The 115,343-nt window shown below is 51.5% G+C and carries 96 protein-coding genes and 1 pseudogene (2 of these 97 only partly in view); 45 read left to right on the forward strand and 52 right to left on the reverse strand.

Annotated features, from left to right (window positions below; genetic code table 11):
* On the forward strand, positions 1-2,037 hold the 3' portion of the coding sequence (ppk1, locus tag IXB28_RS05380; RefSeq protein WP_215617507.1) for a polyphosphate kinase 1. 135 nt of this gene lie to the left of the window's left edge; 2,037 of the gene's 2,172 nt are visible here — the last part of the coding sequence; its start codon lies beyond the left edge, outside the window; the stop codon is at positions 2,035-2,037.
* 919 nt (positions 2,038-2,956) lie between these two features.
* A complete protein-coding gene (locus tag IXB28_RS05385; RefSeq protein WP_215617508.1) occupies positions 2,957-4,045 on the forward strand; it encodes a response regulator in 1,089 nt (362 codons plus the stop codon).
* A gap of 43 nt (positions 4,046-4,088) precedes the next feature.
* Here IXB28_RS05385 and IXB28_RS05390 read toward each other — a convergent pair whose 3' ends face one another.
* The gene (locus IXB28_RS05390) at positions 4,089-5,060 is read right to left on the reverse strand and encodes an ion channel (RefSeq protein WP_215617509.1); all 972 of its coding nucleotides are present in this window, start codon (positions 5,058-5,060) and stop codon (positions 4,089-4,091) included.
* Between the two features lie 666 nt (positions 5,061-5,726).
* On the opposite strand from IXB28_RS05390, the gene IXB28_RS05395 reads away from it, so the two are divergent.
* Together IXB28_RS05395 and IXB28_RS05400 are read left to right on the forward strand one after the other, a co-directional pair.
* Positions 5,727-6,620, forward strand: coding sequence for a peptidoglycan-binding domain-containing protein (locus IXB28_RS05395; protein WP_215617510.1), 894 nt, complete (start codon positions 5,727-5,729; stop codon positions 6,618-6,620).
* 323 nt (positions 6,621-6,943) lie between these two features.
* On the forward strand, positions 6,944-7,375 hold the full coding sequence (locus IXB28_RS05400) for a peptidoglycan-binding domain-containing protein (protein ID WP_215617511.1): 432 nt from the start codon (positions 6,944-6,946) through the stop codon (positions 7,373-7,375).
* A gap of 41 nt (positions 7,376-7,416) precedes the next feature.
* On the opposite strand, the gene IXB28_RS05405 is transcribed toward IXB28_RS05400, so the two are convergent.
* Together IXB28_RS05405 and IXB28_RS05410 are read right to left on the reverse strand one after the other, a co-directional pair.
* Positions 7,417-9,966, reverse strand: coding sequence for a DUF3536 domain-containing protein (locus tag IXB28_RS05405; protein ID WP_215617512.1), 2,550 nt, complete (start codon positions 9,964-9,966; stop codon positions 7,417-7,419).
* A 645-nt stretch (positions 9,967-10,611) separates the two neighbouring features.
* Positions 10,612-10,998, reverse strand: coding sequence for a hypothetical protein (locus IXB28_RS05410; RefSeq protein WP_215617513.1), 387 nt, complete (start codon positions 10,996-10,998; stop codon positions 10,612-10,614).
* 545 nt (positions 10,999-11,543) lie between these two features.
* Here IXB28_RS05410 and IXB28_RS05415 point away from each other — a divergent pair.
* The gene (locus IXB28_RS05415; protein ID WP_215617514.1) at positions 11,544-12,218 is read left to right on the forward strand and encodes a HEAT repeat domain-containing protein; all 675 of its coding nucleotides are present in this window, start codon (positions 11,544-11,546) and stop codon (positions 12,216-12,218) included.
* Positions 12,219-12,268: 50 nt separating this feature from the next.
* On the opposite strand, the gene IXB28_RS05420 is transcribed toward IXB28_RS05415, so the two are convergent.
* The 3 genes from IXB28_RS05420 to IXB28_RS05430 form a co-directional block, all read right to left on the reverse strand.
* On the reverse strand, positions 12,269-13,603 hold the full coding sequence (locus IXB28_RS05420; protein WP_215617515.1) for a cytosine deaminase: 1,335 nt from the start codon (positions 13,601-13,603) through the stop codon (positions 12,269-12,271).
* A gap of 12 nt (positions 13,604-13,615) precedes the next feature.
* Positions 13,616-14,419 (reverse strand): ABC transporter permease, encoded by an 804-nt coding sequence (locus IXB28_RS05425; protein WP_215617516.1) that lies wholly within the window; start codon positions 14,417-14,419, stop codon positions 13,616-13,618.
* 70 nt (positions 14,420-14,489) lie between these two features.
* Positions 14,490-15,263: an ABC transporter ATP-binding protein gene (locus IXB28_RS05430; RefSeq protein ID WP_215617517.1), complete on the reverse strand. Its 774-nt coding sequence runs from the start codon at positions 15,261-15,263 to the stop codon at positions 14,490-14,492.
* 453 nt (positions 15,264-15,716) lie between these two features.
* On the opposite strand from IXB28_RS05430, the gene IXB28_RS05435 reads away from it, so the two are divergent.
* A complete protein-coding gene (locus IXB28_RS05435; RefSeq protein WP_215617518.1) occupies positions 15,717-18,158 on the forward strand; it encodes a two-partner secretion domain-containing protein in 2,442 nt (813 codons plus the stop codon).
* A gap of 286 nt (positions 18,159-18,444) precedes the next feature.
* Positions 18,445-20,223: a ShlB/FhaC/HecB family hemolysin secretion/activation protein gene (locus IXB28_RS05440; protein ID WP_215617519.1), complete on the forward strand. Its 1,779-nt coding sequence runs from the start codon at positions 18,445-18,447 to the stop codon at positions 20,221-20,223.
* Between the two features lie 200 nt (positions 20,224-20,423).
* On the opposite strand, the gene IXB28_RS05445 is transcribed toward IXB28_RS05440, so the two are convergent.
* Positions 20,424-20,879, reverse strand: a complete 456-nt coding sequence (locus tag IXB28_RS05445; RefSeq protein WP_215617520.1) for a phosphate-starvation-inducible PsiE family protein — start codon at positions 20,877-20,879, stop codon at positions 20,424-20,426.
* Between the two features lie 172 nt (positions 20,880-21,051).
* Positions 21,052-21,564, reverse strand: a complete 513-nt coding sequence (locus IXB28_RS05450; protein ID WP_215617521.1) for a DUF937 domain-containing protein — start codon at positions 21,562-21,564, stop codon at positions 21,052-21,054.
* Between the two features lie 414 nt (positions 21,565-21,978).
* Between IXB28_RS05450 and IXB28_RS05455 the strand changes: the two genes are divergently transcribed.
* Both IXB28_RS05455 and IXB28_RS05460 read left to right on the forward strand, forming a co-directional pair.
* On the forward strand, positions 21,979-23,409 hold the full coding sequence (locus tag IXB28_RS05455; protein WP_215617522.1) for a YcjF family protein: 1,431 nt from the start codon (positions 21,979-21,981) through the stop codon (positions 23,407-23,409).
* A gap of 281 nt (positions 23,410-23,690) precedes the next feature.
* A complete protein-coding gene (locus tag IXB28_RS05460; protein WP_215617523.1) occupies positions 23,691-24,644 on the forward strand; it encodes a sulfotransferase in 954 nt (317 codons plus the stop codon).
* A gap of 69 nt (positions 24,645-24,713) precedes the next feature.
* Here IXB28_RS05460 and IXB28_RS05465 read toward each other — a convergent pair whose 3' ends face one another.
* Positions 24,714-24,872: a hypothetical protein gene (locus IXB28_RS05465; RefSeq protein WP_215617524.1), complete on the reverse strand. Its 159-nt coding sequence runs from the start codon at positions 24,870-24,872 to the stop codon at positions 24,714-24,716.
* A 253-nt stretch (positions 24,873-25,125) separates the two neighbouring features.
* On the opposite strand from IXB28_RS05465, the gene IXB28_RS05470 reads away from it, so the two are divergent.
* The 7 genes from IXB28_RS05470 (at position 25,126) to IXB28_RS05500 (ending at position 34,698) form a co-directional block, all read left to right on the forward strand.
* Positions 25,126-26,112 carry an ABC transporter ATP-binding protein gene (locus IXB28_RS05470; protein ID WP_215617525.1) on the forward strand — a complete coding sequence of 329 codons (987 nt, stop codon included), beginning with the start codon at positions 25,126-25,128 and terminating at the stop codon, positions 26,110-26,112.
* 186 nt (positions 26,113-26,298) lie between these two features.
* Complete coding sequence (ygfZ, locus tag IXB28_RS05475) at positions 26,299-27,261, forward strand: CAF17-like 4Fe-4S cluster assembly/insertion protein YgfZ (RefSeq protein WP_215617526.1); 963 nt, start codon at positions 26,299-26,301, stop codon at positions 27,259-27,261.
* A 356-nt stretch (positions 27,262-27,617) separates the two neighbouring features.
* On the forward strand, positions 27,618-28,148 hold the full coding sequence (locus IXB28_RS05480) for a hypothetical protein (protein WP_215617527.1): 531 nt from the start codon (positions 27,618-27,620) through the stop codon (positions 28,146-28,148).
* A 491-nt stretch (positions 28,149-28,639) separates the two neighbouring features.
* The gene (locus IXB28_RS05485) at positions 28,640-31,120 is read left to right on the forward strand and encodes a CHAT domain-containing protein (RefSeq protein WP_215617528.1); all 2,481 of its coding nucleotides are present in this window, start codon (positions 28,640-28,642) and stop codon (positions 31,118-31,120) included.
* A gap of 189 nt (positions 31,121-31,309) precedes the next feature.
* A complete protein-coding gene (locus IXB28_RS05490) occupies positions 31,310-32,032 on the forward strand; it encodes a DUF928 domain-containing protein (RefSeq protein ID WP_215617529.1) in 723 nt (240 codons plus the stop codon).
* A gap of 58 nt (positions 32,033-32,090) precedes the next feature.
* Positions 32,091-33,815 (forward strand): CHASE2 domain-containing protein, encoded by a 1,725-nt coding sequence (locus IXB28_RS05495; RefSeq protein ID WP_215617530.1) that lies wholly within the window; start codon positions 32,091-32,093, stop codon positions 33,813-33,815.
* A 142-nt stretch (positions 33,816-33,957) separates the two neighbouring features.
* Entirely contained in the window at positions 33,958-34,698 is a 741-nt protein-coding gene (locus IXB28_RS05500) for a glycoside hydrolase family 24 protein (RefSeq protein ID WP_246559623.1), read from the forward strand.
* 47 nt (positions 34,699-34,745) lie between these two features.
* Here IXB28_RS05500 and IXB28_RS05505 read toward each other — a convergent pair whose 3' ends face one another.
* The 3 genes from IXB28_RS05505 to IXB28_RS05515 form a co-directional block, all read right to left on the reverse strand.
* The gene (locus IXB28_RS05505; protein WP_215617531.1) at positions 34,746-35,825 is read right to left on the reverse strand and encodes an anthranilate phosphoribosyltransferase family protein; all 1,080 of its coding nucleotides are present in this window, start codon (positions 35,823-35,825) and stop codon (positions 34,746-34,748) included.
* Entirely contained in the window at positions 35,822-36,769 is a 948-nt protein-coding gene (locus IXB28_RS05510) for a LysR family transcriptional regulator (RefSeq protein ID WP_215617532.1), read from the reverse strand. Before IXB28_RS05510 ends, IXB28_RS05505 begins: the two co-directional genes overlap by 4 nt.
* Positions 36,770-37,359: 590 nt before the next feature.
* Entirely contained in the window at positions 37,360-38,649 is a 1,290-nt protein-coding gene (locus IXB28_RS05515; protein ID WP_215617533.1) for a HEAT repeat domain-containing protein, read from the reverse strand.
* Positions 38,650-39,215: 566 nt separating this feature from the next.
* Here IXB28_RS05515 and IXB28_RS05520 point away from each other — a divergent pair.
* From IXB28_RS05520 to IXB28_RS05540, 5 genes are all read left to right on the forward strand, one after another.
* Positions 39,216-41,090: a ferredoxin--nitrite reductase gene (locus tag IXB28_RS05520; protein WP_215617923.1), complete on the forward strand. Its 1,875-nt coding sequence runs from the start codon at positions 39,216-39,218 to the stop codon at positions 41,088-41,090.
* Between the two features lie 286 nt (positions 41,091-41,376).
* Positions 41,377-41,541 carry a hypothetical protein gene (locus IXB28_RS05525; protein WP_215617534.1) on the forward strand — a complete coding sequence of 55 codons (165 nt, stop codon included), beginning with the start codon at positions 41,377-41,379 and terminating at the stop codon, positions 41,539-41,541.
* Between the two features lie 76 nt (positions 41,542-41,617).
* Positions 41,618-41,821, forward strand: coding sequence for a hypothetical protein (locus tag IXB28_RS05530; RefSeq protein WP_215617535.1), 204 nt, complete (start codon positions 41,618-41,620; stop codon positions 41,819-41,821).
* Positions 41,822-42,529: 708 nt separating this feature from the next.
* Positions 42,530-44,131 carry an MFS transporter gene (locus tag IXB28_RS05535; RefSeq protein ID WP_215617536.1) on the forward strand — a complete coding sequence of 534 codons (1,602 nt, stop codon included), beginning with the start codon at positions 42,530-42,532 and terminating at the stop codon, positions 44,129-44,131.
* Positions 44,132-44,542: 411 nt separating this feature from the next.
* Positions 44,543-46,777: a molybdopterin oxidoreductase family protein gene (locus tag IXB28_RS05540; RefSeq protein WP_215617537.1), complete on the forward strand. Its 2,235-nt coding sequence runs from the start codon at positions 44,543-44,545 to the stop codon at positions 46,775-46,777.
* A gap of 66 nt (positions 46,778-46,843) precedes the next feature.
* On the opposite strand, the gene IXB28_RS05545 is transcribed toward IXB28_RS05540, so the two are convergent.
* The 11 genes and pseudogenes from IXB28_RS05545 to IXB28_RS05590 form a co-directional block, all read right to left on the reverse strand.
* On the reverse strand, positions 46,844-47,380 hold the full coding sequence (locus IXB28_RS05545; protein WP_215617538.1) for a calcium-binding protein: 537 nt from the start codon (positions 47,378-47,380) through the stop codon (positions 46,844-46,846).
* Positions 47,381-47,581: 201 nt separating this feature from the next.
* Positions 47,582-48,334, reverse strand: coding sequence for a hypothetical protein (locus tag IXB28_RS05550; protein WP_215617539.1), 753 nt, complete (start codon positions 48,332-48,334; stop codon positions 47,582-47,584).
* A gap of 341 nt (positions 48,335-48,675) precedes the next feature.
* Entirely contained in the window at positions 48,676-50,049 is a 1,374-nt protein-coding gene (locus IXB28_RS05555) for a pentapeptide repeat-containing protein (RefSeq protein ID WP_215617540.1), read from the reverse strand.
* Positions 50,050-50,161: 112 nt separating this feature from the next.
* Complete coding sequence (locus IXB28_RS05560) at positions 50,162-51,619, reverse strand: pentapeptide repeat-containing protein (RefSeq protein WP_407659144.1); 1,458 nt, start codon at positions 51,617-51,619, stop codon at positions 50,162-50,164.
* Between the two features lie 564 nt (positions 51,620-52,183).
* Positions 52,184-52,291: pseudogene (locus tag IXB28_RS17005) on the reverse strand (pentapeptide repeat-containing protein); the annotation flags it as partial.
* Positions 52,292-52,482: 191 nt separating this feature from the next.
* Positions 52,483-53,067 carry a Uma2 family endonuclease gene (locus IXB28_RS05565; RefSeq protein ID WP_215617542.1) on the reverse strand — a complete coding sequence of 195 codons (585 nt, stop codon included), beginning with the start codon at positions 53,065-53,067 and terminating at the stop codon, positions 52,483-52,485.
* Between the two features lie 253 nt (positions 53,068-53,320).
* Entirely contained in the window at positions 53,321-54,103 is a 783-nt protein-coding gene (locus IXB28_RS05570; RefSeq protein ID WP_215617543.1) for an amino acid ABC transporter ATP-binding protein, read from the reverse strand.
* Between the two features lie 176 nt (positions 54,104-54,279).
* Entirely contained in the window at positions 54,280-55,875 is a 1,596-nt protein-coding gene (locus IXB28_RS16520; RefSeq protein WP_246559624.1) for an amino acid ABC transporter permease, read from the reverse strand.
* 5 nt (positions 55,876-55,880) lie between these two features.
* Positions 55,881-57,329: an amino acid ABC transporter permease gene (locus IXB28_RS05580; RefSeq protein WP_215617544.1), complete on the reverse strand. Its 1,449-nt coding sequence runs from the start codon at positions 57,327-57,329 to the stop codon at positions 55,881-55,883.
* Positions 57,330-57,801: 472 nt separating this feature from the next.
* A complete protein-coding gene (locus tag IXB28_RS05585) occupies positions 57,802-58,893 on the reverse strand; it encodes an amino acid ABC transporter substrate-binding protein (RefSeq protein ID WP_215617545.1) in 1,092 nt (363 codons plus the stop codon).
* Positions 58,894-59,448: 555 nt separating this feature from the next.
* On the reverse strand, positions 59,449-59,658 hold the full coding sequence (locus IXB28_RS05590) for a hypothetical protein (RefSeq protein ID WP_215617546.1): 210 nt from the start codon (positions 59,656-59,658) through the stop codon (positions 59,449-59,451).
* Between the two features lie 123 nt (positions 59,659-59,781).
* On the opposite strand from IXB28_RS05590, the gene IXB28_RS05595 reads away from it, so the two are divergent.
* Complete coding sequence (locus IXB28_RS05595; RefSeq protein WP_215617547.1) at positions 59,782-60,984, forward strand: lipid-A-disaccharide synthase-related protein; 1,203 nt, start codon at positions 59,782-59,784, stop codon at positions 60,982-60,984.
* Positions 60,985-61,082: 98 nt separating this feature from the next.
* On the opposite strand, the gene ilvN is transcribed toward IXB28_RS05595, so the two are convergent.
* Positions 61,083-61,610 (reverse strand): acetolactate synthase small subunit, encoded by a 528-nt coding sequence (gene ilvN, locus IXB28_RS05600; protein WP_215617548.1) that lies wholly within the window; start codon positions 61,608-61,610, stop codon positions 61,083-61,085.
* A 308-nt stretch (positions 61,611-61,918) separates the two neighbouring features.
* Between ilvN and IXB28_RS05605 the strand changes: the two genes are divergently transcribed.
* From IXB28_RS05605 to IXB28_RS05620, 4 genes are all read left to right on the forward strand, one after another.
* A complete protein-coding gene (locus tag IXB28_RS05605) occupies positions 61,919-63,106 on the forward strand; it encodes a caspase family protein (RefSeq protein WP_215617549.1) in 1,188 nt (395 codons plus the stop codon).
* Positions 63,107-63,393: 287 nt separating this feature from the next.
* Complete coding sequence (locus IXB28_RS05610) at positions 63,394-66,342, forward strand: Npt1/Npt2 family nucleotide transporter (protein WP_215617550.1); 2,949 nt, start codon at positions 63,394-63,396, stop codon at positions 66,340-66,342.
* Positions 66,343-66,570: 228 nt separating this feature from the next.
* Positions 66,571-67,155 carry a Crp/Fnr family transcriptional regulator gene (locus IXB28_RS05615; protein WP_215617551.1) on the forward strand — a complete coding sequence of 195 codons (585 nt, stop codon included), beginning with the start codon at positions 66,571-66,573 and terminating at the stop codon, positions 67,153-67,155.
* Between the two features lie 2 nt (positions 67,156-67,157).
* Positions 67,158-67,808 carry a TVP38/TMEM64 family protein gene (locus tag IXB28_RS05620; protein ID WP_215617552.1) on the forward strand — a complete coding sequence of 217 codons (651 nt, stop codon included), beginning with the start codon at positions 67,158-67,160 and terminating at the stop codon, positions 67,806-67,808.
* Positions 67,809-67,829: 21 nt separating this feature from the next.
* Here IXB28_RS05620 and IXB28_RS05625 read toward each other — a convergent pair whose 3' ends face one another.
* On the reverse strand, positions 67,830-68,078 hold the full coding sequence (locus IXB28_RS05625) for a hypothetical protein (RefSeq protein ID WP_215617553.1): 249 nt from the start codon (positions 68,076-68,078) through the stop codon (positions 67,830-67,832).
* 18 nt (positions 68,079-68,096) lie between these two features.
* Positions 68,097-70,346 (reverse strand): MASE1 domain-containing protein, encoded by a 2,250-nt coding sequence (locus tag IXB28_RS05630; RefSeq protein WP_215617554.1) that lies wholly within the window; start codon positions 70,344-70,346, stop codon positions 68,097-68,099.
* Between the two features lie 175 nt (positions 70,347-70,521).
* Between IXB28_RS05630 and IXB28_RS05635 the strand changes: the two genes are divergently transcribed.
* Positions 70,522-71,001 (forward strand): GNAT family N-acetyltransferase, encoded by a 480-nt coding sequence (locus IXB28_RS05635; protein ID WP_215617555.1) that lies wholly within the window; start codon positions 70,522-70,524, stop codon positions 70,999-71,001.
* Positions 71,002-71,443: 442 nt separating this feature from the next.
* Here the strand turns inward: IXB28_RS05635 and IXB28_RS05640 are convergent, their stop codons facing one another.
* The 3 genes from IXB28_RS05640 to IXB28_RS05650 all read right to left on the reverse strand — a co-directional run bounded on the left by IXB28_RS05640 (position 71,444) and on the right by IXB28_RS05650 (position 74,885).
* Positions 71,444-72,958, reverse strand: coding sequence for a hydroxysqualene dehydroxylase (locus tag IXB28_RS05640; RefSeq protein ID WP_215617556.1), 1,515 nt, complete (start codon positions 72,956-72,958; stop codon positions 71,444-71,446).
* 74 nt (positions 72,959-73,032) lie between these two features.
* Positions 73,033-73,989, reverse strand: coding sequence for a homogentisate phytyltransferase (locus IXB28_RS05645; RefSeq protein ID WP_215617557.1), 957 nt, complete (start codon positions 73,987-73,989; stop codon positions 73,033-73,035).
* A 2-nt stretch (positions 73,990-73,991) separates the two neighbouring features.
* The gene (locus IXB28_RS05650; protein ID WP_215617558.1) at positions 73,992-74,885 is read right to left on the reverse strand and encodes a methyltransferase domain-containing protein; all 894 of its coding nucleotides are present in this window, start codon (positions 74,883-74,885) and stop codon (positions 73,992-73,994) included.
* 184 nt (positions 74,886-75,069) lie between these two features.
* Between IXB28_RS05650 and IXB28_RS05655 the strand changes: the two genes are divergently transcribed.
* On the forward strand, positions 75,070-76,134 hold the full coding sequence (locus IXB28_RS05655) for a 4-hydroxyphenylpyruvate dioxygenase family protein (RefSeq protein WP_215617559.1): 1,065 nt from the start codon (positions 75,070-75,072) through the stop codon (positions 76,132-76,134).
* Complete coding sequence (locus tag IXB28_RS05660) at positions 76,131-77,234, forward strand: tocopherol cyclase family protein (RefSeq protein ID WP_215617560.1); 1,104 nt, start codon at positions 76,131-76,133, stop codon at positions 77,232-77,234. The genes IXB28_RS05655 and IXB28_RS05660 overlap by 4 nt, the downstream gene beginning before the upstream one ends.
* Positions 77,235-77,284: 50 nt before the next feature.
* On the opposite strand, the gene IXB28_RS05665 is transcribed toward IXB28_RS05660, so the two are convergent.
* From IXB28_RS05665 to IXB28_RS05680, 4 genes are all read right to left on the reverse strand, one after another.
* Complete coding sequence (locus IXB28_RS05665) at positions 77,285-77,500, reverse strand: hypothetical protein (RefSeq protein ID WP_215617561.1); 216 nt, start codon at positions 77,498-77,500, stop codon at positions 77,285-77,287.
* A gap of 508 nt (positions 77,501-78,008) precedes the next feature.
* Positions 78,009-79,655 (reverse strand): phytoene desaturase family protein, encoded by a 1,647-nt coding sequence (gene crtI / locus IXB28_RS05670; protein WP_215617562.1) that lies wholly within the window; start codon positions 79,653-79,655, stop codon positions 78,009-78,011.
* Positions 79,656-79,737: 82 nt separating this feature from the next.
* Positions 79,738-80,586 carry a GNAT family N-acetyltransferase gene (locus tag IXB28_RS05675; protein ID WP_407659173.1) on the reverse strand — a complete coding sequence of 283 codons (849 nt, stop codon included), beginning with the start codon at positions 80,584-80,586 and terminating at the stop codon, positions 79,738-79,740.
* Between the two features lie 28 nt (positions 80,587-80,614).
* On the reverse strand, positions 80,615-81,121 hold the full coding sequence (locus IXB28_RS05680; protein WP_215617563.1) for a DUF1499 domain-containing protein: 507 nt from the start codon (positions 81,119-81,121) through the stop codon (positions 80,615-80,617).
* 149 nt (positions 81,122-81,270) lie between these two features.
* On the opposite strand from IXB28_RS05680, the gene IXB28_RS05685 reads away from it, so the two are divergent.
* The 3 genes from IXB28_RS05685 (at position 81,271) to IXB28_RS05695 (ending at position 83,125) form a co-directional block, all read left to right on the forward strand.
* Positions 81,271-81,570, forward strand: a complete 300-nt coding sequence (locus IXB28_RS05685) for a hypothetical protein (RefSeq protein WP_215617564.1) — start codon at positions 81,271-81,273, stop codon at positions 81,568-81,570.
* A gap of 96 nt (positions 81,571-81,666) precedes the next feature.
* Positions 81,667-82,692 carry an alpha/beta hydrolase gene (locus IXB28_RS05690; protein ID WP_215617565.1) on the forward strand — a complete coding sequence of 342 codons (1,026 nt, stop codon included), beginning with the start codon at positions 81,667-81,669 and terminating at the stop codon, positions 82,690-82,692.
* Positions 82,693-82,750: 58 nt separating this feature from the next.
* Entirely contained in the window at positions 82,751-83,125 is a 375-nt protein-coding gene (locus IXB28_RS05695) for a hypothetical protein (RefSeq protein WP_215617566.1), read from the forward strand.
* Positions 83,126-83,220: 95 nt separating this feature from the next.
* Here the strand turns inward: IXB28_RS05695 and IXB28_RS05700 are convergent, their stop codons facing one another.
* Both IXB28_RS05700 and IXB28_RS05705 read right to left on the reverse strand, forming a co-directional pair.
* Positions 83,221-84,075, reverse strand: a complete 855-nt coding sequence (locus tag IXB28_RS05700; protein WP_215617567.1) for an alpha/beta fold hydrolase — start codon at positions 84,073-84,075, stop codon at positions 83,221-83,223.
* Entirely contained in the window at positions 83,996-84,718 is a 723-nt protein-coding gene (locus IXB28_RS05705; protein ID WP_215617568.1) for a hypothetical protein, read from the reverse strand. The genes IXB28_RS05700 and IXB28_RS05705 overlap by 80 nt, the downstream gene beginning before the upstream one ends.
* Positions 84,719-84,820: 102 nt before the next feature.
* Between IXB28_RS05705 and IXB28_RS05710 the strand changes: the two genes are divergently transcribed.
* Positions 84,821-85,018, forward strand: a complete 198-nt coding sequence (locus IXB28_RS05710) for a hypothetical protein (protein WP_215617569.1) — start codon at positions 84,821-84,823, stop codon at positions 85,016-85,018.
* 31 nt (positions 85,019-85,049) lie between these two features.
* On the opposite strand, the gene cofH is transcribed toward IXB28_RS05710, so the two are convergent.
* Positions 85,050-86,222 (reverse strand): 7,8-didemethyl-8-hydroxy-5-deazariboflavin synthase subunit CofH, encoded by a 1,173-nt coding sequence (cofH, locus tag IXB28_RS05715; RefSeq protein ID WP_215617570.1) that lies wholly within the window; start codon positions 86,220-86,222, stop codon positions 85,050-85,052.
* A 46-nt stretch (positions 86,223-86,268) separates the two neighbouring features.
* Here cofH and IXB28_RS05720 point away from each other — a divergent pair, with 46 nt between their 5' ends.
* Together IXB28_RS05720 and IXB28_RS05725 are read left to right on the forward strand one after the other, a co-directional pair.
* Positions 86,269-87,291: a glucokinase gene (locus IXB28_RS05720; protein WP_215617571.1), complete on the forward strand. Its 1,023-nt coding sequence runs from the start codon at positions 86,269-86,271 to the stop codon at positions 87,289-87,291.
* A gap of 67 nt (positions 87,292-87,358) precedes the next feature.
* Positions 87,359-88,123, forward strand: a complete 765-nt coding sequence (locus tag IXB28_RS05725) for a YebC/PmpR family DNA-binding transcriptional regulator (protein ID WP_215617572.1) — start codon at positions 87,359-87,361, stop codon at positions 88,121-88,123.
* A gap of 587 nt (positions 88,124-88,710) precedes the next feature.
* Here the strand turns inward: IXB28_RS05725 and IXB28_RS05730 are convergent.
* Together IXB28_RS05730 and IXB28_RS16525 are read right to left on the reverse strand one after the other, a co-directional pair.
* Positions 88,711-90,267, reverse strand: a complete 1,557-nt coding sequence (locus IXB28_RS05730) for a bifunctional pantoate--beta-alanine ligase/(d)CMP kinase (RefSeq protein WP_215617573.1) — start codon at positions 90,265-90,267, stop codon at positions 88,711-88,713.
* 103 nt (positions 90,268-90,370) lie between these two features.
* Complete coding sequence (locus tag IXB28_RS16525) at positions 90,371-91,291, reverse strand: septal ring lytic transglycosylase RlpA family protein (protein WP_246559626.1); 921 nt, start codon at positions 91,289-91,291, stop codon at positions 90,371-90,373.
* A 611-nt stretch (positions 91,292-91,902) separates the two neighbouring features.
* On the opposite strand from IXB28_RS16525, the gene purM reads away from it, so the two are divergent.
* Both purM and IXB28_RS05745 read left to right on the forward strand, forming a co-directional pair.
* Positions 91,903-92,967: a phosphoribosylformylglycinamidine cyclo-ligase gene (purM, locus tag IXB28_RS05740; RefSeq protein ID WP_215617574.1), complete on the forward strand. Its 1,065-nt coding sequence runs from the start codon at positions 91,903-91,905 to the stop codon at positions 92,965-92,967.
* A 79-nt stretch (positions 92,968-93,046) separates the two neighbouring features.
* Positions 93,047-93,841 carry a prohibitin family protein gene (locus IXB28_RS05745; protein WP_407659174.1) on the forward strand — a complete coding sequence of 265 codons (795 nt, stop codon included), beginning with the start codon at positions 93,047-93,049 and terminating at the stop codon, positions 93,839-93,841.
* Between the two features lie 103 nt (positions 93,842-93,944).
* On the opposite strand, the gene IXB28_RS05750 is transcribed toward IXB28_RS05745, so the two are convergent.
* Positions 93,945-95,630, reverse strand: coding sequence for a serine/threonine protein kinase (locus IXB28_RS05750; protein ID WP_215617576.1), 1,686 nt, complete (start codon positions 95,628-95,630; stop codon positions 93,945-93,947).
* Between the two features lie 305 nt (positions 95,631-95,935).
* Between IXB28_RS05750 and IXB28_RS05755 the strand changes: the two genes are divergently transcribed.
* On the forward strand, positions 95,936-96,367 hold the full coding sequence (locus IXB28_RS05755; protein ID WP_215617577.1) for a HEPN domain-containing protein: 432 nt from the start codon (positions 95,936-95,938) through the stop codon (positions 96,365-96,367).
* Between the two features lie 28 nt (positions 96,368-96,395).
* Here the strand turns inward: IXB28_RS05755 and IXB28_RS05760 are convergent, their stop codons facing one another.
* The gene (locus IXB28_RS05760; protein WP_215617578.1) at positions 96,396-97,799 is read right to left on the reverse strand and encodes an MFS transporter; all 1,404 of its coding nucleotides are present in this window, start codon (positions 97,797-97,799) and stop codon (positions 96,396-96,398) included.
* Positions 97,800-98,170: 371 nt separating this feature from the next.
* Here IXB28_RS05760 and IXB28_RS05765 point away from each other — a divergent pair, with 371 nt between their 5' ends.
* Together IXB28_RS05765 and IXB28_RS05770 are read left to right on the forward strand one after the other, a co-directional pair.
* On the forward strand, positions 98,171-98,707 hold the full coding sequence (locus tag IXB28_RS05765) for a phosphoribosyltransferase (protein WP_215617579.1): 537 nt from the start codon (positions 98,171-98,173) through the stop codon (positions 98,705-98,707).
* Positions 98,708-99,174: 467 nt separating this feature from the next.
* Complete coding sequence (locus IXB28_RS05770) at positions 99,175-99,621, forward strand: arsenate reductase/protein-tyrosine-phosphatase family protein (protein WP_215617580.1); 447 nt, start codon at positions 99,175-99,177, stop codon at positions 99,619-99,621.
* Positions 99,622-99,728: 107 nt separating this feature from the next.
* Here the strand turns inward: IXB28_RS05770 and IXB28_RS05775 are convergent, their stop codons facing one another.
* Positions 99,729-100,799 (reverse strand): DUF362 domain-containing protein, encoded by a 1,071-nt coding sequence (locus tag IXB28_RS05775; RefSeq protein ID WP_246559628.1) that lies wholly within the window; start codon positions 100,797-100,799, stop codon positions 99,729-99,731.
* Between the two features lie 127 nt (positions 100,800-100,926).
* Positions 100,927-101,586: an HAD family hydrolase gene (locus IXB28_RS05780; protein ID WP_215617582.1), complete on the reverse strand. Its 660-nt coding sequence runs from the start codon at positions 101,584-101,586 to the stop codon at positions 100,927-100,929.
* 229 nt (positions 101,587-101,815) lie between these two features.
* On the opposite strand from IXB28_RS05780, the gene IXB28_RS05785 reads away from it, so the two are divergent.
* Positions 101,816-102,895: a fibro-slime domain-containing protein gene (locus IXB28_RS05785; RefSeq protein ID WP_215617583.1), complete on the forward strand. Its 1,080-nt coding sequence runs from the start codon at positions 101,816-101,818 to the stop codon at positions 102,893-102,895.
* Here the strand turns inward: IXB28_RS05785 and IXB28_RS05790 are convergent.
* Positions 102,892-103,362, reverse strand: coding sequence for a GNAT family N-acetyltransferase (locus IXB28_RS05790; RefSeq protein ID WP_215617584.1), 471 nt, complete (start codon positions 103,360-103,362; stop codon positions 102,892-102,894). The genes IXB28_RS05785 and IXB28_RS05790 overlap by 4 nt on opposite strands.
* A 129-nt stretch (positions 103,363-103,491) precedes the next feature.
* Between IXB28_RS05790 and IXB28_RS05795 the strand changes: the two genes are divergently transcribed.
* A complete protein-coding gene (locus IXB28_RS05795; RefSeq protein ID WP_215617585.1) occupies positions 103,492-104,562 on the forward strand; it encodes a mechanosensitive ion channel family protein in 1,071 nt (356 codons plus the stop codon).
* Here IXB28_RS05795 and IXB28_RS05800 read toward each other — a convergent pair.
* The 5 genes from IXB28_RS05800 to gntT (IXB28_RS05820) form a co-directional block, all read right to left on the reverse strand.
* Positions 104,546-105,070: a DOMON-like domain-containing protein gene (locus tag IXB28_RS05800; RefSeq protein ID WP_215617586.1), complete on the reverse strand. Its 525-nt coding sequence runs from the start codon at positions 105,068-105,070 to the stop codon at positions 104,546-104,548. The two genes, IXB28_RS05795 and IXB28_RS05800, sit on opposite strands and share 17 nt — an antisense overlap.
* Before the next feature lie 149 nt (positions 105,071-105,219).
* Positions 105,220-106,371, reverse strand: a complete 1,152-nt coding sequence (locus tag IXB28_RS05805) for a phosphotransferase enzyme family protein (protein WP_215617587.1) — start codon at positions 106,369-106,371, stop codon at positions 105,220-105,222.
* A gap of 212 nt (positions 106,372-106,583) precedes the next feature.
* Positions 106,584-107,357 (reverse strand): TIGR00297 family protein, encoded by a 774-nt coding sequence (locus tag IXB28_RS05810; protein ID WP_215617588.1) that lies wholly within the window; start codon positions 107,355-107,357, stop codon positions 106,584-106,586.
* Positions 107,358-107,400: 43 nt separating this feature from the next.
* The gene (gene gntT, locus IXB28_RS05815) at positions 107,401-108,747 is read right to left on the reverse strand and encodes a guanitoxin biosynthesis MATE family efflux transporter GntT (RefSeq protein WP_215617589.1); all 1,347 of its coding nucleotides are present in this window, start codon (positions 108,745-108,747) and stop codon (positions 107,401-107,403) included.
* Between the two features lie 190 nt (positions 108,748-108,937).
* Positions 108,938-110,305 carry a guanitoxin biosynthesis MATE family efflux transporter GntT gene (gene gntT / locus IXB28_RS05820; RefSeq protein ID WP_215617590.1) on the reverse strand — a complete coding sequence of 456 codons (1,368 nt, stop codon included), beginning with the start codon at positions 110,303-110,305 and terminating at the stop codon, positions 108,938-108,940.
* A 163-nt stretch (positions 110,306-110,468) separates the two neighbouring features.
* Between gntT (IXB28_RS05820) and IXB28_RS05825 the strand changes: the two genes are divergently transcribed.
* Together IXB28_RS05825 and IXB28_RS05830 are read left to right on the forward strand one after the other, a co-directional pair.
* Complete coding sequence (locus IXB28_RS05825) at positions 110,469-110,870, forward strand: hypothetical protein (protein WP_215617591.1); 402 nt, start codon at positions 110,469-110,471, stop codon at positions 110,868-110,870.
* 528 nt (positions 110,871-111,398) lie between these two features.
* On the forward strand, positions 111,399-111,764 hold the full coding sequence (locus tag IXB28_RS05830) for a thioredoxin family protein (RefSeq protein ID WP_215617592.1): 366 nt from the start codon (positions 111,399-111,401) through the stop codon (positions 111,762-111,764).
* A gap of 18 nt (positions 111,765-111,782) precedes the next feature.
* Here IXB28_RS05830 and ribD read toward each other — a convergent pair whose 3' ends face one another.
* Entirely contained in the window at positions 111,783-112,886 is a 1,104-nt protein-coding gene (gene ribD, locus IXB28_RS05835; RefSeq protein ID WP_215617593.1) for a bifunctional diaminohydroxyphosphoribosylaminopyrimidine deaminase/5-amino-6-(5-phosphoribosylamino)uracil reductase RibD, read from the reverse strand.
* A gap of 54 nt (positions 112,887-112,940) precedes the next feature.
* On the opposite strand from ribD, the gene IXB28_RS05840 reads away from it, so the two are divergent.
* Positions 112,941-113,177: a hypothetical protein gene (locus IXB28_RS05840; RefSeq protein WP_215617594.1), complete on the forward strand. Its 237-nt coding sequence runs from the start codon at positions 112,941-112,943 to the stop codon at positions 113,175-113,177.
* A 96-nt stretch (positions 113,178-113,273) separates the two neighbouring features.
* On the opposite strand, the gene bioF is transcribed toward IXB28_RS05840, so the two are convergent.
* The 3 genes from bioF to IXB28_RS05855 form a co-directional block, all read right to left on the reverse strand.
* The gene (gene bioF / locus IXB28_RS05845; RefSeq protein WP_215617595.1) at positions 113,274-114,485 is read right to left on the reverse strand and encodes an 8-amino-7-oxononanoate synthase; all 1,212 of its coding nucleotides are present in this window, start codon (positions 114,483-114,485) and stop codon (positions 113,274-113,276) included.
* 14 nt (positions 114,486-114,499) lie between these two features.
* Positions 114,500-114,973 carry a hypothetical protein gene (locus tag IXB28_RS05850; protein ID WP_215617596.1) on the reverse strand — a complete coding sequence of 158 codons (474 nt, stop codon included), beginning with the start codon at positions 114,971-114,973 and terminating at the stop codon, positions 114,500-114,502.
* A gap of 126 nt (positions 114,974-115,099) precedes the next feature.
* Positions 115,100-115,343 carry the 3' portion of a hypothetical protein gene (locus tag IXB28_RS05855; RefSeq protein WP_215617597.1) on the reverse strand. 173 nt of this gene lie beyond the right edge of the window, so the window shows 244 of its 417 coding nt (coding positions 174-417); the start codon falls outside the window, past its right edge; the stop codon is at positions 115,100-115,102.

The raw sequence follows: 115,343 nt of genomic DNA on the forward strand, positions 1-115,343 counted from the left end.
TTCAATGAGCGTGTTCTCCATGAAGCCCTCGATCCGCGGACTCCAATGCTTGAGCGGCTAAAGTTTTTAGCCATTTTTAGCAGCAACCTCGATGAATTTTTTATGGTGCGGGTGGCGGGCATCAAAAAGCAAATCGAGGCCAAGGTCAATCGTCGCACCGCCGATGGTCGCACTCCCCCCGATCATCTACAGGCCATCGGTCAAAAATTGAGGCCCACCTTTGCCAAACAGCAGGACTGTTTTCTGCAAGTCATTAACCAGCTGCGCTCCCATGGCATTCATCTGCTGGACTATGACGAGCTCAATAGCAAACAGGTCACCTACCTGCAAACCTATTTTGAAGAACAAATCTTTCCGGTGCTGACGCCCCTGGCGGTGGATCCTGGCCATCCCTTTCCATACATTTCCAACCTCAGCTTGAACCTGGCGGTGGTGGTGCGAGAGACCGATTCCGAAGAAACCCACTTTGCCCGGATCAAGGTGCCCAAAGTGTTGCCTCGATTCATCCAGCTGCCCAAATCCTTGCAGCCTGAGAATACCGTGTGGGCTGCGGTTCCGTTAGAACAGGTGATTGGCACAAATCTCCCATTTCTCTTTCCAGGCATGGTGGTGGAAGACTACTACACCTTTCGCATTACCCGCAATGCCGATCTCTCCGTGGAGGAGGACGATGCCGATGACCTGATGTTGGCCCTAGAGCAAGAACTACGCAAACGTCGGCTGGGGGGCTCTTTGGTGCGCATAGAGCTGCAAGCAAACACGTCCGCTGACGTGCGTGAAACCTTGCTCTCGGAGATGGACCTGACGGAGGATGATATCTATGAGGTTACCGGTCTCATTGGCTTAGCGGACCTGATAACGTTGATGGGGCTGCCCCTACCGGAGCTCAAAGATCCCGACTGGGCCGCCATCATCCCCTCCCCGTGGCATGGCATCAACCGGGATGATGCCGAAGGCGAAGGGGATGATGTATTTTCTATTATTCGTCGTCGAGATCGCTTAGTACACCATCCCTACATTTCGTTTGCCGCCACGGTGCAACAATTCATTACCCAGGCGGCGGCCGATCCCGATGTGCTCACCATCAAAATGACCCTCTACCGCACATCGGGCGATTCTCCCATTATCAACGCGCTTATTTCCGCAGCAGAAAATGGCAAACAGGTCGTTGCCTTAGTGGAGCTCAAGGCGCGCTTTGACGAAGAAAACAATATTAATTGGGCTCGTACCCTTGAAAAAGCAGGGGTACACGTGGTCTATGGCCTCATTGGTTTAAAGACCCACACAAAAGTTTCCCTAGTGGTGCGTAAGGAGCACGACGGCATTCGCCGCTACGTTCACATTGGCACCGGCAACTACAATCCAAAAACGGCGCGTCTTTACACCGATTTGGGGTTACTTAGCTGCCGGGAAGAACTGGGGGCTGACCTCACCGACCTGTTCAACTATTTAACCGGCTATTCTCGGCAAAAGGCGTATCGTCAGCTCCTGATTGCTCCCATCACCCTCCGGGAGCGCATGCTGGCCTTAATTCACCAAGAGATCACCTATGGTGCCGAGGGGCGCATTATCGCCAAGATGAATTCCTTAGTGGATCCCGGCATTATCCAAGCTCTGTACCAAGCATCCCAGGCAGGCGTGAGCATTGATCTGATCATTCGCGGCATTTGCTGCCTCACCCCTGGGGTAGAAGGGGTGAGTGAGAATATCCGCGTCATTAGTATTATTGGCCGTTTCTTAGAACATTCCCGTATTTTCTACTTCCACAACGGCGGCAACGAGCAGTTTTACATTGGCAGTGCCGATTGGATGCCCCGCAACTTAGATCGGCGGGTGGAGGCAGTCGTGCCCATTGTCGCCCCCCACTTGCAACGAGAATTAACCGAACTTTTAGAGATTTGTCTGACGGATAATCGTCAAGCCTGGCTGATGCAGTCCGACGGCACGTATATCCAGTGCCAGCCTGTTGCGGATGAACCCATCAACAGTACGCATCAGCGTCTCATGCAGCGGACTAAGGGTGCGAACGCGTATTAGATTGGTCCGGATTGATTTGTATCACACCTGTCAGGTTAGGGGTACCGTAAGGTTTCCTGTAAGTCTTAGCGTTTAGATTAACGCGGCCCCAATCGATAACCACATTGATTATGACGTAACGAACTATTTTGTTGCGGCGAACTAATTCATACTTTCTAGGGAAAATCCGGATCTTATTCGTATAGTTTCATCTGCTAGAAAAGTACTAGAAAGTAATCAATTTATAAGCTGAATTGCTGAGAAATATCCAATAAGAATACTAGGTTGATGGTCAAACCCCCTGTTATAAATGATTCAAGCCCTTACGTAGGCCCGAAACAGGCCTCCTGGAGTAAGCGGCTGATGTGGCAAATGTGCAAATACTTGAGCGTAACTGCCGTTGGCTTCCTATTTAAGTCGGAGGGAACCATGGCATAATTGAAATCACGAGTTACGTACATATCCGGAAAGTGCATCAGTTGATACATGAAACTTTAAAATTTCGTTTGTGTAAACTAGCAGCACTCCAGATATAAATTTTCGACCAGTTTTAATCGAAAAACTTGCACCTTTAAAGTAATTGATTGAAATTGGTCAATATAGCTAAGCAAACAAATGGCATCGGCTCAAACTCTTTTTTTCTATTAAATTTAGTCAAAAAGAAATGTGGGCTGAAATGTAATTTACTTTGCTCGGGCAGTTTAGGATTTAGGGTCAATTTGGGTGTGTCTAGTCAGTTGTTAATACTTCCCATCTTTTATTTATATCAAGAGAGTACGGAGCAATTAGCCTGTGCATAATTGCTTGGTTTGATGGTTTGGGAGAAGAATCAGTCTCGATATCAATGTTGTATCGAGTAGGTCTCTTTATTCCCTGATATATCGTTGCTCTATCTGATTCTTATAATTTCAAATACTGTTCTTTGGCCGGGACTTCTCTCATGGTTTTAGCAGGCACCATTACTCAAAAATCTCTACATCCCCTTACCTTGCTAGCGCAGCTAGTAGGACGTCAAATTAGCGGCGAACTAGTGGTCGTTTCCAACGATGTTCGCTGGTCTTTATGGCTGCAACGGGGCAAACTTTTATTCGCAACGAGTTCCCAAAACGGCTTTGATGCCCTCAGATTCGAAGCCCGCCAGTTATTCCCTGAGGTAATTACTGATCTAGTTCTGGCGCAGCTACAGCTTTATCATCGTCAATACGTTCATCAAGGTGATGCCCTAACGGCCGATCACCGTTCCATTCGCTGGTTAGTGGAACAAGAGCATATTACCTTTGACCAGGCTGGACAACTGGTGCGTGCGTTGGCGGTTACGACAGTAACCTCGCTGCTGCGGGTGACCAAAGGCAGCTACGAGGTCAATAACTTTAGCAATATTTTTGATCATCCGATCTTTTGTACCCTGGACATTCGGGCTCTGGTCGAGGAATGCCATCAGCAGTCGGAATCGATTGCCCCTCGCCGCAATGAGACAGCGCCTCAGGAGTCTGCGATGCCTAGCGATGTGGTCAGTACTCCTAGCCTTGACGACATCGTCAATCCTGGTAACGATATCAAGTCGCTGCTGCAAAAAGCTTCGACGAATCCGTTTGAGTCGCCTCTAGATTCAATTGGTAACGAGTCTACGGCCTCTACTGCGGTTGCCAAACCCGGTGCGGCTCCGTCTTATCAGCTAGTGTGCATTGACTCCGATAATCAGTTTATCCAGGAGTTACGCGGATACTTAGAGGATACGGTTTTTTCCATTACCTCTGTGGATGATGTGGCAACGGCGGTGGCTGACTTGGCCAAATGCCACCCTGACCTAATTTTGCTGACGACGGCAATGGAAGGTCTAGATGGATTTGACCTATGCTCCCATCTGCATCGCCATCCCCAATATAAGGATGTGCCCATCATCCTGCTATCCCAGCGTTCCGGCATCATTGGTCGGATTCGAGCTAAGTTGGCGGGGGCTTCCTTCTTTATTTCTAAGCCAGTTAACCGCACTAAGCTCATGGTTAAGCTGTTCACGCTACTGGTTTAAACAGATTGCATCATTGGGTTGTAGCTACAACCCAACGGTCAGCCTAGTATTTTGGACCAATGCGGCTATGCTTTTCATAGGTGCTCCAGCTGGCCATGGTGTCTGGGCTTAGCCGATTTTGAGGCATAATCGGCTCAATTGAGTGGAAGTGGTTATAGTCGATTACGGATCCTCCGGCCTCGTTGGTGGAAATGATATCGACAAATTTATGGTTCCAGTAAATGTCGTAGGCACTGAAAGAATGCCGGGCATGGATGGTTTGGGATAGGGTTTCGTCTAGGCCCGTCAGCGTGACAATAATTTCTGCTCGGCATTCGCGTAGGGTTTCTGGGGTTTCGCCATAAAATGGGCTATCGCTGGTGAGGCGGTGCATGGCGGTCCAGGACAGACTAAAGACGGGAGTGTGGGACCGCACCAGGGGTAAATCGTGAAACCGCCGAATGTGTTCGCCTTCTTCGGTGATTTCATCCCGCACTAGGGTGACCCATAGTTGGGCTTCTAACATATAGTTGCGGCGTTCGTTAGCGGTGCGAAACATGAGTGTTGGGACACCGTTAAAGGGGGCGATGACGGCAACCCGGCTGTAAAGAATGCGAGCGGTGGGCAGGGAGAAGCGGGCAAATACCAGTCCCGTGGTTACGGCGGTAAAAAATATCCCAAAAATGGATTCGATTACCACCAATGAGTGCGTGTAAGTGCTGGTGGGATACATGGCACCGTAGCCGATGGATGCCATGGTTTGGACGCTAAAGAAAAATAGGTCTTGAAAATGTCCGGTGCGCATATTTGCGATCGCACTTGCATCAAAACCATAGGCCAGGGCAAACAGGCCATTAACCAGTAGATAGCAGCCGCTGACCAGGCCCACAAAGGCAGGCCAGGAAATGGTCAGCAAAATATGATAAAGATCGCCCCAGTAGGAATGGGTGACACCGAGCCGTTCAATATTGGGATAACGCTGTTCGCGATATAGCAGTAAGCGCCTCGAGGCACGACGGAGACGAGGTTTCAGCATATATATAATCGTTCTAGGCAGGGGTTAGGAAATTGGAATTAACGCCGGGATATAAACGGGCTCAATAAAAAGGCTGTATAGGGTAAACCAGCAGGATGAAACAACATTGACCCTAGGTACACATAAAAGACGACCTAATGCCATGGCTATCAACGGTTGAACAAGGCCTTGGCACTAGCTTTTGGAACACTTCAAACGTTAGGAACAACAGAGCTTTTATTAAGAGCAAATCTGATAAGTTACAAAATCTAAAGCTTTGTTTCCGCTTATTGTAGCTAAAAGCGATGAACTTCTTCGGTTGAGCAGGCAGTTTATTATTTACTGCCACAATTGAAGGCTTCGCTAGTGAGGTCATCGACTATGGTTACAATTTTTACCAAGATTTCGGCCAAACCTTATGGGTAAGCCTTCTGTGTGTTGGTTATCTATTCGCCTGTAGTAGATTGGCGATTCATGTTTCCCGTTTCATAAAGGCAGTATCAAAAGGACTATTCCCTTGATGCTGCCTTTATGAAGGCCATACGATTTGCGTAATGTTATTGATGTGCTGTAAGAACAGATATATTTTTCCCGGAGATGATTTAATTTAAAAAGAGGGTCATATCCGTAATTTCACTCAAGCACGGTGTTGTATCTGATAAATTTCATCATCGTTAAACAATTTATATGAATATCACGAAGCTCGGAATTGGTACTTACCTCCAACTGCCATATTTTTTAAGGAGAGTCAGCCTGATAGCAGGTATCTGGTTGTTTGCCGGTTTGCCTGTCTTAGCTAATGCCCCACTTCGTTTTAGTCAACCTATTCTCATTGCTCAGGGAAACCTGTTAGATGTCAGTTTGAGATTGGGTTCTAGTGGTACACGGGTACTTGAGTTGCAGCGAGCTTTAGGTGGATTGAGGTTGCTATCCACCAATGAGATTGATGGTATTTATGGAGAGCAAACCAAGCATGCTGTGCGTCAGTTTCAGCGTATTCGTCGTCTTGACGTAACAGGTGTTGCCGATGCTGAAACACTACAAGAATTGGGAATTGACCCATCAATTGCATTACCTGTATTAGTGCACCCCATCCATGGAGGGATCAGTACCGACCGTTTGGTATATGGGAGTAGATCTGAAGACGTTCTTACGCTGAAGTATGTGCTCAATAGCTTTGGCTTTACATTAGTTGAAAATCAAACATACGGTCGACAAACTTTTGAAGCTGTTCAGGTGTATCAGGCTACAGCTGAGTTACCTCAGACTGGCACAGCTGATCGTGATACTTTGCTTCATATGGGATTTCGACCCAGTGATGAGGCGCTAGAAGTACTTGAAATTTCACAGGGAGATTCTAATTCTGAAGTGCCTGAAAGTCGTTATGTTGCGGCGATCATGGCAGGGCCTTCTCAAATTATCCAAGTTCGACGAGAGTTTCCAGAGGCAACGGTTGTGAGGGATGATCGTCGTGGTGAATATATTAGTCTGGGCCAATTTGAAGAGCACTCTACAGCTAAGGACTGGGTAGACAAAGCAAGAAACGAATTTAGATATGAAGCTCAGGTTTTGTGGGACTAGTGCTAACTGAATACTCAAGACTGCTTGAAAGTTCAAGTAAGTAATTCAGTTTCAGTTAATGCGGCTTATCAAACATTCGTTAAGATACACGCCATTTAGCTAAGTTCATATATCCTTAGCTAAGTTCAACAGCGTTACATCAGTGTTTTGACATGTTTAAGTTGCTGGCAGTCACTTTTGCTGGAAGTGTAGTTCTTCTCGGGAGTTTACCCAGCTATGCTCAAAATTGGCTAACTCCACCAAATCCTCCTTTACCTAGCCCTAGCAGTATTCCTCCATCAGCTCCTGGCCCTTCTCTAAGACAGGGAGATTCTGGAGATGCTGTGGCAGCATTACAAGAGGCGCTGTCCATTAATGGGTTTGACCCAGGCCCCATCGATGGTTCCTATGGCCCCCTGACTCGGGATGCTGTGGCAGATTTTCAGCGTGTTTATGATCTAGATGAAACCGGTGTGGCTGGACCCGACACATTAGATGTTTTGGGACTGTATAACACCGGAGACACGGTGGTTGCTAACCCGCCTGGTGGTTCTTCGGGGCGGCGTTCCTCTTCGCCCTATGTCGCTGCAATTACGGAATCTAGCCGAAAGCTGCCGCAGGTGCAGCAGGTGTTTGGCAATGCGTCCATCGATTCTGCACGTCCAGGGCGATTTATTAACATTGGTCGCTACAGCAGCTATTCAGCAGCCTCAGATCGAGTGCGTGAAGCCCGTCGTTTTGGGTTTGACGCTCGCATTCTCTATCAGCGTCGATGAGCTCGACCAGCGTCGATGAGCTCGACCGGGCTGCTGAAAGCTTAATCAATAATGCCCAGTGCATTCCCTATGTTGGGAATAGATTGGCAGTTTTGAATATAGCTGTAGTACACTTCCTGGGCTTTGCTGAGGTCTAGGTTCAGCCCGAGGTTAGTTCCCAGGTGAATTAACCGCGTAATGCCCTGGATTGTGGTGGAGTTAATGGCCATGACACAATCTAGGGGGGAACTTTCTGGGGTGCTGCGTAATACCTGGCGCAAGGCTTGCAAAATCAGGTTTTCTAGCAAAGTCGCCGCTGTCGGTAAATTGAGGTGGCAGCGTAGGTGGTTGGCTTCAATGGCGATCCCTTCTAGCTCACCCAGATAGCCGGTGCTGATGGAGAGAATATTGTCGTCGATCTCACTTAGGTCTTGTTCTAGCTGCCGTAATACATCCATAATCCTCTGACTGAGGGTGATTTCGGCGGCTACTTGGAGTTCCCGGGGCACATCCATCTGCTCGCGATGGAACGTCATTAGAACGCCGTAGTTCTCTCGATAAACTTGGTGATATAGCTGCTTTAGTTGATGCAGGGTGTTTTGGCTCAGCAGTTGCATAATCTGCTGTCGCTCTTCGCTGAATAACTGCTGCAGGTTAAAGGTGTGCTCGCCAAATTGGGCCTGAATGGTGTCAATGGTGTGGACCATGCTGCCTTGGCCAAAGGCTTGAAGTACGGCTTCTTTGGCCCGGGAGTAGGCCAAGCGGTTTTTGAATGGCTGAATGCCGCAAATAAATTCTTGCCCCCCCAGGTGACATACGGCAAAGGTGTAGTTGGCTTTGACCTGGGTGATCTCTGAAACCACGGTGACCTGCCCTAGGGCTAGGGTGAGTGCCCCCATGGTTTGCTTTTGATAATCTTTGTGGGTGATGGTATTGCAGTATAGGTGCTGTTCTCGATGGTGATGGTGGAACAGCGAAGACATGGCATAGTGGGCCACGACTTGTTCTATGCTAATCTGGGCGCTTTTTACCTGGTGATGGTAGACGCCAGCTCCATTTTTGAACTGGGGAATATTGCTGGGGGCCAGGGATAGTTTGGCGATAAAGTCCGCTTCTAGGGATTCTCCACAGATTTCTTCGGCGAGTTCGATGGCCCGGGCGGCGTAGCGTAAAATCTGGGTGCCTTCGGGGCGGGAAATTTCCTCGAAAAACCAACCACAGCTGGTGTACATCAGCATGGCATGGCGCTGCATTTCCAGTAGACAAAGGGCATCGGTCCTTTCTATGGAGGTGAGTTCGTGGTGCTGATGTTGGTTGAAAAACTGTTCGATGGTGCGTGGGTTGCGATCGCAAATCACATCGATATAGCTATTCCTCGCGGCCCAGGGATCTTTAAATAGCTCTTCCCCAGTTACCTCATAGATTTCAGTTAACTCATCCCGCAGCCAGTCTAGGGCATCGCGTAACGGCGCCCGCCATTTTTGGTGCCACTCGCCACCGCCGCCGCAGCCGCAGTCATTTTTCCAGCGCTCCACACCGTGGGCACAGCTCCAAGCCGTTACGGGCTTTAGTTCCAGCTCCCAGGTTGGCGGAAATAGATTCAAATAGTTAGCGTAGCTAACGATGTGCCAGCCGCGATCGCTAAACTCATGATTTAGTGCATAGGCGAGGGCGCGTTCTGCTCCACCGCGATGGTGGCCAAAGGTTTCGCCATCGGTGGCGACGGAGATCAGCTGCGCCTCTTGTCGATCCCCCCGAATAGCCTGACTAAGTCGATCTGCAAAGGATTGGGAGGATTCCAATAAATTGCTAAAGCCCATATCTCCAGAGATCGGCCCGTCGTAGACAAAAATGTCGATATAGTCGTTTCCGTTGGGAAGACCTGGCACAAAACACCGGTAGGGTCGGGTGGGATCAATCTGTCCACCGCCCACTTCATGCCATTCTTCTGGGCTATCTCCCTGGCGCACCATCGGTCGGCAGCGTTTTACCTGGGAAGGGGCCACGATGGTGAATTTAATGCCTTCTTGGATCAATACCCGGAGGGTGGCCTGGTCAATGGCGGTTTCCGCCAGCCAAATGCCTTCGGGATCGCGGTTAAATCGTTTACGAAAATCGGCAATACCCCAGCGGACCTGGGTGATTTTGTCCCGTTCATTCGCCAGGGGCAAAATCATGTGGTTGTAGACCTGGGCGATGGCGTTGCCGTGGCCATTGTTGCGATCGCAGCTGCGCTTATCGGCTTCTAAAATACGTCGATAGGTTTCAATATCGTGGCGTGCCAGCCAACTCATCAACGTTGGGCCAATATTAAAACTAATAGACTCATAGTTGTTGATGATTTTGACCACCTGGCCCTGGTGATCCATAATGCGCGCGAACGCATTGGGGCGATAAGACTCCTTAAGAATGCGCTCATTCCAGTCATGGTAAGGGGCGGCACTGGGTTGCCGTTCCACAGCTTCTAGGGAAGGGTTCTCCCGAGGCGGCTGATAAAAGTGTCCATGGACACAGACATATACCTCAGACGATTTCGCATCTGAAACATTTATCTCAGACAACGACATCGACTCCTGGGAGCCTGATGTCGCCACAGAATGGAAATTAACCATGTTTTGTGACACTTTGCTGTGGGTAAAGAATGCGGTAAGCGCGGCGATTAGGTATGACTCTTCACCATTCCAGTGGGGTGAAGGGCACTGCCATTAAACCAATCGACGTGAAGCCGTGACGGAGTCAGTTTCCAACCATTGGATCAATTCATTTCATTGACTCAACCGTACTCTAACTGACTTAGAGTTTCTTTTCTGGAGATGTTACGTTTCGCAAGAGAGTGTTACGTTGCAAAATGTTTTTTGGGTATAAAAGATTTTTAGAAGACTGTTGCTCGGCACCTATTCTAATCCTCGCAACAGTCTCTAGTATTTTGGGCAAACGTTGACATAACCTGCGTTGGCCCAAATCAAAACATGCTTGTAGATGCCTGGGGAGATAGTTTGATTGCCATGGATCTCTGCGGTCCTGGATGCCATGGCTGAGGCAATGCTAGCAGGTAACAACGCTGGCATTTTGAATCAAGAAATTGGACTTTCAACCTGCAGCGCTGGCAAACGTTAATTTGTTGTTAATCTTTGCCTCGCCCACAGCGCTGATCCCCTTGAAATGCGAGAGCCTAGGAAGCTGCTAAGAATCCATCAGTCTCCCTGGGGCAGTGCTGTGGGCGCTAATGGCGATGGGGGCTGGTAACAGCCGCCAACTCACACTAGATTTACGCCTAGATACGTTTTAGAGAGATAGTTTGCTAGGCGCTTAAAGTTATTGCGCACAGCCGGACGTACCCTTTCCTCTGTATTAATACCTAGGAGAGCGGAAAACTCTTGATCGGACAGGGTGCCGCTTTGCTGTCGGTTAAATGCATCAATGACCGTGAGTAGATCATTGTTCGAGAACCGATAGCCCATGGATGCAGCGAGTTCTATCACCTTGGGAGCGCGCTGGCTAAGGGCAAGAGACTCTTCGGGATCAAGGTTGACACTGGAGCTAATATCGCCGTCGCCACAGCCTAGCAGTGACTCTAGTTTGAGTTGTAAGTCTGTATTGTCAGCGGTTTTCTGCATAAATTGCAGTACAGCGTTTTTAGTCATGGTGAAGTCTTAGGGTAGGTTATTCAATGGTTTTAATGAAATGCCCCAGGCCATTAAGACCCTATGGGTTTATTCATACCCCTAGCTATAACAACTCTCGCCTCAAGCTAACGTTAACAAAAACAGAAATTTTACGTAATTCCTGGCACTGTTCATGCCCAGCCTGGATTAGAGGGGCAAGCTTGCCATACTTTTCAGGTGATTGTTGGGTATTCCGCACATTTCTTTTGGGATTCTACGTTGGACCTGTTGATCCCGTAAGGCTGGCGGTGTTGGCCGGGGGCGAGGGCCTGGTCCTAGGCATGGCCCGCTGATTTTATTTACTTCGTTTTGCTAAGCCTTTTGTAAAATGTATTTAGCAAACGTTGAGGGGCTAGGAATGGAATGCATCGATTAGTCTAGGTTGCTGCTGGTTGTGGATCGCTATAGTTGGCCCATTAAGGAGTAAAGGGTTTTTGCGCAATCAAACTAGCGTTTCTGCAGACCATGGGCTGAGTCGATCCCATACCAAACCCACTGATAGTAAAGACTTTATTAGAAATATCATGCTTGATCTCGCCGTCCTGGCCGATAAACTTCAAACCGGCGATCTCAAAGATAAAAAGCTATCTTTGGCCGCATTGCGAGATGTGCCTGGGCCCGATGCCGTTAAGCTGATAAAGCTAGTCCTGGATGATGATAATCAGCAGGTGCGTTCCATGGCGATTTTCGCTTTGGGGATCAAGCAAACGGCTGAAAGCTTTCCGCTGCTGGTGAAAATTTTGGAAACAGATCCAGACTATGGTATCCGGGCCGATGCGGCCGGTGCCCTGGGATATTTAGAAGATCCGCGGGCCTTTGAACCCCTGATGCGGTCATTTTATGAGGATACGGACTGGTTGGTGCGCTTTAGTGCCGCTGTTTCCCTCGGCAATCTTAAGGATGCTCGGGCCCACGATGCGCTAATTCAGGCCTTGCATAGTCCGGAGGTGATTTTGCAGCAGGCTGCGATCGCAGCCTTTGGTGAAATTGGTGATATTACGGCCCTGGATGAAATTTTAGCGTTTGCCCAATCCGACGATTGGCTCGTCAGGCAGCGTTTGGCAGAGGCCCTGGGCAACTTGCCGACGAAAAAAAGTGTGTCGGCCCTGCGTTATATGGCGAAAGACCACCATTCTCAGGTGTCGGAGGCGGCCCAGATTTCCTTGGACCGTTTGAACGGAGCTGACTTAGCTGATTGATAAGGTTTTTCGTTTTAGCGCCAAACTTCTATCGGTGTCGCCAATTCAGGCTAAAACAGCATATCTAATTCTTGATAGTCCGGCAGGGTGGTGTCAATTTGTTTGCCCTGGCGAATAATAACGCGATCGCTTTGGGTTCTGGCCACCAGCTCATTTAGGGTGCGGGCCTTAAAGCAAATTAGGTCCGCAGATGTGCCTGGAGTCACTGTGCCCAGGTGGGGGAGACCCATTAAGTTGGCAGGGCGACTGGTTAAACTGCGCGGCCAATGGCCAAACGGTCGATCCAGGTGGCCAATGCGAACGGCTTGTTTAAACACATCCAGGCCATCGTGGTCCCCATAGGCATAGAACGGGTCGCGACAGTTGTCGCTGGCCACCGCCACCGAGATTTCCCGCTGATGGATCTCATGGAGCAGCGTCACCCCTCGATATCTGGGGGTTTGAGTAGGTTGACGATCCTGTAAATAGAGGTTGCAGCTGGGTAAGCTGACAATGCCAATGTTGGCGGCTTTCACCAGGGCCAGGGTGGTCTCTACCGTGTCAGGTGATTGTACCGATAGGCTACAGCAGTGGCCACAGGTGATATCTCCCTGAAAGTCGTGGCGTAGGGCCGCTTCCGCCACATACCGCAGGGTCATATCCTCGGGGTTGAGGCTTTCATCCGTATGGAAATCTAGGTTGAGCCCATAGCGTTTAGCCAGGGTAAATGCCTGATCTAGCTGGTCTACCAGGTGCTCATTCATATAGGCAACCCCCCCCAATACCCCCTGAAATTGTGCAACCAGCTGCGCTAGGGCTTCTGCGGCTGGGGTTAGAAAATACTCCAGGGAAACGAGACACACGGCCTGTAAATGAATGAGATCGCGCCACCGACGTCGTAATTCATCAAATACTTCAAAGTTGATGCGCCCCAGTTCTCCAAAACTGTCGAGGTGGGTGCGAATGGCTTGGGTGCCATGGGCATAGCTGCATTTGAGCCCAAACTCCATGCGGTGCAATAGTTCCTCGTGGTTCCAATGGTGATGGTCTTGGTACACACTGTTGAGGGCCCCCATAAAGGTGCCGTCTGGGTTGGGCGAGCGGGGCCAAGTATGGCCTTTATCTAAATGGGTATGCATATCCACAAAACAGGGCCAAATCAGGCCTTGGCCTAGATTAATTTTGGGCCTGTCTGGGGGAGGTGTTGTGCTGAGATCCGTAATGCTAGAAATTACCCCTGCTTTAATTTCTACATTGACCTCCACTAAGTCTTCTTGGTGCGGAAATCTCTGCAGCGATGAGATCGGTGGGAGGGTGGTTTCCTGGGTGAGAAAGCAGCTGGGGATGCGGCCATTGGTGAGCCAGTAGTGGCGCTCATCGGGGACCCTGACAAAGCTATTGATCATTTTTTCTGTGTCCTAATTTTCTCGTTGTACAGCACTCTCATGCCAATGCTGTAGTAATCGATCGGAAAGTAGGGTGAGGGCTACGAAAATAGCGACCCCCAGGGCCGTTGTCATTAATAAAGCTGCAAACATGCGCGGAATTTGGAGATTGAAGCTGGAAATCAGGATTTGATAGGCAATGCCAGAGCGAGTGCCGCCGGTGCCCGCCACAAATTCGGCCACAACGGCGCCAATTAAGGCCAACCCACCGCTGATGCGTAACCCGCCTAAAAAATAGGGGAGCGCACTGGGCAATCTTAGGTAGATTAGGGTTTGCCACCGGGATGCGCCATAGCTTTCAAACAGATTTTGCAGCGAGTGGTCAGCACTGTTGAGACCCAAGGTGGTGTTGGACACGATGGGGAAAAAGGCCACAATCCAAGCGCATACGACTAAGGCCATAAACGTGTTGTTTTGCAACCAGATGATGATTAGGGGGGCGATCGCAACAATTGGCGTAGTTTGTAAAATCACCGCATAGGGAAAAAAGCTACGTTCAATCCACTTACTCTGGGCAAACAAAATCGCAATTAATAACCCTGACATAATCGCTGCCAAGAAGGCGAGCACAGTAATCTGAATAGTGACCAATAACGACGGAAATAAGTCTCCCCATTCCTCTACCAATGTCTTCAGCACTAGCCCTGGACCTGGCAGTAGGTAGGGGGGCATATCTGTTATTCGTACGAACATATCCCAACCCACAATGGCCGTTAGCCCCACTAAGGCTGGGGCTAACCAATTCCACACGGTGCCTGATTTGCGCTGTTTGCCCATTGCGTTGGTCTGGTGCTCCCTGTTGCTTTACATTATCCCCAGTGTTGTTCCGCACCACCTTAGGGTGCTCCTATCTTTTTTGCCCTGTTCCAGCAGCTTCCGCCTCTGACAACGCTGTCATGATCTCACGACAGTAGTGATTAAACTGAGGAGATGTGCGAAAGTCATCTGTTCTCACCTGCGGAGCGTCTATGGATATGTTCGCCACCACCCTGCCTGGTTGAGCCGCCATCACCACTACCCGAGTCGATAAATAAACGGCCTCATAGATATTGTGGGTAACAAATAAAACTGTCCAGTTTTTCTCTCTCCATAATCGCAGCAAATCGCTGTTCAGACGGCTGCGGGTCATTTCATCTAGAGCCCCAAACGGTTCATCCATCAGCAAAACCTGCGGTTTAGTGACTAGGGCACGGGCAATGGAAACCCGCATTTTCATACCGCCCGATAGCTGACGAGGATAACTTTGCCCATAGCCGTTTAAATCGACCGTATTAATCGCGGCTTGGATGCTGCCCCTCACCGACCGCAGTCGCTGCCGTTTAAGTTTCAACGGTAAATAAATATTGTCCACTACATTGGCCCAGGGCATTAGCGCTGGATCTTGAAAGACAAATGCTAGGTCGTTGCGTTGCTGCGTAGAGCCTGGCCATGTCATCGTGCCTTTAGTGGGAGTGCCTAAACCCGCCACTAACCGTAGAACCGTGCTTTTCCCGCAGCCTGAGGGGCCGACCAAACTGATAAATTCCCCTGGGTGCACCGTCAAATTCACACCTTGGAGGGCCACTGTCCCATTCTGGTAAACCTTATCGATGTCCTGAAGGGTTAGAAGTGGCAACGGCATGGGAGCTGTGTAAGACGTATTTTCTTAGGTTTAAGGCTTGTTAAAAATTAAAATCCTGGCCTTTTTGCTTGAAACCATAGCTTAACAAGCCTTTCAATCCTAAACCGCGAAGTAGTTTCTTAACAGCTCCTAAGTGAGAGCGGGAAACTGGAGGGCTACTTTAATGTAGTTGTCCCAGCAATGCCGTTGACCGAGGGGAGGCGAACGCAACACTCCTAGCCACCATGCCCTGAGCAGAATGGGAGGGGATATCTACACCGTAAAGCAGTCATACCTATCCTGCTGGCTATTATTTCAATAACTATTAATGACTCGATCTTTCATCTGGGCATTCTGACTGAAAACACGGAATTTGCGTAGGCATTCACCTATCTGCATTTTTAATTAATGGTTTATCCATTTTCTAGGAACGCTGTGTTCCCACTCCTTGGGGCTAGCATCTGTTTGTGTGCCATGCCAAAGCCTGTCCTAAGCCAATCCGTAATCCCCGATAGCACCCTAGGCACAGTCATGAATGTCAATGCCAGTGAGGTTACGATTACTGGAGGCCGTACATCTGGCACTAACTTATTTCACAGTTTTGAGCATTTTTCTCCAGGCAATCAATCGGTGGTTTTTGACCTTACGGTTGATCCTGCACAGGCAGCCGCAGAACGAATTTTTAGTCGGGTTACGGGTAATGCCGCTTCCCATATCAACGGTAATTTACAGACATTGGGGGGCAATTCACCGGATTTGTTTTTGATAAATCCTAACGGCATTCAATTTGGAGCTAATGCCCAGCTACAGATCGACGGTGACTTTTTAGGGACGACAGCAACAGATCTTCTCTTTGAGAACAACGTCACGTTTTCCGCTACACCGGCAGCCTCCCCTTTGCTGTCCATGAGTGCGCCCATTGGGCTTAACTTTGGTGGAGTTCCGGGTAGTATTACGGTTCAAGGCACTGGTAATCCCCATGCAAGATTTATATTTACGCCAACCATACGTAGTCCAATTACGGATGGGTTAACGGTATCTCCAGGACAGAACCTAACGTTATTAGGGGGAGATATTTATTTAAACGGTGGTGTGCTTGCCGCCGAGTCCGGCACGGTGGCGCTGGGCAGTATTGGCCCTAATGGGCGGGTGGAACTCGCCAATGGGGGCAGTTCCGTTAGTTATGCAACTGTTTCGGAATTTCGGGATATTACTCTGGACAACTCGGCCTTAATCGATGTTAGCGGTGGCCAATCTGGTTCCGTGCAATTGCACGGTGGCAACATTTTCGTCCAAAATGATGCTGAAATCTTGAGCCAGAATTTTGGCAGTGGCATCAGTGGTGCCATCCAGATAGAGGCCACTGAGCGTCTAAGTCTGAATCAAAATGGCAACCATGGGTTTCAGGCGAGAATTTTATCCGAGGCTTTGCCCACAGCGACTCAACCCAGTGCTGACATTCGCATAAATGCTCCCCAGGTACTCATTGTGGACGACACCGAAGTCGTGACCGCGAGCTACGGTGGTGTGGATGCCGGGGATGTGGTGGTGACGGCTAGTGAATCTCTTGTGGTGGGTGGGTCTCAGCTGTTTACAAATAGTATTCTGGGAAGTGCAACGGCTGGCAGCGGGCTGACGGGGAATATTGTTGTCAATGCCCCTACTATTCGGGTGTTTGATGGGGGTATCATTGGCAACTCCTCCATCGGCCAGGGCAATACGGGGGATGTGTTGGTTAATGCCCAATCAATTTTGGTGGATGGTGTTTCCTCCTCGGGGATTAGTGCTATTACGTCCACGGCTTTCGCCACTGGTGGTACCGGGGATGTGACCATTAATACCGCAACCTTAACGGCTCAAAATGGGGGGAGCGTTACTAGCTCTGGTGTTGCCCAGGGGGACGGTGGCAATATCACAATCAATGCCACCGATGCTGTTGTTGTTGATGGCGGGACCGGCGGCTTCAATAGCCAACTACGTTCTTCCATTAATGTTCCTAGCCCTTTCTTTCAACAAATACTGGGCCTTTCTTCAGTACCATCGGGGAATGCTGGCAATCTCACCATCAACACCCCCTCTTTACGGGTGACCAAGGGTGGGGCCTTAAGCGTTCGCAATGAGGGCATTGGCAATGCTGGTGATTTAGTTGTTGCTGCCGATCGTTTGGCGATTACTGAGGGGGGAGGTATTTTTTCTAGTACTCGTTCGGGGCAGGGGGGAAATCTACAGTTGATGTTGGGGGAGCTTGCCTTTTTGCGCAATCAGGGAATCGTTAGCAGTGAGGCCCTAGGCCCTGGTAACGGTGGAAATATCTTTATTCAGGCTCCAGTGATTGTCGCCCTTGGAAATAGCGATATTATTGCTGATGCTGTCACCGGCAATGGCGGTAATGTCAGCATTACGGCCCAGGGCATTTTAGGGTTAACTTTTCGCGATCAGCTGACGCCTGATAACGATATTACGGCCAGTTCTCAATTTGGGGTGAATGGTACAGTGGTGCTCAACAACTTTGGTGTGAACCCTGATGCTGGTTTGCTAGAACTACCGACGGGCATAGCGGACTATAGCAATCAGATTGGTCGGGGCTGTGGTGTTGAAGGGGACAATGAATTTGTTGTCACCGGCCAAGGCAGTGTGTCGGTTGCCCCTGAAAATATGCTGCAGCCAGACACGGTTTGGTTGGATTCTCGAAATGTAACTCCCTTGCCAAGGGATGTTCGTTCGTCTGGGTTAAGCGCGTTGCCGACCGTAGAACCCGTCGTAAAATCGGTCACTGAAGCTGTGACTTGGCAAATTAATGCTGCCGGCAATATTGCATTAATGGCCGGCCCTGCTGGTGGGGAACCCTTGGTCTATGCTGGTTGCCCTGGGTCTCACCACAAAGCGAGATCAGTTCCCACAAATCTGGAGTTCTGACTTTGGCCCGCCCTGGGCAAAGAGCCAAGCCCTACGGAATGTGCTTCCTTGCTAAATTTCCCATGCTGATCTTCGAATTTAGCTGCTGAGTCTCAAGATTGGATGGAGACTAGGTTTTTTTGCCATTAACCATGGGTTTTGAATGGCAGTTGTATTATTTCTTTTTTTTTAGTAGACCGTGTTGTCAAAAGATCATATGTTGAAGGGCGTGAATCTACGGTGTAGCTGGGGCACTCTGAAAATGCTGACGGGTTCCTACTTGGCCGTAGGGCATTTTTTAAGAGCTATGGCATTGATAGATAAATACGTATTAGCTAAGGTTTTGCTCTGTTTCGGTCAGTGTGGCTGTATTCTGCTCTATCCAGCTTTGCGTCAGGATGTGACCAGTGCTTTAGTTGCCCAGACAGTACCCATCCCTTCAGATAATTCTCCAGATTCTGTACTGCCTCCGGATAATCTGCCAGATTCTGTATTGCCGGAGGATCTGCTAACGCCTTTGCCTTCCCCAGAGGAACTTCTAGCCCCCGGTGATGGAGCCTTACCCCCCCAGGAAGATGTGGGGGATGAGGCCGCTACTTTTTATGTCGCTGATATCCAAATTGTTGGTAGCACCGTTTTTGATGATGCCGATTGGGCCGATTTGATTGAACCCTATCGCGATCAGCAGGTGCGGTTTAATGATCTGTTGCAGTTAAGGTCCGAGGTGACTCAGCGCTATGTGGATGCAGGTTACCTCACATCTGGGGCTTTGATTCCTCCCCAAACGATTGTGGACGATATTGTCACTATTCAAGTGATTGAGGGCCAGCTTGAGGAGGTTGTTGTCAACGGTACCCACCGGATTGATCAGGCCTATGTGCGGAGTCGTGTGGGGTTAGTCGCCCAGCCACCGTTAAATGTGGAAAAGCTGTTAGGTGGGTTGCAGCGTTTGCAGCTAGACCCATTGATTGAAACGGTATCTGCTGATTTACAGGCTGGGGTCAATCCGGGCACCAGCGTGTTAGTTATTGACGTGGTCGAGGCGGATTCCTTTGCGGTGAATACTGGGTTGGCCAATACTCGTTCGCCTAATATTGGCGGCACTCAGGTGACCCTGGGGGTGGATGAGGGCAATCTGTTTGGCATTGGCGATCGCATTAATCTTTCCTACAAGCACACTGAAGGCAGTGATGGCATCGATTTTAGCTACACGGTGCCAGTGAGCCCCAATAATGACACGATTCGCTTGGCCGCTGGCTATTCCGACAGTCGTGTGATTAATTCGGCATTTTCGGTGCTCGATATTTCGTCGGATAGTACTTACTACGAGCTGGGCTATCGGCATCCGTTGGTGGAAACACCGACCCAGGATGCGGCCTTGGGCTTGACCCTGTCCCATCAGTCGAGCCAGACCCGTTTGGGGTTGGATGATATTGGTCCGTTCCCCCTGTCCCCCGGTGCTGATGAAAATGGACGCACCCGCATTAGTGCCCTACGGTTTTCCCAAGAGTGGACCCAGCGTAGTCAAAGTCATGTGCTGGCATTGCGATCTCAGTTTAACCTCGGTTTAGATTTACTCGATTCCAATATCAGTGATAACGCCCCCGATAGTCGCTTTTTTTCCTGGCGTGGCCAGGGACAGTGGGTGAAGCAACTGGGCAAGCCCAACCGATTGTTCTTTCTGCGGGGAGACTTGCAGCTGGCGGCAGACGATCTGCTATCCCAAGAAGAATTTAGTTTAGGCGGTGGCCAGAGTGTACGCGGTTATCGTCAAGACGCCCTACGCCGTGACAACGGAGCCTTGCTATCGGCAGAAGTCCGCTGGCCGGTGGCCACAGTGCCCGAATTGGGGGGCTTATTGCAGGTCACGCCATTTATAGATATGGGAACAGTTTGGAATTATAACGGCGATAACCCCGGCCAAGATGCGTTAGTGGGAGCCGGATTTGGCCTGCTCTGGCAGCAGGGCGATCGCCTATCCGCCAGGCTAGATTGGGGCATTCCCCTGGTGGATCTAGACACCGGCGAAGATGATGGCCTGCAGGATAGCGGTATCCATTTCTCTATTCAATACACCCCATTTTAAGTTTGTGGGTGCTGGTTGTTGTTATTTGAATGGTTGGAGTTGTTGGCAAGAGTCTCTTTCAATCTCTTGGGCTACCTATTTTTTTCCTTTATTTTTTCCCTTAGGAGTCGTTGAGAAACTACTTCACTGTTTAATCTGAAAAGGCTTGTTAAGCCATGTGTTCAAAGAACAAGGCCATGGTTTTAATTTTTAACAAGCCCTTAACTGTGGATTTCGCGCACAATCCAATAGCTAATGGATAGGGCCACAATCGATATGGCTAGGCCAATTAGGCTGACGCCCGTTATCTTTTCGAGATCTAAAATAATAATCTTTCGCGCCACTGCCGTGAGTGAGGTAACAATTACCAACTCAACCTGAACGACATGCTTTTTAAGATAGGCGGTAATATTCTCTAAAATCTCCAGGGCAATCAAAACACTCAAAAACAATCCGAAAATCTCGCTTAGGGTGTTTTTGAAAAAACCCGCTGGACTAGATTCTAATAAGGCAACGGCTAAAAAACGAGCCAGGTCAATCATGATGACAAAGATCACGATCAACATGGCAATGGATAATAACTTTGAAACAATCGTTTCAATGCCATCAATGGCGTGTAAAAAACTCTGATCGCTTAGCCAGCGCCATCGGTTATTTTTTTTGTTGTTACCCACCATAATGCGTGCTCCAAAATACGGCTCCCTTCAGCACTATACAGTCAGGATGGGGCAAGCATTGTGAGGGAGTTTAGTCATCAAGTAAGAGCCGGGCTGTAACCATACTTCCAAGCAGGATGGCCCGGCTGGGCTGCCGCCGAACTATCGGCTATGGGGGGCTAAACCGGTGGTTTTACAAAAACTTGCCAGCCATTTTCAACATGTCGCCCATATCGACGTCCCCGTCGCCATCTCCGTCGAGAAAGGCCGTCACCAGAGGATTGCCTTGGGCTTGGCTGCCAGGTTTAGCAGAACCCTGGTTCAAAAACTTCATCACAATGGGAATCACCATGGGCAGCATGGCCTGCACCTGGGCGGCATCAAGGCCAGTTTTTTGGGCTACGGCTGCGGCTACGTTCCCTTGCTGGTCCGGGCTAAATAATTTGGGTAGTACGCCAGCACCATCGGTGGTGCCCTGTTGCACTAAGTCGAGTACGGCATCTAATCCCTGGGATTGTTGTTTTTCTCGCAAAGCCGACTGTACAAAACCGCCGACGACCGAAGCCGCTTGCTGTGTCGTTGAACTATTTGCATTGTTGGCCTGAGCAACTTGCTGCGCCATCGATACAAGTTGGCCCAGCTGACCGAAGCTGGCTTCACGATTGGGATCCTGGATGGCTCCCATGACTTGATCAAATATGCCCATGGAAATTCAAGGTGTCCTTGACTAGCAACAACTGAAAATGAATGCGGTGATATCTGCCTGCTGCAGTACATCATTCACTGTGTGTATAGTAATCCGTCAGGCTATGACAACGAAAAAATCAGCGATTTCATTTTATGTCTTGGCCTGGGGCGGCGTGGGGATGTTTTGGTTAGCCGCTGCTGCACCTAGGGACCATGCCCCAGGATGGAAATCAGATTATAGAAGATAGAATGCAGGCACCGGCTTGCGGGCACCTGCATATAGTTTGACTGCTTGCTTTTGGCGGCCTATCCAATCAGGGTTTCCCTGCTGCCCGCGTTTAGTTTTGGCCAAAATGATATGTCTTTTGGGTAGAACCAGGATTTAAAATCGCCTTGGCAAATTGCTAAGTGCATGTTCATCGCCCCATTTTTTATGAAGCGTCCTCTCATCATCGCCATTGCTGTCTTGCTGTTTTTGGGTGTGCTGTTGTGGCTCATTAGTACCCTTGGCACGCTCTATGCTGGTCTGTCGAATTTCCATCCCTGGCTAGCCCAGGCGATTACTGCATGTGTCGTGTTATTAATGCTGGCCGCCCTCGGAGTGCTGCTCTATTATGGCTGGTTGTTTTTGCGGCCCCGTCGCCTGCCGCCCCCTGTGCCTAAAACGACCAATGAAGCGGCTGTGGCTAATTTACAAAGTTTGGATCAGCAACTGAGCCAAATTGACGATGAGGTTGCTCGCCAGGCATTGGTGGCCCGGGCCAAAACAGTGACCCATGCCTTTGAACAGCAGCGGTTGCACATCGTGATTGTGGGCAGTGGTTCGGTGGGGAAGACGTCTTTGGCGAACGCTTTGATGGGGGAAATCGCTGGAGATACGTCGGTGGTTAAGGGCACCACCGCCCAACGGCAGGATTATCAGGTGGCCATTCCGGCGATTGATGGGGAGATTATTTTGACGGATAGCCCTGGGTTGCTGGATGTGGGGGGCATGGACCAGGCCAGTCGGGAGCTGGCGGCCCAGGCTGATTTATTGCTGTATGTGGTGGACAATGATTTGCATCGGACTCAATATGAGATTTTGATGCAGCTGCTGGAGGTGGGGAAACGCACTCTGCTGGTTTTTAATAAAGCCGATTTGTATGCCGATGATGAGGTGGAGCTGATTTTGGCAAGGCTGTGGCAGCGTGTGGATAGGCATCTGGAGCGTGACGATGTGGTTGAGATCGCAGCTTGCCCCGGTTCAACGAGTCCAGAAATCCATCCCCTCACCGATCGCATTATCGCTATTTTGCGCCACGAAGGTCGCGAGCTGATTGCCAACAATATTTTGCTCCAGTCCCAACGGCTGAGTTTGGCCGCCCGCCAGCTGATTGGTCAGCAGCGTCGGCAAAAGGCCGAATCGGTGATCGATCGCTACCAGTGGATTGGGGCGGGGGTTTTAGCCGCTACGCCACTGCCCGTGGTCGATATGCTGGCTACGGCGGCCATTAACACCCAAATGGTGGTGGAGTTGGGGCAGGTTTATGGGGTCGATGTCAGTATTGAAGATGCCCGCACCCTAGCCCTTTCCCTGGCCAAAACCATGGGCAGTTTAGGCCTAGTGAAAGGTGCGCTAAAGCTATTGACCGTGGGCCTGCAAACCAACTTGGCTACCGTCGCTGCGGGGAAATTGTTGCAGGGGGCGAGCGCTGCGTATCTTACCCGCATTGCGGGTAAAAGCTTTATGGACTATTTTTCCAATCAGCAAGATTGGGGGGACGGTGGCATGCAAGCCGTCGTGGAAAAACACTATCAGCTCAATCGTCGAGACCAAATTCTGCAGCAGTTTATTCAGCAGGCCATCCAAACCCTGCGCAGTTAATGTGCCTAGCCTTGAACGGTATCAATCCTGTCTAGTGTGATTACCGAGGCGGGGTAAAATCCCTGAGACAAGTATGAACTTATCGCAAATGAACGTGTGCCTGGCCATGGCCTACATCAAATTATTATGTAGAAAATGTTCCAAACGCCTAAGCTGGCAGCCTGGACAAATACCATTGCATCATGGGCGCTTCAGTATTTTCTCTGCCGTTCCAACCCGATGGTGTAGCGCAACGATACCAAACGCTATGTCAGCCTCCCTTTAGCTAGCTGCAATCGCCAATGACTGCCTATAACGATCAACGTGCCACCGTTACTGTTCAGTCCACCACCCGCATACCCACATTTCTAATTATTGGTGTACAAAAAGCAGGAACGACGTCTATCTATAACTACCTAAAGCAGCATCCCCAAATTTATATGAGCCCGGTGAAAGAAACCGGCTTTTTGGAGCGAGATTGGGAGCAGGCACCAGCAGACATTCAGCGCCTCAAAAAAAATGGCATTGTTACCTGGCCGCAATATCAGCAGCTATTTTCCCAGGCGAACGAACAGCATATTGCGGTGGGCGAGGCTTCGCCTAACTATATGTTTCACCATCGGTCTTCGGCTCAACAAATCCGGCGGCGGTTGCCTGGGGTGAAGCTGATTGCCATTTTGCGCAATCCAGTGGAGCGGGCCTGTTCTGACTATTTGATGCACATGCGTGATGCCATTGGCAGCCAAACCGCATTAGCCGAGCAAGTGCGTAGTCGCGGAAATTCTTCCTATGTGCTTTTGAAGGGCAAATATTACGAACAACTCAAATACTTTATGGATGTGTTTGGGCGGGACCAGGTCGATGTGTTTCTGTATGATGACCTGCGGGACGATGCCCAGGAGTTCATGCGTTCTATGTATGCGTCGATTGGGGTGAATCGAGATTTTATTGCCAATACGGCTAAAAAATCTCAAACGGCGCAGGTGCCCAAAAACCAAACATTCAACCGGTTACTCAAAACCCAAAATCCGATTCGCCGTATGGCCACCAATCTGATGCAGGTTGTCCCTACGGATTTGAGGCAGCAAATTCGCAACCGGCTCATTGCTTTGAATTCTGACGATAAAACTAAGGCCAAGTTTACAGAAGAGGACATGATCTTGCTGCACCAGTACTACCGTGAGGATATTTTGCAATTGCAAGACCTCATACAGCACGATTTGTCGGCTTGGCTCGGGGACCGTGATGCGTGGTGATTTGCCTGGGAATTCTCTGGCTAGCTAAATGATCTGGGCCCTGGGGCTCTAGTGCTAAATGAGCAGCGGTCATGTCTGTAAAACGCTGACCATATGGGTGAGGGTGCTAATGGGCGCTGGGACCATTTCTCCGCGAAAGTCCAATAGCTGTACTAATAAGAGATAGGCAACGGCCAGCAGCAGCGAAATTGCCCCCGTAATAATCGCAACAATTTTTGAACGGTCCATATAAATGAGCTAACTTAACGTTTTTACATTGGCTGATAGGGCAATTTCTAAGCTTTGATACGCTATACATCGGTCTGGGTAGGATAAACTCCTATCCAATGAGCGTTCATGCCTATGTTGGCAAACGTGATCTCTATGATCGTTTTGCCACGGGCTCCAGCATGGTGAGAAATGCCTATCCTTTCTCAACTATAACGATTGGAGCCTTTCTAAAGTAGGCAAACGGCCTAACCGAGTCATATTTTGTGAGTCTATGGATACTGCTTCCTCCCAGGGTGCTAACCCATCAGCTATTGTGCATCGCCCGGTGATTGTCAAAACTGACAACCTGACTAAGGTGTATCGTACGGGGTTCTGGCTCAATCAACAGGTGGCGTCCCTGCAGAACTGTTCCCTGGAAATTTATCAGGGGGAAACGTTTGGTTTGTTGGGGCCGAATGGGGCCGGAAAAACTACGCTGTTGAAAATTCTTTTGGGGATTATTCGTCCGTCATCTGGCAGTGTTCAGTTGCTGAACCAGCCTGCGGGCGACCAATCTGTGAAACAGCAGGTGGGGTATCTGCCGGAAAATGCTTATTACTATGACTATCTGACGGGGTGGGAATTTCTGACCTATTCTGCGGGGCTGTTTAATATTCCAGCCTCTATATATAGGCAGCGGATTCCAGACTTGTTGGATATGGTTGGCCTATCCCGCAATGCGGCGATTAAAAAGCAGCTGCGGCAATATTCGAAGGGGATGTTACAGCGCATTGGCATGGCCCAGGCGCTCATCAATGATCCGGCCATCATCTTTTTGGATGAGCCGATGTCGGGGCTAGACCCCACCGGGCGTTACCAGGTGCGGGAGGTGATTTTATCCCTGAAGGATCAGGGCAAAACGATCTTCTTTAATAGCCATATTTTGTCCGATGTGGAGGTGATTTGCGATCGCATCGCTATCCTCGACCAAGGCACCTTAGTTTGCCAGGGTAGTCTGCATGGTCTACTGGGTTCCCCCGATGCCTATTTTGTTAAAGGTCAGGGAGGAAACCTGGATGTCCTTAAAAAATGGCTCCACAATCTCACCTTTGAAGGTGGCTATTGGCAAGGCTATTTAACCGGCAGCCCCTACGATTTCGTAGCTAGTGTACGGTTAATGGAAGGTACACTCACCACCTTAGACAGGAGTCGCCTTTCCTTAGAAGAGTTTTTTATTCAGCAAATCAACCAGCGCCGCACCGCAGCACCTAAAAACTAAGGCATTGCTGACGTTCATCCACTGCTGATGTAAGGCGTGGTCCGATCTCGCTAATGGGCTAACGGTCTGACTTTCCCCAGTAAAACCATCCCGAGGATAGGCAACGCTTTTTGATTTTCTACCAGCTGGTTTAATCTTCGCCAAATAGCACTAAAGTATAAGCTTCACCATTACGTGTTTGCTCTCATGGTCGAGGTTGCTGGTCCCATATTTATTAACCGTTCCCACTGGGGACGCATCCGTGTTGCCGGCGCTGATCGCCTGCGCTTTCTCCATAACCAAACCACCAATGCTTTTCAGCAGCTTGCTCCTGGTCAAGGCTGTGAGACCGTGTTTGTTACCTCCACTGCCCGGACTGTAGATCTAGGCAGCGCCTACATAGATCACGAAAGCGTTCTACTCATGGTCTCACCGGGGATGGCAGCAGAGTTAATCGCCTGGATGGATCGCTATATCTTCTTTGCCGATAAAGTCACCCTAAGTGATGAAACCGACACTACATTTGCCATCACGCTTTTAGGCACTGAGGCCGATCGGCCCCTTACCCAACTCCAATTACCGCTGCCAGATGGTGCAGTCTGCAGCCACCTCCAGGGAACCGCCGCCACGCCCCTTGGTGATATTCCCATTCAAGTCATTCGGGGCACGGGGTTAGCGACCCCAGGGTTTACGCTGATCGGCCCTAAAGCCCAGGAAAAAGTTCTACAACAGTGGCTAACTCAGCAAGGCATTGCCGCGCTGACACCACAACAATGGGAAAGCATGCGTGTGCGCCAGGGGCGACCGATGCCAGGTGCCGAACTAACCAAAGACGATAACCCCTTAGAAGCTGGGCTATGGCACACCATCTCCTTCGAGAAGGGTTGCTACATTGGCCAAGAAACCATTGCCCGCCTCAACACCTACCAGGGAGTTAAAAAACAACTTTGGGGCTTTAAACTGGGTCAACCTGTTCCCCCTGATACACAGCTAAAGCTAGAGGGTGCTGTGGTAGGAAAAATTACCAGCGTTATTAGTGACGACACGGGGGTATGGGCCTTGGGATACCTACGTACTAAAGCAGGGGGGGAGGGCACCGTCTTAACTGTTGAAAACACCACAGCACAAGCAGTTTCGCTGCCCCTTGCTACCCGTGGTTATCTATCCTAGAGATAATCCGATACATACCCTCGATAAAAAGCAATGAATAACAATGTTACTTTTTCAACATTTTCTCAGAATTACCACCCCAAAGAGGAGCCTCTAGTAGCTAGAATAATTGAAACGCGGTTCTGAATACAGGTTTCTAATTTTTTAGAATAGGAAGACGTGTTTTGAGGTGGGCACTCTGAAACTAAGGTGAGTGTTTTACCTCAAAATGGTTCCCCGTAGGCCAAAACCTTGGGCTATTGGGCGCGTTCATGTTTGAAAAAACTTTTATCTCTGCAACCTGGCTTTCCATCTATGGAAGCTAGTTAGTAGTACCTCAATGCACAACATAACAACGCTATTTAGAGGCTTAAATCATGGCAGCATCCCCATCTCGACTACCACTTGACCGAGCTGTTCGTTACGCTGTTAGTGATGCTTTAGCATCAGTTCGCTCTCACATGTACGATTTAGAGTACGCCCAGCGTCGTTCTAAGCAGGAACTAGCTGCCTGGAACAATTATTTAGCTGAATTGAGAGCCTTACATCAGCTTTTGCTCAATTTACCTAGTTTAGAAACAGCTGAGTGGCTCACGGATGACCAAGCCGATTATGCCCCTACGTTTACACCTTTTGTAAATCGCCTTAGCGATGCCAAAACTAATATTCGTCGGGTTCATAATTGGTTACTCTCGTTGCCCAATGCAGCCTCAGTCATGGGCGAATCTAGCCTCAATTCTGTTGCTTTTGAACAGCAGCACTACATGGGGCAGATCGATCACGCGTTGACTCAGCTGCAATTGTTGCCAGTGCCAGGTAGTGATGAATGGCATAGCAAATATCAACCTGTGATTCCGACAGCTGTATCAGCCGCCAAATCTCCAGCTTTAGTGTCAGCTGTCGCTTAATCGACCATAGCTATTTGCCATATAGCTGTTTAGCGTTGTCTTGTTTATCTCTAGAAAGTGATTGCGAAAGGGGAACCTGGTAACCCAGGTTCCCCTTTCGCTGTGATATCCATCACCTATTACACCCATTGCCGTGATTGTACAAGGTTGTGGTCCACGGAATCTTAGCTATGGTGGCGTGGTGGACTTGTGTATACCTATATCTTTCTATACCGATGGAGCTATGCACAACATAGCTCCATCGGTATGATTTTTTGGGGTGATCTTAGTTGTGAGTTCGTGTTATTTAGCATTCATCAGATCGCTGCAACTTTAAGGAAATCCATTTTCTTGCGACTCTGTTCACTCGGTGGGGCATCCTACTAAGTGAACCCAAAAAAGGTGGACTCAGCAGGCTGATGATGGTGCAACGGTGGCTAATCCAATTACTGCGAATATTGAGCAAAAAACAGCTACTAAGGTTGGGAATATGTGCTCTAGCTACATTTTTCGTGATTACCGTCCGGCCTACTGTTGCTAGTCAACATTCCCCTGACCAACTATGGCTGGAAGGGCATCATGCCTATAAAACTGGGCAGTTGCAGCAGGCGAGTCAACGATGGCAGCAAGCTGCTCAACTGTATAGTCAACAACAGCAATCTACAGAAACGGCTTTAAGTCTGAGCTACTTAGCCCTTTCATATCAAGAACTAGGACAGTGGCAACAGGCTGAAAAAACTATTCAGCGGAGCTTACAGCTCATTGAAGAAAATGAAACCCCGGCCCCGGTGATTGCTCAGGTTCTCAATACCTATGGCAGTATCCAATTGGCGCTAGGGCAGCCCGAAGCGGCATTAAATACCTGGCAAGAAGCGACGGCGGTCTATCAGCAAATTGATGATCAAGTCGGTGCATTGGGTAGTCGTTTAAATCAGGCCCAAGCTATGCAGACGCTAGGGTTTTATCGACGGGCTAAAACCTTATTGGACGATCTGATTGAGTCTGTCGAGCAACAATCTGATCGGCAACTGAAGGCAACGGCTTTGCGCAGTTTAGGCAGCGTATTGCAGGTAACCGGCAGCCTAGAGCAATCGCAGCAACTACTAGAACGGAGCTTAGCCATTACCCAAAGCCTAGAACAACCGAACGAAACCGTTAAAACACTACTAGCCCTTGCCAATACCCTCAGAGCTCAGCAAAAGTCTGAAGAGGCGCTGCAGATTTACGAGCAGATTATGCCCTTAGCAGATCAGGAGGCCGATCGAATGACGGCTCAATTGAATCTGCTGAGTTTATTGGTAGAACTCGACCAGTGGCCGTCTGCCCGGACGATTATGGCTGACTTAAGTCAGCAGTTACCCAATCTAGAACCCAGCCGCGCGGCTATTTACAAGCGGGTTAATTTTGTGGAAAGTGCGCTTAAGTTCAATCGAGATAAATCATCTGCGATATCGGCTGTTTCGATGCACCATTTGGCCGATTTGTTGGCTGAAGGTGCCCATCAGGCCCAAACCTTAAACGATTCTCGAGCAGAATCATTAGCCCTAGGCGAGCTCGGTCAGTTATATATCACCACTCAACAATGGGATAACGCCCGCCAGGTTACCCAAACGGCGATCAAACTAGCTAAAAGTAGTCATGCAAAAGATATTGGCTACCGTTGGCAGTGGCAATTAGGCAAAATCTACCATCAGCAACACAAAGAACAACGCGCAATCTCGACCTACAGTGAAGCCATTGATACCCTGTCTACCGTCCGTGCGGATCTATTGGCAACCAACTCCGAACTCCAGTTCAGTATTCGAGAAAAGGTTGAACCCCTGTACCGAGAACTAGTGAGTTTACTGCTGAAACCTGGAAATGACGATCAAGCCAGCATTAAACAAGCCCGTAACCTGATTGAAGATTTACAGTTAGTGGAGTTGGAAAATTATTTCCGGTCTGCCTGTATTGAGGGGCAAGAAGAACAAATTGATCAAATCGATCCACAGGCTGCGGTGGTCTACCCGATTATCCTGCCCGATCGTCTAGAAGTGATTCTGGCCTTACCTAACCAAACCCTGAGCCACTATGAAACTCCAGTGCCCCAGGCCGAACTTGAAAAGACCTTAGACAAATTTTTTATCGCCTTTAATCCAGCCCTGCCCGATCGTCGTCGCCTAGATTTTTCTAAGCAGCTGTACGATTGGTTAATTCGGCCTGAAGAACCGGAACTAGCCCAAAATGGAATCAAGACCCTTGTGTTTGTCTTGGACGGTAAGCTACGGAATATCCCCATGGCCGCTCTCCACGACGGAGAAAAATACCTGATCGAAAACTACGGTGTAGCCTTAACCCCTGGCTTAGACTTAATGGGGCCGCACTTTGATAAATCGAAACCCCTTGAGGCACTTATTCTTGGAGTCAGTGAATCAAGGCAAGGATTTTCGCCGTTACCGGGCGTTAAAGAAGAGGTCTCGAAAATTTCCTCCAAATTAGATCAATCTCGGATTTATCTCGATCAAGACTTTACGAAAAAGGCATTTGAAGATCAGGTTCAAACCAACCGCTATCCAATTTTGCACCTTGCAACCCATGGCCAATTTAGCTCTAATTTGGCCAACACATTTTTATTAGCTTGGGACCAAACCATCTCCCTCAGGGACTTTGATACGCTGCTCAAAAACCGACGCCTGCAGACTCAAAACCCCATTGAACTGATGGTTCTCAGTGCATGTCAAACGGCTGAAGGGGATGATCGTGCCACCTTAGGCTTAGCGGGCATGGCAATCAAATCTGGAGCACGCAGTACGTTGGCCACATTATGGTCAGTCAATGATGAATCGACCGTTGAATTAATCAACGCTTTTTACAATGCTTTGGGGACCTCAAGTGAACCTGCTACTAAGGCTGAGGCCCTGCGTCAAGCGCAAGTGGCATTAATTAAAAATAAAAACTACGCCCATCCGTTCTACTGGGCATCGTTTGTGCTCATTGGTAATTGGTTGGCCTAGCCCCCCTGTCCGTGGAAATACCCGCATGGTGAATGAGGTCTTGGACGTTAACACACAATCCTCATAAGCTTTTCCGGGATAATACGCAAAGAAATTCGTAGTTGCTTTTGGTAGCTTGGTAGAAACAACTATGTAGGGGATGTCACCCGGTTATACCGACGGTTTTCTATAAAAAATATGATTAGATTTATGGTGCAGCGCTACAAAACCCTCTGTTTATTGGCTCTGATTGGTGGTGGTTTCTGCATACAAGAACATGCGACTGCTCAAGTAACTGATCAATTAACAGAGAGTACGAGAGTTAGAGACTCTCTCCCTGCTGATAACTGGTCTTTTTGGCCAGATGATAACGATCAGCCTCCCCAAAGAACAGTTAGCGGCGCATCCCGTGGCAATTGCTCCGCCGATGACCTTGTGGCCCTAATGCCCTCATCCCAATATGGTATGACCAGTAAATCTCGTCCTGAAGTTTTAGTGGCAACGGCAGTGGAGTCCCCTAGAAAGGCTTTGTTTAGTATTCAGTCCACAGATGACTACTACTATGAAACCTATGTCGAGTTACCTGATACCTCGGGTATTGTGAGCCTGTCGTTACCGCCAGAGGCTCCTGAATTAGCTGCGGATGAGCTGTATCAGTGGTCGCTCATTCTCATGTGTAATGAGCGGTTACGGCCCGATAGTCCAGCGCTGCAGGGATGGATCAAGACTCACCCCCTGGAGAACACCCTGGCCAGGGCTAGCCTGGATCAAGCTACGGAGTATCGTAACGCCCATCTCTGGTACGACATGATTTCCCTACTGGCAGATTTACGCATCCAAGAGCCAAATAATCAAGATGTACATGATGCTTGGCATAGTATTTTAGATGTGACAAATCTAACAGATGTTGCCAATGAGCCTATTCTGAATTAAATGTATGCTCTATTGAGCGGGAACTATAGAAAAGACTCTCGGGCATCGGAAAATAAATATGTTGCGGTTGAGATGGCAAATTCGCAAATTAGGAGGAATTTTAGCCGTTTCATGGGGCATTTCTGTACTGGTAATTGCTATTAGTTCTACAGGAGTTTTACAGTCTCTAGAGTGGTTTGCCTTTGATCGCTTTCTACGGTGGAAAGCCACCGATCAGACAGAATCAAGATTCCTCATTGTTACCCTAGGTGAAGAAGATCTTCGCGAGATCGGAGAATGGCCTATTTCTGATCAGAAAATGGCCGATTTGCTAACCACGATTCAGCAATATCAACCTCGCTTAATTGGCCTAGACATTTATCGGGATTTGCCGGTGGGTGAAGGCCGTGAAGAGCTCATCTCTTCTTTCAATGCTGTCTCCAATGTTATTGGTGTAGAAAAAGTGATTGGGGAGGCTGTTCCACCTGCCCCTGAACTTGACATGGAAAACCAGGTCGCCATGGCCGATTTGGTGGAAGATGATGATGGGCGTATTCGGCGGGGCTTGTTGGCGATTCAATGTAACAAAGAACGAAAGCTGTGTAAGCCTGAAGAGCATCAGCAACGGAAATATGGGTTAGCGACTAAGCTAGCTCTACTTTATTTGGAACAAGAAAACATCCATCCCCAGGTGCTAGAAGGTGATCGTCTACAGCTGGGGGATGCTGTTTTTCAACAATTTTCTCCGAATGATGGTGGGTATACCAATGCAGATGCCCACAGTACCCAAATACTGATTAATTACCCAGCGGGGCAATCATTCTTTGAATCTGTTTCAGTATCTGAAATCCTGGGCGGAAATGTTGCCCGTAGCAAGATTTACGATCGCATCATACTAATAGGTGCGACAGCTGTGAGTCTGAACGACTTGCTCTATACCCCAATGAGTTGGGATGAGAGACTCCCCGGGGTGTTTATCCATGCCCACATTGCTAGTCAACTGATTGCCAGTGCATTGGACGGTCGTCAACCCTTGCATGGAGCACCGCCCTGGATGAAGAGCAGCTGGTTATTGGTGGCAACCAGTTTGGCGACCCTGCTGGTGCATGAAATCATCAACCACAATGGGATTTATCAAAAAAAGAGTCTATTTTCACTCATACTATTTATTCCTTGCATCGGTGCTGGGATGGTGGGTATTGTCTATGGAGTTTTTCTGACGGGGCTATGGTTGCCCATAGCGGCTCCATTGCTTTCCACATCCTTGTCGTCTACGGTTTTACTGCTGAGACAAAATCAACAGTTACAGGGACTAGCTTCCCTAGATGGGTTAACGCGAATTGCTAATCGTCGTTCCTTTGATGCCTATTTGCAACGCTGTATCAATCAGCAAACACCGGTTTCCCTGGTGATCTGCGATGTCGATTACTTTAAGCGGTATAACGATACCTATGGTCATCAAGAAGGCGATAAATGTCTAATATCAGTGGCTAAGACGCTGCAACAGGGGGTGCGTCGCAACGATTTTGTTGCCCGCTATGGGGGGGAAGAATTTGTGATTGTGCTGCCTAACGCTGAACTTTCCATGGCCTACGAAGTGCTGGGGAATATTCAACAGCAAATTTCTAAGCTGAATATTCCCCATGTGGCTTCTGATGTGAGTAGTCATGTCACCTTAAGTTTTGGTGTTATTTCCCTGAGTGATCTGAAGGAGGCGACGTCTAAGTCGTTAGTTGAGCAGGCGGATAAGGCGTTGTACCAAGCAAAGCGTCAGGGGCGCAACCAGATTGCGACTTTGTCATAAACGGTGATTATCAGTTTTGGGATAGTTCGATATACTGGATGCCTATAAAACCATTGGAAATCAGCCGATGAAGTCGTGTAGCTCGAAAATATACGGCCCATATGCTCGTGCATCCCTATCGTCCCTTTAAATATCCTGACAATTGTCTCTGCCTCCCCCTAGCAAATCGATCAAGGAAGAACTTCCCAAACCACCGTCGGCAGACTATGGCCCCATCGTCATTACGATTTTGATGTTTCTTGGGGTTATTGGTGTGCTGTTTTACTGGCGGTCACCACAATTATATTGGCCCTACACATTGCCTCGGTTTGACTTCAACCCATCTAAAATCCTGGGTTTGGGGTCAGCCGATTGGGTTGAAACGCCCTTGCCTTTGGAGATGGCTGGGGGAGACCCCCATATTCGTGCCTTGATGCGGACAATTTCAGCCAGTGAATCCAATATGGATCAGCCCTACCACTTGCTGTATGGGGGTAAAACTATTCCGTCCTTGAGCCATCATCCAGATACCTGTGTACCGATTGAAACTGGTCCAAATCTGGGGGATTGCACCACGGCAGCCGGGCGCTATCAGTTTTTAACAACAACCTGGCAGCAGATGGCTGAGCAATATCATCCGTCTCCCCCCGGCTGGTTTGAGTTTTGGCAGCCCTATGATTTTTCGCCAGAATCTCAAGATATTGTTGTTTATCGATGGCTGTTGGATCAGGATGCGTGGGGAGTCGATATTGATCAACAATTGAAGACTGGTGACGTTACCCAAGTGTTGGAGTTGCTGTCGGGGACTTGGACGAGCCTTGGCTATGGGATTGAAGATAACAGTATGTCGCAGCACCTGCCCCGTGTTTACAGCGATATGTTACAAGAAGAACTGGCTCAATAATCTTTTTTGTGCCGTGTGTATTTAGCTGCTAAGCAGCAGCGGTTGTTCTAAACGGTGGAGAGCTGCTGATTGGCTACCTTGGCAATGGCTTGTTGTAGCTGTTGTCGTTTGGCGGCGACTTGTCCCGATTGTAATAACTGTTGGGTTTGGTAAAATCCTTCTACCAGGTGTGGTACGGCCCCTGCCCGCCATAGATAAAAGCCGCTGTTCCAAATGACAGAACGGGTTAATTCTTGGTGTGAGTCCCCTGCGAGAGTCGATTCTAGGCTTTCGGCTAGGTTGTCTACTAAGGGGGTGTCGGGACCGTCGAACCCATAGTCTCTTGGGTGTAACAGTAGCCGCTCGAAGGTGGGTTGGTCGTTAGTGAGGCTACCCATGCCGATGATGGCTGTGCGACTGCGGGGTAAATCGCAGCTGCCTTCTACTCCCTTTACGGTGGTAAATGGAGCCGTGTTGCGTAGTTCGTAGGTTGCTTGGGTACGGGTTTCTGTCGGTGGGTGAACGTAGCTGCTGACGACATGCATGGGACCCTGGCCGGGTGCCCACATTAACTCTATGGTGGCGAGTGTTGGTCGCTTCCCGATTTGGTCTCGATAGGGGACTAAGCTATGGGCTGCGGGAAAATGTTGGGGCATATATAGGAAGCCCACTCGGGTGAGGTCAAACACTTGCTGTGTTTGCTCTAGGGTTAGTGTTTGCCACGCAATGCCTAGGGCTTGCCAAACTTCGATCAGGGGGAGTCCCATTTTGGTGGGCATGCGATCGCCCCCATGGAGAATCGCGGGCACACCGGCTGTGGCTAGGACAAGCGCCGTTAGGGGGGTGATCGGCGTATGGCGGCGGCGGCCATCGTAGGGCGTATTGAGCACCATGGCGGGGTAGGCGCTATTGGCAGGAACGGTTAAGCGCCCTCCCATTTGGTCGTAACAATCTAGCATGCCGGCCAATTCTGGAATGGTGGGCCGCTTGATGCGCTGGGCAATCATAAAGGCACCAATTTGGGCCGGTGTTGCCGTTTGTTCTAGCATCATCCGCGTTGCTAGGGCCGATTCTTCTCGGCTTAAATCTTGAGATGTGTGGGTGCCGCTACCGACCTTTTTCAGCAGATCTCGAAAAACATTGCTCATGACAATACATGCTCGTTCAAAGCCATTAGACGGGGCAAATCACTCAACTGACTAACGCTATCATCGGCCAATTGTTTCACCATGTCGCAAAACTGGCGCACCGGGGGTAGGCGTAGGCGATCTTGGGTGGTGACCATGACGACCTGGCGAGTGAGGACAGGGGCGGCTGTGCTGCGAACAGCCAGACCAGGGTCGCGACGACTTTCAGCTAGGGCAGACTGGGGCAGCAGGGCAATCATTTTTCCCTGACGGACAACTCCCCGGAAGGCGTCTAGCGTATTTAACTCTAACGCCATTTTGAGTTCTGTTTCGGGCAGTTGGGACTGCACTAGGCGCTGCATTCCGTAGCCATCTTTGAACACCACATGGGGATAGCGAGCGATTTCAGCCCAGGGGGCGGGGCTATAGTTGGCCAGGGGATGGTCGGCGGCCATTAAAACTTCCACATGGTCTTCGTACAGGGGGGTAACCGCCATTTCTTGGGAGCTGGTCAGCATCGGGTTGTGCATGACAATGGCAATATCCACTAGGCCATCGCGGAGCACTTTTAAGGAGCGATCGCTACCCAGGGCCGTTACCCGTAGCTGTACCTGGGGATAACGCTGGCAAAACTGAGTGATGATGGGCGGTAGAAAGTGGGAGCACACCGACTGAATCCCGGCGACGCACAATTCAGGTTGCCGCCCCTCTAGCAGGTCGGTAATCTCGCTGGTGGCTTGCTTCCATTCCTGACAAATGCGGCGGGCCCTGGGTAATAAACGTTCACCACCGATGGTGAGTTTTGCCTGGGACGTGCGGTGAAATAGGGGCATGCCCAAATCGTCCTCTAATCCTCGAATTTGTCGACTGACGGTGGATTGGGTAATGCCACAGCGACGGGCGGCGGCTTGAAAGCTACCGGTTTCGGCAATTGCGAGGAATGCTTGTAGCTGCTCTATGCGCATAGATTAGTGAACGTTGAGGGTATACAGACGCCAAAAATGGACAATATCCGTACAGACCACTCTAGGTATTATGGATTTCCTTTTTGGTGTGTCTGGCTACCGGCAGAAGGTCGACTGATATAACTATTCCTAAATTTTTCGAAAATGTATGGAGATGCAGGTTCGATACAACCAAGGGTATCGAACGTTCAAAAACAATTATCAACCTTCTCAGGCAAGAAAAAACTCTGGCGTTACTGATCCTGGGCATGATTTTATGTGTCATATCCAGACAATGATCCAACCCTGCGGATCGTTTCAGTTTCTAAATCAGCGATGGCAGCATTTTTTCTAAAAGCGCCAGTTTCCAATACTTTTATGGCCTGTACTCAAAAAATCAAATCTAGCCTTTGCTGACCTAGGCAAACAAAATGGCTGCCAAATCATTCCTTAAACAGACATTTGGGCAACAACCTTTTTGTCGAAATCAGCGATGTTCAGCTAACTAAAATAAACGTTGTTTTAATAATTACTTAATCTTATAGGTTCCAGTCCGTGGTGACTAGGGGAAAATAAAAGGTGGTTAGGGGAAATAAAATCACCCAAACTAGTTACCAAAATTGAAGCACGTTGGCCTTATGGTCTGGGAAGTTGTCTAGGTATTGGTGCACCCGTTCAGCACTGAGGTTGGGGTCTAGGCGTTTGAGCGCGGCGATTGTATGGATGGGAATGATGTCGGCGGTGTGGGTCAGTAGGGGCAGCAGGGCTTCGAAGGCGTCGGGCTGGGCTAAATTGGCCAAGGCCATAATGATGGCTTGAACCACGGCCAATGTATGGGGTGGACTGGCTAAATAGGCAATCAGGCTGTGGCTGCTGGTTTCCTGGTTGATGGGGCTGTCCCCCAGGATGTGGATAATGGCCACCAGCAGCTGATTTAGTTCTTCGGTGGTCAGGGTGTCTAGGGGGGCTTTGGGGTTGGCAAATGCTTGCAGCGACTGGGTCAGCGCGTCGTAGGCCCGTTGGGGCGCTTGGTTAAGGGCATGGGACTGTGCCGCATCAGCACTGGCCTTGTCGCAACACCAGGCTAGGGCCCGAAGAATGTCCAGGCGTAGCACTAGGGGGGTGTTGGCTGATAGCAGCAGCTGGTGCAGTGTGTCGACCATGTCCCCTGCACCTAGACGGCCCAAGGCTAGGGCGGCTTGGCGGCATACGGTGACGTCGAGGTCCCATAGGAGGGGCTTTAGCCGTTGGCTGAGTTGGCAATCTGTGTATAGATCGTGGCGACGACCGAGGGCCATGACAGCGGCCTTGCGCACGGAGGCGGCTGGGTCTTTTAGGGCGTCTATTAATACTGGGGTGACGATGGGGTTGTGAAAACTGCCCAGGGCGTCAATGGCGTAGTAGCGCACGGTGGCATCTTCATCTTTGGTGATGGACACCATGGCGGGAATGATGCTGTTGGAGCGGATTTGGTTGAGGGCTTTGGCCGCCAGGAGGCGCTGTTCTGATGTTTTGAGCAACTGGGTGAGCACATCAACGGCCATGGGGCCCATGGCGGCCAAGGTTTCAATGGCAAAGTTGCTGAGCTCGGTGGCTTGTTCTGCCGTGCGTTGTTGGACCTGACAGGCCGGACCGATTTGAGCTGCAATGGCCTGAATGACTTGGGGGTCGGGAAAGCTACCTAGGGCACGAATGGTAAACCAGTGGGTTTCTGCATCGGCGGTGGGGTCGTGGAGTAGCTGCAAGAGCGGCGCGATCGCACCTTTGCCTTCCTTGACAATCAGCTTCGAACTATTCCATTTCTCCTTAAAGTCACCGGTTTTGAAAGACTGCCAATAGTCCCCAGAAGGACTGGTGGGCTGTGAATATTCTGTGCCCTTAAAACCCCTAGCTGGTGGCATATGTGCACTCCATGCAAATCTTTCCCATTATTCCGCGAAAGTGGTTGGTGCGGGGAACGTGAATGCGTAATTTCATATCAAAAATGTAAATCTTGCATGCTCTAAAGAGAGTTCACCCTAAGGGGTAGGGTGCCCCGTTTTGTCTTTTCCCATATCTGTAAGCATTTTAAAATATTGTCGTGGCCATGAACCCTGGCAGAACCAAGTGGACGGTGTCTTTAGCAACAGATCGCTAAGAGAGTTTACTCCAGGGGGACACGATTTAAGTGGTATGCTAATTTTGCATTTAGCTTATGCGCTAATCGTATTTCTCTGGGCAAACAGTAATGTTGTATACAAAAAAAGCCTGTGGATATGAATATTCTTACATTAACTCGATAGCAAGCGAGCTAAATGAACTCCTGAAGCGGTTCCTTATAAGTGTGTCTAGCGGGGCAAAATCTTAGATTCTAAGGAATCTTGATTCTTTGCTCCCGTTTTTTTTGGCTTAAAAGAGGCTGTTCAGGTTTGCACCCGTGGTAGCAACATCACAGGTGTTTTATGTTAATCAGTTTGGGAGTGCTGCTGTGGTGACCGCATCCACTACTAAGAAAAAAGTAAAAATAAATAAGTTTGAAAAATATAAGGCCGAAAAAGACGGTTTAGCGGTCAAGGACGAACTCAAAAAGTTTGCCGAGATGGGATGGGAGGCTGTTGATGAGACCGACCTAACCCAGCGCCTTAAGTGGCTAGGCATTTTCTTTCGGCCGGTCACTCCAGGCAAGTTTATGCTGCGCTTGCGCATGCCCCACGGGCTAATCTCTTCTCAGCAGATGCGTGTTTTAGCCGACGTTGTTCAACGCTACGGAGACGACGGTAGTGCAGATATTACAACGCGTCAAAATTTACAACTGCGGGGTGTGCATTTAGAAGATATTCCGGACATCTTTGACAAGATGCATGCCGTGGGCCTGACGTCTATGCAGTCGGGTATGGACAATGTGCGCAACATTACGGGCTCGCCGGTGGCCGGTTTGGATAGCAAAGAGCTGATTGACACCCGGGAATTGGTGCAAGCGGTGCAGGACATGATTACCAACGGTGGAGAAGGTAATTATGATTTTACGAACCTGCCGCGCAAATTTAACATTGCCTTGGAAGGTAGTACCGACAATTCAGTGCATGCCGAAATCAACGACATTGCCTTTGTCCCAGCCTATAAGGATGGCCGCTTAGGGTTCAACGTGTTGGTGGGGGGATTTTTCTCCTCAACTCGCTGTGCGGCGGCAATTCCCTTAGGGGTTTGGGTACCCCCCGAGGAAGAGGATGTTGTTGAAGTATGTCGCGCTATTTTAACGGTGTATCGCGATAATGGTTCCCGTGGCAATCGTCAAAAGACCCGTTTGATGTGGTTGATTGATGAGTGGGGGATGGAGAAATTCCGCGCCGAAGTTGAGCAGAGTGTGGGTAAACCCCTGGCACAAGCGGCGGCTGAGGATGCATTAGATTCGGACAAGCGAGATCACGTTGGGGTTTTTCAGCAGAAACAAGAAGGGCTGAACTATGTTGGTTTGCATGTGCCGGTGGGTCGCCTGAAGGCTGACCAAATGATGGATCTAGCCCGCGTGGCGGAGGTATACGGCAGTGGCGATCTGCGGTTGACGGTGGAACAGAACGTGATTGTGGCCAATGTTCCTGATAATCGTCTGGCGATCTTTTTATCGGAGGCCATCGTTCAGACATTTCCGATTCAGCCTTCCACCCTTGTGCGTTCCCTCGTGTCCTGTACCGGTGCGCAGTTTTGTAAGTTTGCGTTAGTGGAAACTAAGATGCAGTCCCTGGCTTTGGCTAGGCGTTTGGATGCGGAAGTGGATTTGCCGGAGCCGGTGCGGATGCATTGGACCGGTTGCCCCAACTCCTGTGGCCAACCCCAGGTGGCGCAGATCGGCATGATGGGTACCAAGGCCCGCAAGAATGGCAAAATGGTGCCTGCGGTGGATATTTACATGGGCGGTACCGTGGGTAAGGATGCCCATTTGGGCGAGCGGGTGATGCAGAAGGTGCCCTGTGAAGACTTGCCCGGTGTGGTGCGTAACCTGCTGACCGAGAACTTTGGCGCCACCCTGAAACCCGGTGTGGTGATTGAAGCAGAGGCCACCGATGGTGAGGAGGATGCGCCAGCGGCAGCGCCCAAAGAGAAGACATCTGCCGTGGTGGTGTTTGCGAAATCGGGTAAGGAAATTAACTGTGATGACAGTCAGCCCATTCTTGCGATCGCAGAACAGGCTGGGGTGGACATTGAAAGTAGCTGTCAATCGGGTACCTGCGGAGCCTGTAAGCTGCCATTGCTAGAGGGCAAAGTGCGATATGAAGGTGATCCAGCGGCGTTAGACGCAGGCGAAACCGGCTCCGTTTTAACCTGTATTGGTCATCCAGAAGGTCGCGTCGTCATTGACGTTTAGGTCCTAGGCGCCTTGCCCTAGACGGTCCAAAACATGCATACAACCCTCCTCAGTAGGATGGACTGCTGAGGAGTTTTTTATTGGGGCGTTGCGCTTTACTCCTGGGGCTGATTTTATGGGTGGCCACAGGGCTTCCCAACGCCAAATTCAACCCTGACTTGTCAATGCAAATAACGCATAAAGAGTATGCGAAAAAACGGTAAGCCTTGAACTGCGGTGAGCAATGCTACAGAATGCCCCCCTGACAGCCGGGCATCATAGAAATAACTCAGCTCACTATTTCATAATGGATAACTTAAAAACCTTAATTATTCCCGGTTTCATCGGATTGGCTGCGGGCGTTGCCCACGGTCTTATCTCCCACCATGCTGAGTTGCCCATGTCTTTAACCGAGCAGCTAGTGGACGTATTCTTACCTGCCGAAACCGTTAGCTATCATTTCGAAGACTAAATTTCGTAAACAGTAGTGTGCGCTACAGAATAACTGTGGGATGCTTGAACTGTCGTTATAGTTCAGGGTTACTTTTATGACATCCCAAACCCGTGCACTTTCTAGCCAAACCTCTAGCCTAGACAAGGCCGTAATGGCTTCTTTAGCCGCACTAGCGATGTTTGTTGCTGGTTATACTGTAGTGCGAGTCTCCCTAGCTCAGCCAGTTGCTAGCAATGCAGATGCGGCTGACATCGTAATTCCCCACGAAGCCGAACTGTGGGCTGATTTAGCTGAATAGGTTGTTCTTGATTTAGCTAAGTTTTTTAAATGTCAAGTTGTCGCGTTTAACTGTGTAGGCGACCCTTGGCTAATAAGCAATGCATTTGATAAAAGAGTTGCCCCTGGGTACCCAGGGGCAACTCTTTTAGGTTTGTGCCTACTGGTTTTGTGCTGATTGCGCTGCGGCGGCATTAGCAGAACCCAAGAAACTACTTCACGGGGTAAGCCTGAAAGGCTTGTTAAAGCATGATCTAAATGGGCAGGGCATGGCTTTAATTTTTCACGAGCCCTTGCAGCGCTCAATTCAAGGGAACTTAATATCGCTGTTTTAATTCATATGCTTGGGTACGGCTGATCATGCCGTTGATTCTTGCAAGGCACTTCGATTTTTTATGCAAGAATCGAATTTAAGTATGCAAAATAAGAATTTTTCCTGGCTAACGGTATCAGTAAATACTTTTCTGTCTGTTGCTCACCGATAAAGTTACTCCATGGTGAATTCATGCAATATTCGCATTGTTTATAGAGTAACTTTTGCTGGTCTTATATATCCAATAAAGACCTTTAATAACAGCTCTTTAGGCAATGGATAAAGTGAATTTCACTGGCGAATTTTCATCGTATTGTTGAGTCCCTTGCGGACGGCAATGCATGAACATTTTCAACTTGATCTGTGATTAGGGTTGAATTTCAAGAGAGTGTTTGTCTGTTTATGGGAATAGCGTAAATGCTAGGAGAGTTGTTTACTAAGGCCACTCAGGGCAGGTATAAGATCTTGCACTTAACCTGGTTTGCCTTTTTCCTGTCGTTTGTGGTGTGGTTTAACTATCCACCATTCAAAACGACAATTGTTCAAGAATTTGGCTTGACCCCTGCTCAAGCCGGTACGATCGGTCTTTGTAACGTTGCCTTGACGGTGCCTGCACGTATCATAATTGGTATGTTGTTAGACCGGTTTGGTCCTCGTTTAACCTATTCAGTATTGCTAATTTACGCAGCAATACCTTGTATTATCTTTGCCTCTGCGCAGAGCTTCAATCAGCTTGTGATTGGTCGCTTGCTCATGGGTATTGTGGGTGCAGGTTTTGTAATTGGTATCCGCATGACGGCGGAGTGGTTCCCCCCGAAGGAAGTGGGAACTGCGGAAGGTATTTACGGTGGTTGGGGTAACTTCGGTTCCGCTTTCTCCGCCTTCACCATGGTTATCTTTGGTGTTGCCCTAACCTTCTTGCCCGGTGCATTCAACTTCGGTGAGCCCCAAACTTTCAAAATTCTCTTCTTCCCTGCTTTTGATACAGCAGTGCTGAACTGGAGAATGGCCATTGCCGGTAGTGGTATTGTTGCTGCCCTTTACGGTGCTTTCTACTACTTCAACGTAACAGATACACCCCCTGGTAAGGTTTACAGTCGACCCAAGAGTACTCGCGGTCTAGAAGTTACCACTAAGCGCGACTTCTGGTTCCTGATGCTGATGAATGTGCCTCTAACTGGCATTTTGATGGTGTTGGCTTGGCGTTTGAAGCGGGTACAGTTTCTGTCCACTGGGGCAATGTATCTTGCCTTCCTGGTGTTGATTGGTCTGTATCTGTTCCAGGCATACAACTGTTGGAGTGTTAACAAAGATCTGTTATCAGGTCGGAAGGTTTATTCCGCAGAAGACCGTTATCGTTTCAAGCAGGTTGCGATTCTTGAGCTTACCTACATTGTAAACTTTGGTTCCGAGCTGGCTGTAGTAACCATTCTGCCCGCCTTCTTCGAAGGTACGTTTGGCTTAGATAAGGCAACGGCAGGTATCATCGCGTCCAGCTACGCGTTTATGAACCTGATGTCTCGTCCTGGTGGCGGTATCATCTCTGACAAGATGGGTAGCCGTAAGTGGACCATGGTGGTTCTGACTGCCGGTATGGGTATTGGCTATCTATTAATGAGTACTGTTAATAGCAGTTGGCCTCTACCGTTAGCCGTCATCTTGACCATGGCTTGTTCCTTCTTTGTACAGTCTTCTGAAGGTTCTACCTTTGCGATTGTGCCTTTAGTTAAGCGTCGCGTAACGGGTCAGATTGCTGGTAACGTCGGTGCCTACGGTAACGTTGGTGCGGTGGCTTACCTAACAACTCGCCTATTGCTAGTGGACGTAGCTACCTCATCAGCAGGTGGCGGCGATCCAAACATGGCTTGGGTTAACGCTAGTTTCTTCCAAGTATTAGGAATAGCGGGTCTGGTGGTAGCCTTTATCTGCATCTTCTTCTTGGATGAGCCCAAGGGTTCCTTCGCTGAAGCCCATGAAGGAGAGGATGTTACTGTTGCCGATCCCTCCTACGCTGGCTAGATATTGATTGGTCATTGACCGATTAAATGTCATCAACTCAACAGATTTGGGGGGCCATACGCGCTCCCCTTTTCTGTCTAAGGGCTTGTTAAAAATAAAAAACATGGCCCTGCTCCTTGAAGCCATTGATTTACAAGCCTTTCAGGACTGGCCGTGCAGTAGTATTTCTAACTGAGCCGAAGGAAAGAGTTTATAAAGTTTACCCATTGATCTTGAGTTATTGGTCCATTGTCTTTATAGGATCAGAAAAGAGTCTCCCAAGGCTGTGACAAAGTGGAATAGCTTCGCTACAGTAAAAAGGTGAAATGAGTACAAATACTCATGAATGCCTGTCGCGCAGTAGATATATCAGTAATTTAATTACTTCAACTTTTATAAGGCCTATTTTTTTGTGGATGGAGGATGCAATCTATGACCGATACATCAAAAACACTTTGTCCTTACTGTGGTGTTGGATGTGGTCTGGAGGTCCTGCCCCCTGCTCGTCCGGGGCGTCCGGTAAATCGAGATGAGCATGGTAATCCGGTGTGGCAGGCTCGGGGCGATCGCAACCACCCATCGAGCAAGGGTCAGGTTTGCATTAAAGGCGGCACCGTTGGCGACTCATTAGATCGCAGTCGTTTGCTCTATCCCATGATGCGAGAATCTCTCGACCAGCCCCTGCGGCGAGTGTCCTGGGAAGATGCCCTCAGTCGCATCACCTACGAGATGCGTAAAACCCTAGAAGAAAAAGGGCCAGAAGGTATTGCCATGTATGGCTCTGGTCAGTTTCAAACCGAAGACTATTACACCGCCCAGAAGCTATTAAAAGGTTGTTTGGGCACCAATAACTTTGATGCCAACTCCCGGCTGTGCATGTCGTCAGCGGTGGCGGGCTACATCCAAAGCTTTGGTTCCGACGGTCCCCCCTGTTGCTACGACGACCTAGAACAAACCGACTGTGCCTTTCTCATTGGTACCAATACCGCCGATTGTCATCCCATCGTGTTCAATCGGCTGAAAAAGTATCACAAAAAGAATCGCAAGGTAAAAATGATTGTGGTGGATCCCCGCTACACCGATACCGCCAAAGCGGCCGACTTGCATCTGGCCATTAAGCCCGGCACCGACATTGCCCTGCTCAACGGGATCGCCCACTTATTGTTGCGCCACGGGTGGATTGATCCCGGCTTTATCGATTCTTGCACCGATGGCTTTAGCGACTATGCCCAGGTGGTCAAAAGCTATCCCCCCGAGCGGGTGACAGAAATCTGTGGGATCACCTTGAGCGAGCTCACCAAAGCTGCGGCCTGGTGGGGCAAATCCGAGCGGGTGCTGTCCATGTGGTCCATGGGCGTGAACCAGTCCACGGAAGGAACGGCCAAGTGTCGCACCATCATTAACCTGCATTTAATGACCGGCAACATCGGCAAGCCCGGTGCCGGTCCCTTTTCCTTGACCGGCCAGCCCAACGCCATGGGTGGCCGCGAGGCCGGTGGGTTGGCCCACATTTTGCCAGGGTATAGGCTGGTGAAAAATCCAGAGCACCGTCAGACCGTCGAAAAGGTATGGCAGGTACCCGAAAAGAGTATTTCCCCGGTGCCAGGTTTAGCCGCCTGGGATATGATGCTGGCCCTTGAGCGAGGGGATCTCGGCGTATTTTGGGTGGCGGCAACAAACCCGGCGGTGAGTATGCCAGATATTAAGCGCACCCAGGATGCCCTGCGAAAATCGCCCTTTACCATTTGTCAGGATGCATACTACCCAACTGAAACAGCGGCCTTTGCCCATGTAGTATTACCTGCCACCCAGTGGGGGGAGAAAACCGGGGTAATGACAAATTCTGAGCGGGTGGTGACCTACTGCCCTGCGTTTCGTAACCCGGTGGGTGAAGCCCGGGCCGATTGGGAGATTTTTGCCGAAGTTGGGCGGCGGCTGGGCTTTGAAAAACAATTTGCCCAGCGCACGTCGGCAGAAGTCTACGATGAGTTTATTTCCCTAACCGCCGGGCAACTGTGCGATGCCACGGGGCTGAGCCATGAACGGTTGGCAAAGGGGCCGATTCAGTGGCCTTGCCCAGCAGGGGAATCCGACGCCATTGCCCATGGCAAGCACGACAAGCGACTTTATACCGACTATCGCTTTGCCACACCCAATGGCCGGGCTAAATTCTGTGCGTTTCACATTAAGGGGTTGGCTGAACCCCCGGATGAGAATTTCCCATTCGTTTTAACCACGGGGCGTTTGTACGGGCACTGGCATACCCAGAGCCGTACGGGGCGGATCGAGCGAATTGTGAAAAAATATCCCGAGCCGTTGCTCGAAGTGAATCCCAAGGATGCCCAGCTGTTGGAGGTGCAGTCGGGGGACTGGGTGGAGGTGCGATCGCCCCGCAGTTTTGCCCAGATCAAGGTACTGGTAACCCAAAATATTACCCGTGGCACGGTGTTTATGCCCATGCACTGGGGATTTCTTTGGGGGGACAACATGGAGGTGAACGCCTTGACCCACCCAGAGGTCTGTCCGATTTCGTTGGAGCCGGAGCTAAAGGCCTGTGCGGTGCAGGTCACACCCATTGCCGCCCCCCAATCCGATGACGAAGCCACCGTGAAAACTCGATTTGAAGCGGTGCAAAAATTGGCAATGCGCGTTGAGGTGACGGTTTAGCGATCGCTGCTGAGCCTTGGCATAGATGGGGCAATCCCTGTTTCTATGGCCGGTGTAGGGTCTTGTTTACTCCGTTGGCTCAGCGGCGTTGACAAGCTCAATGCATTTTGTTTCCGTGCGGATGTAGCGAATGCCTGCCATGCGAATAATGGGTCTATCCTGGTAAATCACCAGTAATCCCTTCTCCGGATGGCGGACAATCCGAATTTCGTCGGCGTTGATCTGCTTTAGCCACAGGGTATTGATGCCGGATTCATCGTCAATGATGTCAAAGCCATCCCCAGGGGAATAGATATACAGGTCGTTGCCCGGTCCGCCCTTGAGGATGTCGTCACCGGGGCCGCCGATGAGGGTGTCATGGCCTTCGCCACCAAATAGCCGATCGTTGCCCGCCCCACCCTGGAGATAGTCATTGCCCGCTTCACCAAACAGAAAGCTAGCGCCATCGCCGCCGTCGATGACATCATTTCCCTGGCCACCGTGGATGATGTTGTTGCCGCCGTTGCCGTATAGAACATCATCTCCGTCGAAGCCAAAGATAATGTCGTTGCCTTCAGTTCCTTTGATGATGTCATCGCCGAGGCTGCCAAAGATTTTAGACATCGGATTGCTACCAATAGGGGCTTAAAACACGGGGTTAGATGCTTGACTAGACAGGTCATTGTTGATTGGTAAGGTGCCAATCAATGAATGCTATTAATGATGGCAGTGTTTTGTCTGGAAAACTTAGGGTGGCAGGTTCTCTCCGCACGATAGCCCAGCGAATTGGGCAATATCCCTGAGCGGAAAGGCGGACATGGCTGGCTATGTCTCTATCCCTAAAAACTGATTGATTGTTGTTGCGATCGCATGGTCATTGTTTAACGAGCCCAACTGGATAACGTTGTCAGAGTGCAGAATTATTTTGGTCGAGTAATTGGTTTTGCCTTTGTTGTCGGTACGTTCCTTGACGGTTATTGTGTTGATTTCATCGAGCTTCTCTTCCCTTATGGTGGCTTGGCGGAGAATATTTTGACGGGTCAGAGATAGTTTTCCTGATTCTTTGTCGAAGGTACAGGTTTTTATTTGTTTAGTTAATAGATCGGCGATGCCTATGGCGCTGAAGAGACCGCCGATGCCAAAGGTGGTCCAACGGTCGTCTTGTTTGATATTGAGGGAGGAGGCTTGGGGATTGTGGATAAACTCGTTGATGCGTGCAACCTTTGCCCGCTTAGCGTTGACGCCATCGGATGTGGATAACTCGGTTAGGGGAATGGTTTTTCGATCGGTGGTTAGGGCAATGCGGTAGGTATCCCCGTTAACAGTTTCTACTTTGGCCCCTTTTAAGGATTTAAGGGTGGTGGTCTGTTTGTCGAGTAGGCTGATGGTTGTGCGTTGGCAGGCGATGTCATTGGGGCCGGTGCGATCGCAATGCAGTTTGGTTAGATGGCCGGAGCAAAGGATCAATATCCCGATGAGGGCAGCGGCAATGGCGGCGAACTGTCGTTTGGATAGGCCGAATGCGTATTCTGTGGCTTCGAGTTTTAGTCGGGTAGATGTGTGTTCTGTGATGTGCATCTATTTTTGCGTGGGGGCATAAATAGGGCTTGCTGAATAACTCAAAAAGACTGGTATATGGTTGTTTTAGCTAACAAGATCGAAGTTAAGTGCAAGGTCATTTAACGAGTTTTCAAGGGTTTCAGCCGATTCACCCTTGCACCTACCTATCGAAACAGCCTGAAAAAGTAACGTATTTGCGTTGGTTCAGCTCCGAAAAAGACCGATTAGACTTTTTCAGCAAGCCCTAAATAGATCGTAGCGATGGGGACAAAGCGGCAACAAGTTCGGGTGTCACCCATGACAATGTTGCGATAAGTGGTCTCTAATGGTCAGCATTCTGCTTTATTTGCTGGCCTTGGCTATGGGGTGGCTGACGGTCGTAGCTGCACTTGCTCGATGGGGATGCCTAGCTTTTGGGTTAGTTCGATGACGTTGGTGGTGAAGGTGGATAGGTCGCCTGAGGTGGTGGCGGCTCCGCTGGTGATGGTACCGATGGCGGTGCCCAGGATGACTAGCTTTTTCAGATTGCGGCTGATACGGCCCTGATTGGGCTGATCTTCTTTTAGGTCGCGCTCCAGGTTATGGAGAACGTCGTTGGCGTCGTTTTTTTGGGTGGTGGGGAATGTTTGGGCCTGGTCGCGGAGGTCGGTGAGTAGACGGGTGATGTCTTCGGTGTTGGGACCGTAGTTATTGATGGTGCCGCCGCCTTGGTCGCCTTGGACGGTTTCGGCGAAGCCACCTGCGAATTGGGCACCGCGAAGGTCGTACTTGGGAATTTCAGTCATTGGGGGCCTCACTGATTGCAACTTGATAATCTCCATCAAGTTTGTACTTTGTTCTCGGTAAGCGATAATCTCTCCCTCTTTAGCCTGCAATACATCACGATATCGCTGCTCCATCAGTGCCAACTTCGTTTCATAAAGCTCTTTAGCACTGCCCTCAATCGCTGTTTTATCAGCGTCTTTAGTCACTTCTAAACGAACAACAAAGGCTCCGTCTCGTTTCTTTTCGATGGCTTGAATAGAGAGGTCTTGATCAGTGTATTGAGTGCGGAGATCTTGGAAAGATTGGAAGAAGGCTTGCCAGTCGATACCGTCTTTGAAAATCAGGTCTACTGTGTCTAACGCCTGCTGAAATAGAGCCGAAAACTCACCAGGCTTAAAGACACCTTCTCTGGGTCGGCGCTCTTCCTGACTGGTTTTAAGATATACATAACTGCAAACAACATCGTCCAGAACCGTAGCACTATTGATATTCCAATCCTCTAGACATGCTGTTGTAAACACAGCCCTATAAAAGTTAGTGCCAAGGGCTTGAGCCCGACTTAAGTTCGCTCCGCGCAAATCAGCCTCACTCAAGTCAGCTCTTTGTAAATCAGTTTCAGCTAGGTCAGCCTTCCGTAGATCTGCCCCACTCAAGTTAATATCACTCAGATTGAGTCCAACCAGCCTAGCCCCCCATAAGGAGGCTCCACCCAGATTAGCTGCAAACAAAAAAGCTTCTTGTAGATTGACACCTCCTAAAGACGCTCTCTGTAAATTAGCACCAGGTAATTCGGCATAACTCAGATCAGCATGCTGTAAGTCAGCTTCACTAAGGTTAATTCCGGCCAAACTCATACCACTCAGATCAGCGTTAGCTAGGTCAGGTACAACATCAGAACGACTCTTTCTCCAATGATTCCAGACCTCTACCCCCTGCTTCAGCAGCTCCACATGCTCCGTATTCGCCACCCCAGAAACCTCACCTCAACAACTCAGCCGACACCCCCGAAACTTTTCTCTTGCCTTCAACAACAATCCGAAAAATTTCCAACGCAGATCGCCCAGCCTCAATCAGCTTCGCCTACGCCTTTTTCCATTCTTCAATTGCACCTACGACGAAAGCGGCGACGGGATGATCAATGGCGGCTTCAAAGGCTTTGATGCCGCCTGCGGTGAGGGCGGCGACGGTGCGTTGTTTGAAGGTAGGATTGGCTTCGATTTGGCCGATGGCTTGGGTGGCCAGGGTCATTTTTTGGGTAGTGGTCTCAGCTGGGGCGGTTTGCTCTAGCTGTTGGAGTAAGGCTTGGATTTCAGCGGCGGCTTCGGCTAGGGAAGGTGTTTCGGCGGCGGCGTTGTTGATGGTGCCGCCGATCTGATTCCCTTCAACGATCTCGGCGAAGCCTCCGGCGAACTGGGCGTTGCTGAGGTCGTACTTGGGGGCGTTGGAACCTTGCTCTGACACGGTGGTGTCTCCTTGGTAGGTTTTGTTGATTTGGGTACTAGGTCGGCCTATGGCTGTGCCGACCAGGCCTGCTAGCCGCTGAACTTCACGGTCCTTCTCAATGAGCAAAGCTTGCATTGCCTGGGGTGGCAGGGTTAGTAAATAGTCGTAGCGTTCAAAATATTGACGGTGTAACGCTGATAAGTCACTTTGTTGACTGGTTTCAGCTCTGACTAGCAACTGGTCTCGCTGTTTGCCTCGCTTCTCCATGGAGATAATTTCAAGATCTGCGTTTGGGTTATTTTCCCGTAGTTCGTGGAAGGCAATGGCCAGGGCGCGCGGGTCTAATACTTGGTTGTGGTAGAGGTCGAGGGTTTCGACCATGGGGGCGATAAAGTCAGAAAACTCCCCATCTGCAAACGTCTTTTGCTTGTCATCGGGCTTACGATGAGGATCGCTGTTCAGGTCATCCTCTGGCGGCAGGCGCATAAAGACGTAGTCACAGCGGATACCGTCGAGCCTGGTTTTGGTGGTAATGTTCCAATCTTCGATATAGGCACCGGTCAGGGTGGAGCCGGTCAGGTCGGCCTCGTCGAGCTGGGTCTGAACTAGCTTGGAGCCGGATAGATCGGCATCTTGTAGATTGATGCCATTGCAGTTGGCCCCTATAAACCTGGCATTAGTCAGGTCAACCCCTTGAAGGTTACCCTCTTTGAGGATTGAACCGGTGAAATCAGCTTTGACTAAGTTGGCACCTTGTAAGTTAATGCCTGCGAGATTGAGAAGATAGTCGTAGGACTGGCCCTGGCCGTTGCCCGTGAGCACCAGCTCACGGATTTTGGGGTTGTTTAGATAGGTTTCGCCTGGACGCACACGGTCCAGTTTGTCAGCATCTCGCCAACGGGTACGGAGTAGCACAGCCCGCCTGATGTCAGTACTTTTGAGCCTTGCCTGAGAGAAATCAGCATTGGTCAGTGTAGCCTCACGAAAGCTAGTACCGCCAATCGCCGCAAAGGCGATGGCCACAGAACGAATCCAAGCATCTCGCTCATCCCCCTTCAACGCTCGCCAGCCAACATAAGCACTCACCAACGTCACCGCTCCGGCTCCGGCTCCGGCTCCGGCTCCGGCTCCGGCTCCGGCTAAGGCTACGGCTACGGCTCCGGCTCCGGCTAAGGCTACGGCTACGGCTCCGGCTCCGGCTCCGGCTCCGGCTCCGGCTCCGGCTCCGGCTCCGGCTCCGGCTAAGGCTCCGGCTCCGGCTCCGGCTACGGCTACGGCTACGGCTACGGCTACGGCTCCGGCTCCGGCTAAGGCTACGGCTCCGGCTCCGGCTCCGGCTACGGCTCCGGCTCCGGCTAAGGCTACGGCTCCGGCTACGGCTACAACACCTTTACGGAGTAGCAAAAATAAGAATACAACAAGAACCGCTAATGAAACCCATCCTGCAACTTGATTGTCTAGGTTACTGGAATCAAATATCAGTGAAACAAAATATCCAGCTAATGCTGAGAAAAATCCTGAGAGAACTGACAGCAACAATGAGGCAATCACTAACCCAGTTGCCCAACGCTTCTGCAATCCAGCTTTAGCTTGAGTAAAGTTAGTCCCGGTTAAGTTTGCATTGGTGAAGTTTGTACTACGAATATCAGCTCCGCTAAAGTCTGCGCCTGCTAGGTCTTTGCCTTTAAAGTTCTGTCCTCTCAGGTTTACCCCCTTAAAGTCTCGCTCACCGGCTTTATAAAGCCGCAGTACTTCAGCAGCTTTCACGTTTTAGCTCCATACCCGCACACCTATTCAATGCATCAAGTCTAACCGTTCCTTTTCCCGATAGATTTTCAGTCATTTACCCAGCAATTCAACCAAAACCGCTGAAAGGTTTTATTTTCCTTCTGCTTATTACCTGCCAAATGTCCAACGCGGGCCGCTTTGCCCTACTCAACCGCGCCACCCGCGTCATATCAGCTCCAAAATATGGTTTCTACAGGGAATAAAAAACCAGGTAAAACAGTCTCTCCTGACAGTGTCTTTGGCTTATCCAAGCGTTCCACCGATTGATCCCCACGATAAATCTCCGCCCACCCAGCCTTAGGCACAATCAACCAACCCAACCGGGCCCCATTCTCAACATATTCCCGCATCTTGCTTTGCAAAACACTGACCGCATCCGACTCAGACGCTAGTTCCAAAACAAAATCAGGACAAATCGGCGCAAACCCCCGCCGCTGCTCCGGCGTCAGCGCATCCCAACGCCCCTTTGCAATCCAAGCCGTATCCGGCGACCGAATCGCCCCATTGGGTAACTGAAACCCCGAAGACGAATCAAACACCTTACCCAACCCAGTCTGCCGATTCCAAATAACAATATCCGCACTCGCTTCCGCATTACGGCTACCGCCTTCGCTGCCAGTGGGTGACATAACAATGATTTTCCCCTGAGCCGTCAGTTCCATGCGCAGCTCTGGATTTGCCTGGGTAAACTGCCCAAACTGCTCAGGGTTTACCCTAAGCTGGGCAGGTAAATTAATGGCCTGTGAAGTAACCATAGCCGTGCGAAAAATTGCGCCATATCTGCCTCAAACATAGCACTGCTGAAAGCAAACCATCCATTGGGCACGTTGAGCTTGCTTAAGTCAAAGCAGGATACCCCCCTGTCCCTCCTGGGAGGGAGCCCCTCCTCCTGAGGGGGCGGGTTGGCCGTTAGCGCAAGCGTTCGAGACCCACCCCGCCTGCGGCACCCCTCCCAAGAGGGGAGAGATCGGCACATTACTCCAAATTTGGTGCGTTAATAACGGCACCCTACAAAATCTGGGATAGGAATTTCTGAGAGCGCTCTTCCTTCGGATTATTAAAGAACTCATCCGGCGTATTCTCCTCTACCAGCACTCCACCATCCATCAACACCACCCGGTCCGCCACCTCACGGGCAAACCCCACCTCGTGGGTCACACATACCATCGTCATGCCCGTATCCGCCAGACCCCGCATCACGTCTAGCACCTCCCGCACCATCTCAGGGTCCAGTGCCGACGTAGGCTCATCAAATAACATTATCTTCGGCTGCATCGCTAGCGATCGCGCAATGGCCACCCGCTGCTGCTGACCACCGGACAGCTGCCCCGGAAACTTATTGGCCTGCTCCGCAATACCCACTCGCTTTAGTAGCTGCATGGCGGTTTCTTCCGCATCACGCTTCTTCTGCTTGCGCACCCAAATGGGCGCCAGGGTGACATTCTGCAACACCGTCAGGTGGGGAAACAAATTAAACTGCTGGAACACCATGCCCACTTCCCGACGAATCTCTTCGATGTTCTTGAGGTCGTGGGAAATCTCGATGCCATCAATGACGATGCTGCCCTTTTGGTAGGGCTCCAGCGCATTAAACGTGCGAATAAAGGTGGACTTACCCGAACCCGAAGGCCCCATCACCACCACCACTTCGCCTTTGTACACATTCAGGCTGACGCCCTTGAGCACATTGAAGCCATTGTCGTACCACTTTTCCACATCGGTGGCGACGATGACGGCTTCACTACCGACAGAGCTGGACTGATTGGCTACGGACATATCCACTTGAGTCATGGTTCAGGTTCCTAATGGTGGGGCAGACCCCAGGACTATTTTGGCATTGACTACCCGTGGGAATGTAATTGACGACACGGGATTTAACATCGGACAAAAGTAATAATTAATCGAGCAACGGATTTTCCTCAGGAAGCTCTCCCCCTCGTAGGGGGAGATGCCGCATGCAGAGGGGGTTAGCGTCCAGTGTGCAACGCGCGCTCAATGCGGCGACTGCCTAGGGACATGGCATAGCAGAAGAACCAATAGAGCATGGCAATAAATAGGTAGACCTCGGCATAATCCCCGAGATATTTCGGGTTGGCCAGGATACTATTACTGATACCCAAAAGCTCCACTAGACCCACAATTCCCAATAGGGTGGTGTCTTGGAAAAGACTAATAAACTGACCCACAATGGCTGGAATCGCCACTTTCAGCGCCTGGGGCAACACGATCAGGGACAGGGTAAGGGGACTATTGAGACCTAGGGACGCAGCGGCTTCTACTTGCCCCCGGGGAATGGCCTGCAAACCCGCCCGCACGTTCTCGGCGAGATAGGCAGAACTAAACAGGGTAAGACCCACAATGGCTCGAACAATGTTGTCGGGCCGCACACCTTCTGGCAAAAATAGGGGAATCATCACCTGGCCCATAAACAAAATGGAAATCAGGGGCACCCCGCGAATTAGCTCGATGTAGGCAATGGAGAGACCCTTGATGATGGGCAAATTACTGCGCCGCCCTAGGGCCATGAGGATGCCGATGGGAAAACAGATGGCAATGCCGGTAATGGCTAAGAACAGCGTGAGGGTAAGGCCGCCCCAGTTGTTGGTGCCGATGGGCTTAAACCCAAGGAAACCGCCGATGGCATCTAAACCGGCACTAATGGCAAAGCAGCCTAGACCAAATAAAAGGGCGGCAATGACGAATGTGGTCAGGGTTCTACGATCGGCCAGGATGGGCACCAACAACGACACAAAGGCGATGTAGGTGACGATGGTGATCAGCTTCAGCAACAGGGGGACGTTCAGGAAGCCGTAGAGCGGTAGAAATAGCACTAAACTACCGACAAACCACAGCACCCGCATGGCCCAGATGCCGACAATGTTGTCGCTGATGCCATCAATGATGGCGGCGTTGGTCAACAGCTTAAACACCGTCGAGGCTAGCCAAATGCTGATGGCAATGGTGGCGATTAAAAAGAGGAGGCTATTGCGAATGTCACCCCCCGCTAAAATCAGTAGCGAGATGGAATAGATTAAAAACCAGCCCGCCGCTAAAAACTGACTGAGGTTTAGCTTGCGTTGCCCCAGGGTTTTGCCGCCCCAGGCGCAGGCTAGGGCCAAGGCCACCAGGGCGATGAGGGTGAGGGCTGAGGGGCGGGTGAGGGGCAGGATAATAAACCCGGCACAGATAATGGCAACGCCGATGAGGACATTGCGGCTAAACAGCTTGCCTTGGTTGCGGACTAGCAGCCCCCAGGTGACACCGGCCATGGCCACGTTGACACCGAGGATGGCCCAAATGCGTGAGTAGATCTCTGAGGGATATAGACCTGACATGAATAGGGCCAGGTTATTGGGCACCACGGCCCACTCAGCGACATTGAAGATCCAGTTGAACATGCCCCACACCGCCAGTAGCATGACGCCCACTAGGATGACGGTGAGCAGGGCGTTGTACCAGGTGTTGAATAAATGCTTGCGCAACCAGGCCACTGGCCCCGACTGGGCAATGGGTGGCGGGCTGGATTCTGGGACTAGAGGTGAATTGGGTGTCGTTGTTGTCATCGCCCCTACCGCTCCTTAAACTGCACAGCACTGTTGAGTTGGTTCATGTTCACCGAAATCAAAAGGTTGATGATTAGATAGGTGGCCATCATCAGTAAGAAGACTTCCACCGGCCGCCCGGTTTGGTTGAAGGTGGTGTTGGCGACGGAATATAGGTCGGGGAAGCCGATGGCGAGGGCCAAACTGGAGTTTTTGGCGAGGTTGGCAAATTCGCTGTTGAGGGGCGGAATAATCACCCGCAGGGCCTGGGGGAACACCACCATGCGCATGGCTAAGCCGGAGGAGAGACCCAGGGAGCGGGCGGCTTCCCACTGTCCTTGGGAGACGGATTGGATGCCGGCCCGGACAATCTCGGCGATAAAGGCTCCGGTGTAGAAGGTGAGACCGGTGACAATGGCGGAATATTCTAGGGAGAGTTTGAGGCCGCCGGTGACGCCGCCGGTAAAGGTGCCGTCGTCTTTTAGTCCGGCAATGGGGGTCTGCCAGCCAAAGGCAAATAGGACAACGAGAATGCCGAAGAGGATAAGGAGTGCGATCGCAATCAGCTGCGGTTTTCCCGACTGCCCCTGGTCCACAATCACCTTGGTGCGCCAGTTGGCCAGCAATACCAACGGAATCAACAGGGCCAATAAAAGCATCACCCACAGCCCTTGGGCGCTGGACATCAATGACGGAAATGCTCCTTTGAAGTAAAGCCCTCTATTGGCACTCCAGTTGAAGAGTAAGAAAAACTCCACGACCACAACAACCGGAATCATCAGCAAGCTAAAACCGTAGCCCAAGAGCGGCCCGACACCACCGCGATAACTGCCCCGGCGCACCACCTTGAGCGATCGGAAAAATAGACCAATCAACAGTAGCGACACCGCCAATAGAATCAATCCAGTCCAAACCGTTGGGGTAAAGGATGGCCCCGGCACATAAATTCCCTTTTTACTCACCACAAACCAGCTCAGGTCTGCATTGGGAAAGACAAATGGACTTCTTGGCGACGGAAAACTAAAGAAAACCGCCAGGTACCAAAAAAACAGCTGCAGCAACAGGGGCACGTTGCGCACCAGCCCCACATAGGCGCGGCTAATTTTATAGAGCAACCAGTTATCGGAGAAACTGGCCACACCGGCCGTAATCCCCACGGTGGTCGCTAAAATCACCCCGACAATCATCACCCGGAGGGAATTAATGATGCCGACCTGAATAACTTTGCTGTAGGCATCTTGGGCCTTATAGTCCAAAAGGCTTTCACCAATGGCAAATCCGGCGGGATTTTTAAGGAAGCTGAAACCAAACTTAATACCCCGACCGAGCATGTTGTCATTGAGGGTGGCGGAGAAATGCCATAGCAAATCCACCACAAACAACACAATTAACGCTTGGAACGCAATTTTCCAGAAGCGTTCGTCCCGGAGTAGAGACTGGATAGCAGATATGGGACTGTTACTGCGACTAGCCATAACGAACAGAGAACAAGGGGCTTAGTAACGGCGAAGATCACGGGCTATGGATAGCCCCGCTAGCTAGAACAACGGAATAAAGAGACATAGCTCTAAAGCCCGTTAAGAGAGCAAGCACCGACAAAATCCAAGGACTTACGATCTCCATAGGCACCATCATAGGGTTGAGGTGATAAGAGATTCTAGTCTTTTTTACCTGGGGAATTAAAACTGTTAGTAAACGTAATGTAATTCGGCTGCTGCTGCAGTGCCATGGGCTACCATCGGGGCAATTGCCGCGACAAGACGGCATAAAAAAGGAGGCCTTTGGCCCCTTACAAAAAATGTCTTAAATCTAACGGTGAATAAAAAAAGGGCCCCCAAAGGCCCCCAAAAAAGTGTCTTAAATTTAACAACGATTACGGTAATCTAACAACGATTACCGTAATAAAACCGTCACTAAATCAACAAACTTTCTAATTAATGTCTCCAATTAACGGAACGGAGGAGAATACATAAGGCCACCATCAGTCCAAAGCGCATTCTGACCACGCTCTAGCTCAAACTGAGAGTCTTTGCCCAGGTTGCGCTCAAAGATCTCACCGTAGTTGCCCACATGCTTAATGGCCCGCAACATGAAGTCGTTGGGCAGACCCATATCAGTACCTAGGGTACCTTCAGCACCGACAAAGCGGAGCACGTTGGGATCTTCGCTGCTAACAGCGGCTTCAATGGTGTCAGCGGTTAAACCAAACTCTTCAGCCTGAATCAGACCGTAGGTAATCCACTTAACGGTGTCAAACCAAGCGGAGTCGTTGTTGATGGTTACAGGACCTAGGGGCTCCTTAGACATCGTAACTTCTAGGAGGACGTGGGCCTCGGGCTCGCTTAGGGTGCTGCGGCGGGCGATTAGCTGCGACTTATCAGAGGTAAAGCCTTCGCAACGGCCTTCGTCGTAGGCCGCATAGCCTGCGTCTGCATCCTGGAAAACAACGGGCTCAAAACTAACGCCGCGCTGACGGAACTGGTCAGTCAGGTTGAGCTCAGTGGTGGTACCGGTTTCAACACAGATGGATAGACCTTCCATGTCCTCTAGGGTGGTCACACCGCTATCGCCGCGCACCATCATGCCCTGACCATCAAAAAATGTAGTGGGCGCAAACTCCATACCCACAGACGTGTCGCGACTGGTGGTCCAAGTTGTGTTACGGGAGAGCATATCCACCTCGCCACCCTTGAGGGCTTCAAAGCGCTCAGTGGAGTCTAGGTTACGATACTCAACCGCTTCGGGATCATCAAACAGAGCCGCAGCCACTGCCTTACAAACATCTACGTCAAGACCAGAGTATGTACCACTCTCGTCAACGAAACTAAAGCCGGGAATACCACCGTCAACACCGCAGTTGAGGGTGCCACGGCTCAATACTGTATCCAGACGGCTGCCGCCAACGGCACCAGCGACTGCATCCACCGCATCACCAGCGGCATCAGTGGCTGTATCCACTGCATCTTGAGCACCACCGCAGGCAGCCAGTGGCAGGGCGACAGCGAGTAACGCTGCTAAGGAAGAACCCCATTTAGCCATAATTAACCTCACACACTCCATTGAAATAGACCAAGAAACTTGAGTAACGCTGTGGACGTTTTGGGAAAAACGAGAAAAGCCCACGATTGACACAGGGCCTATCGCCGGAACACAGCTATTATCCAAGCCAGGATTCGCCGTTGCTGATTTAGATCCCGAACTAGGCTGAACGGATTGCCATCGGCCAATACCCGCCAGCTAGCCTGATCTGAAAAATCGGCAACGTTTAAACTCTGCCATTGTGCCTTAGGGAAAGACGCATTCCAGAAAATTGGTAAATGAATCCTTCCTGAAAATCAACAATGACAAAATACGTTTAATGCATCCTAAGACGATATGGTATCGCCTACTAGGAATTAATGCGTATAATACGCGGCAGTTCTGGCCTAAATCTGCAGCTGCCAGCGATTGATTTCATTGCAATACCAGGGTTTTGTATCCTTGAGCACCGTTTGAGAATTTGGGTAAAATTTAAGACTTGTCCCGTTGTGGCGTATCAACACTTTTTGGGGCAATAGTCAATGGCTGGGGCCGAGGTGAGGCACTGCTCCACGGCTACTGGTTTTGGGCTAGGTCCCGAATTAGGGATACTTTTGACTGAATGTAGCGGTTCACCTGGGATAGCTCAGCGTTGTCCAACGGTGATTGGTAGCATAGTTGCTCTATGACCCAGTTGACTAAACTCTGATCGTCTAGGCTGAGAATATGACTGCTATGGGCGGCGTCAATGACAGACCATAGTTGACGGAGCAGCAAAGGAGACATGTATTTTTTAATAATCTTTTAACATTCTCGCCTCTATTATCCCCATCACCTGTTGAAGTAGATGTTTATTTTTGACAAGTTTTCTCACAATCGTTCGGGTCGGCCTCAGGATGGGGCGTCGTAATGAGGCTGCTTTGCGTTAGTAATGGCCATGGGGAAGATCTAATCGCCATCAGGATTTTGCAGGCCCTGCAAGGGATGTTGCCTGATTTGCCCATGGCCGCTTTGCCGATTGTGGGCGAGGGGCGGCGGTACCAAAAATTGGGCGTGGAGATTATTGGGCCAACGAAGCAAATGCCTTCGGGTGGGTTTATTTATATGGATGGTCAGCAGCTGGCCCGGGACCTGCAAGGGGGGTTGCTGCAGCTGACGGTGGCCCAGGTGCGGGCCATGGGGCAGTGGCTCCGGGCCGATGACGTGGTGCTGGCGGTGGGGGATATTGTGCCCCTGTTGTTTGGTTGGCTGAGTCGTTGTTCCTATGGGTTTGTGGGGACGGCCAAGTCTGAATACTATGTGCGCAATGAGCAGGGGCTGTGTTTAGAGCAGTCTTCCTGGCTGGACCATCTGGATTTTCAGCGCACCTGTGTCTATATGCCCTGGGAGCGCTGGTTGATGCGTCGCAGTGCCTGTGTGTTTGCCCGCGATGGCATTACCACCCAGCGGCTCCATCGGTGGGCGGTGACGGCCTACGATGCTGGCAATCCGATGATGGATGGGTTTGTGATTCCATCCCCTGTGAAGCTGGCCACTGTGGATACCTTGAAGGTGTTGTTGCTGCCGGGGTCGCGCGCGCCTGAGGTCTATGGGAATTGGGAGCGATTGCTGCAGGGGGCTAAAAATATGATGGAAATGGTCCCCCATGGGTTTGCGTTTTTGGTGGCGGCGGCCCCCAGTTTAGATTTGGCTCAGCTGGCGGCCACCTTGGCCCGCTATGGTTGGGAGCCTCGGGGGGCGGGCTATGGCCAGGGGCCGCATTCGTTGATAATTGCTCAGGGGGCGTTTGTGGACTATGCCCAGCGGGCCCATGTGGCGATCGCAACTGCGGGCACCGCCACGGAGCAGGTTGTTGGTCTGGGCAAGCCGGTGCTAACCTTGCCGGGGCCAGGTCCCCAATTTACCCAAAGCTTTGCCCAGGCCCAGGCCCGCCATTTGGGGCCATCGGTCACCCTGGTGGCGGAGCCTAGCCAAATGGGGCAAGCGCTCCAGGCTATTTTGGCCGACCCCAGTCGCCAGGCCGAAATCTATGAAAATGGTCTGCACCGCATGGGACCACCGGGGGCGGGGCAGCGCATTGCTGAAATTCTGGTTAAAACCCTGTTGGCGTAGGTGGGGATGGAAGTCAGAGTGCCGGAAGTCGGTGGCTTCGGCTACGCTCAGCCACCGGTAGCTGAGCGCAGTCGTTTGGTAGCTGAGCGCAGTCGAAGCTACCCCAAAACTGCGGCGGGGGCCTGGGCCTTCAAATATTCTGTGTTGACGCCCGATTCGCGGGTGAGGGCAATTTTGCCGGTGCGGGCAATTTCACGAATGCCAAACCGATCCAGCACCTGGACAATGGCTACCATTTTGCCGGGGTCGCCCACCACTTCTAATGTCAGCGATTCGTCGGCCACATCCACCACCCGGGCACGGAAGATCTGGGCAAAGTTAATAATTTCGGGACGAGTGGTGCTGTTGGCGTTGACCTTGAGCAGCATCAATTCCCGTTCGACACAGGGTTTTTCGGTAATGTCGTTGACCTTGAGCACGTTGATCAGCTTGTAGAGCTGCTTGGTCAACTGCTCGATCACCCCATCATCTCCGGGCACCACCATGGTGATGCGGGAAATGCCTGACTGTTCGGCGGGTCCGACGGCAAGGCTTTCGATGTTAAATCCACGACGGGCAAACAAGCCGGCAATGCGGGTCAAAACGCCTGCTTCGTCTTCGACCAAAACGGAAAGGGTGTGTTTCATGGAGAGAAAATGATGGATGGCCCATTATTTTATTCCAGAACCCCGGCTTCTGTTCAATATGTTGTGCAATCTTAGTGCCTAATCCAGTGTGGTTTTGGTTGCTGGAAATCCGGATTCTGTTCAAAATTTTGGCCTTTGTAGGTGCTTGTATCCAAAATCCGGGTTTTTGGAATGCAAATTTTTACAACTAGAAGATAAGCTCCGTTTTAAGCGTCCTGATGATGAACACCGTTTACGAAAAGTTTACACAAGCCGGTCGTTTCACCATTGACAAGCGTTCATCACCGTTTGGCAGGAGCATAAAAAACATGGGCAAGCACATATTGTTAGTTGGCGTGGAAGCTGAACATCTGACTCCGGGGCCATCTCCTGCGATCGCAAATGTAACCGCTTTGCAACAAGCCCTATTAACTGAAATTGAAGAGGTACGGGATGATCAAATCACCACGTTACTCAATCCCAACCTGGGGGAGCTACGCCACGCCCTAGCACTGATGACCTATCGCTGTCGCCGGGGCGATCTGTGCATGATTTACTACACCGGCTGCGGTGTGATTGCGCCCAACGGCACCCTTTATTTGCCCGCCTCCGATACGGATGGCAAAAATCTATCCACCACGGCAATTTCCAGCGACTATATCCGCCAGGCCTTGCCCTCCGTTAAGGAAAATATCCATCGGGTGATGATTCTGGACTGTCTGTGGCGCACCCTGCCCCCCGCCGCCGTTAAGAAGATGAGCCCAGCTAACCATCCGGAGGTCGATCGCCTGGGGCTTTCCCGTTTGGCAGACTGTAATGCGATTGTGCTGACGGCCCGAGGCAGTTTGGCAAACCCCTGGCCCGTCACCGATTTGGGGCTGTCGCTCTACACCCAGCGGTTAATTGACGGCCTGACCAGTGGGCTGGCCGATATGGATGCCGACGGCGGCATTTCTGTGAACGATATTCAGTCCTATATGGGCCATAGCCTGGGCGAGTCCAATGCCGATCTGTGGCCGATGATGGCCCATGACGAGAATCAGGTGAATGGCGCTGACCGCCCGCTGATGTCCATTAAGACCTATTCCCCGGAGCGGGAATATCGCCGTAGCTTGGAGAGCTATGCCAAGCGACATCGCGGCCATATTCCCGGCGACTGTCGCAATGTGTTGGAGTTTTTGCGCCATCAGCTGGGGTTAACGGTGCACCAGGGCCAGCTAATTGAGCTCGATGTGATGGCACCCTACACGGACCATCAAGACAATTGCGATCGCTACCGTCAGGCATTGATGACGGCCTTTTCGTTGGAAAATCCCCTGGGGCAGCCGTTGAAAAAGTGGTTGCGCCACCTGCAAGGAGAGCTGGCCTTGACCCATGAAGACGTGGCGGCCATTGAGACGCAGCTGCTGACCCAGGAGCCTTATCCGCAGCTTACCCATTTGCCCATGCTGTCGGGCGAGCAACCCAAACTTCCTAGCCATAATGGCCATGGGAATTCCACCCGCTATTTGCGGTGACTGAAGTGAGAAGTCGGAATTTGGCAGTCGGAATTTGGTAGAGCGTTTGTCGCTGGACGTTTTATGGTTGTGAACTTATTTCTTACGGGCGTCCGCCATTAATGCCGAATGGGGGCAATCAATTCTGTAGGCGGGGCCGCCAAGCAATCTAGGTAGGCGAAATCTGGGCAAAATAAACTGGCTAGGCCAAGTTGCTATTGATGATTTGTGAATGATCCGGTAGCGTCTGGGCAAGATCATAGCTTCTGTTGGTTGCTAGATCGTTCGCTTCTGTCCATTGTTTGCCCATGCAATCGGAATTTTCGTCTTCACCCCCTGTCTGGCTTCAGAAACTGTTTGCTGTCCTTAACCTCCGCACGGAGGAAGGTGACCGCACCCTGTTGCTGTTTGCTTTTTACACCCTGATGTCCATGGGGATTATGTGGCTGGAGTTTAGCTCGGCTGCGCTTTTCCTAGCGGAATATGGGGCCAGTAGTCTGCCGTTTATCTATCTCTTCACGGCTCCGGTGGGGATCAGCTTAGGCAGCATCTATTCTTGGTTGCAGCGGCTTTTGCCCCTGCGCCAGGTGATTGTGCTGATTGCGCTGTTGATGACGTTGCCCATTTTTCTTTTTCGCATCGGTCTAGATGTGGCCATTTGGGCCCCTGCTACGATTTTTGCCATGCGGCTGTGGATGGAGGCCATTACTAACCTGAACGATCTCAATCTGTCGGTGTTGGCGGGGCAGCTGTTTAATATTCGTGAAATCAAACGCACCTATCCGTTAATTAGTAGCGGCAATCTGGTGGCCGACGTGCTGAGCGGCTTCACCTTGGTGGCTGTTTTGAGGGTGGTGGATATTAACAACATGATTTTTCTGGTGCCTGCCATTATGTTGCTGGCGACCGGCGTGTTGTTTTATATCAGCACGGCCTACGACCATGCCTTCCCGGACTCTAAACTGCGTACGGTGGATGCGACAAATGTTAAATTCTCGGCCAGACGGCTGCGGAAGCTGATTCGTCGCTATGTGCTGCTGTTGTTGAGCTTTTTTGTTATTGCCCAAGGGTTGCTATATCTGCTGGAGTACCAATTTCTCTACCAGTTAACTAACCAGGGCTTTAGCGTTGATACTACGGCAACATTTTTGGGGATTTTTACCGGCATCTTGGGCTTGGCGGAGCTGTTTACCCAGTTGTTTACCTCCAGCCGTCTGATCGAACGGTTGGGTTTGTTTATTACCGCTGGTATTTTACCGGCCCTATTGGTGGTGCTGAGCGGTCTGTGTTTGCTGGTGAGTTTGCCTGCGTTGGCTGGGGCCACCGGGCTGTTTGTGGGGCTGGTGGTGCTCAAGTTTGTGGATGAGTGGCTGCGCTATACGGTGGTCGCCAGCAGTCGTCCGGTTTTGTTTCAGCCCATACCGGCCCAGCGGCGGGCCCGCATCCAGTCCTTAATTGGGGTGGCAGAAGCGGTGGGCATTGGTTTAGTGGGCGTGGGGATTTTGGCGGTGATGGGCCTGTCCAGGTGGTTGGGTATTGGGGGCGATCGCATCTTTTTGGTGATTACCCTGGGGCTGTCGTTGCTGTGGTTGGGCAGTATTTTTCTGTTGCGATCGCAGTACCTAAACCTGTTGGTGCTGACTGCGGAGCGGGGGCTGCTGAGCTATTCCGACGCCAGTTTGCGGGTGCTCAAACAGGCCATTATCGAAGCCTTAGATAAACCGGGCCCCGAAGCCGATAAACGCTCCCTAATAGAGCTGCTCACCCAAATTGAACCCCGCAGCATTAGCGAAGTGTTGGCGCCCATGTTGAGCGAGCTATCCCCAGGGCTACAGCAGCAAAGCCTGGAGACCATGCTGGCCTACCCCGACCACACCTTTACGGGCTATGTCGATGCCCTGATTTCTCCGTCTCAAGAGCCCGCTATCTTAGCCCTGGCCGTGCGCTATGTGTGGCTTACCCAAGAAGATGCCGATGTGAATAAGCTCAAGCCTTATCTCCAAACTAGCGTTGACCCCGTGGTGCGGGGCACCGCCGCCTCCATGATGCTCAAACGGGGCAGTTCGTCAGAACGGGCCAAGGCCACCTACATTTTGCAGCAAATGCTGACCCACAAAGAAGAGCGGGAGCGCGTCATGGGCTGTCGCGCCCTGGGGGAAGCCGAGTATATGCAGGGGCTGCGGCTGCACGTGCCCAACCTGCTCCAAGACGATTCCCTGCGGGTGCGGCGCTCCATGTTAGAAGCCATTGCCTCGACGCGCTTAGAAAAGCACTACCCCTCTCTGCTCCAGGCCCTGCGCTATAAATCAACCCGCGAAGCCGCCATGCAGGCCCTGGTGGACCTGGGCAATGACGCCCTGCCGATGCTGGTGTCAGTGGCCAATAATGCATACCGGTCGGATACCCTGCGCCACCAGGCCTGGAATGTGATTGGCCGCATTGGCACCCTGCGGGCCATGAACCTGCTTGTGTCTAATTTGATGACCTCCTGGGGGCCTCCCCGCCGTTGGATTTTACGCATTTTGGTAAAGCTTTCGGATGAGCAAAATATTCGTCGCTCCACCGACATTGAGCTAGCCCTCGATCAGCTGGGTCGCCAGGGGGTGGAAACCCTGCTCAATCAAGAACTTAGGTTTATTGGCCAGCTCTGTGGCGCGCTGGTGGACTTTACTGAAGATAAGGTGCCCGGCGATGCCTTTGACTTGCTGCGCCGGGCCATTCGCGATATGCGCACCGATGCCCTAGAGAGAATGCTGTTGTTAATGCGTTTTCTGTACCCATCCTCCACCATTCAAGCCGCAGAACTCAGTTTGGAAGGTTCCTCCAGCAGCCGGGCCCAGGGTCTAGAAATTTTGGATAATACATTGGATATTCCGGCTAAGCGAGCCATTCTGGCCCTGTTCGAACAATCTAGTGAAGAGGTGACGGTGGCTGCCATTGGCGGGTTTGTGGTGTACGAACCCCTGTCCCCCCAGGCCCGGTTGGGGCAGCTAATGGAAATCCGCCATTTTCTATCGGATTGGGCCTTGGCCTGTTGTTTCCACGCGGCGCGCAGTGAGCAGTGGCGTATTAGCGTAGACCACGTGGTTGCCTCCCTCCGGCATCCGGTGGGGTTTGTGCGCGAGGCGGTTTTGAGCTATTTGGATATGGCCTCCCCCCGTGCCCTAGAATCCCTATTGCCCATGATGGAAAACGACCCGAATCCCCTGGTGGCGGACCAGGTCAAAAAGATGAAGAAGAAACACGCGTTGGTTTAGCCCAGGGCCAGGGCAAGCCAACTGCCCAGGGCGCGAATTCCCGCCCCCTGGGAGCGGCTGAGCACAATTCTCCGAATCTGGGCATGTTCTAGGCAGGTCGATTGTTCTTCCTCAACGGCTTGGGCTATCTTGCATCCACCCCAGGGGCGCTATACACTGCCAGAATACAAATGCACCCCCCTGTCTGATTTCATCTATTCTGTGGCCATAGCCACACTTTAGTTCATCATGCTCACCAGCGTTGACCGGTTATTGTTCGTACGCGCAGTTCCCATCTTTAAGGAACTGCGGGATGATTTTCTGGTGAGATTGGCGTCCATTATGGATGAGCTATCGTTTCCTGCGAACCATCGTATTTTTAAGGAAGGAGAGGAAGGTCGCGCCCTGTACATTGTGGTATCTGGCCGGGTGCGGGTACACCTGAAGGCGCAAAACCTGACAACCCTAGAAAAGGGCACCTGTTTTGGGGAAATGTCTTTGTTTGATGCGGAACCTCGCTCTGCGTCGGTGACCACCATGACCGCCTGCGATTGTTTGATGCTCACCCAGCAGCAGCTCTACGAAGCCATTGATGAAACCCCTGGCATTGCGGTCAATATCATTCGGATGCTGTCCCGCCGTATTCGCGAAATTAATAAGGAGCGCAACCGACAGCCGACGCCCCAAGAGCCCAGACTATCTCCCATTATGAAAGACGCTTTGCAGGAGGTGGCCCCCACGGGGGCGGTGGCCAAGGTGGGTAACGGCAAGCCCCCCCAGGGGCCCGCGCCGAAAATACGTCAAACAAATTATGAAAGCCCCTGGCCCTATTAGTGATGTCTCCAACTGCCCGTAAATGGACCCGGTGGCTAAAGCTGGTGGGAATTGCGATCGCAACTATTCTCATCATTGTGATCATCCAGCGCTACGGCATTAGTCAGCTGCGCGCCAATGTGGATCGCCTAGGGGTGTGGGCCCCCCTGGGGTTATTTGCCCTCCGCTTTACCAGTGTTGTTATTCCCGCCCTCCCCGGCACCGCCTATTCCGTGCTGGCCGGTGGTCTGCTCGGGTTTTTCCAAGGGCTGGCGGTCATTTGTCTGGCGGATGTATGCTCCTGTAGCCTGAGCTTTTTCCTCTCCCGACAGTTTGGCCGCGACTTTGTGCAACGGCTGGTGGGTGAAAAATTTATCACCCGGGTGGATGGCCTGAGCCAAAAGCATTTGGAACGCAACTTTTTTCTGATGACGGCCTTTCTGATGACGGGCTTTTTTGACTTTGTTGCCTATGGCGTTGGTCTCACCCAGGCCTCTTGGCTTAAGTTTGTGCCAGCGTTACTTCTGAGCATTGCCATTTCCAATCCCCCCATTGTTGCCCTAGGGGCGGGGCTATTGGAAGGGGGAAAACTGTTATTGGGGTTTGCGATTCTCGGCGTCTTTGCCCTGGCCCTATTGACCGGCTTGTTGCAACGCAAACAGCCTCAGGCATAGGGGGGCTGTGTCTCGCTGCGCCTACTGGTTTGGTGCGTCTTTGTCGTCTGGGGTCGTTTCCCCAATCATTCCCAGGCCATTACAGGTTTTGCAGAGGCCGCCTGCGCCTTGGCAAACCGGGCATAGCCCCTCTTTGGTGAGCGCTTGCTTAAATAAGCGGTTGCCGATAAATAGGACCAACCCTAGGGGCGTCAAGGTGGCTGCAGCTATCCACAGGGGATTCATGGTGTGTTTTTCAGGAAACGACGATGACTCTTCTATTTTCGCCATCTATGGGCGTCGTCGGTGTTATTTTTCCTGCAATTGCCAGGCGCCATCCCAATCGTCGTTGGGCGGATGCTGCTGGAGCTGCTGACATCGGGCGATATACAACCGGGTGGCTTGGTCGTTGGGGGTGTGGCGCAATAGGGTGCCAAAGACCTCAGCGGCCTGGTCAAACTTTTGCTGTTGGTAAAGGCTGCGCCCCTGGGCGTAAAGCCTAAGCTGCTGCTGCTGTTGGTCCGTTAGGGGCGTCGTTTGCAAACCCAGCACTTCATACAGCCGCACCGGCTGCCGTTTCCCTTTGACACAGACGTAGTCTAGTTCCCTGACCCAAATGGTGTCCTGACACAAATTGTAGGTATTCTCGCTAATGATGATGGCACAGCCGTAGAGCTTGGTCGCACTCTCTATGCGGGAGGTGAGATTGACACCATCCCCAATGGCGGTGAACTCCATGCGTTTGCTAGAGCCAATGTTGCCCGTAATCACATCGTCTGAGTTAATGCCAATGCCAATTTGCAGGGTGGATAGCCCCTGTTGCTGCTGTTGTTGATTAAATATGGCCAAATGTTGTTGCATGCTGATGGCGGCGGCTATGGCCTGTTGGGCATGCTCTTCGTAGGGGATGGGGGAGCCAAACACGGCCATGATGGCATCCCCGATAAACTTATCCAGGGTGCCCCGGTGGTCAAAAATCACGTCCACCATGGTTTCAAAGTAGCGGTTTAGCAGGGCTACCACTTCTTCCGGGGTGAGTTGTTCCGTTAGCGTAGTATAGTGGCGAATATCGGCAAATAAAATCGAGACAAACCGCCTTGCACCCCCCAGTTGGGTGTTGTTACTTTCTAATAGTTGTTCTGCCAGGTCCTGGCTCAGGTAGCGATACATGGTTGCCCGCAGGGCCTCGGTTTCGCGCAGGGCAACTTCTGCCTGTTTGCGTTCGGTAATGTCCTGCACGGTGCCGGTAATGCGGTCGGCTTCGATGTGGACCTGTTCATTGACGGTGCGCTCGGTGCCGTCGGGTAGCTGTAAACGATAGTCTAGACGGTAGGGCCGGTGGTGCATGCGGGCTACTTTCCAGGCGAGGCCCACACGCCGTTTGTCGTTGGGATGGACCCGCTCTAAAAATAGCGATTGACTGGGGGGCACGGCTCCCACCGGGTAGCCCAAGAGGGTGTATAGCTCATTGGACCAGACCAGGGCATGGTCAAACAAGAGTTCGTTGTTATGGGGCGGCGCCGACGACTGGTTGAGGGTTTTATCCAACAGTTTTTCATTTAGTGTCAGGCTCCAGTCCCAGTTGCCCAACTGGGCGATGCGCTGGGCATTGGCAAGGCTGGCTTCACTGCGGGCTAGTTTGGCTTTACTTTGTTGTCGTTCTGTTACGACAACAGATAATACCAGGGCCGTAATGCTAATTACCGCTGCGTAAATTTGCAAGAGCAAAATGGCTTCGCTGAGGTTGCCTTCGGCTTTGGTGATAAATGGGCCACCCCGGTGTACGGCGCCGATGACGGCAATCACCGAGATTAAAAAACTGGCTAGCGTTGTGCCGCGTAGCCCCAGGCGCAGGGCGGCCCAAACCACAAAGGGAAAGGGCAGATATTCGAGGGGATATTGTGCGATCGCGCTGCCCGTTTTTGCCCCAAACACAATGGCACTGACCACCACTAACGACCCTAGACATAGGCCCAACTCCCACCGGGGGGCAATACGTAGGGTAATGGCATGGCGCCAGCCCGCCGCCAGGGCCAACAAAAAGGGCGTTAGCACCAAAATGCCCATGCCATCCCCCAGCCAAATCACGATGGCATTGGACAGCAGCGCGCTGGGCTCGACTACCCCAAACCAATAGCCTGCCAAGGTGCTATATAGCGCATTGATCATCGGTGTGAGGATGATCCCAAACCCCAAAAACGTAAGTAAATCGTCTAGCTGCCAATCGTAGAGCTGCAGGCTGCGCTCCCAGCGCCGTCGGAGTAAATAACTGCCCACCAGGGCCTGGAGGGCACTGCCCAGACACAGCACGAACGAAAACCCTATGGACACCTGGTCTGCTAGGGATGCCCAAAAAGCGCCGAGGGCCACCCCAAGCCAAAGCTTGGGGCCACCCAGCAGCAGGGCTGCCAGGGCGATACCGGCGGGGGGCCACAGGGGCGATGCCGTCGCTTCTATATTTAGGGCTTTGGTCGACAGCTGGGCAGCCAGGAAAAAACAAATAGCCAGGCAACCGGCTTGCAGCCAATAACTGGCATACCATCGACGTTCATTTGCCATTGCTCGGTAGAGATGATGAATGGGCCCAGCGGCGCTAAAGACCCTTACCCAGAATTGTAGAGGATGGCTAAGAGCAGAGTGCCCAAAATTGATATATCAGGTAGAAAAGAGACAGGCAGGCATCAGGGACCGTATAGCTTGGTGCCTTGTAACATTTTTATTGCAAGGTGTGAACGTGCAATTTCTTCCAGCAACAGAAAATCACTATGGGGCCATCGGTAATTTAGTGGACTCCCCAGAAGAGCTCTATTTAGTGTGTCCCACGGGACACTATCCTTGGGATGAAGAGCAGCTTCAGGCCATTGCCACCCAGCGTCAGGAGCTCACCGTGGGGCAAATTGATTCGACGATTGTTGCTTTTTCTAACCTGTATGATGTGGTGCCTCAACAGTCGGCCTTCATTGGCAATGTTGTTGTTGCCAAGGCCCATCGAGGTAAGGGGCTGGGTAAATGTTTGATTCAACACATGGCCCAGGTGTGCCAAACGAAATATCAAGCTTGGCCCCATCTGTCAGTTTTTAATAACAATACTCGGGCGTTATTGCTATACACGGAGCTGGGTTTTCGGCCCTATGGGGTGGAGTCAAAACTTGATTTGAACCAGGATCGGGTGGCGCTGATCCATATGAAGTACGGTGCCAACCGTTTGGGCTGATCTATGGGGCTGGTCCCATGGGGAACGGGGCATAATCGCCCCGGCCTAAAATTTCACCAAGGATCGCCCTGGCACAACAATGTGCCGGACTTTGGCAGCAGCATGCCCCAAAGTCCGGCATTTGGTTTTTATAATCAGTGGCTGATTATAACGAATCCCTAGACAGTGATTTTAGAAACCCACTCTTGCACAAATGCGATCGCAGTTTCCAACCAGGTGCAACCCATAAAGTTGCAAATTTCAATAGTCGCAAGCAGCATAACGGTATTCATAACTTAATTCTCCAAGACCTTAGCTACCCATACGCCTGGGTTTAGGCCCTGACAGATAGAGACTGATGAAGATCGAGTGAAGTTCTAACAGCGCTACGGATGCTGTACTTTGTAGTCCATGTCACGCCTACAGGATCAAAGCTTACTGAACGAGCTTGATGGCCAACAAACTAATAGGACCACAGCTGGGGGACGACTTGATTCAGTAGTTGTCGTACCGTATTATTCGCCGCTCTGGCGGCTTGAATGTGGGGCTCATCCGGCACAATTGGCGTAATCTCTGCTGTTGTTCCCATGTCTAGCAAATCCACTACCCGATTGGCGGCCTCCAGCCCGGTCACATAGGCCTTTTCCTGGGACCAGGACCCATGGCGGGTAACAATCCAATCGCCACCCATAAAGACATTGTCGAAACTTGTTGTCCCTGGCAGCAAATAGCGATAGCTGCCGGGGGCAAAGTGGCTCACCCCTTGGGAAATTCTGACCACGGCCTGATCCACTACGTTGGCGTCTCCAAAGGCCGGAATGCAGCCCGCTAAATCCTTTTGGGTGAGCTCAACAATTTGGGTGTCGCTGAGGGGCAAAAGCTGGTTGGCGTGGTAATAGTCCACCTCAATCACGCTGCCCGGCTCGTTTTTATATTCATCGTGGAGTTCATTCAGGTCAAAGAATGTCCAGCCCGTGGTTGGGTGAAAGCCAAAGCACGCATTCGACGGCAGGGGCACATCAATTTTGCGATCAAACCACAGACGGGTGGCCAGCACATCCACCCCACCCAGGTTTTGTAAGTCTCTAAATTCGGTGCGATCGCGCAGGGCCTCACTGCCCGCCACAATCTTTTTCATGCCGGTAATGCCCACCGAGAAAATCACCGCATCGGCGTCAAACTGTTCGTCGCCGTCCACACCAGAACAAACAACGCCCGTGACCCGATTGTTCTCGGTTTGGATATCGCTCACACGCTTATGGGCCAACACCTTACCCCCGGCCGCTTCGATGCGGTCTACCCAGGGGCGGAAAATCATCTCCCCCACGGTGCCACGACACCAGCGCACATCAAAGTCTGGCTGGTGGGCCAAAATAAAGTAGTAGAGCATGCCCAGGGCGGCAGCGGCAGAACATTGTTCCCCGGGGGCGAACAGCCCCACCAGCAACATGGGTTCAAAGGATTCTTTATACAGACGTTCGGTGACGCCATACTGTCTAAACAACTGTCGGGCCGACATGCCGTCGTACCGCTTCCAGGCATCATCGGAGTTATCAAAATCGATGACGGCATAGAGCAGCGGCAGTGCCGACATGCGATCCGCCAGGGGCAACCGCTTAAACTGGGTGTAGGCAAAGGTGCCCCAGGGGCTGGGCAGGTAGGGCATCATTTGGAACAATGGCGATTCTACCTCTAACCCTGCCGGTGAATATTGGGAGGAGCGGGTGTAGGGGGTGAAGGGCTGAATCTCTAGCTCGTCCACCAGGGAAAAAATATTGTTGTAGGGATACCAAAACCCGTGGATGCCGGCTTCTACGGAGCGGCCCCCTGGGGTTTTCCAACCGGCCACCAAACCACCAGGTTGGGCTCCTGCCTCCAGCAGGGTAACGTTATAGCCCTGCTTGGCTAAATGATAGGTGGCCCCTAGGCCCGCCCAGCCCGCTCCAACGACGATGACATTTTTCCCAGCTGCGTTCATGAATTGCCCACCAGACTACTTTTGTACTGTAGACCAGAAGCTTCTTTGGTGCAGCGGTGCTCTGGGCGGGCGCTCTATTGACCCAGAATGCAGGCCATGGGAAACAAGAGATATTCTAGGAAAAACAGTCGCCAGATAAATTGGTAAAACTGTTTGATGTGAGACTTTTGGGCTAACTTGACCTGTCGCGCCCGCCATAGCAGCATGCCTAAAAGCCCCAGGTGGGTGATGCTGAGGAAATCGACATTCACCGCAGACAGACTGGTGAAGGCCAGGGCCACCAGCATTGCATAGCCGCCCACCAGCACCCAAAGCGATAGGTTAAACACGAAGGTTGGCCCTAAACGCACGGTCAAGGTGCGGATGTGGAACTGGCGATCGCCTTCTAAATCGGGGATGTCTTTGAACAGTGCGATCGCAACTGAAAACAGCACCACAAACCCGGTCAGGGCCCATACCTCCGCCGGAATCGCCGGCCCCGATACTGGGCTAAACCCGCGGCGAAAGTGGGTGAAAAATCCCAAATTTACAATCAGCCCCCGCACCCCAAAAATGCACAGGGCGGCCCAAAAGGGAAAGCGCTTCAGCCGGAGCGGTGGCAAGGAATAGACCGTGCCAATCACCATGCTGGAAAGGACCGTGGCGAACAGGATCGGCCCCTGCACCGCCGATAGGGCCAGGGCTAAGGCCCCCAGCACCCCCACAATGCGCCGCCCCATGGCCACAGAAAATGCGCCGGAGGCCAGGGGCAGTTTGGGTTTGTTGATGCGGTCGATGGCAATGTCCGTTAGCTGGTTGAGGCCAACAATGTACACATTGGCGCAGAGACTGGGGACCAACGCCGCCAAAATTAACCCCACGGCCCGACCTAGGGATAGGCTCTCCGCTGCCAGGGCCCAGGCCATAATCCCCAAGGCCCCCACGCTAAGGCTGGTGCCCACAATGGTGTGGGGGCGGGCAAAGGCCCATAGCGATCGCAGCCAGCGGGTTAGGGAAAACGAGTCGGTTTGTTGCTTTAGCTTGGTGACCATGGCTACTCCCCTGCCTTAATGCCGGTTAACAACCCATAGCGAATCAGACCTGTGCCATAGCCCGTCATCATCAGTGGAATTGCGATCGCCCCCTCTACGGTTTGCCATCCGGCGGTGCAAATGCCCCAGAGTACCTGGGGGTTAAGGGCCGATTTCACCACATCCTGCCAAAACGGAGCCACCGCCCGAGACCAGTCCGCCGTTTGCACCGATTGCAACGGTAAGGCCGCAGCCATGGCCTGATAGTCTTCTAAGGAAATCACATAGGGCAGATGATATAGCCTATAGATTTGCTCCAGGTGCTGCTGTTCCGCCACCGTCAGGGGCGGCTGGGCAGGCCGATGGCACCAGGTGGCCATCAACAGGGTGCCCCCCGGCTTTAGCACCCGACAACATTCACGCAGAAACCGTTCTTTGTCGGGCATATGCTCGCCACTTTCCAAAGACCAAACCAAATCAAAACTATTGTCCGCAAAGGGCATCGCCAGGGCATCGGCCACCTGAAACTGCACATGGTCCCCCAGCCCGGCGCCCCTGGCCCGAGTTTTGGCCCGCTCTGCCTGGACCGGGCTCAGGGTAATGCCTGTGGCCGTGGCCCGATATTTACTAGCCAAATAGAGGGTGCTACCGCCAATGCCGCAGCCCACGTCTAATATTGATTGGGGCCTGTCCACCTGGCCCCAGCGCAAAATTTCTTCTATCAGCTCCTGCTGCGCTGCTTGGGGGCTTTCCACTGTGGCGCAACCATCCACACCATAGTAGCCATGGTGCATGTGCTCACCCCATACCTGCTCCCATAGCTGCGAGGACTGATCGTAGAACCGCTGGATACGTTCCGTAAGGGGTGGAGCCCCAGATGGGGACACACCGGGGGCAACAGTGGAGGATGGCGTCATGGCGGGTAAGGTAGGTGTTACTGCCAGGGTATGTCTATTTTTAAGAAAGCCTCGACGGATTTCTAAATTTATTAAGACCTCCAAGCCTGTTGTTAAGGAAACGAGCAGTTCAAGCAAATCGCATTACCCTAGCAATCAGAAGCCGTTTGATTTAAAGGCGTTTGATTGCCCCATGCTCGCATCTATGAAAATTGATCACATCCACTTTTTTGTTGAAGATGCGATTGCCCAACGGCGCTGGTTTGCAAACTACCTAGGTTGGACGCCCGAGAAAAGTCTGATTTTGCCGGACCGCATGGTGGAAATTCTTCGCTATCGCCATACGTTCTTTGTTGTTTCCTCTCCCCGTCGGGCCGATAGCCCCGTTGCTGACTACCTCAGACACCATCCCCCTGGGGTGGCGGATGTTGCCATTGCGGTGGACGATCTGGCGGCCATGTTTAGTCGAGTCAAGGCAAAACAGCACACCTCCGGGTCGTTTGCCACTATCCTCGACCATCTCACCGATTTACGCCATCAAACCCATTCCCCAGTATGGACCAGAATTGAGGGATGGCCGGGGATTCAGCATACCCTAATTGAACATCAGCCCCCTGCAACATACCCCTTGAAGCATTTGCCGCAGGCACCACAGGATATCGATCATGTGGTGCTAAATGTGCCCCAGGGGCAACTGCAGGCGGCAACGACGTTTTATCAACATCTGTTGGGGTTACAAAAACAACAAAGTTTTAAAATTCAAACGGACCGTTCTGGGTTACAAAGCCAGGTTCTCTTTTGTCCAGAGAACCAGGTTTATCTCAATATCAATGAGCCCACATCAAAAAACTCACAAATTCAAACTTTTTTAGATGTGAATCAGGGGGCTGGCATTCAGCATATTGCCCTCCATGGCGACCCCATTGTCGCTACGGTGGCAGCGCTCCGTCGGAGAGGCATGGCGCTGCTGGCCGTGTCCCGCGCTTATTACGATCAGCTACAGCAGCGGTTACAAACCTGCCCCAGGGTGCCCATGGGGGCTGAAGAATGGCAACAGATTGTTGAACAACAGATCCTGATCGACTGGCAGTTGCAAAAGCCAGAGTCCTTGTTATTGCAAACGTTTACCCGCCCAATTTTTGCCAAAAATCACTTTTTCTTTGAGTTTATTGAGCGTCGTTGTGCCGCAAAAGGCTTTGGTGAGGGGAACTTTTTAGCCCTGTATCAAGCAATAGAAGCCGCCGAAGCAGAGGTCTTGGGTGTGCGATGAGGTCATCCCCCCCTGTGCCCCACAGTGGATATCACTGGGATAGTCGCCAACACCCCTTTTTTGAAGGCTGGTACTACCGTCTGACGCTGCCCGACAGCCAGTCCATTGCCTTTATGTATTCTCTCCAAGACCCAAAGCAGCCCACCCTGGCCACTGGAGGGGCGGTCCAAATTCTGGGGCCAGACGAACAGTATTTTTGTCGCGCCTTGCCGGATGTCGCTACATTTTGGGCCTGGAAACATAACTTGGGCCATGGCCAGCGTCGCCATGGTGCCATGGAAGAAGGCTACGAGGCCACGGCCACTGTGCACAAAGGCCAATTTTGGGACCCCGCCACCCACCGCATTGTCCGGTGGCATTATGCCATAGAGCCGATTTATACCTGGGGGACGCCCACCCCAAAATCCACCGCCGGCTGGATGTCTCATTTACAGATTTTTGAACCGGGTTGGCAAGTGCTGATGGCCCACGGTCTCGCCACGGGCTGGTTTGAATGGGCCCCTCGGGACATCGCTCGCCAGGCTGCCGCAGATCTAGGCTCCCCAAACCCAACCAACATCGGGGGCTGTGGGGCTGGTCTTCCCAGACGGTTTGAGTTTACCCAAGTACCTGCCTATGCCGAAAAAAACTGGGGTGGGGCATTTCCGAAAAAATGGTTTTGGATTCAGTGCAACGCCTTTGAACATGAACCGGATCTTTCCATTACGTGCGGCGGTGGTATTCGCCAAACGTTGGGTTTTCAAGAATCCGTTGGCATGGTAGGCATTCACCACCAAGGACAGTTTTATGAGTTTGTTCCTTGGAACGGACAAATTACCTGGCAAGTGTCTCCCTGGGGCCATTGGCGAGTGTGGGCAGAACAACCCCACTATCGAGTGGAAATAGTGGGCCACACAGACCTAGACGGAGTGCGCATACAGGTGCCCACCGCCCATGGGTTGCAGTATCAATGCCGTGATACTACCCGGGGGATTTTATCCATTAATCTTTGGCAAAAGCGAAGACAGTTATTGATCTTAGGTGCCCATAGCAACCAGGCCGGCTTAGAAGTCGGCGGCGACTGGAAAACTGAATGGACGGTAGGCCCTAGGCCAGCCTGATTGCTGTTGACATTTGCCGTAATACATGGTGCTACGGACTGGATAGCTGTCTAATATTCTGGCAGCTTAGCGCGCTGGGCTTTTTTCTCTAAGCCGCGCTGCAACAGTTCATACTTAAGTAGAGCCGCATTCGGATCTAGCAATGCCTCTGACCTTGCACCTTTAGGGCGCACAAAATCCCGTGAATCGTCTGGCTGGGAGAGAACTTTCTTGGAAAACGAGAGAAAGACAATCGCGAAAACGATAATTGCTGGAAAAAGTGTCATGGGAACTCCTTGTAGAGTCAGAAAGATCAAGACGATGATCCAGGTTCCCCCTAAATCACCCTAAAAATATAAACTCCTCATTTCGATCGCCTATGGGTGGTTGATGCGCCTAAACATTGCCATATCGCTGTCTACCCTTGACATGGTGTTGTCTATCCAAATCAGAAGGTGAGGGGGATAATGCCGATTGGGTTATCTCCTCAATTGGTAGCGATATTGTTATTGTTTTTTAATTATGATGATCTGTTTTGATAATGCCCTGGTTTCCAAAAATAGGTAATCACTCTTAGCTTTTCTTTACGCTATTGGACAAGCTTACGTACATAGATTCACTGAATATGGAGAGAGTGAGGGGGCAGGGCAACAATAAACATCCAGGCAAAGGGCGCCAGTAGGGGGATTTATTTAGGTGCAACCCCCTGGGCGGCGCGATCGCATTGTCGATACCAATAAAAAAGCGACAGGGCCCAACAGCCCTGTCGCTTGCACTAAATGATGGGTCAGCAGCTTAGACGAGAGAAGCCGCTTTTGTCTCAGGTGCGCCGCCCACCACTTCGGGGGCAATGTCAAAGTCTTCAGCCACCAGCCGCGCGGTCATTTTTGCAGACATCATCACGCTGGGTGTGCCCGCACCGGGCTGTGTGCCCGCACCCACGATATACAGGTTATTAATGTCTTCACTGCGATTGTGGGGGCGGAAGAATGCCGACTGGACCAGCAAAGGCTCAGGGCCAAAAGCATTGCCCAGACGGGCATCCAGTGTTTTCTCGAAATAGTCTGGCGTAATGTAGCTACAGTGGACCAAACGCTCCTTAATGTTGGGCAGAAACCCTCGCTCATCCATGTAGGTGAGAACTTTGTCCTTAAGTTTGTCGCCCATGTCATCCCAGTCCAGTCCCGAGCCATTGTGGGGAACCGGCACCAAAATGTAGGCGGCGTGGTGACCCTCGGGGGCCAGGGATGGATCGGTCAAGGTGGGCAGGTGCACATATTGGGAATAGTCTTTGGGCATAATTTTGCGGCCAAAGATATCTTTTAGGAGTTCCTCGTAACGGGGGCCGAGGATAATGTTGTGGTGCCGCAGCTTGGCATCTTCGTTGCCGTCGGCCTTAAAGCCCAGGTACAGAACAAATGCCGACATGGACTGCTGGGTGACCTTGACCCGCAGATCGCTGTTCCAGAAACGATATTTGGGCTCAATCATTTTGCCGTAGGTGGCGGCCCAATCAGCGTTGGAGACAACGGCTTCGGCGGCCATTTCTGTGCCGTTGGCTAGGGTAATGCCCTTAACGATTTTCTTGCCGTTTTCCTTAACGACATTAATCTTCTCCACCTTGGAGTTATAAATGACCTTGCCGCCGAGGTCTTCAAACTTTTTGACAAAGCCACTCACCAGGGCCCCGGTGCCGCCCATGGCAAAGTGAATGCCCCAGGTGCTTTCTACAAAGTGGATCATGGCATAGATGCCGGGCACCGATAGGGGGTTGCCGCCCACCAGCAGGGGTTCGAAGCTAAATACCTGGCGCAGCTTGTCGCTCTTAAAATATTTGCTGGTAAAGCTAAATAGGGAGCGCACCGCATCGAGCTTGAGCAGTTCGGGCACCACCCGAAGCATGTCGCCAACGGTGCCGAAGTGGGTATAGCCCAGCTCTAGAAAGCCGCGATCGAAGACCGCTTTGGCCGCGGTATGGAAACGTTGGTAGCCTTCCCAGTCGCCCGGTTCACCCAGTTCTAAAATCTGGCGTTGGGTGTTTTCGGGGTCGCTGTCGTAGTCGAAGAAGGTGCCATCATCAAAATAGATGCGGTAGAAGGGCAAGACCGGCACAATTTTGACGTAGCGACTTGTGTTGGGGCCGCTGGTAATGCCGGATTTGATTCGCTTGCTTTCGTCAACAATCCCGTCGGGGAAGTCGGGGGAGGTGAGGTCAGCCTGGTCGCGCTCCAGGGAGAACAGTTCTTCGATAAAGTGGGGCACCGTAATGACGGTGGGGCCCATATCAAAGGTAAAACCATCCGCTCTGCGCACATAGCCACGGCCACCGGGAGCATCCAGCATTTCTACGATGGTGGTGTCAAACCCTAGGCTCTGGAGGCGGATACCCATGGCCAGTCCACCAATGCCTGCCCCAATTACGATGGCCTGCTTACGACCCATAACCAACTCCCGTCCCAATGTAACGAACACTTAATATTTCTAGTATTGTAGCGCTGCAGGGGTGGAGTTTCCCATGGATTCGTTAACCCAGTTCAAAGGTCGTGATGCCAAAGATATTGTCTAGGGGTAAGTTGGGGGCTGTTTGGGTATACATGCGGGCGGTTTCAAACACATAGGTCATGCCGTTTTGCTGAGCTAGGGCGACGGCGGCACTATTGGGCTCGGGGACGTCTAGATAGAAAAGTTCTCCCACGGGCACCTGGGCCACTAGGGTGTGGAAAATTTCGGCTGCGATCGCAGCGCCATCGGCAAACAAAGGCCCAAGTTTATACCCCTGCTCGCAAGGGCGCAGCACTCCGTAGCCCACCAGTTTGGCCTCGTGGACCATCCCCACGGCATAATGTGCCGGATGACTACCCCACTTCTGGATAAATTCTCCGCGTTCATCGGGAAAAAATTGGCGATCGTAGTCAATAACTAAATTGGAAGAAATGCTGGCTAGGGACACACAGCGGCTGGTGGCGTCAGTGGCCGGGGCGGTTCCTTGGTAGCGAATATTGCGGTGGGCCAGCTGAAAGCCCGACTTACGATAGTTATCTTGCTGAGCAACGACACCATCTAGGCCAATGTTTCGCCCTTGCAGATAGTCCAGGGCCGCTTGCCACAGGGCAAAGCCGTAGCCCTGGCCGCGATACCCAGGTTTGACTATATAAAACCCGATAAAGCCAAACCCGTCGCCGTACTGAACCGCAGCAATAGACGCGATGGGCTCCCCATCGAGAAAACCCATCAGAAAACCAGCGGGGTCCGCTAGATAAAAACAGTCGGCATCGTGAAGCCCCGGATTCCAGCCTTCGGCGGCGGCCCATGCGATCGCAATATCCAATTCGGGGCGAGTCATGGGGCGAATGAGATAGCGATCAGATGTCACAGCCACAGGCTTTCAGCTCCTAAGTTTCTTACGCTCCCAAGCTTTGCAATGCCAGGCGAAACTGCTCTAGACGACGACGATTGACGCCTAGATCGGATTCCCCCAGACGAGCCGCCGAACGCATGGCAATGCCTTGGTCATCGGGCAGAAAATAAAATTCGGTATCGTCCACAAAGCCCATGAGCTTGCTGGTGAACTCCACCAAAATGTAATCATCCGTTTGGTCAATAATTTCGGTACGGGGTTGATTTTGAAGCACGGCCACCAATTTATCCCGCACGGCGTCGCGGTTCGTGGTGTAGGTAAGGGGGGCAATAAAATGTTCCTCGTCCTTGGCACTGCTGCTGACGCAGTTGGGGGATGGGGGACAATCCAGCAGCTGATTATTCTGGACACCGATATCGGCTGGGGATGTGCCCGTAAAGACCCCATTGAGCCCCGGTAAAACTGCCACCGGTGAGGCCATGGCCGGAGAACTGGTGAATACTAAGCAAACGGATACTAATAGGGGCAGAAATAAGCGAAATAATTGCATAGTGTGGGGTGTACAAGTTGTGTAAGCTGCTATGACGCCTACTAATTGTAAGGGGGTTAACGATTTAAGGAATGCTGCGCTCAAGGATATCTCCCCCCTACCCTCAGGTCCCCCTAGCCAAGAGGCTCTGGTGCCTGTGGCTCTTCCCTTTGTTGCTTAGCATGGGGGGCTGTGGGGCCAAAAAACTCAAAATCCCCCAGGAGGTTGAGGCCGTCGCTCGGCCCTGTTACGCGGCGCTGGTTGCCCCCGAGCGTACACCGCAGTTAGAACCTGCCAGGGCCATGGAAGATGGCACGTTTTTGATTTTATGGTCCATGGCAGAAGCGGAGGATGAAAAGGGCTCCTGTAGCGTTGACGGCAGCGGCGCCCTGCTGTTGGTAACCAACAATGCTGATGTAAAAACATCCCCTGAAGAAAAAACAACGGAGGAGGCCCCCCCCCAGGAATAGGTGTTAACCACCACTATTGTTAAGCAACCCCGCAATCTTGGGGAATTGACTAAGTATGAGCGGTAGTATGCCACTGTGCCCAGACATCGTGTTGCTATGGCGGACTACTTAACCCTAAAAGAGGTTCTCGAGAGTAAAATATCGGCTCGAGAATCTGAAATGTCGCTGATTGACAATCTCTGTCGATCGTATTTTTTGTTCCATAGCCAACCGACGGATAAGGTATGTCTGTTTTTCCATGGGTTTACCGCGGGGCCGTATCAGTTTATTCCCATGGCCCAGGATCTCTACAAACAGGGCTATAACGTGATTGTGCCGCTGCTGCCAGGCCATGGCATCGCGGGGAAATGGGGGCCCAGTAATCCGCCGCCGTTAACGGACAATCCTCGGCTATATCTTAAGTTTGGTTTGCAATGGCTCAAAATTGCGAAACGCTTTGGTGCTCAGGTGATTGTGGGGGGCTTGTCCGGTGGGGGCACGTTGGCCACCTGGTTGGCGATGGAAAAGGCTGATGATATTCATCGGGCAATTTTGTTTGCGCCCTATTTTAGTGCCAGCAGCAAAGTGATCGATCTGTTTGTTAAACATGTGGATACTTATTTTGAGTGGGAAAAACTCATGGGGCCAAGCTATCCGGGGTTTGAGCTGGCTGCGCTGCGGGCGGTGCTGCGCATTGCCGACTATAACTTTAAGCGTGTGAAGCAGGCTCCCATTGCGCCGATTTTTATGGTGTCCAGTGAAAGCGATCGCGCGGTCAATAATTTTGATCACCAGCGCTTTTTTGACGCCGCCCTAGAGCAGCAACCCTACTGTTGGTACCATAGCTTTTCGCGGGTGTTGGATATTCCCCACACGATGATGACCGAGGCGGAGGGGAATCGATATACCAGCCTATTGACGGTAATGGCCAAGGCAAATATTAATAGCAATTTGACCTGGCATGAGGTGGAAGAAATTGCCTACCGCATGAGCAAACGGCGCACCTTTAAATCGGTGGTAGCTGAGCTGGGCTGGGGCGATAAGGTGTCCCGTGATATGCCTGCTATGATGACCCTGGTGGACAAGTGGAGTATCGCTGTTAAGCGTGAATTGCAATACCGTCAGCGGTTGCAGCAACAGTAAGGGTGCTTGTCGATAAAATTATGGTGATGCCCTAGGGCATAGATGTGGCTGGGAAACGATGATGGGTGGTTTGGCACAACGATTGTTCTCTCAACAGTTATTTCAACCGTTGGCAGACGCACTGTTGACCCCGACGGAAACGGCGGTTTTGTGGGGGCTGCACCATCCCTACTGGCTGGGTGCGATCGCAATCCTCATGGTTATTGGTTTGCAGGTGGGCGTTTCCCTCGCGGGGCAGCTAGTCCGCCGCATCCTCAAAGAAATTGGCCGTTCTCCTTTTTCCTTAGGCCGCTGGTTATTTCACAAAACAACCGTTCGGGACCCCTCGCCAGACCAAAAATTAGAAACAATCTTAAATCGGCTGAATAGTTTGCAAGAAGAACAGGCCTCCCTACTGGCCGAGTTTAGAGAACAACTTTCCGATAGAGAGTAATCTGTCACAAGCTGCCACGGCTATTTAACCCTGAAGGCCTAACTTGTAGGCTGTTCAGCCGCTGCGAGTAAATGTTGTTTTTCACTCACGTAGCCCTACAGCATGTCCTGCTGCCTTAAAAATGGAACGATGGCTTCGCTGACTTTTTCGGCCCAGTCTTCTTGGGCATAGTGACCCACTTGATCTAAGCCAACATAGTCACCATTGGCCAAACCGTTGGCAAAGTCTTTGGCACCCTCAGCCGATAGCCATGGATCCGATTGGCCCCAGGCCACTAAAGTGGGGGGCTGCCAGTCTGCAAACCCCTGGGCAATTTGCTCTGTAATTTGTGGGACCTTCATCGCTCGAATCGTCCACATTAAGGCGCGGCCCACATCAGAGCTTTTGAGAAAAGGTCGTCTATAAATATCTAGGTCTTCATCGGCCACCTGGTAAGGTCCAGCCCCTTCCAATGTGCGGTCTACCAGCAGCGGATCCTGGGTCATCATATCCCCCACAAAGGGCCAGCCCATCATTTTTACCCGAAAGGGAAGGTCCGCTGTGGGCGGCAGGGGCGTATTCAAGATGATCAGACGTTCAATTTTGTCAGGATTTTGGGCCGCATATAGCAGCCCCGTCACCCCTAAAAAACCTTGGACAACCAAGGAAAATCGGTCTAGCTCCAGGGCATCTAGGTAGTCGCTGAGGGCTTGGATATAGGTCTCTTGTTTGTAGTCAAACTGGCGAATGTCTGGTTTAGACGAAGAGCCGTGGCCAATCCAGTCGGGGGCGATGCTGCGAAATCCATATTCCCCCAGGGCTGGCATCACATCTCGCCAGCTATAGCTTTGGCACACCAGGCCATGGAGCATCACCACAGGGGGCTTGTTGTTAGGAGTATCGGGGATGAGTTCGCGATAAACCCAGTTCAGAGTCCCAACTCGTAAGTCCTTTTGCTCGCTGTTGGCCATGATATTTTTCTCCCACCTGTGGGAAAAAGCTTACCGCATTATTGTGGGCTAGCGAATTCTTGGCCAGATAGCGTTCGAAGTAGGGGCGACAGGCTGGGGCAATTTGCCATAAATTAATGGACCAGCGTTCGGGGTCGGGATTGATGACCCGGTGGGGGTTTTGGCTATTGAACATGACAATGGCCCCCGGCGGCAGATGGTATATGCCTTCTTTGGCCCGCTTGGCATGGCGTTTATCGTAGTCGCTATAGCTGGGGGTATAGCCCCATTGGGTGGGGGTTGTGGATAGGTTAATGCTGACTGCGGGGCAGGCGGCATAGGGATCATCCCGATGGGAACGGATGCCCACTTTGCCATAGGCCACCAGGCCTAAATCGGGCTTGGCCGCTGTGCTGTTCGGCATGGCAATGCTGCTGGCGCGCTGGTAGATGATCTGGCAAAAATGCCAGAATTGCTCGTTTTGGGTAGCGCGCTGGTAGTGTCTGCCGCCGCTGCCTAAAATTGGCTCATGTTCTAACCAGTAGCGCTGGCGACCTACACCATAGCTAGAGGTGTCTAATTTTAGAAGAGCGCGGTTTTTCTGGAGATATGTACGAAGCTGCTGCTGCTTAGCGACAGGCAAAATGCTGATCAGTTTGAACATGCACTGGGGAAAACAGTTGGGACTGGAAAAATAAGGTTTTAATGTTGCGGATAATGTGAGCTATGCCCATGGGTAAATTGCCGTTGTTAATTGGGGGATGCATTGAGCCAGTGGCGTTTACTGCCTGGTATGACCTTGGCAGATGGCATGATTCCGAGCATTATTTCGAGTATTGAAATGCTGGCAAACGGATTGAACGGTATTTATCTGGGGGCAATTGAGTTAAAAAGTAGAGTCTTAAACCCATTAACCACTGTACAAAGGTCAATGACCGGTGGAAATAACTTTGGGCAAACGTAATGATTGGATGCGTCTATTAATAATTAGATGTCTAATTGGGTTGGATCTGTAATGGGGTGGGTGTCGATACTTTGTTATACAAAGTGTCTCGCTGTTGGCTGGGACGATTGAGTGTGGCGATCGCACCCACTAAATCCTCTGCCGATTGACAGGTGCCTCCCTGGGCCCCCGCCATGGAGGTAATATGCTCCTCCATTAGGGTGCCCCCTATATCATTGCAACCCCACCGCAGCGCTTCAGTCGCTCCCGCCAATCCCAGCTTGACCCAGCTAGGCTGGTGGTTTCTAATCCATTGACCCAGATAAATTCTGGCCACCGCCGTCAGTAAAAGCGCCTCTGCGATTATTGGCTGGTCGCGGCCCACCCGCTTCCGCAGGGGGGCGGGGGCTTCTTGCCCCACAAACGGCAGCAAAATAAATTCCGTAATGCCGGTGGTGCCAGCGGCCAGGGATGCCTGCTGTAGCTGGCGCAGCTGCTCCAAGTGGCCAATTTGCTGCTCCACGGTTTCAATGTGCCCCGACAGCAGGGTACTGGTGGTGGGCATATTGAGCCGGTGGGCTAATTTGACGATGGTCAGCCAGGTGTCGGTGTCAAGTTTTTCTGGACACAGTATCCGGCGTACCCGGTCGTCCAGTACCTCAGCGGCGGTTCCCGGCAGTGAGCCCACGCCAGCCTGAGCCAGGGCCTGGATCACGGTGGCAAAATCCAGGTTGTCTTCCCGGGCAATAAACTGCACTTCCTGGGGCGAAAAGGCATGGATGTGTAGGGCTGGGAATTTATCTTTGATGGTGGTGACTAAGCGCTCATAATAGGCCAGACTGCCGCCGTTAATTTTGGCAGTAGGGTTCAGCCCCCCCTGCATACAAATTTCTGTAGCCCCGACAGCAACGGCAGCGCTTGCTTTTTCTAGCATGGTGTCCCAGTCGAGCCAGTAGGCGCCGGGCTGGCCTTCATCGCGGCGAAAGGCACAGAAGCTACAGTGCTGTTCACAGATATTGGTGTAATTAATATTGCGGTTGACGATATAGGTCACCGTTTCCCCTGTCTGTTGTTGCCGCAGGGCGTCGGCCGCCGCCCGAATCTTTTCGATGGCGGCGGGTTCGGTTTGATGCAACAGGGTGACCCCATCCTCTGGAGAAATGTCCTGACCGTCCAAGGCTCGGTCTAAAATGTCGGCTATGGGGCTGGTAATTTTGGGGGACATTAAACTCGTTCCAGTCGATATTGATTAACTTTATTTTGAACTCTTTATGATGCAGCTACTAGCGGGCGATATTGGCGGTACAAAAACTATCTTGCGGTTAGTGTCTTTCGGCGGCGGCGGTCAAGAAACCCTATATGAAGATCGCTATGTGAGTGGGGACTATGCCGATTTGGTGCCCATGGTTAAGGATTTTCTAGCGGCTGCCCCCGGTCAACCCCGGCCGCAAACGGCCTGTTTTGCCATTGCCGGTCCCGTGGTCAACAATCGTTCCCAGCTGACGAATTTAGCCTGGTCCCTCGGTGGCGATCGCATTGCCGAAGAGCTCGGTCTCGATCAGGTGGACCTGATCAACGACTTTGCGGCGGTGGGCTATGGCGTTTTGGGACTGCAGTCCATGGACATGCATACACTCCAGGCAGGTGTGCCAAATGCCGACGCACCCATTGCCATTATTGGTGCTGGCACGGGGCTGGGACAAGGATTTTTGATTAATTTTGGTGGCCAGTACCAGGTGTTTCCATCGGAGGGGGGGCATGCGGATTTTGCCCCTCGCTCGGAACTAGAATTTCAGCTGCTGCACTATTTGCTCGAAAAACATTCCATTTCCCGAGTGTCTGTGGAGCGGGTGGTGTCTGGCCAGGGCATTATATCCATCTATCAGTTTTTGCGCGATCGCAATATCATCACCGAGTCGGAGGAGTTAGGACAGATCGTTCGCACCTGGGAGCAAGGGGCCGGTAATCGCAGTGATTTGCCAGATCCCGCCGCGGCCATCTCCAAAGCCGCCAATACCGATCGGCTGGCGGGGCGCACCATGGAAATTTTCATTGATGCCTATGGGGCCGCCGCTGGGAATCTTGCCCTCAAACTGTTGCCCTATGGTGGCCTCTATGTGGCTGGTGGGGTGACGGCCAAAAATATGGCCCTGATTCGAGATGGTAGTTTTCTCTCTGCCTTTAGCCACAAAGGGCGCATGAGTCCCCTCCTAGACAAGGTGCCAGTCCATCTTGTGACCAACCAAAGTGTAGGGCTGATTGGCGCTGCCCTACGGGCTAGTCAGATTGTGTAAAGCTTTCCGATTTCCTTTCAAAACTTATCGCTACAATAGGGGGCTAGTGTAGAACAACTAAGACTCTATGGCAGGTCATAGTAAATGGGCCAACATTAAACGCCAAAAAGCGCGGGTAGACGCGGTAAAGGGCAAAGTATTTGCCAAGCTGTCGCGGGAAATTATCGTGGCGGCAAAACAGGGCGGCGGCGACCCTGATGGTAACTTTCAGCTGCGCACCGCCATTGATAAGGCAAAATCTGCCGGTGTGCCCAATGACAACATTGACCGCGCCATTGCCAAAGGTACGGGGAAGCTGGGCAGCGATGGCGACCTAGAATCCATTCGCTATGAGGGCTATGGCCCCGGTGGGGTGGCCGTATTGGTGGAAGCCCTGACCGATAACCGCAATCGCACGGCTGCCGATTTGCGGGCGGCCTTTAGTAAAAACGGCGGCAACCTGGGAGAAACCGGCTGTGTGGGCTGGATGTTCGACCAAAGGGGAGTCGTTGTAGTCACGGGAGCCGTGGATGAAGATACGCTTTTGGAAGCGGCCCTAGAAGGCGGCGCAGATTCCTATGAACTCACCGAAGTAGATGAGGATATGCCTGGGGCAGAGGTGTTTTGTTTACCCGGTGATTTAGAAGGTTTGAGCAATCATCTCAAACTCGAACGTTACCAAGTTAAGGATATTGAAATCCGCTGGGTTCCTAGCAATACGGTGGAGGTCACCGACTCTGACCAGGCCAAGTCTCTGTTAAAGATGATGGATACCCTCGAAGATTTGGATGATGTGCAATCTGTTACGGCCAATTTTGATATGAAAGAAGAGATTTTAGCCGCTGTGTTGTAGGCTGAGGCCACAGATCGTTCCATGCTTTCGAGCGGCGACGGTCAGCTTTCTGTTATCAAAAGATTGGCAGTGGGTAACAATCTTGTCTCAGCAATTTGTTGGGACTCACTGGGAGAGCCCTGTTGGCTAAAGTGCCTTTTGGACTAAATCGCCTTTTAGGCTAAATCGCCTTTAAAAAGAAAAATGTCTGACCCTATAAAGCCCCCAGGGTCAGACAGCTCACCTGTAAAACGCAATAAACAAGATTTAAATCAATCACCCAAAATGCCCCCTCGGATGATTAGTAGCCTTGCACGCGTTCTTCAGAATTAACTCTATTTTTACTCGAAGCTTTAGCAAAAGCTTCCTCGGAAATACCTAATTTAGACCGTCAATACCCCTGAAACCCTGCGCTATTGTACGTATATTCACCCCTAAATGTTGTCAGGTGCCTTTCTGCAACTCTGGCCCTTTATAAGGCGCTATTAGCCTAGCTGCAGGTGTCTTGGCCCCTTTGACTGACCTGTTGGTCCTTCTTACAAAGACTCTGTTGGGTCCGATACCAAGGACCTGTTGGCCCTTCTGGTCAGACCTGTTGTTACCCTGGCCTAGTCTTCAGCAGCGGTAACAACTTTCTCCTGGTAGAGGGCCGATAGCTTATCTAAGACCCCTTCAATGGTGAGTTGATCCGTAATAACTTCAATGGCATCTTCTGCCTGGCGTAGGGGGGAAATTTCCCGGGTGCTGTCTTTGTGATCGCGCTCGCTAATGGCCTGGGCTAGGTCTGCCAGTTCTGGAATTGCTTGACCTTGGTGGGCTAAATCTCGCTGGCGGCGACGGGCGCGCTCTTCCACCGATGCGGTTAAAAAGATCTTTAGCTCCGCATTGGGAAAAACATGGGTGCCAATATCTCGGCCATCGGCAACAACACCGCCCGCCAAGCCATATTGCATTTGCTGTTTCACCAGGGCCTGACGTACGGCTCCCTGGGCTGCAATGGTGGAAACATTGGCCGTGACTTCGGGGGTTCGAATGGCTTGGGTTACAGCGGTTTCATTGACCCAAACTTCGGGCGGCTGGGGCGTTTGCTCCGATGGGGTGGCGGTGAGCTTAATGGTGCACTTGGACAGGAGTTCGGCCACCGCAACTTCATCAGCGGGGTCGCAGTCCTGGGAGAGGACATACCAGGTGAAAGCTCGATACATGGCTCCGGTATCGAGGTATAGCAGCCCCAACTGTTGGGCCAACTGTCTGGCGACGGTGGATTTACCTGCCCCAGCCGGACCGTCAATGGCGATAATCGGTTGTCGTGCCCGAAGCACAACGTTATCAATTAGTCGAGTGGTGCCTACAAATGCTGCTACTGCCAACATACCAACGGTCTCAATCTCATCTAATGGGGCAAGGGAGTACGGATCCACCAGTTCAACGTACTGGGGCGTGATAGCAGGTGCCGCTTCTAAGTACTGCAAGACGATGCTAGTTAGGGAATGTTGCGATCGCATCCCCATTTCTTTAAACTTTTGCTCAGCGCTCCTTAACCCCCGATAGAGTATAACTGCTTGTTGACGTTCTTGCCCGGTTAGATATTTATTTCTAGAACTTAGGGCAAGGCCATCAATTTCCCTGACGATGGGGCAGCCAATCACGTCCCCTGGCAGGCTTAAATCCTTGACCAGGCGGCGGATAATGGCCAGCTGCTGAGCGTCCTTTTGCCCAAAGTAGGAGCGCTGGGGTCTGACCAGGCTAAGGAGTTTGGTGACGACAGTGGCCACCCCATTGAAGTGACCGGGGCGGAATTTGCCACACAGTTGATGGGTTAGCGCCGCTGGGGGCTCGACGTTACATAGGGCTGTGGCTTTCCCAAACTGGGAGCCGTAGAGGGCCTCGGCTTTGGGGGCAAAAATGCAGTCTACCCCAGCCGTTGCACAGAGCTGGGCATCGATCTCTAACGTCCGAGGATAGGCGGCTAAATCTTCATTGGGCCCAAATTGCAACGGATTAACAAAAATGCTGACAACCACAAGGTCGTTGTCCCGGCGAGCCCGGTTTATCAAGCTAAGGTGACCCTGGTGTAGCGCTCCCATGGTGGGCACTAATCCCACAGACCCCGACTGCCGATTTAGCCAGCACCGTAGCCCCTCCACCGTTTTTAATAAACGCAAAATTCCCCAGGCACCTCGCTAAACACAAGGTTTAACGATAGCAGACAGCTATAGCCGTCGGTGCACCGGGGAAAAAATAAGGCTACGTAAGCAAAATCAGGGCCTAATTTAGCACCTCAATTTGTACAGGTCCCACGCCCGCTGACTGTAGACCGATGACGCTAGCCGCTCCAGCCGATAGGTCAATGATGCGTCCGTGGCTATAGGGACCGCGATCGTTAATGCGGACAACCACCTGTTGACCATTATTCAAGTTGGTGACCCTCACCTGGGTGCCAAAGGGCAAGGTGCGGTGGGCGGCGGTCATGGCGTATTGGTTAAACGCTTCGCCACTGGCACTTGTGCGACCGTGGAAACCAGGGCCATACCAGGAGGCCATGCCACTAGCACTGGAGCGCACTGCGGCCACCTGCTGTACCGGTGGTGGTGGGGCAGGTCTGCCAATTACTTCGGTCACCGGCTCACTGTCGCTGATAAGACGGCGCAGTCGATTGGTCACCTGGAGCACGTTCTCTGCGTCATTATCGGTGGCCGCCGGTAGCTGAACGCTGTCCCCTAGGGTCACCAAAGGCTGATCACCTGCCATTACCAAGTAATTGTCTTCGTGCCAGCGGGCGGTAAATTCGACGGGCTCGCTCGCTATTTGCTCTAGCTTGATCGCCATTTCAACCGCATTCGCAACGGTCACGTTGCTTTCGGTTGCGGGTTCCACTAACCATCCAGAGACGATATCTGCTGTCTCAGCATCGCCAACGTAGGTTAGGACAGGAATATTTTTGACATAGACCGTAGCCGCCTGCCGATTTTCGAGGGGATAGGCATTGACGCGCGCGGTAGTTGCCGACCATGTGGGATGCTGAAGCGCTTTATCAGAAGTCGGCGTTAAAGACTCTTGGGTAACTGAAACCTGAAGTGGATCATTTTGATTCGACTCAAGCGTTTGCGCATTGGCGCGGGCGGATGGAGAGGCAACAGACGATAGTAAAACTGTTGCGACAATGCCGCCGAGTAACCGTTTGCTCATAAACAGGATCGCACTAAGCATAAGCGTTTACATCGCAGAGCGAGAAGTAGCGGATTCAAGTGATTGAATTGGGCAGCTTCAAGATGACAATGCATCGCGGACAAAAAAACAAAATTGCAATGCGGTCTAATCTATCACGAAGAATTTGCGATTTGGATCACTAGTTTTGTCCGTGTTAACGGGCAAAAAAGGCAAATATAATCTTCACGTTCTCTTTATTGGCCCGGATGGAACCCGACCTTCTCTTGTCAGCTCAAGCCTTTGTGGACAGTTGGCCAGCTGTCCTAGTTATAGAATTAGTTTTTGAAAAATTATGTATCGGATCCCAAAGGTTACAGATTATTAATCGAAGATGACACCTAAATTGGCGATTTATTGGTTGAACATTATTTGATTTGTCCAGTTTCTCTGACGAAAGTGTTCTTGAGTGCGAACTTGGGCCAGGGATATGGGGGCAAGAGGGGGCATTACCCAAGGTGTCGTAAAGTGGTCAAGTTATGGCAAGCGACTGGCTGTATGGCCGTGGCTTGTGTTGCCCATAGCTGTTGCTGTCTAAAGCTTTCAGCCCTTGGGTGAACTATGTGCGCAAAGCTAGATAAAGGCAGAAGGCTATGGATTATAAACAAGCGGGTGTGGATGTAGCTGCGGGGCGGGCATTTGTCGAGAATATTCGCACTTTGGTGGAAGGAACGCGACGGCCCGGTGTGCTGGGTGGTTTGGGTGGTTTTGGGGGCTATTTTGAGTTGCCCAAGGGGTATCAACAGCCGGTGCTGGTGTCGGGTACTGATGGCGTTGGCACCAAGCTGAAGTTGGCCCACATGCTCAATCGCCACGATACGGTGGGGATTGATTTGGTGGCGATGTGTGTCAATGATGTGCTCACATCGGGGGCTGAGCCGCTGTACTTTTTGGATTATTTAGCGACGGGGCAGTTGGCCCCTGAGCAGCTGACCCAGGTAGTGGCTGGGGTGGCGACGGGATGTCGGCAGTCGGGCTGTGCGCTGTTGGGGGGGGAAACCGCTGAAATGCCTGGGTTTTATGGCCAGGGTGAATATGATATGGCGGGTTTTTGTGTTGGCATTGTGGAGAAAAGCGCCATTCTGGATGGCTCCCAAGTGCAGGTGGGAGACGTGCTGATTGGGTTACCCAGCAGTGGTGTCCATAGCAATGGTTATAGTTTAGTGCGCAAAATCGTGGCTGAGGCTGGGCGCCAGGACGACCTCGGTGGTGGCACCGGCAGTCGTGCCGTGGGCTATGGCTGGGATGAATGTCCCCAGCTCCTAGGGGGGCAATCGTTGGGGGATGCCTTGCTGGCACCGACCCAGCTTTATGTAAAACCTATATTGGCGGCGTTGAAGAGTGGCCTAGAGGTGCATGCCATGGCCCATATTACGGGCGGTGGTTTCCCTGAAAATCTGCCCCGCTGTTTGGGCAAAAATCAATCTATATATATAGAGGCGGATAGTTGGCCGATATTGCCAATTTTTCAGTGGCTGCAGGCGGCTGGTGGGGTGGCCACCGCTGAAATGTTTAATACCTTCAATATGGGGATTGGTTTTGTGGTGATTGTGCCAGCCGCCCAGGCGGATGCAGCCCTGGCTCAGTTTGAGGTTGCCTATCGCATTGGCACGGTGACGGATGGAAATGGAGTGGTCACCGGATTGCCGGAAGGTTAGGATACGTTGGAATCCCCTATATATCCACTTGGAGGAACTGACTTTGAGCGCTCGGACAGGTAGCTGGCAACCAGCTGCGATCGCACTTTTAGCTATCATCACTGGTCTGATCTTGACCAGTACGTTAGTCATCATCAACCCCGGTCAGGCCGGGGTGTTGAGCATTTTGGGAAAGGCCCAAAATAGTCCCTTGTTAGAAGGTGTCCACATCAAACCCCCCCTGGTGTCGTTTGTGGATATTTACGATGTCACAGTGCAAAAATTTGAAGTGCCCGCGGAAAGTTCGACTAAGGACTTGCAAGATTTACGGGCAAGGTTTGCCATCAACTTTCGCCTAGATCCGAGCAATATCGTTGAAATTCGCCGTAAACAAGGCACCCTGGCCAATGTGGTAACCAAAATCATTGCCCCCCAAACCCAAGAATCTTTTAAGATTGCAGCGGCTCGCCGCACAGTCGAAGAAGCCATTACCCAGCGGACTAAGTTAAAAGAAGACTTTGACGATGCCCTCAGCAGTCGTCTCGAAAAGTACGGCATCATTATTCTTGATACCAGTGTTGTGGATCTCTCATTCTCAGATGAGTTTGCCCGGGCTGTAGAAGAAAAACAGATTGCCGAACAAAGTGCTCGCCGGGCCGTATATGTTGCCCAGCAGGCTGAGCAGGAAGCCCAGGCAGAAATTAACCGTGCGAAAGGTCGTGCAGAAGCCCAGCGACTCTTAGCCGAGACTCTCAAAGCCCAGGGTGGTGAACTGGTGCTTGAGAAGGAAGCGATCGAAGCCTGGAAAGCTGGTGGCTCTAAGATGCCCAGGGTTTTAGTCATGGGAGAGAAGGGCGGTCAGGTACCGTTTATCTTCAATATGGATAAAGAGTAGACAACAATAAAAAAAAGATTGAAAAGTTGTTGATTTTAGGGGTGGGGGCCATTGGCTCCCACCCCTAAAATTTGATATGGCAGATTTATGGCAACATCAAATTTTACTGGCGGACATAAATGTGGATAAATCCGTTATTGTTGCGCTCGATGCTGCCACTGAAACCGTTATGTTCAAACGGATATTGTTCTAGTTCACCGGTACGAACCTGCTCCAATCCATTTTCTATGGCGGGGGTAGATTGCCAATTCAGCATGCCAATCAGCGTGCTGCGCATGAGTAACCGGTCATAGGATGGGGCAAATTCTGCTTCGGTTTGTTGCACGGTGCCCCCTGCGACATCGTACACATAGGCCACCGTGGCGCGATTGGGATCCAACTCATAGATCGCCGTGGTCCCCGCTGGAGATGGGGATTCTTGGGTGGGCGAACCCAGGCGATTGACAATGTCGCTGGCGGTTGCCCCCGGGGAAAATCCAGGCACTGTTACGGCGCCTCCGCTACCGCCAGAGGTCGCTGGGGGCGAGCTGCCGCTATTGCCTAAAACCAAGGGGGAGTCGGTCACGGGTTCAACAGGCGCTGGTGTTTCAATGGGGATATCGATTTCCGTCGGGGTGCTGGCCACATCGGGTAAAATTTCCGCCAAATCTGGCACACTGACCTCCGGCAGCGCTACTTCAGGGATTTTTATCTCCGGCAAATTGGCGGTCCGTTCGCGAAAATTGCCCCAAGCGCCTTGGGCCAAGGTGTAGGCCCGGTATCCGACAAACCCTAGGCCCCCCAGCAGCCCCAGCAGCATTAGTGAAAACAGGGTTTTAAAGAACCCAGGCCCCTGGCGGCGCCGGTTTGGTTTGGGGGCTGGGGCGGCTGTCGCTGGGGCGGCGGCATCCAGGCTGTAACCTGAGGGGCGCTCTGGGGCGACGACCTGGGTGGCCTGGGTTGTGGTTGACGGCTGCGGGCGCCGTTGCGTGCCGGGGGCGCTGGGCTGCTTGAGTAGGTTGAGCCAGGTGGCCATGGACTGGGGGCGTTGGGCCAGTTCCAAGGCCATGCCCTGGAGGATGGTTTGCTCTGTCGCCTGACTGAGGCGGGGGTTGAACTGCCTGGGGGGCGTCAGGGGCTGGTGCGATCGCAAAACAGATGCCACCGGAACTTCCCCGGTCACCGCTGAGTAGAGGGTGGCCGCTAAGCCATACACATCAGAGGCGGCGGAGCGTTTGGCCTTGGGTAAATATTGCTCTAGGGGGGCATAGCCTTCCGACACTAAATTGGTGTGGGTTTGGGTATGGCCGCTGGTCAGTTCCCGGGCAATGCCAAAGTCGATCAAAACTGCCCGATCACCCGCAATCATAATGTTTTGAGGCTTGACATCACGGTGTAATAGCCCCTGGCCGTGGACCGTTTGTAGTGCCTGGGCGATTTGCCGAACATAATGCAGTGCCTTGGCTTCCTCCAAGGGGCGGCGGGGAAAAATCAGTGCGGATAGGGGCTGGCCCGGAATAAAATCCATCACCAAATATGGCTGCCCTGCTTCCACAAAAAAATCGGTCACATCCACAATGTGGGGATGTTGACACTGGGCTAACCGACGGGCTTCTGCCTCGAACCGTTGGAGCTGATCGCCTTGGTTGGCAGTGCTTTCTGGCCAGCGCAGGGTTTTGATCACCACCTGCTGATTGAGGGGATGGCGGATGGCTCGATAGGTAATGCCAAAACCGCCATGACCCAACTCCGCCTCAATGACGTACTTGCCATTTTGGAGACTGGCACCCACCAAGTTTATGCTACTCACCGTGCTGCTCCAGATGATGTCTCAGGACCACGTTTAACATAAAATTTCCTTTCTTGCATGATATTAGCGACGGCCCAAAAACTGGGCTATTTCTTTTTCTAAAGACACTGTTAAGAAAGACACTACCGATCGGCTAGGTCTGTTTTGGGGCCTTGAGCTTAGCCTGCGTTGGCCCCCGGAAAACTATCCCGTCGTTGGTGCATCCATACGTTATCCATCGCCCAAAGGCTTTAGTGTCGGGGCGATTTATGCTTTAATGTCCGCTGGGACGGATACATTTCAGAGTCTTTCGGAGTTCTTTGTCCATGAAGCCTGAGCAGAAGCAGCGCCTTCTTAATGCTAAGGAGAATATCAAGGCCGCTCAGCTATTGGCCCACAGTCACTTTTACGATATTGCAATCTCTCGTGCTTATTACGCCATGCTCTATGTGGCAGAATCTCTGCTATTAGAGCAATCCTCGGCGATTCCCACTAAGCATGAGGCTGTATGCAGCCTGTTTACTGAAACATTTTCAGAACAAAGTCCTTTGTTTCAGCCCTACAGTAGTTATTTGAGTGATGGTTTAGAAGCTCGTTTTAGAGCTGATTTTTCCCATGGGGAAAAGTCTAACCTGGCCGGTGCTAAGCAACATATCAATCGAGCTAGGGTGTTTCTAGATTTAGCTAAGCACTACCTTACCGCCGAGCTAGCGGTGGAACGTTCAGAAGTGAGGGCGACGAGCAGTAGTCGCTTCTAGTTGCCGTCGATTGCAACATCATCAGGGCCTACTGGGTTTGTTTACGACGCTCAGCCAGTTTTAGGAGGGTTTCTTGGTGGGTTGCTTTGGTAATGGGATAGAAATAGGCGAGAATCATCCCGCCAATTAAAAGAATCAGGGGTACGGGGCCCATAAAGAACCGAATGGCAAGCAGTGCGGATTCGGGTTGTTCGATCGCGTCCTTGGCAAATCCAGAGGTTTCTAGGGCCAGACTTACTAGAAAAATGCCTGCGGCCAATCCCATTTTTTGTAGCAGGGTCATGAATGCATAGAAGGCCCCTTCACTGCGTTGACCGGTTTGGAGTTCGTTTAGTTCAATCACATCTGGCAAAATTGACCAGGGCACCACATAGGCGGTGGCGACACCAAAACTGGCGAAAATGCAAAGCAAATATAGGGCATTTAGCTGGCCAGGCTGTAGGAAAAATAGGGCAATTTGCACCAAAATCCAAAACCCACTCCCTAAAAAGTAAAGCCCTTTTTTGCCAATCCGTTTGGCCAACACATTGCACACAAACATCATGATAATGGCTGTGCCCTGAACTAAAAGCGCCGCTAGGAAGTAGTCGTCAGCGCCCATCCAAAAGGTGACATAAAAGGGAATGATTGTGGCGGTGATTTGTAGCGCTAACCAGGAGAACAGGTAGATGCCCACCACAAACAAAAAGGGACGATTGCTAAAAACAATTTTGAGTTGCTGAAAAAAGGATTCTTGGTTGTTGGTTTGGCTTTCGTTGGTTGTTGCGCTGCGATAGGCGGCTTGTTGCTGAGAGTGGCGAAAGGTACCAAAAATACACCAGTAAATGGTGAAGATGGAAATGCCTCCCCCCAGGGCGCCTAAAACTTGATATTGCCGTCCAGGGTCGGACACCAGCTGGCTGACCACTAGACCCAGGGCCAAAATCAGTACGGCACCCCCTAGGGAAAAGGCCAGGCGAAATGAGGTGAGTTCTGTGCGTTCGTCGTAGTCTTCGGTCATTTCTGCCGTTAGGGTGGAGTAGGGCAGATTGGTGGTGGTGAAGAAGATTTGAAAGGCGATGGAAACAACAACGTAGTACCAAAACAAGGCGATCTGGCTGGTGAACCCTGGCACAATCCAGTTCAACAAAAATGTGATGCCAAAGGGGATGCCGGTGAGGGCGATCCAGGGGTAGCGGCGTCCCCAACGGGTGCGGGTGCGATCGCTCAAGATTCCCACTAGTGGATCATTCACCGCATCCCAAATTTTGCCGATTAAAAGGACGGTGCCGGCGGCTAGGGGCTCTAGACCGGCAACATTGGTTAAAAAGATTAAAAACGAAAAGGCCAGTAAATTGGAGGTAAGACCGGCCCCAAAGTCTCCGGCCCCGTAGGCCAGCTTGGTGGGTAGGGTGAGTTTGGGGGGATGCTTAGGCTGGCCTGCTATATCCATAAAATTAGGAGATTATTAAGGGGATTTCTAGATTAAAGCCTGTTGGGGATTAGGGCTTGTTAAAAAATAAAATCATGGCCTTGTTCCTTAAAATCATGGCTTAACCAGCCTTGTCGGATTAAACCGTGAAGTCGTTTCTTAACAGCGCCTTAGCCCCACTGAATGTATTTAACTATTTATAACTGTCCCACCAATTTGTTCGCTGTGTCTGCGATTTGCAGGATAGCGTTATATTATTTTCGACGTTGCTGATCCTTGGGATGATTTTATTTGGCATATCCAGATCATGGGCCAGCCCCACAGCTCGTTTCATCGTCTAAATCTGCAACGGCTTATTTTCTATTTATTCCATTTCCCATTTATTCTGACCCATGGTTGCAACTTCCGATTCTTCTGCCTCTGCCAACGACCTATATGTTTCGTGGTCAGACTATTACCAGGCGATTGAAAATTTAGCGATCGCAATCCATCAATCTGGCTGGCAGTTCAATCAGATCGTGTGCCTGGCGAAAGGGGGCCTCAGAATAGGAGATATATTGTGCCGCATTTACGATCAGCCCCTGGCCATTCTCTCCACCGCTTCCTATGGGGGAGATGGCAACAAAACCCGTGGCGCGATCACCTTCTCCCAAGATTTGAGCATGACTACGCCCAACTTGGGTAGTCATGTGTTGCTAGTGGATGACCTGGTCGATTCTGGCGAAAGCCTAAAGCGCAGTATTAGCTGGCTGCAGCATCGCTACGGATTTTATATTGACGACCTGAAGACAGCGGTGATTTGGTACAAAGCCTGCTCGGTGATCAAGCCCGATTACTATATCGATTATCTAGACACCAATCCCTGGATCCACCAGCCCTTTGAAAAATACGAGGAAATGAACATCAAACAATTATCGCAAAACCAGTAGTTGAAACGCCCCATAACAACCATGGCCACTGCCATCAAACTAAGGGCTAAGGAGTCGTTAAGACACTACTGCACGGTTTAATCCGAAAAGGCTTGTTAAGCCATGTTTGTAGGGAACAAGGCCATGGTTTTAATTTTTAACAAGCCCTAAAAGCCCCATGGGGTGGCAGGGGAGCAAAACAGCGATGACAACTTGCGAGGCCAAACCTTAACCAGCTCTTAGCCTTTTTTCGACGCCATTGTGCATTTATAAAAGGCGTATTTTTATGCAAAAAATGCATAGCTAAAAGGTTAATATCTTTCTAGGTAAACTGAACGCTGTTGCTGATTTTAAGGATGAGTTAAACTTGGTCCATTGGCCATAGGTCGAAGCTCCGATGGGGCAAAATATGTCAAAAATCACCAGTGCCACAGTAACCTTAATGACCTAATCGGTCTGTTGCTCGTAGAACCAACGCCACGACTTGAATGAAAATATTGTTTGTCTGCGATGGAAATATCTGTCGTAGTCCAGTTGCTGCTGCTTTTTTGAATTCTAATTTAGAAAACGGTAATGTCCAGGTTCGCTCAGCGGGCATTTATGCTACCAACAACAGACCTATCTTAGAGACAATGCGACAGGTGCTGGTTAGCCATAACCTACCTACGGACCACCGTTCTCAGCGCATATCCCCCGAAAGTTTAGGGTGGGCGGATTTGATTTTTACCATGACCAGACCCCAAAAATTTATTCTGATTAGTATGGTCCCGGCCATTGCCAATAAGGTCTACACCTTGCAAGAGTACATTGGCCATCCGGTTCAAGATATTCCTGTGCCGCGCAATGAGACTTTAGAGGCGTATCAGGACTGTGCTGAGATGCTGCAGCATAGCTGCTCTACGCTATACCGCGAACTGTGTCGCCAAAAACTTTAGCTGTTGGGGGGCTTCAGGCCATGCCTGATCCGCTGTTGATGGTGCAATTTAAGTCCCTGTGGTCTGCTGTTTGTTCACGTAAATTGTCTGGTTTGCTGATGGACGAGTCAACTTAAGAAGGGTTGGATATTGTTTGCCAGTTGGCGGCTGGCTTGGTCATGGGTGATCAACTCTATTTGACTGGCTCCGACGGCGCCTAGGCCTAAATCAGCGGCCCGACGGATTTGACTTTGCTGCCAAATCGAACCGTGGGATACCTCTGGGGTGGTGCCCAGTTTGCGCAAAATGGCAATGCCTACCGCGTCAATGGCAATGCGGTCCGTGCTGGCTAAAATCACCCCGGCTTGTACTTTTTGTCCTTGTTCGGGGCCACCGTTTACAAAGGCATCGACGCCATCGATCAAAATCAGGGCGGGGCGATAGGCTGCATTCACTTCGGCAATCATCAGCCGTTGGTTGGCCGAGCGGTGTAACTCTCGCATATAGTCGTGGCCATCTCCTGGGACATGGCGAGCCACCATGCCAATGGTGTTTTTGAGCGACAGGGTAAAATGTCCGCCAAAACGGTGGGTTTTGAGACAGCAGACGTTGATAATGGCGTCGGCATCAAGTACGGGACGTGCGATCGCAAAGCCTTGGGACCAGTTAGTGCCAGCCGCTGGAAAATATTGCCAACTATCACGGCTAAGCTCATCGAATACGAGCGTTTTGAACCCATACCGCTGGGCGAGGCTAAAAACTTGCTTGCGTTCCATGGCGCTGCGGGTATTCTCCATGCCAGAGCGGTCGCCAACCGTAATTGTGCTGGCCCCATCCTGCTGCAGTTCCTGCACCAGAGTTTCTAACACAACGGGGGCGGTGGCGGCTGGGGCCGGGTCGCCAGTGTTGTAGTTGGGTTTAATAAAAACATGTTTGCCCCTAAAGCTCGGTGTCTGCAACAGCTGCATCGCTTGACGGATGCCGGTGGCTCGATCGGTGGTTTTCACCAGCACCACCCGGTGGGGATTTAGCCCTGTTGCCGTCAATTGGGGGGCTGGCTCTGGAGATAATGCCGCTGCTGGGCTGGCCGCCGACAGTTGCGCTCCAGCCCCTTTTACCACGGCAGGCAGGGTGCCCGCGACTGTTAACAGGCTCAGATATTTGAGTAAACCACGGCGTGATGGGCGTTGGATTGACATGGCAGCAACACTATCGAACAGGCCCATTGTGCTTGGTGCATATGAGAATTACCTGAGGCCAATGTGTAACATTAGAAAGTGTCTGCGCTGATTTGTAGTACGAAGCAAGGCTCAGCCGTACCCAAACTTAACGCTGAAAGGACAAAATCTCATGGGCTAGATTCGCCATATCCTTAAATAGATGGTGGGCCCCAGCCTGGGTCAGGCTATGGGCTTTCATAAGTTCGGCATAGCCAAACACGGTCATGCCTGCGGCCACAGCACCCTGCACGCCTAGGGGGCTGTCTTCGATCACTAAACACTGCTTGGGGGGCACATTTCCCATGTTGGCCGCCGCGTGTAAATAAATGTCTGGGGATGGCTTCCCCCGCCGCACATCGGAGGTGCTAAATATATTGCCTGCAAATGTGCTCAACAAGTTTGTTTTCCCTAGCGTGATGCGCATTTTCTCGTGGGAGCCACTGGAGGCCACACAAAAAGGCGCTGATATCTCGGCTAAGGCTTTTTCTATGCCCCTAACGGCAACAACATCTTGGGCAAGCGCAGCGGTGATCTCAGTTTTGTAGAGGGTTTCTAAATTGTTGGGCGGCTCCTTCCCCAGAATATCGGCGATAATTTCCATGCACTGGGTCGAGGAATGTCCGACAAAGGTATCAAACATATCGTCTTGGCTAAAGGATAGACCACACTCCCGCTGCAAGATGCTGGCGAAGACCTGATTGGCCAGTCGTTCACTATCCACCAGCACGCCGTCACAATCAAAGATAATCAGTTTAAATCCATTCATAATGAGTTAATCAGCCTATTACGTAGGTTTCCGACTCCCTTGGTTAAATTGTACGGACCCCTCAGTAAATTTGTGCAGGTCGTATCTGGAATATGCAGCCCCACCCCCGTAGACAAACACATCAGAGTTATTGGTCTTTGGAACACTCTATGCCTGTGGTGCTGAGAGCTGTCACCTGATGTGTTCTTTGGGCCACTAACGCCGCTGCTATTGCCTTAAGGAGCCTACTATGCCACAAATTACACTGTCTGGGCGCATTCGTGACTTTCAAGATAGCCATGCTGACTTTGAGCATGTGATTGCCGCTGAAAAAAATATTGTTCAGCCCGTCTTGGGAACGGATCAAAAGCCCGTTTATAAAGGCGGCGAAGGGAAAACCACATCTAACCAAGAGAACTTTAATCAGTGGTTTCGCGACATTGATTCGGTGAACCAGGGTAAACGATTTGACATTGTTCTAAACGACGATAACGAAGACGGTGTCTTTACCTATGACAATTCTAAGTTTTTCCCGATTGATGGGGAGCTATTTGGCAACCAGGGGCGTAAACATAATTATCACTTTACCTACGAGGTCCATTCTGAGTTTACCTATCAGGGGCATGAGACCTTTACGTTTTCCGGAGATGACGATCTGTGGGTCTTTATTGATGGCAAACTCGTGATTGACTTGGGGGGCGTTCATGGGTCGCTCACCGACACCATTAATCTCAAGCTAGACGAGGGAAAAAACCAGCTCACTAAGTCTTTAGATGCTGGTGAAACTCTGGTGTTAGAAAAGGGTAAAAATTATTCATTCGATCTGTTTTTTGCGGAGCGTCACACGGTAGAGTCCCATTTTCGTATCGACACCTCTTTATTGCTCAAGCCGGCGCCCGTTGTTTGTCTGAAGTCTTCTGATCCTAAGGCCACGGAACCGGTGAAAGGAGAGCTTTGTACAGATACTGGCAAGCTGTTGATCTGTACAGCAGAGCCGGTGATGGAGCCGACGGTTGTCTGCTACACGGTGGGTGGTACGGCCAAAGAAGGGGAAGATTATCAGGCCATTGAGCGCAGTGTTACGTTGCTAAAGGGTGAGAAAGAAGCTTGTATTGATATCACGCCGTTGGCAGATGCTGTTGACTGCGAAGAGGATGAAACCGTGATTGTCACTCTGCAGCCCGGTGACAACTATGATATTGGTGACTGTAACGTCGCTAAGGTGACCATTTCAGAGGCAGAGCCCGCACCTAAGGGGCCCAATTATTTAGTGATATGTTTGGGCCTGGTGTTTGTTGCTATCTGTGGTGCCTGGCTCTGCTTGCATTAGTCCGCGAGCTGTTCAAAGATGAGATAGGGGCTCTGGGCCATGCCTAGGGCCTTGTAGGTTGTTTGGGCTCTGGCATTATCCTGTTCAACGTAGAGGCGAAGCCCGCACACCTCAGGGCTATGGTTGGTGGCCAGGTGTTGGATAAACGCATACATGCGGCGATAGATGCCACGGCGGCGGTAGTTGGGACGCACGTAGACACTTTGTAACCACCAGAAGAGACCGTTGCGCCAATCGCTCCATTCGAAGGTAATCATTAAACAGGCGACCACCTGGGTTTCGGTTGTTGCGACGATGTAAAAGCCCCGATCTGGGTGGCGTAATAAGGCGGTTACCCCGGCCAAGATGGTTTCGGTGGCCAGCTTTTTTTGTTCTGTTTCCCATGCCATGGCTTGGTTAAAGTCGGCGATTGTGGCTGCGTCTTCGGCCACAGCCTGGCGGATGGTAACTAAACTAGTTTCAGACATCGTAGATTTTCCTATCGGGGATGATGATCGGTTTTTTCGGGTAAGGCTCAACGGTTAAGTAAACAGAGGCAGGACAAGCTGGAAAGCCCTGTCCTGTTACCTTAATTGTGATGAGTGTTTACCCCCCCTATGGTGTCCGATTTTCTTCAGAAAACGTTTTTGGATAATACCGTTGCCGCCTACGGGCATGCGCTGCTATATATCGCCATCGGTATTGCGATCGCACACCTGCTCAAACGCATCATTCTCCGTCGCCTAAAGCGCTGGGCCAAGCGCACCACCACCAGTTTGGACGATCAGCTCGTACGGCTCATCGAGCGACCCATCCTGTGGCTGCTCTATCTCGGGTTTTGCTACATCAGTTTGCAAAACCTCACCCTGTCCAAGACGATTTCCCAACTGGTGACCGTTTTGGGCGTAATCTTTGCCGCATTGTTGTTAGTTCAGCTCGTGGGCTCTGTTGCCGAATATAGCCTGCGCATCTATGGCTTTATCCATCGCGATCAGCCCAATATGCGCCAAAGCCTCAATGCCCTGATTCCAGCGGTACGGGTGTTCCTCTGGGCCATTGGCATTGTTTTCGTGTTAGACAACCTGGGGTTTGATATTTCGGCGGTGGTTACCGGCTTAGGCATTGGCGGTGTGGCCATCGCATTGGCCTCCCAGGGAATTTTGCAAGATCTATTTAGCTACTTTTCCATCCTGCTAGATCGACCCTTTGAAATTGGTGATTTCATCATTGTCGGTGACATGGCCGGTACCGTAGTCCAGGTGGGTATTAAAACCACCCGCCTAAAAAGCATTGATGGAGAACAGCTGATTTTAGCCAATACCGATCTCACCGCCTCCCGCATTCAAAACTTTCAGCGCATGGTGCAGCGACGTGTTTTATTTACCCTAGGGGTGGCCTATGAGACCGATAGGGCTCACTTAGAAAACATCCCCACCATGGTTCGTGAGGTGATTGAAGCCACGGCCAACGTTGTTTTTGACCGGGCGCATTTTGCCACCTTTGGTAAATTTAGCCTAGATTTTGAAGTGGTTTATTTAGTGGAAACCAATGACTATCTGATGTATCGCGATGTTCAGCATCAGATCAACCTGGCGATTAAACAGCGATTTGACCAGGCTGGCATTGAGTTTGCCTATCCCACCCAGGTAATATTTTTGAACTCAGTTGGGGCTACACCACTAAGCTAAAGCTATCCCGCCGATGGAAATCCGGTTCGTTGCCGGGGTGGGCGAGGGCCCAATGGGAAATATCCTTGGTTTTGAGAACGGTGCCCACCCCCAGTTCTAGGGGCTGTTCCAGGGCAATCCAATTTTCCGTGGGCAGTTCCACCGTGAGGTAGTAGCCCTTGGTGATCGGTTGCCAGGTGCAGTGCACCTGTTCACAGGCCGGTTCTGGGGTCATGGCCTGGCGATAATCATCAAAGCAATAGACGTTCCAATCACCATTGGGGGCGGCGTTCACTTCCCAATAGCGCGGTGATTCAGGTAGTCCGATAAAAAATTCGAAGCAGGTGTTTTCCCACAACTGGTCGCGGCGGGTGGGTTCTGTGTCGGTGCTGGCTGGAATTTCAAGATCGTCTATGGCTCCGGTGATGGTGTATTCGACCACCAAAGACGACTGGGAGCGGACAACGCGGCCAGAAATGACGACGTCGGAAACCGTTTCAAAGGGTGTGAGGGAAAAGGGGATAGCCATAGATGCTGGTTCTGGAAAAATGTAAGGAATGTGAAAAATCTCTCAGGGCTCTGCTGAGCCACCCCTGGGTCAACCGTTTAGGCATTCCTAACCGATATAGTCGATTGACGGGGTGAACCGAGTAGAACCTTAGGTCCTGTTTATTCTTTCTATGCGGCACGGTGAGCCTCAGAACAATACTTAGACTTTAATTGACTAATTATTGTTTGAATCGTTTGTTTTTGCTGACAAATGCTTTCGGCTAGCTGAAACTGTACCAAAGCCCGTTGCAGATTGTGCTGGGGTCGCTGGGTTTTGAAGTAAATATCCCCGGCCAGATGATCGCTAAAAAAACGTAGGCCCAGCTCAAAGGCGATCAGCCAAATCGCGTCATAAATGTAGTCATATTCAACGGGGGTTAGAAAGTCACTGGCGCGGGAGAGATAGCCTTGCAGCACCGCCGCGCAAAGGTCCACATCAAAGGTCACAGCTTGCCAATTGGCGGTTTCTTCCCCCAGGGGGTTACAGCTAGAACGTAAGCAGTCGCCAATGTCGTAGTGCACCAGCCCCGGCTTGACCGTATCCAAATCAATTAGGCTCACTGCCCGGTCGGTGGTCGTATCGATCAAAATGTTGTTGATCTTGGGGTCGCCGTGGATGGAGCGCAGGGGCAAATGACCGTCGGCCTTTGCCTGTTCTAGAACCGTGAGTTGTTCCCGGTGGGTGGCAATCAGTTTGCAGCAGCGATGTTCTTCTAGGGAAAATGTGTCTGTTTGGGCCAGCACACGGTCGTAGCCTTGGAGATAGTTGGGGGTAATGTGAAACTCAGGCAGGGTGTCGGCTAGGCCATTGGTCGATAGGTCGCTCAATAGGCTATGGAAACAGCCGAGGCCGTAGCCCACTTCCGTGGCATGCTCGCGACTTTGAATCGTATTAAAGGTGGTGGTGTTTTCCACAAAGCTCAAACAGCGCCACACATGGCCTTGGCTGTCTTGCCAGTGGTGTTGGCTGTGGGCTGTATTTAAGACGGTGGGCACTTCCCAGCGATGGGGTAAGGGGGTGTTTTTTAGTTTTTGTTGCACATGGCTGACAAACCGACAGAGGTTGTCCATGACCAGATGGGGCTGGGGAAACACCTCGGTATTGATGCGCTGGAGCACGAAGAGACGGTCTGCCTTTACCAGGTAGGTGTCGTTAATGTTGCCATCGCCGAGGGGCCGAATATCCTGGATTGCCCCATCCCCGAGAAACGTTTGGGCAATGTGGGTGAGGGTATCCAGCCTGTGGGGACTGTCTGGGGACAATGCGCTCTCGGAGACCATGGCGGAAGTCTTACAAAACTTTGGCTAATCATACTTTCACCACTGGTCAAAAGGAACCCGGAGCGGCCATAAAAAGCTTCTATCAATGGTGTTAGAAGCTTTGATGTTTGTAACCCTGGGGCTAATGGAATGCGGAAGTTGGAATTCGGCAGTCGGAAAGGGAGGGGGCCGAACTCCAATGGTTTCCTGCTCCTGTCAATGCCTTTGGGGCTTTAAATAATCAAGACGGTGCCTAGGGCGATCGCAACCACAGCCCCAATCAGCGTATTGATGATGTTCACCACATCGTGGGTGAGGCCGGGCAGCTTGTCCTCAAGGGTGGCCCCAATCAAACTTTCGGCGGTGGTGGCCACAAGGGCGGCGATGGCGCAGATCACAATACCCACCCCAGGCATAAAGCCCAGACCCCAGGCGGACACCGCCAAAATTAGCGAACCCACCACCCCGGCCAGGGTGCCCTCCAGGCTCACGGCACCTTCTGTGCCCCGAGGCACCGGCTGCAGGGTGGTAATCAAAAAGGTGCGGCGACCGTAGGCCTTGCCAATTTCCGTGGCCGTCGTATCCGATAGCTTAGTGCTGAGGCTGGCCACAAAGCCTAGAACCAGCAGCGACGTTAGCTGCTCCACCGACAGACCCGCCCAGGTGGCCGAGGTCATCCCCACTATCCAGGTCAGCAGGGCGCATATCGCCGCCGTTAGGGCCGCCCCCCACACGTTGCCGGGGCCCCGCACACCGCCCCGTTCCTCGGCGATGCCCGCCGCTTCCTTTTCGGCAAAGCCCACTTTGGTGACCGCAGACCCCACACCGAAATAGATCAAGATCACCCCATAGGCCTGCCAGCCTAAACAGCCCCAGACAATCACCCCTAACACCCAGGCATGGAGGTAGCCCATGGGGGTGAGTAGTTTCTTGGGGCTGGCGAAGGCCAGACCGACCAGAATTGTATTTAGGCCAAGGGCCATCAACCAAGGATTTTGCATGGGCATAGAGTTGTAGCGATACGACCGCCAGACCGCCTACGACGAATATCTAGGACGACATCGTGGTGGGTTCTGGCAAAGGGGTATTCACCAATTTGTACACCAAAAACAGCATTAATACTGTCATGTAGGCGGTCAATGCGGTCCATAGCAAATAGCTACTTTGCCAATAGGTGGCCAGCAGGGCCAGGGGAATAAAACCGAGGCCGAACCCCAAAATGGCCCCATTGCGCAGCACCGCCCCTTCCTTCAGCCCGATGAAATACCCTTCCAACATAAAGGCCACCGAGGTAATGCTCAGCAGGGGCACCAGCCAGGTGGCATCGCTGCCCATGGCCGCGCTCACCTCGGTGTGGCTGGTGAGTAGGGAAAAGGTGGTGCCTGGGAAGAACACGGCGGTGAGGGCAAAGCCGAGGGAAATGATCAGGCTGGTGACAATGGCGGTTTTGAGCACGGGCAAACATTGGTCGGTTTGGCCCTTGCCCTTAAAGTTGCCAATTAGGGTTTGGGCCGTCATGCCCACCCCCTGCACCGTGAACTGGCTGAGCAAAGCAATTTGCAATAGCAGGCCATTTTCCGCCAGGGAGGCGGTGCCAAAGGTGGCGCTGAGGTTGGTGAAGATGGAATAGGCGGAAATTAGGGCTACGAACCGCACCAGAATATTGCCCTTAAGAATCAGGGTAGAGGTGAGGGCCTGGCGATCTGGCACCTGGGCCATGGCTTTACCCAAAACCCTCCAGTCAATGGTTAGGGCCACGGCCACCAGCCCCACTAATAGCCCCAGATATTGGCTTATGGCGGTGGCGATGCCGGCCCCCGTACTTTCCCAACCCCAGCGGTTGATCATCACGTAGTCCAGCAGCACGTTGGAGCCGTTGACCATGAGGGAAATCAGAAATACGATGCCATTTTTCTCCCGTCCCAGAAACCAGCCAATCAGTACAAAATTGAGCAACACGGCGGGGGCACCCCAAATGCGGGCATTAAAGTAGGCCAGACCAGCCTGCTCGGTTTCCGGTGTCCCAGACAGCAGGGTAAACCCTAGGGTGTGGATGGGATATTGCAATAGCAGAATGACGGCTGCGATCGCAAGCGCCACCACCCCGCACCGCAGTATGGCCGTTACCATGCCCACGGCGTCATCTTCACCCACGGCATTGGCCGTTAGGGTATTGGTGCTATTCCGCAGAAACTTGAGGATGCGGTAGAGATAATCGAAGAGAATACTCCCCAAAATCACCCCGGCCAGATAGTGAATATCCGATAGATGCCCTAGAAAAGCCGTATCGCACAGACCCGCCAATGGCACCATCATGTTGGAAAACATGCCCACGGCGGAGAGTCGATAAAACCGGGGTAAAAACTGTTTGTACGTTGCCGGAATAGCGGAGACCATAAATCTAATCGGCACCCGATGCCGTCCATCCCCTAGTCGGATAGGAGCGATTTCAAGGGCCGTGGGGTAACGATAAGTAACGACTGATTAAGAGACGTTAACCGATGAACGTTAACCTTTCGTTAAACTCCAGTTAAACCGCTGCTGGCGCATGGGCACTGCTGGCCAATGGGCGAAAACATGGCCGGCCTTAATTCATTGGCTGTCCTGAGGCGACCGGCGAGGTGGCGGTTTGGACCTGGGGCAGGGTGACTAGCTTATAAATCAAAAACAGCATCAACACGGCCATGTAGCCCGTTAAGGCACTCCATAGCAGGTAGCTGTTCTGCAGGTACACCGCCACCAGCGCCAGGGGGGTGAACCCAAAGCCAAAGCCCAGCAGCGCCCCATTGCGCACCACCGCCCCTGCCTTCAGGCCAATAAAATAGCCTTCGAGCATAAATGCCACCGCCGTAATGCTCAGGAGGGGCACCAGCCAGACGGCATGGTCCGCCATAGCCTGACTCACATCCCTGTGGTTGGTGAGCAAGGCAAACACGGTGCTGGGGAAGGTCAACATGCAGACGGCAAAGCCTAGGGCCATTAATAAGCTGGTAACAATGGCGGTTTTGAGCACGGGCAAACATTGCTCCGTGCGACCCTGGCCATGGAAATGGCCCACCAGGGTTTGCACCGTCATGCCCACCCCCTGCACCGCAAACTGGCTCAGCAGCGCCACCTGTAAGAGCAATCCATTTTCTGTCAGCGATAGGGTGCCAAAGGTGGCGCTGAGGTTGGTAAAGATGGCATAGGCGGAAATAATCGCGATGTAGCGCACCAGCAGATTGCCCTTCAGCATCAAGGTGGAGCCCAGGGCCTGGCGGTCGAGCACCTGACCCATGACCTGGCCGATTTTGGCCCAGTCAATGGTGAATGCGACGGCGATTAATCCTGTGATTAGCCCCAAATATTGGCTGCAGGCGGTGGCTAGCCCGGCCCCAAAACTTTCCCAGCCCCAGCGGTTGATCATCACATAGTCCAACAGCACATTGGAGCCGTTGACCACTAAGGACAGTAGCAGCACCAAGCCATTATTTTCCCGGCCTAAAAACCAGCCGATCAGCACAAAGTTGAGCAATACGGCCGGGGCACCCCAAATGCGGGCATTGAAATACTCTAGGCCCGCTTGCTCTGTGGCATTGACCCCCGATAGCAGGGTAAAGCCTAGGTGCTGAATGGGGTATTGCAACAGCAGAATCATGGCTGCGATCGCAAGCGCCACCACCCCACATCGCAGCAGAGCTACAAACACTCCAGTGGTATCCCCCTGACCCATGGCTTGGGCCGTCAACGCATTGGTGCTGCTGCGTAAGCTTTTGAGGATGCGATAGAGATAATCGAATAATATGCTGCCCAGAATTACCCCAGCCAGGTAGTTAATATTCGATAGATGCCCCAGAAATGCACTGTCACACAGCCCTGCCAGGGGCACCATCATGTGGGAAAACATCCCCACGACGGAAAGTTGATAAAACCGAGGTAAAAACGATTTATAAGCGGCTGGGATAGCGGAAATCATAAGGTTGTAAAACACCTGGCAATCTCAATCACCCGGCTTGATTTAATATTCTCTTAACCTAACCTTAATGCCGTCTATTTGGCCCAGTCAACGTAAGGTTTGCCGTGCCAGGGGGGTGGCTTACGGTATAGAATGCTTGTACTGCAAGTGTTTTAGCGATTTTATGGATGCCATCGAGAAGCTCATCACCATGGCCGAGGATGAGCTGACCCAGTACAGCACCGAGGCTCGAAAAATTGAAAAACTGCGGCCTAAGGTGGGGTTGACGGTGCCCTATCCCCAGCAGAAATCAGTTAGGGAGCAGATCGAATCCAGCATCCCCACCAATATCTTTGCCAAAATCGTTGAACGCGATCGGCAAATGGTGGCCTTACCATTCTGGGGAATTGCCGGTTTGGGGCTGCTATTGGGGATTTCCATGCATCAACCCCTGGATTTTGCGGCTACAGGCATTGGGTTTTATGTTGCCTTTGCGATCCAATCTTGGGGCTGGAAATTAGAAGCAAAGCGCCTAATTGTAAAAACCCTAGATTTTATAGAAGAAGAGATGTCAAACCAGACATAGCAGGCTGTTGCTTTGGGCTCTGGGCCTGGCGAAGGAGATAGCATTGGCCGCCCAAGGTTGGATGGGAAAAGTTACCATTTGCGATCGCCGCTATCTTCTAAAGTTCGTAAAAATACGGATCGATGCTACACATTGCTTAATCTTTTTTTAGATATTAATCGAGCAAAAAGCCTGTACAAACATCGCTATTAGTGGTCCAATATCTCTATCTGTAAAAGGCTTTTCAGCGTTCAAAGACAATCTCTCAGTGTCTGGTGAAGCTGATCAGCTTTAGCCCGGTATTTGTGGGATACCGTTGCTGATTTAGGACATAAACTGATCTGCGAAAGGTGCTTTATGCCAATGTTTTTCGGATTGAGTTACACCAAGAATTTGCAACGTCATAAGTTTTTTCGCTGTTGACAGTCGGCCTTTCTTGTTATGGAAAGTGCACAATCATGCTGCAATCCCCTTTCGGGATTGTGCCTTTCTTAATAAGATTAGAAATACTAAAAGATTTTTATCAATACTGACAATAATTAAATGTCAATGACAATTACCGAAGACAATTTCGAAAGCTTTGTGTTCGCTTCTCCTGTGCCTGTATTGGTGCATTTTTGGGCGCCTTGGTGTGGTTTATGTCGTCGTGTAACGCCTTTGCTTAATAGGTTTCAGCAAGAATGGTCAGGTCAGGTTCATGTCCTAGATATTAATGCTGATGAAAACCTTAAACTCGCTAACCACTATCGCCTGCAAACGCTACCCACGCTTTTGTTTTTGGAAAAAGGGCAGGTGATTCAGCGTTTTGATGTATTGCGTAATCGCGATGAGTTTATGCGTGCCCTCGATTTGCTGATGCATCGCTATAAATTGGAGCTTGGGTTTACCAAGGAAGCCGGTCTGCTAGATAAGTAAGCGGCTGTGGCCGGTCCTTTAGCATTGAGCCTTTAAATAACCTTGAATTAGCCAGTCGGGCCCAATTTTTTCTAGTTGGGTGTGGTGTAGGTCCAGGGCTTCTGGCATGGTCATTAGCCCCATATTGCCGATGGGCGTGGGGGCTTGGGCTCCGCCGATTAATTTGGGTGCCACAAAGGCCCATACTTTTTGGATCACCTGATGCTGTAGGGCTGCCGCCGCTAACGTGCCGCCACATTCCCACAAAAGTGTGGACAGGCCTCGTTTATATAGGCAGTTGACTACGGCCTGGGGCGTTAAGGTGGGGAGCTGCACAACGTCTACGGACTCTGGAAGGCTGCTAGCGGCCCTAGGGGTTTCTGTAAATACCAGCGTCGGGGCAATGTCTGTGTGCCACAGGTTTGCCTGGGCCGGTAGCTGCAGCTTGCGACTCATGACCACCCGGAGCGGGTTGTGGTCTGCAAGGCCATGGGTTGTGAGTCGAGGGTTGTCCTGGCGTACCGTATTGCCCCCCACAATAATGGCGTCGCACTGGCTGCGTAGCCGATGCACCCGTGTGCGGGCTGCTGGGCTAGTAATCCAGGCACTGTGCCCCGTATCCGTGGCAATTTTTCCATCCAGGGTCATGGCATATTTCAAAATGCTAAAGGGCTGGTGGTGGCGTATGCGATGAATAAAGGCTTCATTGAGTCGTTCACAGGCGGTGGTTTCCACCTCGGTAATTACCGTGACCCCAGCGGCGCGCAGTCGCTGAATCCCGCCACTGGCTTTGGGGTTTGGATCTGTCATGCCAATGACTACGGTGGCGATGCCTGCCTGTAAAACGGCTTCTGTGCAGGGGGGGGTGCGGCCAGTGTGGTTACAGGGTTCAAGGTTGACGTATAGTGTTGCTCCTTTAGCGGCGGCCCCCGCGGCCCGCAAGGCAAAAACTTCGGCGTGGGGCTGGCCCACTTGGGGATGGAATCCTTCTCCGATGATTTGTCCGTTTTTAACCACGACTGCCCCTACCATCGGGTTTGGCGTAGTATGGCCTGCCCCCTGGGCTGCTAGCTCTAGGCAACGATGCATCATGGCGCTGTGGTCTAATGCATCCTCCCTGGTTAAATCATTGGAAGCAATCATCGGGGTAAATCCCTTAGAATTTTGTATGACAAGAAGAGTTATTAACATAACCCCATGACTATCGAGAATACTAGTGCCAACGGGACGGTAGACTGTGCCGTCGACTGTGTTGAGGGCTGCGTTAAAGGGGATGAATGTCCCAATGAAAAATACACCCAGGAAGCGTCTAGTTTTATTGAAAATACGTCCCTGGATAAAATGTTGGAAATTGCTGAAGAGGCCCTACGCAAAAAGATTGTGGCCCGCGCAACAGAGCCGCGTAAGTGGATAATGCCAGAAGATTTGGAGTAGGCGAAGGCTGAATTTGGACTTTTGAATTCGGAATTCAGAGCGTGGAACTCGGAAGGGGGACGTATTCCGAATTCCGCCCGCGGGCTTTTGGGGCAATCATTCTGCTGGGTGTGGATGCTCGGCAGGGGGGCAACCCTGGCCGGCCATGAGTGGTTGTATGGTGTGCACTAGTCGATCGATGTCTTGCTGGCTGTGGGTGGCCATGACGGTCATCCTGAGGCGACTGGTGGGCACCGTGGGGGGCCGGACAGCGGCAACAAAAATCCCCTGTTGTCTGAGCTGTTGTCCTAAGGCTAAGACGGTGGCGGCATCTTTGACTGGAATGCAAACGATGGGGGATTCGGAGTCTAAATACTGAATCTGTAGCTGGTCTAACTGTTGTCTCAGGTAATCTCCATTGTGGGCTAGCTGGGTGAGTCGGTGGGGCTCTTGATGCAGGATTGCGATCGCAGTCCGAGCCGCTGCCGCGTCCGCTGGCGATAGGCCAGTGGTATAAATCCAAGTGGCGGTGCGATTGCGCAAAAAATCAATCAGCTCAGCCGACCCAGTGACATAGCCCCCCAAGCTGCCCAGGGCTTTACTCAAGGTGCCAATTTGCACCAGGGGCCGATGGCGACAATTTAGATATTCCACGGCACCACCACCCGTTGCCCCCAATACCCCGGTGCCATGGGCTTCATCCACCAACACCATGGCGTTCCAACGCTCGGCCAGGTCAAGGATAGCCGGCAGAGGACACAGATCTCCGTCCATGCTAAAAACGCTGTCGGTGACCACTAAACAGCGCCGATGGTGCGATCGTCGCTCACACAGACACTGCTCCAATTGTTCTAATCTGTTGTGTTCGTAAACAACGACGGTGGCACCGCTTAGGCGAGCGCCCATCTGTAAACTGGAATGATTGTATTGGTCGGCCACAATCAGATCGCGGTGATCGACCAGGGCGGCGATTGTGCCCAAATTAGCTAAATAGCCAGAACTAAACACCAACGCAGCTTCGGTTCCCTTAAGCCTAGCAATGGCCTGCTCTAGTTCGTCGTGGATGGGGCGATGACCGCTCAGCAGCCGTGAACCAGTGCTGCCAGTGCCATAGGTTTTAACCGCCGCCGCCGCCGCCGCCGCTAAGCGGTCATCGCCCGCCAGGCCCAAATAATCATTGCTGGCAAAGTTTAGACAGGGACGCCCCTCAAGGGTGATCGTCGTCCCCCCCTTGCCCTCAATCGGTTGCACTTGGCGATGCCACTTAGCTCGCTGCAGGGTTGCCAACGACTTAGCAATCCACCCATAGGGGCTGGCGGCCTTAGCCATGGGGCAGCCCCGGCTCAAGGGCGTCGGGCCGATAGAGGAATCCAGACGTCTGGCTCGCCTGCCACACCGACTCTGCCATTTTCCGAAAAGCTAATGACAACAAACTCAACATCCTCGTGGCTAACTTGCAAATAGCCCTCTGCCCACACATCAAAATAATCAGTGCCGTTAACAGCCCTAATATTGTAAATCCCCGGCTTCAGCTTAAACCGCTTGCTTCGCTGTAGACCACGGGGAGAAAATACACGGCGATTGTCGAGGTAAATATCGGCCCAACTGCTTCCTCGAACAACAATTTCTACGGTGACTTCGCGTTCTTCAACGGCTCTATCGTCATCATCACGTTCGTCGTTGTCGTCCCGATGGTCGGCGGGATAGTAGATAGCGTTGTTTCGAATAATGGTGTCGGCATTAGCCGGCGTGGTGAAAAAATAGCCCCCCAGGCTAACGAAGAATGCGGCTAAGGCCAGTGTGGGTCGACGAGTCATAAGGATACGGATGCAATGTACTCATGGTGATTAAATTTTTGCTGCGTCAGATCTCCATCAAGCTGTTGCCAGACAATTCCAGATGGAGCGTGGAATTAGTTGCTAACTTGAGCTATCAGCGTTGGGCTAACGTCGCTGGGCCGCAACGGGAATCCAAGCATAGGGATCTCCGGCAATGCGGACCCCCCGGTCTGAAAAATTAATGACGACGATATTCGTGTCATCTCGGCCAATATCTAAATAGCCTTCTGCCCACACATCAAAATAATCAGTGCCCGTAATTTTGATTTCGTAGGCCCCTTCTCGAAACGTAAATTGCTTCCGTCGGTTGGCATTGCGAGGTGAAAAAATGCGACGACCATCCACATAG

The organism is Leptothoe kymatousa TAU-MAC 1615 (assembly GCF_018739865.1).
Lineage (GTDB): Bacteria > Cyanobacteriota > Cyanobacteriia > Phormidesmidales > Phormidesmidaceae > Leptothoe > Leptothoe kymatousa.

What these genes read in the sequence shown, in the direction of transcription:
- IXB28_RS05690 (WP_215617565.1), top strand. Translation starts at nt 81,667, where the DNA reads ATGGCGGACTACTTAACCCTAAAAGAGGTTCTCGAGAGTAAAATATCG.
- IXB28_RS05395 (WP_215617510.1), top strand. Translation starts at nt 5,727, where the DNA reads ATGAATATCACGAAGCTCGGAATTGGTACTTACCTCCAACTGCCATAT.
- IXB28_RS05645 (WP_215617557.1), bottom strand. Translation starts at nt 73,989, where the DNA reads ATGGTCACCAAGCTAAAGCAACAAACCGACTCGTTTTCCCTAACCCGC.
- IXB28_RS05545 (WP_215617538.1), bottom strand. Translation starts at nt 47,380, where the DNA reads ATGTCTAAAATCTTTGGCAGCCTCGGCGATGACATCATCAAAGGAACT.
- IXB28_RS05530 (WP_215617535.1), top strand. Translation starts at nt 41,618, where the DNA reads ATGACATCCCAAACCCGTGCACTTTCTAGCCAAACCTCTAGCCTAGAC.
- IXB28_RS05515 (WP_215617533.1), bottom strand. Translation starts at nt 38,649, where the DNA reads ATGCCACCAGCTAGGGGTTTTAAGGGCACAGAATATTCACAGCCCACC.
- IXB28_RS05480 (WP_215617527.1), top strand. Translation starts at nt 27,618, where the DNA reads ATGGCAGCATCCCCATCTCGACTACCACTTGACCGAGCTGTTCGTTAC.
- IXB28_RS05765 (WP_215617579.1), top strand. Translation starts at nt 98,171, where the DNA reads ATGGTTGCAACTTCCGATTCTTCTGCCTCTGCCAACGACCTATATGTT.
- IXB28_RS05800 (WP_215617586.1), bottom strand. Translation starts at nt 105,070, where the DNA reads ATGGCTATCCCCTTTTCCCTCACACCCTTTGAAACGGTTTCCGACGTC.
- cofH (WP_215617570.1), bottom strand. Translation starts at nt 86,222, where the DNA reads ATGTCCCCCAAAATTACCAGCCCCATAGCCGACATTTTAGACCGAGCC.
- IXB28_RS05565 (WP_215617542.1), bottom strand. Translation starts at nt 53,067, where the DNA reads ATGGTTACTTCACAGGCCATTAATTTACCTGCCCAGCTTAGGGTAAAC.
- IXB28_RS05770 (WP_215617580.1), top strand. Translation starts at nt 99,175, where the DNA reads ATGAAAATATTGTTTGTCTGCGATGGAAATATCTGTCGTAGTCCAGTT.
- IXB28_RS05605 (WP_215617549.1), top strand. Translation starts at nt 61,919, where the DNA reads ATGGGCAAGCACATATTGTTAGTTGGCGTGGAAGCTGAACATCTGACT.
- ygfZ (WP_215617526.1), top strand. Translation starts at nt 26,299, where the DNA reads ATGGTCGAGGTTGCTGGTCCCATATTTATTAACCGTTCCCACTGGGGA.
- IXB28_RS05415 (WP_215617514.1), top strand. Translation starts at nt 11,544, where the DNA reads ATGCTTGATCTCGCCGTCCTGGCCGATAAACTTCAAACCGGCGATCTC.
- IXB28_RS05435 (WP_215617518.1), top strand. Translation starts at nt 15,717, where the DNA reads ATGCCAAAGCCTGTCCTAAGCCAATCCGTAATCCCCGATAGCACCCTA.
- IXB28_RS05410 (WP_215617513.1), bottom strand. Translation starts at nt 10,998, where the DNA reads ATGACTAAAAACGCTGTACTGCAATTTATGCAGAAAACCGCTGACAAT.
- IXB28_RS05455 (WP_215617522.1), top strand. Translation starts at nt 21,979, where the DNA reads ATGAAGCGTCCTCTCATCATCGCCATTGCTGTCTTGCTGTTTTTGGGT.
- IXB28_RS05540 (WP_215617537.1), top strand. Translation starts at nt 44,543, where the DNA reads ATGACCGATACATCAAAAACACTTTGTCCTTACTGTGGTGTTGGATGT.
- IXB28_RS05505 (WP_215617531.1), bottom strand. Translation starts at nt 35,825, where the DNA reads ATGAGCAATGTTTTTCGAGATCTGCTGAAAAAGGTCGGTAGCGGCACC.
- IXB28_RS05665 (WP_215617561.1), bottom strand. Translation starts at nt 77,500, where the DNA reads ATGACACTTTTTCCAGCAATTATCGTTTTCGCGATTGTCTTTCTCTCG.
- IXB28_RS05570 (WP_215617543.1), bottom strand. Translation starts at nt 54,103, where the DNA reads ATGACTCAAGTGGATATGTCCGTAGCCAATCAGTCCAGCTCTGTCGGT.
- ribD (WP_215617593.1), bottom strand. Translation starts at nt 112,886, where the DNA reads ATGATTGCTTCCAATGATTTAACCAGGGAGGATGCATTAGACCACAGC.
- IXB28_RS05405 (WP_215617512.1), bottom strand. Translation starts at nt 9,966, where the DNA reads ATGGTTAATTTCCATTCTGTGGCGACATCAGGCTCCCAGGAGTCGATG.
- IXB28_RS05445 (WP_215617520.1), bottom strand. Translation starts at nt 20,879, where the DNA reads ATGGTGGGTAACAACAAAAAAAATAACCGATGGCGCTGGCTAAGCGAT.
- IXB28_RS05840 (WP_215617594.1), top strand. Translation starts at nt 112,941, where the DNA reads ATGACTATCGAGAATACTAGTGCCAACGGGACGGTAGACTGTGCCGTC.
- IXB28_RS05760 (WP_215617578.1), bottom strand. Translation starts at nt 97,799, where the DNA reads ATGGATATAGCAGGCCAGCCTAAGCATCCCCCCAAACTCACCCTACCC.
- IXB28_RS05650 (WP_215617558.1), bottom strand. Translation starts at nt 74,885, where the DNA reads ATGACGCCATCCTCCACTGTTGCCCCCGGTGTGTCCCCATCTGGGGCT.
- IXB28_RS05390 (WP_215617509.1), bottom strand. Translation starts at nt 5,060, where the DNA reads ATGCTGAAACCTCGTCTCCGTCGTGCCTCGAGGCGCTTACTGCTATAT.
- IXB28_RS05385 (WP_215617508.1), top strand. Translation starts at nt 2,957, where the DNA reads ATGGTTTTAGCAGGCACCATTACTCAAAAATCTCTACATCCCCTTACC.
- IXB28_RS05630 (WP_215617554.1), bottom strand. Translation starts at nt 70,346, where the DNA reads ATGGCAAATGAACGTCGATGGTATGCCAGTTATTGGCTGCAAGCCGGT.
- IXB28_RS05780 (WP_215617582.1), bottom strand. Translation starts at nt 101,586, where the DNA reads ATGAATGGATTTAAACTGATTATCTTTGATTGTGACGGCGTGCTGGTG.
- IXB28_RS05450 (WP_215617521.1), bottom strand. Translation starts at nt 21,564, where the DNA reads ATGGGCATATTTGATCAAGTCATGGGAGCCATCCAGGATCCCAATCGT.
- IXB28_RS05775 (WP_246559628.1), bottom strand. Translation starts at nt 100,799, where the DNA reads ATGTCAATCCAACGCCCATCACGCCGTGGTTTACTCAAATATCTGAGC.
- IXB28_RS05805 (WP_215617587.1), bottom strand. Translation starts at nt 106,371, where the DNA reads ATGGTCTCCGAGAGCGCATTGTCCCCAGACAGTCCCCACAGGCTGGAT.
- gntT (WP_215617589.1), bottom strand. Translation starts at nt 108,747, where the DNA reads ATGGTCTCCGCTATTCCGGCAACGTACAAACAGTTTTTACCCCGGTTT.
- IXB28_RS05425 (WP_215617516.1), bottom strand. Translation starts at nt 14,419, where the DNA reads ATGGGCAAACAGCGCAAATCAGGCACCGTGTGGAATTGGTTAGCCCCA.
- IXB28_RS05720 (WP_215617571.1), top strand. Translation starts at nt 86,269, where the DNA reads ATGATGCAGCTACTAGCGGGCGATATTGGCGGTACAAAAACTATCTTG.
- bioF (WP_215617595.1), bottom strand. Translation starts at nt 114,485, where the DNA reads ATGGCTAAGGCCGCCAGCCCCTATGGGTGGATTGCTAAGTCGTTGGCA.
- IXB28_RS05640 (WP_215617556.1), bottom strand. Translation starts at nt 72,958, where the DNA reads ATGAACGCAGCTGGGAAAAATGTCATCGTCGTTGGAGCGGGCTGGGCG.
- IXB28_RS05525 (WP_215617534.1), top strand. Translation starts at nt 41,377, where the DNA reads ATGGATAACTTAAAAACCTTAATTATTCCCGGTTTCATCGGATTGGCT.
- IXB28_RS16520 (WP_246559624.1), bottom strand. Translation starts at nt 55,875, where the DNA reads ATGACAACAACGACACCCAATTCACCTCTAGTCCCAGAATCCAGCCCG.
- IXB28_RS05655 (WP_215617559.1), top strand. Translation starts at nt 75,070, where the DNA reads ATGAAAATTGATCACATCCACTTTTTTGTTGAAGATGCGATTGCCCAA.
- IXB28_RS05550 (WP_215617539.1), bottom strand. Translation starts at nt 48,334, where the DNA reads ATGCACATCACAGAACACACATCTACCCGACTAAAACTCGAAGCCACA.
- IXB28_RS05755 (WP_215617577.1), top strand. Translation starts at nt 95,936, where the DNA reads ATGAAGCCTGAGCAGAAGCAGCGCCTTCTTAATGCTAAGGAGAATATC.
- IXB28_RS05795 (WP_215617585.1), top strand. Translation starts at nt 103,492, where the DNA reads ATGGTGTCCGATTTTCTTCAGAAAACGTTTTTGGATAATACCGTTGCC.
- IXB28_RS05595 (WP_215617547.1), top strand. Translation starts at nt 59,782, where the DNA reads ATGAGGCTGCTTTGCGTTAGTAATGGCCATGGGGAAGATCTAATCGCC.
- IXB28_RS05620 (WP_215617552.1), top strand. Translation starts at nt 67,158, where the DNA reads ATGTCTCCAACTGCCCGTAAATGGACCCGGTGGCTAAAGCTGGTGGGA.
- IXB28_RS05460 (WP_215617523.1), top strand. Translation starts at nt 23,691, where the DNA reads ATGACTGCCTATAACGATCAACGTGCCACCGTTACTGTTCAGTCCACC.
- IXB28_RS05490 (WP_215617529.1), top strand. Translation starts at nt 31,310, where the DNA reads ATGGTGCAGCGCTACAAAACCCTCTGTTTATTGGCTCTGATTGGTGGT.
- purM (WP_215617574.1), top strand. Translation starts at nt 91,903, where the DNA reads ATGGATTATAAACAAGCGGGTGTGGATGTAGCTGCGGGGCGGGCATTT.
- IXB28_RS05625 (WP_215617553.1), bottom strand. Translation starts at nt 68,078, where the DNA reads ATGGCGAAAATAGAAGAGTCATCGTCGTTTCCTGAAAAACACACCATG.
- IXB28_RS05830 (WP_215617592.1), top strand. Translation starts at nt 111,399, where the DNA reads ATGACAATTACCGAAGACAATTTCGAAAGCTTTGTGTTCGCTTCTCCT.
- IXB28_RS05680 (WP_215617563.1), bottom strand. Translation starts at nt 81,121, where the DNA reads ATGCAATTATTTCGCTTATTTCTGCCCCTATTAGTATCCGTTTGCTTA.
- IXB28_RS05790 (WP_215617584.1), bottom strand. Translation starts at nt 103,362, where the DNA reads ATGTCTGAAACTAGTTTAGTTACCATCCGCCAGGCTGTGGCCGAAGAC.
- IXB28_RS05610 (WP_215617550.1), top strand. Translation starts at nt 63,394, where the DNA reads ATGCAATCGGAATTTTCGTCTTCACCCCCTGTCTGGCTTCAGAAACTG.
- IXB28_RS05420 (WP_215617515.1), bottom strand. Translation starts at nt 13,603, where the DNA reads ATGATCAATAGCTTTGTCAGGGTCCCCGATGAGCGCCACTACTGGCTC.
- IXB28_RS05615 (WP_215617551.1), top strand. Translation starts at nt 66,571, where the DNA reads ATGCTCACCAGCGTTGACCGGTTATTGTTCGTACGCGCAGTTCCCATC.
- IXB28_RS05580 (WP_215617544.1), bottom strand. Translation starts at nt 57,329, where the DNA reads ATGGCTAGTCGCAGTAACAGTCCCATATCTGCTATCCAGTCTCTACTC.
- IXB28_RS05430 (WP_215617517.1), bottom strand. Translation starts at nt 15,263, where the DNA reads ATGCCGTTGCCACTTCTAACCCTTCAGGACATCGATAAGGTTTACCAG.
- IXB28_RS05495 (WP_215617530.1), top strand. Translation starts at nt 32,091, where the DNA reads ATGTTGCGGTTGAGATGGCAAATTCGCAAATTAGGAGGAATTTTAGCC.
- IXB28_RS05785 (WP_215617583.1), top strand. Translation starts at nt 101,816, where the DNA reads ATGCCACAAATTACACTGTCTGGGCGCATTCGTGACTTTCAAGATAGC.
- IXB28_RS05725 (WP_215617572.1), top strand. Translation starts at nt 87,359, where the DNA reads ATGGCAGGTCATAGTAAATGGGCCAACATTAAACGCCAAAAAGCGCGG.
- IXB28_RS05590 (WP_215617546.1), bottom strand. Translation starts at nt 59,658, where the DNA reads ATGTCTCCTTTGCTGCTCCGTCAACTATGGTCTGTCATTGACGCCGCC.
- ilvN (WP_215617548.1), bottom strand. Translation starts at nt 61,610, where the DNA reads ATGAAACACACCCTTTCCGTTTTGGTCGAAGACGAAGCAGGCGTTTTG.
- IXB28_RS05695 (WP_215617566.1), top strand. Translation starts at nt 82,751, where the DNA reads ATGATGGGTGGTTTGGCACAACGATTGTTCTCTCAACAGTTATTTCAA.
- IXB28_RS05470 (WP_215617525.1), top strand. Translation starts at nt 25,126, where the DNA reads ATGGATACTGCTTCCTCCCAGGGTGCTAACCCATCAGCTATTGTGCAT.
- IXB28_RS05825 (WP_215617591.1), top strand. Translation starts at nt 110,469, where the DNA reads ATGGATGCCATCGAGAAGCTCATCACCATGGCCGAGGATGAGCTGACC.
- IXB28_RS05660 (WP_215617560.1), top strand. Translation starts at nt 76,131, where the DNA reads ATGAGGTCATCCCCCCCTGTGCCCCACAGTGGATATCACTGGGATAGT.
- IXB28_RS05705 (WP_215617568.1), bottom strand. Translation starts at nt 84,718, where the DNA reads ATGTTCAAACTGATCAGCATTTTGCCTGTCGCTAAGCAGCAGCAGCTT.
- crtI (WP_215617562.1), bottom strand. Translation starts at nt 79,655, where the DNA reads ATGGGTCGTAAGCAGGCCATCGTAATTGGGGCAGGCATTGGTGGACTG.
- IXB28_RS05440 (WP_215617519.1), top strand. Translation starts at nt 18,445, where the DNA reads ATGGCATTGATAGATAAATACGTATTAGCTAAGGTTTTGCTCTGTTTC.
- IXB28_RS05850 (WP_215617596.1), bottom strand. Translation starts at nt 114,973, where the DNA reads ATGACTCGTCGACCCACACTGGCCTTAGCCGCATTCTTCGTTAGCCTG.
- IXB28_RS05585 (WP_215617545.1), bottom strand. Translation starts at nt 58,893, where the DNA reads ATGGCTAAATGGGGTTCTTCCTTAGCAGCGTTACTCGCTGTCGCCCTG.
- IXB28_RS16525 (WP_246559626.1), bottom strand. Translation starts at nt 91,291, where the DNA reads ATGAGCAAACGGTTACTCGGCGGCATTGTCGCAACAGTTTTACTATCG.
- IXB28_RS05700 (WP_215617567.1), bottom strand. Translation starts at nt 84,075, where the DNA reads ATGGCCAACAGCGAGCAAAAGGACTTACGAGTTGGGACTCTGAACTGG.
- gntT (WP_215617590.1), bottom strand. Translation starts at nt 110,305, where the DNA reads ATGATTTCCGCTATCCCAGCCGCTTATAAATCGTTTTTACCTCGGTTT.
- IXB28_RS05535 (WP_215617536.1), top strand. Translation starts at nt 42,530, where the DNA reads ATGCTAGGAGAGTTGTTTACTAAGGCCACTCAGGGCAGGTATAAGATC.
- IXB28_RS05510 (WP_215617532.1), bottom strand. Translation starts at nt 36,769, where the DNA reads ATGCGCATAGAGCAGCTACAAGCATTCCTCGCAATTGCCGAAACCGGT.
- IXB28_RS05465 (WP_215617524.1), bottom strand. Translation starts at nt 24,872, where the DNA reads ATGGACCGTTCAAAAATTGTTGCGATTATTACGGGGGCAATTTCGCTG.
- IXB28_RS05810 (WP_215617588.1), bottom strand. Translation starts at nt 107,357, where the DNA reads ATGCCCATGCAAAATCCTTGGTTGATGGCCCTTGGCCTAAATACAATT.